General features: G+C 39.6%; 119 protein-coding genes, 2 pseudogenes, 2 riboswitches and 1 other annotated feature (2 of these 124 running past the window's edge). Of the genes and pseudogenes, 110 read left to right on the forward strand and 11 right to left on the reverse strand.

Translation table 11 applies throughout. The annotated features are described in order from the left end of the window. The 3 genes in view from spoVAE to PQ478_RS07175 are tightly spaced (at most 11 nt apart) and all read left to right on the forward strand, a layout consistent with a single transcriptional unit that may run on beyond the window. Positions 1–235, forward strand: the 3' portion of a protein-coding gene (gene spoVAE, locus PQ478_RS07165; protein WP_012958412.1) for a stage V sporulation protein AE. Its footprint begins 116 nt before the window's first position; the window shows 235 of its 351 coding nt (coding positions 117–351); its start codon lies off the left edge, out of view; its stop codon occupies positions 233–235. A 10-nt stretch (positions 236–245) separates the two neighbouring features. After that, positions 246–452: a DUF1657 domain-containing protein gene (locus PQ478_RS07170; RefSeq protein ID WP_012958413.1), complete on the forward strand. Its 207-nt coding sequence runs from the start codon at positions 246–248 to the stop codon at positions 450–452. Between the two features lie 11 nt (positions 453–463). Beyond that, positions 464–1,321 carry a DUF421 domain-containing protein gene (locus PQ478_RS07175; RefSeq protein ID WP_289236294.1) on the forward strand — a complete coding sequence of 286 codons (858 nt, stop codon included), beginning with the start codon at positions 464–466 and terminating at the stop codon, positions 1,319–1,321. Here PQ478_RS07175 and PQ478_RS07180 read toward each other — a convergent pair. Beyond that, positions 1,318–2,034, reverse strand: coding sequence for a DUF421 domain-containing protein (locus PQ478_RS07180; protein ID WP_075683532.1), 717 nt, complete (start codon positions 2,032–2,034; stop codon positions 1,318–1,320). The genes PQ478_RS07175 and PQ478_RS07180 overlap by 4 nt on opposite strands. A 214-nt stretch (positions 2,035–2,248) precedes the next feature. Here PQ478_RS07180 and PQ478_RS07185 point away from each other — a divergent pair, with 214 nt between their 5' ends. From PQ478_RS07185 to PQ478_RS07235, 11 genes are all read left to right on the forward strand, one after another. Next, positions 2,249–3,397, forward strand: coding sequence for a D-alanyl-D-alanine carboxypeptidase family protein (locus tag PQ478_RS07185; RefSeq protein ID WP_289236295.1), 1,149 nt, complete (start codon positions 2,249–2,251; stop codon positions 3,395–3,397). After that, positions 3,390–3,983, forward strand: coding sequence for a nucleoside recognition domain-containing protein (locus PQ478_RS07190; RefSeq protein ID WP_075683534.1), 594 nt, complete (start codon positions 3,390–3,392; stop codon positions 3,981–3,983). The genes PQ478_RS07185 and PQ478_RS07190 overlap by 8 nt, the downstream gene beginning before the upstream one ends. Continuing rightward, positions 3,984–4,517: a spore maturation protein gene (locus PQ478_RS07195; RefSeq protein ID WP_012958418.1), complete on the forward strand. Its 534-nt coding sequence runs from the start codon at positions 3,984–3,986 to the stop codon at positions 4,515–4,517. Positions 4,518–4,677: 160 nt separating this feature from the next. Further along, on the forward strand, positions 4,678–5,406 hold the full coding sequence (locus PQ478_RS07200) for a pseudouridine synthase (protein WP_012958419.1): 729 nt from the start codon (positions 4,678–4,680) through the stop codon (positions 5,404–5,406). 82 nt (positions 5,407–5,488) lie between these two features. Beyond that, positions 5,489–6,022, forward strand: coding sequence for a thiol-disulfide oxidoreductase ResA (gene resA / locus PQ478_RS07205; protein ID WP_075683536.1), 534 nt, complete (start codon positions 5,489–5,491; stop codon positions 6,020–6,022). Between the two features lie 36 nt (positions 6,023–6,058). After that, positions 6,059–7,771 (forward strand): cytochrome c biogenesis protein ResB, encoded by a 1,713-nt coding sequence (gene resB / locus PQ478_RS07210; RefSeq protein WP_289236296.1) that lies wholly within the window; start codon positions 6,059–6,061, stop codon positions 7,769–7,771. A 28-nt stretch (positions 7,772–7,799) separates the two neighbouring features. Further along, a complete protein-coding gene (ccsB, locus tag PQ478_RS07215; protein ID WP_075683538.1) occupies positions 7,800–8,987 on the forward strand; it encodes a c-type cytochrome biogenesis protein CcsB in 1,188 nt (395 codons plus the stop codon). Between the two features lie 136 nt (positions 8,988–9,123). Beyond that, positions 9,124–9,840 (forward strand): response regulator transcription factor, encoded by a 717-nt coding sequence (locus tag PQ478_RS07220; protein WP_012958423.1) that lies wholly within the window; start codon positions 9,124–9,126, stop codon positions 9,838–9,840. Further along, a complete protein-coding gene (locus PQ478_RS07225; RefSeq protein ID WP_289236297.1) occupies positions 9,840–11,639 on the forward strand; it encodes an ATP-binding protein in 1,800 nt (599 codons plus the stop codon). The genes PQ478_RS07220 and PQ478_RS07225 overlap by 1 nt, the downstream gene beginning before the upstream one ends. A 172-nt stretch (positions 11,640–11,811) precedes the next feature. Beyond that, the gene (locus PQ478_RS07230; RefSeq protein ID WP_289236298.1) at positions 11,812–12,258 is read left to right on the forward strand and encodes a MarR family winged helix-turn-helix transcriptional regulator; all 447 of its coding nucleotides are present in this window, start codon (positions 11,812–11,814) and stop codon (positions 12,256–12,258) included. Positions 12,259–12,285: 27 nt separating this feature from the next. Then, positions 12,286–13,680: an MATE family efflux transporter gene (locus tag PQ478_RS07235; protein ID WP_289236299.1), complete on the forward strand. Its 1,395-nt coding sequence runs from the start codon at positions 12,286–12,288 to the stop codon at positions 13,678–13,680. Between the two features lie 72 nt (positions 13,681–13,752). Here the strand turns inward: PQ478_RS07235 and PQ478_RS07240 are convergent. Continuing rightward, positions 13,753–14,436, reverse strand: a pseudogene (locus PQ478_RS07240) (tyrosine-type recombinase/integrase). Positions 14,437–14,855: 419 nt separating this feature from the next. Then, the gene (locus PQ478_RS07245) at positions 14,856–15,734 is read right to left on the reverse strand and encodes a helix-turn-helix domain-containing protein (RefSeq protein WP_289236300.1); all 879 of its coding nucleotides are present in this window, start codon (positions 15,732–15,734) and stop codon (positions 14,856–14,858) included. Positions 15,735–16,066: 332 nt separating this feature from the next. On the opposite strand from PQ478_RS07245, the gene PQ478_RS07250 reads away from it, so the two are divergent. From PQ478_RS07250 to PQ478_RS07300, 11 genes are all read left to right on the forward strand, one after another. Beyond that, positions 16,067–16,573: a glycine/sarcosine/betaine reductase selenoprotein B family protein gene (locus tag PQ478_RS07250; RefSeq protein ID WP_289236301.1), complete on the forward strand. Its 507-nt coding sequence runs from the start codon at positions 16,067–16,069 to the stop codon at positions 16,571–16,573. Positions 16,574–16,847: 274 nt separating this feature from the next. After that, positions 16,848–17,882, forward strand: a complete 1,035-nt coding sequence (locus PQ478_RS07255) for a flavin-containing monooxygenase (RefSeq protein ID WP_289236302.1) — start codon at positions 16,848–16,850, stop codon at positions 17,880–17,882. A 5-nt stretch (positions 17,883–17,887) separates the two neighbouring features. After that, positions 17,888–18,136 (forward strand): acyl carrier protein, encoded by a 249-nt coding sequence (locus PQ478_RS07260; protein WP_289236303.1) that lies wholly within the window; start codon positions 17,888–17,890, stop codon positions 18,134–18,136. Between the two features lie 13 nt (positions 18,137–18,149). Continuing rightward, positions 18,150–19,331 carry a LuxE/PaaK family acyltransferase gene (locus PQ478_RS07265; RefSeq protein WP_289236304.1) on the forward strand — a complete coding sequence of 394 codons (1,182 nt, stop codon included), beginning with the start codon at positions 18,150–18,152 and terminating at the stop codon, positions 19,329–19,331. Then, the gene (locus PQ478_RS07270) at positions 19,324–19,731 is read left to right on the forward strand and encodes an iron-sulfur cluster assembly scaffold protein (protein ID WP_289236305.1); all 408 of its coding nucleotides are present in this window, start codon (positions 19,324–19,326) and stop codon (positions 19,729–19,731) included. Before PQ478_RS07265 ends, PQ478_RS07270 begins: the two co-directional genes overlap by 8 nt. After that, positions 19,724–20,884, forward strand: coding sequence for a cysteine desulfurase family protein (locus PQ478_RS07275; RefSeq protein WP_289236306.1), 1,161 nt, complete (start codon positions 19,724–19,726; stop codon positions 20,882–20,884). The genes PQ478_RS07270 and PQ478_RS07275 overlap by 8 nt, the downstream gene beginning before the upstream one ends. Positions 20,885–20,936: 52 nt before the next feature. Continuing rightward, positions 20,937–21,857 carry a peptidase U32 family protein gene (locus PQ478_RS07280; RefSeq protein WP_289236307.1) on the forward strand — a complete coding sequence of 307 codons (921 nt, stop codon included), beginning with the start codon at positions 20,937–20,939 and terminating at the stop codon, positions 21,855–21,857. A 14-nt stretch (positions 21,858–21,871) separates the two neighbouring features. Next, positions 21,872–22,771: a hypothetical protein gene (locus PQ478_RS07285; protein ID WP_289236308.1), complete on the forward strand. Its 900-nt coding sequence runs from the start codon at positions 21,872–21,874 to the stop codon at positions 22,769–22,771. 13 nt (positions 22,772–22,784) lie between these two features. Further along, the gene (locus tag PQ478_RS07290; protein WP_289236309.1) at positions 22,785–23,942 is read left to right on the forward strand and encodes an ABC transporter permease; all 1,158 of its coding nucleotides are present in this window, start codon (positions 22,785–22,787) and stop codon (positions 23,940–23,942) included. Between the two features lie 637 nt (positions 23,943–24,579). Further along, on the forward strand, positions 24,580–24,996 hold the full coding sequence (locus tag PQ478_RS07295) for an MATE family efflux transporter (protein ID WP_354004545.1): 417 nt from the start codon (positions 24,580–24,582) through the stop codon (positions 24,994–24,996). Between the two features lie 275 nt (positions 24,997–25,271). Next, positions 25,272–25,991 (forward strand): DUF421 domain-containing protein, encoded by a 720-nt coding sequence (locus tag PQ478_RS07300; RefSeq protein WP_289236310.1) that lies wholly within the window; start codon positions 25,272–25,274, stop codon positions 25,989–25,991. Positions 25,992–26,272: 281 nt separating this feature from the next. On the opposite strand, the gene PQ478_RS07305 is transcribed toward PQ478_RS07300, so the two are convergent. Together PQ478_RS07305 and PQ478_RS07310 are read right to left on the reverse strand one after the other, a co-directional pair. Beyond that, complete coding sequence (locus PQ478_RS07305) at positions 26,273–26,575, reverse strand: spore coat protein (protein WP_289236311.1); 303 nt, start codon at positions 26,573–26,575, stop codon at positions 26,273–26,275. 4 nt (positions 26,576–26,579) lie between these two features. Next, positions 26,580–26,792, reverse strand: coding sequence for a hypothetical protein (locus tag PQ478_RS07310; protein WP_238457430.1), 213 nt, complete (start codon positions 26,790–26,792; stop codon positions 26,580–26,582). Between the two features lie 148 nt (positions 26,793–26,940). After that, a riboswitch (cobalamin riboswitch) is annotated at positions 26,941–27,121 on the forward strand. Positions 27,122–27,326: 205 nt separating this feature from the next. Here PQ478_RS07310 and PQ478_RS07315 point away from each other — a divergent pair. The 18 genes from PQ478_RS07315 to PQ478_RS07400 all read left to right on the forward strand — a co-directional run bounded on the left by PQ478_RS07315 (position 27,327) and on the right by PQ478_RS07400 (position 44,690). Then, positions 27,327–28,322 carry an ABC transporter substrate-binding protein gene (locus tag PQ478_RS07315; protein WP_289236312.1) on the forward strand — a complete coding sequence of 332 codons (996 nt, stop codon included), beginning with the start codon at positions 27,327–27,329 and terminating at the stop codon, positions 28,320–28,322. After that, positions 28,285–29,343: a FecCD family ABC transporter permease gene (locus tag PQ478_RS07320; protein ID WP_289236313.1), complete on the forward strand. Its 1,059-nt coding sequence runs from the start codon at positions 28,285–28,287 to the stop codon at positions 29,341–29,343. Before PQ478_RS07315 ends, PQ478_RS07320 begins: the two co-directional genes overlap by 38 nt. 33 nt (positions 29,344–29,376) lie before the next feature. Then, a complete protein-coding gene (locus PQ478_RS07325; protein WP_289236314.1) occupies positions 29,377–30,846 on the forward strand; it encodes a heme ABC transporter ATP-binding protein in 1,470 nt (489 codons plus the stop codon). Continuing rightward, positions 30,843–31,802 carry an adenosylcobinamide-phosphate synthase CbiB gene (gene cbiB, locus PQ478_RS07330; RefSeq protein WP_289236315.1) on the forward strand — a complete coding sequence of 320 codons (960 nt, stop codon included), beginning with the start codon at positions 30,843–30,845 and terminating at the stop codon, positions 31,800–31,802. The genes PQ478_RS07325 and cbiB overlap by 4 nt, the downstream gene beginning before the upstream one ends. Beyond that, a complete protein-coding gene (gene cobD, locus PQ478_RS07335; RefSeq protein ID WP_289236316.1) occupies positions 31,789–32,865 on the forward strand; it encodes a threonine-phosphate decarboxylase CobD in 1,077 nt (358 codons plus the stop codon). Before cbiB ends, cobD begins: the two co-directional genes overlap by 14 nt. Further along, positions 32,859–33,458, forward strand: a complete 600-nt coding sequence (locus tag PQ478_RS07340; protein WP_289236317.1) for a bifunctional adenosylcobinamide kinase/adenosylcobinamide-phosphate guanylyltransferase — start codon at positions 32,859–32,861, stop codon at positions 33,456–33,458. Before cobD ends, PQ478_RS07340 begins: the two co-directional genes overlap by 7 nt. Position 33,459: 1 nt before the next feature. Further along, positions 33,460–34,968, forward strand: coding sequence for a cobyric acid synthase (locus tag PQ478_RS07345; protein WP_289236318.1), 1,509 nt, complete (start codon positions 33,460–33,462; stop codon positions 34,966–34,968). 1 nt (position 34,969) lies between these two features. Next, a complete protein-coding gene (locus PQ478_RS07350; RefSeq protein WP_289236319.1) occupies positions 34,970–35,755 on the forward strand; it encodes an adenosylcobinamide-GDP ribazoletransferase in 786 nt (261 codons plus the stop codon). Further along, positions 35,713–36,345, forward strand: a complete 633-nt coding sequence (locus PQ478_RS07355; RefSeq protein ID WP_289236320.1) for a histidine phosphatase family protein — start codon at positions 35,713–35,715, stop codon at positions 36,343–36,345. Before PQ478_RS07350 ends, PQ478_RS07355 begins: the two co-directional genes overlap by 43 nt. Then, entirely contained in the window at positions 36,342–36,740 is a 399-nt protein-coding gene (locus PQ478_RS07360) for a bifunctional adenosylcobinamide kinase/adenosylcobinamide-phosphate guanylyltransferase (protein ID WP_289236321.1), read from the forward strand. The genes PQ478_RS07355 and PQ478_RS07360 overlap by 4 nt, the downstream gene beginning before the upstream one ends. Before the next feature lie 14 nt (positions 36,741–36,754). Beyond that, on the forward strand, positions 36,755–37,354 hold the full coding sequence (locus PQ478_RS07365; protein WP_289236322.1) for a cob(I)yrinic acid a,c-diamide adenosyltransferase: 600 nt from the start codon (positions 36,755–36,757) through the stop codon (positions 37,352–37,354). 133 nt (positions 37,355–37,487) lie between these two features. Beyond that, positions 37,488–38,420 (forward strand): VanW family protein, encoded by a 933-nt coding sequence (locus tag PQ478_RS07370; protein ID WP_289236323.1) that lies wholly within the window; start codon positions 37,488–37,490, stop codon positions 38,418–38,420. A 115-nt stretch (positions 38,421–38,535) separates the two neighbouring features. Continuing rightward, positions 38,536–40,032: a spore germination protein gene (locus PQ478_RS07375; RefSeq protein WP_289236324.1), complete on the forward strand. Its 1,497-nt coding sequence runs from the start codon at positions 38,536–38,538 to the stop codon at positions 40,030–40,032. A gap of 42 nt (positions 40,033–40,074) precedes the next feature. Continuing rightward, positions 40,075–41,193, forward strand: a complete 1,119-nt coding sequence (locus PQ478_RS07380; protein WP_289236325.1) for a GerAB/ArcD/ProY family transporter — start codon at positions 40,075–40,077, stop codon at positions 41,191–41,193. Next, positions 41,171–42,271 (forward strand): Ger(x)C family spore germination protein, encoded by a 1,101-nt coding sequence (locus PQ478_RS07385; protein ID WP_289236326.1) that lies wholly within the window; start codon positions 41,171–41,173, stop codon positions 42,269–42,271. The genes PQ478_RS07380 and PQ478_RS07385 overlap by 23 nt, the downstream gene beginning before the upstream one ends. 159 nt (positions 42,272–42,430) lie before the next feature. Beyond that, positions 42,431–43,216, forward strand: a complete 786-nt coding sequence (locus PQ478_RS07390; RefSeq protein WP_289236327.1) for a peptidoglycan DD-metalloendopeptidase family protein — start codon at positions 42,431–42,433, stop codon at positions 43,214–43,216. Positions 43,217–43,393: 177 nt separating this feature from the next. Then, entirely contained in the window at positions 43,394–43,780 is a 387-nt protein-coding gene (locus PQ478_RS07395) for a hypothetical protein (protein WP_075683557.1), read from the forward strand. 97 nt (positions 43,781–43,877) lie between these two features. After that, on the forward strand, positions 43,878–44,690 hold the full coding sequence (locus PQ478_RS07400; protein WP_289236328.1) for a histidinol-phosphatase: 813 nt from the start codon (positions 43,878–43,880) through the stop codon (positions 44,688–44,690). Between the two features lie 61 nt (positions 44,691–44,751). On the opposite strand, the gene serA is transcribed toward PQ478_RS07400, so the two are convergent. After that, a complete protein-coding gene (gene serA / locus PQ478_RS07405; protein ID WP_289236329.1) occupies positions 44,752–46,374 on the reverse strand; it encodes a phosphoglycerate dehydrogenase in 1,623 nt (540 codons plus the stop codon). 112 nt (positions 46,375–46,486) lie between these two features. After that, positions 46,487–46,719 (reverse strand) — a binding site (T-box leader). A 218-nt stretch (positions 46,720–46,937) separates the two neighbouring features. Here serA and PQ478_RS07410 point away from each other — a divergent pair. Then, on the forward strand, positions 46,938–48,017 hold the full coding sequence (locus PQ478_RS07410) for a M14 family metallopeptidase (RefSeq protein WP_289236330.1): 1,080 nt from the start codon (positions 46,938–46,940) through the stop codon (positions 48,015–48,017). 31 nt (positions 48,018–48,048) lie between these two features. On the opposite strand, the gene PQ478_RS07415 is transcribed toward PQ478_RS07410, so the two are convergent. Continuing rightward, complete coding sequence (locus PQ478_RS07415) at positions 48,049–48,297, reverse strand: ferredoxin (RefSeq protein ID WP_012958449.1); 249 nt, start codon at positions 48,295–48,297, stop codon at positions 48,049–48,051. Positions 48,298–48,661: 364 nt separating this feature from the next. Here PQ478_RS07415 and PQ478_RS07420 point away from each other — a divergent pair, with 364 nt between their 5' ends. From PQ478_RS07420 to PQ478_RS07440, 5 genes are all read left to right on the forward strand, one after another. Beyond that, the gene (locus PQ478_RS07420) at positions 48,662–49,714 is read left to right on the forward strand and encodes a YpbB family protein (RefSeq protein ID WP_289236331.1); all 1,053 of its coding nucleotides are present in this window, start codon (positions 48,662–48,664) and stop codon (positions 49,712–49,714) included. Continuing rightward, on the forward strand, positions 49,714–51,246 hold the full coding sequence (locus tag PQ478_RS07425) for a RecQ family ATP-dependent DNA helicase (protein ID WP_289236332.1): 1,533 nt from the start codon (positions 49,714–49,716) through the stop codon (positions 51,244–51,246). The genes PQ478_RS07420 and PQ478_RS07425 overlap by 1 nt, the downstream gene beginning before the upstream one ends. Continuing rightward, positions 51,239–51,814 carry a CPBP family intramembrane glutamic endopeptidase gene (locus PQ478_RS07430; protein ID WP_289236333.1) on the forward strand — a complete coding sequence of 192 codons (576 nt, stop codon included), beginning with the start codon at positions 51,239–51,241 and terminating at the stop codon, positions 51,812–51,814. The genes PQ478_RS07425 and PQ478_RS07430 overlap by 8 nt, the downstream gene beginning before the upstream one ends. Positions 51,815–51,875: 61 nt before the next feature. Further along, positions 51,876–52,118, forward strand: coding sequence for a hypothetical protein (locus PQ478_RS07435; RefSeq protein WP_075683562.1), 243 nt, complete (start codon positions 51,876–51,878; stop codon positions 52,116–52,118). A 57-nt stretch (positions 52,119–52,175) separates the two neighbouring features. After that, positions 52,176–52,637, forward strand: a complete 462-nt coding sequence (locus tag PQ478_RS07440) for a YpbF family protein (RefSeq protein WP_012958454.1) — start codon at positions 52,176–52,178, stop codon at positions 52,635–52,637. Between the two features lie 59 nt (positions 52,638–52,696). On the opposite strand, the gene PQ478_RS07445 is transcribed toward PQ478_RS07440, so the two are convergent. Next, positions 52,697–52,918: a hypothetical protein gene (locus tag PQ478_RS07445; RefSeq protein WP_012958455.1), complete on the reverse strand. Its 222-nt coding sequence runs from the start codon at positions 52,916–52,918 to the stop codon at positions 52,697–52,699. A gap of 598 nt (positions 52,919–53,516) precedes the next feature. Here PQ478_RS07445 and PQ478_RS07450 point away from each other — a divergent pair. From PQ478_RS07450 to PQ478_RS07495, 10 genes are all read left to right on the forward strand, one after another. Further along, on the forward strand, positions 53,517–54,743 hold the full coding sequence (locus PQ478_RS07450) for a M20 family metallopeptidase (RefSeq protein ID WP_289236334.1): 1,227 nt from the start codon (positions 53,517–53,519) through the stop codon (positions 54,741–54,743). Positions 54,744–54,914: 171 nt separating this feature from the next. Next, entirely contained in the window at positions 54,915–55,445 is a 531-nt protein-coding gene (locus tag PQ478_RS07455) for an RNA polymerase sigma factor (protein ID WP_012958458.1), read from the forward strand. Then, a complete protein-coding gene (locus tag PQ478_RS07460; protein ID WP_289236335.1) occupies positions 55,442–56,344 on the forward strand; it encodes a hypothetical protein in 903 nt (300 codons plus the stop codon). The genes PQ478_RS07455 and PQ478_RS07460 overlap by 4 nt, the downstream gene beginning before the upstream one ends. A 492-nt stretch (positions 56,345–56,836) precedes the next feature. Then, on the forward strand, positions 56,837–57,229 hold the full coding sequence (locus tag PQ478_RS07465) for a hypothetical protein (RefSeq protein ID WP_289236336.1): 393 nt from the start codon (positions 56,837–56,839) through the stop codon (positions 57,227–57,229). Between the two features lie 32 nt (positions 57,230–57,261). Next, the gene (locus PQ478_RS07470) at positions 57,262–58,005 is read left to right on the forward strand and encodes a metallophosphoesterase (RefSeq protein WP_289236337.1); all 744 of its coding nucleotides are present in this window, start codon (positions 57,262–57,264) and stop codon (positions 58,003–58,005) included. A gap of 262 nt (positions 58,006–58,267) precedes the next feature. Further along, positions 58,268–59,173, forward strand: a complete 906-nt coding sequence (locus tag PQ478_RS07475; protein ID WP_012958462.1) for a MerR family transcriptional regulator — start codon at positions 58,268–58,270, stop codon at positions 59,171–59,173. Positions 59,174–59,299: 126 nt separating this feature from the next. Further along, on the forward strand, positions 59,300–59,899 hold the full coding sequence (locus tag PQ478_RS07480) for a genetic competence negative regulator (RefSeq protein ID WP_075683567.1): 600 nt from the start codon (positions 59,300–59,302) through the stop codon (positions 59,897–59,899). A gap of 202 nt (positions 59,900–60,101) precedes the next feature. After that, positions 60,102–61,019 (forward strand): D-alanine--D-alanine ligase family protein, encoded by a 918-nt coding sequence (locus tag PQ478_RS07485; protein ID WP_289236338.1) that lies wholly within the window; start codon positions 60,102–60,104, stop codon positions 61,017–61,019. A 229-nt stretch (positions 61,020–61,248) separates the two neighbouring features. Then, positions 61,249–62,511: a Glu/Leu/Phe/Val family dehydrogenase gene (locus PQ478_RS07490; protein ID WP_012958465.1), complete on the forward strand. Its 1,263-nt coding sequence runs from the start codon at positions 61,249–61,251 to the stop codon at positions 62,509–62,511. Positions 62,512–62,598: 87 nt separating this feature from the next. Then, positions 62,599–63,570 carry a YpdA family putative bacillithiol disulfide reductase gene (locus tag PQ478_RS07495; protein ID WP_289236339.1) on the forward strand — a complete coding sequence of 324 codons (972 nt, stop codon included), beginning with the start codon at positions 62,599–62,601 and terminating at the stop codon, positions 63,568–63,570. A 22-nt stretch (positions 63,571–63,592) separates the two neighbouring features. Here PQ478_RS07495 and PQ478_RS07500 read toward each other — a convergent pair whose 3' ends face one another. Next, a complete protein-coding gene (locus PQ478_RS07500) occupies positions 63,593–64,561 on the reverse strand; it encodes an asparaginase (protein WP_289236340.1) in 969 nt (322 codons plus the stop codon). Positions 64,562–64,726: 165 nt separating this feature from the next. On the opposite strand from PQ478_RS07500, the gene prsW reads away from it, so the two are divergent. The 12 genes from prsW (at position 64,727) to fni (ending at position 79,576) form a co-directional block, all read left to right on the forward strand. Next, positions 64,727–65,374: a glutamic-type intramembrane protease PrsW gene (gene prsW, locus PQ478_RS07505; protein ID WP_083633400.1), complete on the forward strand. Its 648-nt coding sequence runs from the start codon at positions 64,727–64,729 to the stop codon at positions 65,372–65,374. A gap of 22 nt (positions 65,375–65,396) precedes the next feature. Continuing rightward, on the forward strand, positions 65,397–65,561 hold the full coding sequence (locus PQ478_RS07510) for a hypothetical protein (protein WP_012958469.1): 165 nt from the start codon (positions 65,397–65,399) through the stop codon (positions 65,559–65,561). 81 nt (positions 65,562–65,642) lie between these two features. Further along, a riboswitch (SAM riboswitch) is annotated at positions 65,643–65,745 on the forward strand. Positions 65,746–65,832: 87 nt separating this feature from the next. Then, positions 65,833–66,954, forward strand: coding sequence for a methionine biosynthesis PLP-dependent protein (locus PQ478_RS07515; protein ID WP_289236341.1), 1,122 nt, complete (start codon positions 65,833–65,835; stop codon positions 66,952–66,954). A gap of 12 nt (positions 66,955–66,966) precedes the next feature. Further along, positions 66,967–68,793 (forward strand): bifunctional homocysteine S-methyltransferase/methylenetetrahydrofolate reductase, encoded by a 1,827-nt coding sequence (locus PQ478_RS07520; RefSeq protein WP_289236342.1) that lies wholly within the window; start codon positions 66,967–66,969, stop codon positions 68,791–68,793. A gap of 82 nt (positions 68,794–68,875) precedes the next feature. After that, entirely contained in the window at positions 68,876–72,322 is a 3,447-nt protein-coding gene (gene metH, locus PQ478_RS07525) for a methionine synthase (RefSeq protein ID WP_289236343.1), read from the forward strand. 244 nt (positions 72,323–72,566) lie between these two features. After that, positions 72,567–73,628 carry a cell wall hydrolase gene (locus PQ478_RS07530; protein ID WP_289236344.1) on the forward strand — a complete coding sequence of 354 codons (1,062 nt, stop codon included), beginning with the start codon at positions 72,567–72,569 and terminating at the stop codon, positions 73,626–73,628. Positions 73,629–73,646: 18 nt separating this feature from the next. Next, complete coding sequence (gene ypeB, locus PQ478_RS07535) at positions 73,647–75,005, forward strand: germination protein YpeB (protein ID WP_289236345.1); 1,359 nt, start codon at positions 73,647–73,649, stop codon at positions 75,003–75,005. A gap of 122 nt (positions 75,006–75,127) precedes the next feature. Further along, a complete protein-coding gene (locus tag PQ478_RS07540; RefSeq protein WP_289236346.1) occupies positions 75,128–75,796 on the forward strand; it encodes a flagellar brake protein in 669 nt (222 codons plus the stop codon). 187 nt (positions 75,797–75,983) lie between these two features. Then, entirely contained in the window at positions 75,984–76,658 is a 675-nt protein-coding gene (gene cmk / locus PQ478_RS07545) for a (d)CMP kinase (protein WP_012958476.1), read from the forward strand. After that, on the forward strand, positions 76,659–77,264 hold the full coding sequence (locus PQ478_RS07550) for a lysophospholipid acyltransferase family protein (protein ID WP_012958477.1): 606 nt from the start codon (positions 76,659–76,661) through the stop codon (positions 77,262–77,264). 87 nt (positions 77,265–77,351) lie between these two features. Then, the gene (rpsA, locus tag PQ478_RS07555; RefSeq protein ID WP_289236347.1) at positions 77,352–78,509 is read left to right on the forward strand and encodes a 30S ribosomal protein S1; all 1,158 of its coding nucleotides are present in this window, start codon (positions 77,352–77,354) and stop codon (positions 78,507–78,509) included. A gap of 17 nt (positions 78,510–78,526) precedes the next feature. Then, entirely contained in the window at positions 78,527–79,576 is a 1,050-nt protein-coding gene (gene fni, locus PQ478_RS07560; protein WP_289236348.1) for a type 2 isopentenyl-diphosphate Delta-isomerase, read from the forward strand. Between the two features lie 42 nt (positions 79,577–79,618). Here fni and PQ478_RS07565 read toward each other — a convergent pair whose 3' ends face one another. Beyond that, positions 79,619–79,753: a YpzI family protein gene (locus tag PQ478_RS07565; protein WP_012958480.1), complete on the reverse strand. Its 135-nt coding sequence runs from the start codon at positions 79,751–79,753 to the stop codon at positions 79,619–79,621. Positions 79,754–79,879: 126 nt separating this feature from the next. Here PQ478_RS07565 and PQ478_RS07570 point away from each other — a divergent pair, with 126 nt between their 5' ends. The 17 genes from PQ478_RS07570 to PQ478_RS07650 all read left to right on the forward strand — a co-directional run bounded on the left by PQ478_RS07570 (position 79,880) and on the right by PQ478_RS07650 (position 94,224). Then, entirely contained in the window at positions 79,880–80,509 is a 630-nt protein-coding gene (locus tag PQ478_RS07570; RefSeq protein ID WP_289236349.1) for a YphA family membrane protein, read from the forward strand. A 232-nt stretch (positions 80,510–80,741) separates the two neighbouring features. Next, on the forward strand, positions 80,742–82,055 hold the full coding sequence (gene der, locus PQ478_RS07575) for a ribosome biogenesis GTPase Der (RefSeq protein ID WP_012958482.1): 1,314 nt from the start codon (positions 80,742–80,744) through the stop codon (positions 82,053–82,055). Between the two features lie 38 nt (positions 82,056–82,093). Continuing rightward, a complete protein-coding gene (gene plsY / locus PQ478_RS07580) occupies positions 82,094–82,720 on the forward strand; it encodes a glycerol-3-phosphate 1-O-acyltransferase PlsY (protein WP_289236350.1) in 627 nt (208 codons plus the stop codon). A 31-nt stretch (positions 82,721–82,751) separates the two neighbouring features. Further along, positions 82,752–83,792 carry an NAD(P)H-dependent glycerol-3-phosphate dehydrogenase gene (locus PQ478_RS07585; RefSeq protein WP_289236351.1) on the forward strand — a complete coding sequence of 347 codons (1,041 nt, stop codon included), beginning with the start codon at positions 82,752–82,754 and terminating at the stop codon, positions 83,790–83,792. Positions 83,793–83,885: 93 nt separating this feature from the next. Further along, entirely contained in the window at positions 83,886–84,152 is a 267-nt protein-coding gene (locus PQ478_RS07590; protein ID WP_012958485.1) for a stage VI sporulation protein F, read from the forward strand. Between the two features lie 306 nt (positions 84,153–84,458). Beyond that, a complete protein-coding gene (locus PQ478_RS07595; protein ID WP_289236352.1) occupies positions 84,459–84,662 on the forward strand; it encodes a DUF2768 domain-containing protein in 204 nt (67 codons plus the stop codon). Positions 84,663–84,702: 40 nt separating this feature from the next. Further along, positions 84,703–85,419 carry a YphF family lipoprotein gene (locus PQ478_RS07600; protein ID WP_289236353.1) on the forward strand — a complete coding sequence of 239 codons (717 nt, stop codon included), beginning with the start codon at positions 84,703–84,705 and terminating at the stop codon, positions 85,417–85,419. A gap of 364 nt (positions 85,420–85,783) precedes the next feature. Further along, positions 85,784–87,262 (forward strand): stage IV sporulation protein A, encoded by a 1,479-nt coding sequence (gene spoIVA / locus PQ478_RS07605; RefSeq protein WP_012958488.1) that lies wholly within the window; start codon positions 85,784–85,786, stop codon positions 87,260–87,262. 231 nt (positions 87,263–87,493) lie between these two features. Beyond that, entirely contained in the window at positions 87,494–87,712 is a 219-nt protein-coding gene (mtrB, locus tag PQ478_RS07610) for a trp RNA-binding attenuation protein MtrB (RefSeq protein WP_012958489.1), read from the forward strand. Positions 87,713–87,869: 157 nt separating this feature from the next. Further along, positions 87,870–88,658: a heptaprenyl diphosphate synthase component 1 gene (locus PQ478_RS07615; protein ID WP_075682195.1), complete on the forward strand. Its 789-nt coding sequence runs from the start codon at positions 87,870–87,872 to the stop codon at positions 88,656–88,658. A 6-nt stretch (positions 88,659–88,664) separates the two neighbouring features. Then, positions 88,665–89,375, forward strand: coding sequence for a demethylmenaquinone methyltransferase (locus PQ478_RS07620; RefSeq protein ID WP_075682196.1), 711 nt, complete (start codon positions 88,665–88,667; stop codon positions 89,373–89,375). A gap of 21 nt (positions 89,376–89,396) precedes the next feature. Then, the gene (locus PQ478_RS07625) at positions 89,397–90,263 is read left to right on the forward strand and encodes a UbiA-like polyprenyltransferase (protein WP_290428916.1); all 867 of its coding nucleotides are present in this window, start codon (positions 89,397–89,399) and stop codon (positions 90,261–90,263) included. After that, positions 90,260–90,862, forward strand: coding sequence for a UbiX family flavin prenyltransferase (locus PQ478_RS07630; protein WP_075682197.1), 603 nt, complete (start codon positions 90,260–90,262; stop codon positions 90,860–90,862). Before PQ478_RS07625 ends, PQ478_RS07630 begins: the two co-directional genes overlap by 4 nt. 1 nt (position 90,863) lies before the next feature. Then, positions 90,864–91,709 (forward strand): menaquinone biosynthesis protein, encoded by an 846-nt coding sequence (locus PQ478_RS07635; RefSeq protein ID WP_289236355.1) that lies wholly within the window; start codon positions 90,864–90,866, stop codon positions 91,707–91,709. A gap of 23 nt (positions 91,710–91,732) precedes the next feature. Continuing rightward, positions 91,733–92,704 (forward strand): heptaprenyl diphosphate synthase component II, encoded by a 972-nt coding sequence (gene hepT / locus PQ478_RS07640; protein WP_289236356.1) that lies wholly within the window; start codon positions 91,733–91,735, stop codon positions 92,702–92,704. A 177-nt stretch (positions 92,705–92,881) separates the two neighbouring features. Then, positions 92,882–93,325, forward strand: a complete 444-nt coding sequence (gene ndk / locus PQ478_RS07645; RefSeq protein ID WP_289236357.1) for a nucleoside-diphosphate kinase — start codon at positions 92,882–92,884, stop codon at positions 93,323–93,325. Between the two features lie 122 nt (positions 93,326–93,447). Continuing rightward, positions 93,448–94,224 carry a CheR family methyltransferase gene (locus PQ478_RS07650; protein WP_012958497.1) on the forward strand — a complete coding sequence of 259 codons (777 nt, stop codon included), beginning with the start codon at positions 93,448–93,450 and terminating at the stop codon, positions 94,222–94,224. 38 nt (positions 94,225–94,262) lie between these two features. On the opposite strand, the gene PQ478_RS07655 is transcribed toward PQ478_RS07650, so the two are convergent. After that, positions 94,263–94,406 (reverse strand): hypothetical protein, encoded by a 144-nt coding sequence (locus PQ478_RS07655; RefSeq protein WP_289236358.1) that lies wholly within the window; start codon positions 94,404–94,406, stop codon positions 94,263–94,265. 254 nt (positions 94,407–94,660) lie between these two features. On the opposite strand from PQ478_RS07655, the gene aroC reads away from it, so the two are divergent. From aroC to ypjB, 22 genes and pseudogenes are all read left to right on the forward strand, one after another. Then, positions 94,661–95,833: a chorismate synthase gene (aroC, locus tag PQ478_RS07660; protein WP_289236359.1), complete on the forward strand. Its 1,173-nt coding sequence runs from the start codon at positions 94,661–94,663 to the stop codon at positions 95,831–95,833. Position 95,834: 1 nt separating this feature from the next. Beyond that, the gene (gene aroB, locus PQ478_RS07665; protein WP_289236360.1) at positions 95,835–96,941 is read left to right on the forward strand and encodes a 3-dehydroquinate synthase; all 1,107 of its coding nucleotides are present in this window, start codon (positions 95,835–95,837) and stop codon (positions 96,939–96,941) included. Further along, entirely contained in the window at positions 96,925–97,305 is a 381-nt protein-coding gene (gene aroH / locus PQ478_RS07670; protein ID WP_012958501.1) for a chorismate mutase, read from the forward strand. Before aroB ends, aroH begins: the two co-directional genes overlap by 17 nt. Positions 97,306–97,669: 364 nt before the next feature. Beyond that, a complete protein-coding gene (gene trpE, locus PQ478_RS07675) occupies positions 97,670–99,199 on the forward strand; it encodes an anthranilate synthase component I (RefSeq protein WP_289236361.1) in 1,530 nt (509 codons plus the stop codon). Further along, complete coding sequence (gene trpD / locus PQ478_RS07680) at positions 99,192–100,217, forward strand: anthranilate phosphoribosyltransferase (RefSeq protein WP_289236362.1); 1,026 nt, start codon at positions 99,192–99,194, stop codon at positions 100,215–100,217. The genes trpE and trpD overlap by 8 nt, the downstream gene beginning before the upstream one ends. Beyond that, positions 100,210–100,983 carry an indole-3-glycerol phosphate synthase TrpC gene (trpC, locus tag PQ478_RS07685; protein WP_289236363.1) on the forward strand — a complete coding sequence of 258 codons (774 nt, stop codon included), beginning with the start codon at positions 100,210–100,212 and terminating at the stop codon, positions 100,981–100,983. Before trpD ends, trpC begins: the two co-directional genes overlap by 8 nt. Next, the gene (locus PQ478_RS07690; protein WP_289236950.1) at positions 100,958–101,629 is read left to right on the forward strand and encodes a phosphoribosylanthranilate isomerase; all 672 of its coding nucleotides are present in this window, start codon (positions 100,958–100,960) and stop codon (positions 101,627–101,629) included. Before trpC ends, PQ478_RS07690 begins: the two co-directional genes overlap by 26 nt. Beyond that, complete coding sequence (gene trpB, locus PQ478_RS07695) at positions 101,598–102,806, forward strand: tryptophan synthase subunit beta (RefSeq protein WP_289236364.1); 1,209 nt, start codon at positions 101,598–101,600, stop codon at positions 102,804–102,806. Before PQ478_RS07690 ends, trpB begins: the two co-directional genes overlap by 32 nt. Then, positions 102,803–103,603: a tryptophan synthase subunit alpha gene (gene trpA, locus PQ478_RS07700; protein ID WP_289236365.1), complete on the forward strand. Its 801-nt coding sequence runs from the start codon at positions 102,803–102,805 to the stop codon at positions 103,601–103,603. Before trpB ends, trpA begins: the two co-directional genes overlap by 4 nt. Positions 103,604–103,643: 40 nt before the next feature. Beyond that, positions 103,644–104,750, forward strand: coding sequence for a histidinol-phosphate transaminase (gene hisC / locus PQ478_RS07705; protein ID WP_289236366.1), 1,107 nt, complete (start codon positions 103,644–103,646; stop codon positions 104,748–104,750). Positions 104,751–104,895: 145 nt separating this feature from the next. Continuing rightward, entirely contained in the window at positions 104,896–105,993 is a 1,098-nt protein-coding gene (locus tag PQ478_RS07710) for a prephenate dehydrogenase (protein ID WP_075682207.1), read from the forward strand. A 10-nt stretch (positions 105,994–106,003) separates the two neighbouring features. Then, on the forward strand, positions 106,004–107,293 hold the full coding sequence (gene aroA, locus PQ478_RS07715) for a 3-phosphoshikimate 1-carboxyvinyltransferase (protein WP_289236367.1): 1,290 nt from the start codon (positions 106,004–106,006) through the stop codon (positions 107,291–107,293). Positions 107,294–107,572: 279 nt separating this feature from the next. Then, complete coding sequence (locus tag PQ478_RS07720; RefSeq protein ID WP_289236368.1) at positions 107,573–108,529, forward strand: hypothetical protein; 957 nt, start codon at positions 107,573–107,575, stop codon at positions 108,527–108,529. Positions 108,530–108,679: 150 nt separating this feature from the next. Continuing rightward, positions 108,680–109,027 (forward strand): annotated as a pseudogene (locus PQ478_RS21985) (tetratricopeptide repeat protein); the annotation flags it as partial. Between the two features lie 6 nt (positions 109,028–109,033). Then, positions 109,034–109,960 carry a tetratricopeptide repeat protein gene (locus PQ478_RS07725; protein ID WP_435521076.1) on the forward strand — a complete coding sequence of 309 codons (927 nt, stop codon included), beginning with the start codon at positions 109,034–109,036 and terminating at the stop codon, positions 109,958–109,960. A 168-nt stretch (positions 109,961–110,128) separates the two neighbouring features. Then, positions 110,129–110,674 (forward strand): ReoY family proteolytic degradation factor, encoded by a 546-nt coding sequence (locus tag PQ478_RS07730; RefSeq protein ID WP_289236370.1) that lies wholly within the window; start codon positions 110,129–110,131, stop codon positions 110,672–110,674. 904 nt (positions 110,675–111,578) lie between these two features. Then, the gene (locus PQ478_RS07735; protein ID WP_289236371.1) at positions 111,579–112,040 is read left to right on the forward strand and encodes a YpiF family protein; all 462 of its coding nucleotides are present in this window, start codon (positions 111,579–111,581) and stop codon (positions 112,038–112,040) included. 142 nt (positions 112,041–112,182) lie between these two features. Beyond that, positions 112,183–112,683, forward strand: coding sequence for a Rieske (2Fe-2S) protein (locus tag PQ478_RS07740; protein ID WP_012958516.1), 501 nt, complete (start codon positions 112,183–112,185; stop codon positions 112,681–112,683). A 15-nt stretch (positions 112,684–112,698) separates the two neighbouring features. Further along, positions 112,699–113,370, forward strand: coding sequence for a menaquinol-cytochrome c reductase cytochrome b subunit (gene qcrB, locus PQ478_RS07745; protein ID WP_012958517.1), 672 nt, complete (start codon positions 112,699–112,701; stop codon positions 113,368–113,370). 82 nt (positions 113,371–113,452) lie between these two features. Further along, entirely contained in the window at positions 113,453–114,232 is a 780-nt protein-coding gene (locus tag PQ478_RS07750; RefSeq protein WP_022627173.1) for a menaquinol-cytochrome c reductase cytochrome b/c subunit, read from the forward strand. Positions 114,233–114,346: 114 nt separating this feature from the next. Continuing rightward, positions 114,347–114,946 carry a lipoprotein heptaprenylglyceryl N-acetyltransferase LhaT gene (gene lhaT / locus PQ478_RS07755; RefSeq protein WP_289236372.1) on the forward strand — a complete coding sequence of 200 codons (600 nt, stop codon included), beginning with the start codon at positions 114,347–114,349 and terminating at the stop codon, positions 114,944–114,946. A gap of 79 nt (positions 114,947–115,025) precedes the next feature. Beyond that, on the forward strand, positions 115,026–115,343 hold the 5' end (the start) of the coding sequence (ypjB, locus tag PQ478_RS07760) for a sporulation protein YpjB (protein ID WP_289236373.1). Its footprint extends 474 nt past the window's final position; the window shows 318 of its 792 coding nt (coding positions 1–318); its start codon is at positions 115,026–115,028; its stop codon lies beyond the right edge, outside the window.

Genomic DNA, 115,343 nt, shown 5'->3' on the forward strand with positions numbered 1-115,343 from the left:
GGCAGTTTTAGATGGGTTTGGTCTCTATGAGCCTTTAATTGATTTTGCCGGAGCTGGTGCCACAGTTCCTATAACAAGCTTTGGGAATGCCTTAGTACACGGTGCGATGGCTGAAGCTGAACAAAATGGATTAATCGGTGTGATAACAGGAATATTTGAAGTGACAAGTGCCGGTATCTCTGCAGCCATCATTTTTGGATTCCTCGCATCACTCGTTTTTAAACCTAAAGGGTAGGTGATTTAGTATGTCAGTAGCTGCACAAGTAAAAGGCACTCTATTTTCGCTTAAGGGGATTGACGCTACCTTAACCAAATTAGCCTTGCAATCATCAGACGAAGAAGCAGAGAAAGTGTATCATCAAGCTTCTCTCAAAACAAGAACCATCATTCAAGAAATGGAGCAGCAGGTCATGTTTTTAGAGCGGGAAGAGCCGCAATATAAAGGGAATTAAGGAGGGATAAAATGCCAGGCTGGGTAGAAGTTGTCGCAAGAAGTATAGGCATCATCATTATTCTGTTTGCCTTTTTCAAAGGCTTTATCCGGAAGCCTATTGGTGAATGCTCAGCATTTGAATATGGCATAGTAGCTGGCATGAGCGTGATTGGTGCCATTGGAGCTTTTTCTCTTCAATCACCGATTGGATTAGTTCTTACTGCACTTTTTGTATGGGGGCTTTTGGCAATCGGATTAGCTTATGCTGTTGAAAAAAGCGCAAAGGTCCGTACATTTATTTACGGAAGAGGAATTCCATTGATTAAAGATGGGAAAATTCTTGAAGATAATATGACAAAACAACATGTAACAAGTGATGAACTATTAAGAAGATTACGCTCAAAAGATGTATTTCAAACGGCTGATGTAGAGTTTGCGGTGTTAGAATCTAATGGAGAGTTAAATGTATTATTAAAATCAGATAAGCAGCCGATCTCACCAAGTGCCTTGCAAATAAAGGTTGCACAAACAAAACAGCCAGAAACCGTCATTAAAGACGGAGAGATTTTGGATGAACCTTTAGCAACAAGAGGTCTTAACCGCGAATGGCTGGAGACGGAATTGAGTAAAATCGATGTTTCAGTCGAAAATGTGTTTCTAGCTCAAGTTGATAAAGACGGGCAGTTAACAGTTGATTTATTTGATGATCAATTAACCGTACCACAACCGACTGAGCTAGCTTTGCTTTCTGCAAGCTTAAAAAAAGTGCAAGCAGATCTCTCGTTATTTGCGCTAGATACGGAAAATATGCGTTCTAGAGAGCGCTATGAATGGTGTGAAAAAGAAGTAACTGAGTTGATAAATGATTTGAAACCATACACTTCTTAATGCTGAATTAATTCATGTTCTTCGTCTTTACGCGAATAAGCTAATTGCAGGTCCCCTTCATCATTTATCGTGCATAAAAAAATAGTATCGATTCGAATCACTCCCATCTTCTCTAAGCGGCGAAGGAGTGATTCTTTATTCATACCGAGCTCTTCAATCACTTCCTCACGAAACTCACCTTCAATAACAATGGGATAAGAAATTCCAGAATATTTCTTTTTAATTCCAAGATCTTCAATGCTTGGCACAGCTTTATTTGGTTTCCGTTGTACACTGATATCCCCGTTTGCTTCTATAATAGCCAATTTCACATCTCCAATATCAAACACATCTTTTTGCCTAAGCATCTGTAAGACATTATCAATGGAATAACGGATCGAAGCCACATTATCGACTAACATTTTCCCATCTTTTACAACGACGGTCGGCTCAAATGTAATCCACTTACCAAATGGGCGGTTTCTTATCACTTTTAATGCTACAACTTTTTGAAACAAAGCAATGGCAATGATTGCATAGGCAGTATGAATATGACTCACTGTAGGATCTGCAATATCCGCACCGGTTACAGACGCAAGTGTCACAATAACTAAAAAGTCAAATATAGGTACTTGCCCGATGGAACGTTTCCCCATCGTTAAGGTCATAAATAATAAGAGGGGGAGAATGGTGAATATCCGCCCGGTTACAAGCGCGAGTTCTTGAAAAATCATCTTTTTTCTCCTCTCACAAACTAATATGAACGATTATTGCTAGATAATATTTGTTAGTATGTTCCAGTTCCTGCATGATCATGCGAGGAGTTAATCAAGTCATATATATGGTTGTCTTGCATAAACTTGTCTTACAGATAGATAGGTGCCATTCAGCGACATAAACACGAACAAATGCAGTTAAGACATTTTTTAGACGGGACGGGGATAATATATGATGAAAAAAACCGTGGTCATTGGACTAATTTATTTTCTTCTTTCATTTTCAATTGCTCCTCAAGTTGAGGTTGAAGCTAGGAATTTCTCCGTTTCTGCTGAGGCAGCCATTATGATGGAGCAGGAATCAGGAAGAATCTTGTATGCGAAAAATGACCAGACTTCTTTGAGAATCGCGAGTATTACAAAAATCATGACAGCTCTACTCGCAATTGAGTCAGGCAAGATGCAGGAGCAAGTGAAAATTTCAACGAATGCGGAGGGGACAGAAGGGTCTTCTATTTATTTACGAGCTGGAGAGTCTATGCTTTTAGAAGATTTGGTTTACGGCCTCATGTTACGAAGCGGAAATGATGCGGCGGTAGCAATAGCTGAACATGTCGGGGGCAGTTTAGAAGGGTTTGTCTATTTGATGAATGAAAAAGCAAGAGAACTTGGGATGAATCAAACACAGTTTCAAAATCCTCACGGGCTAGATGATCATGAAGACCATTATTCGTCTGCTTATGACATGGCATTATTAACTCGTTATGCCATGGAAAGCCCGCTTTATCAGGAAATTTCTTCCGCTAAAACCCACAGAGTAGACGGAGATCAGATTCGCGTTTGGCATAATAAAAATCGGTTGTTAACGGAGCTGTATGAATATTCAACAGGTGGGAAGACCGGATTTACGAAAAGAGCTAGAAGAACGCTTGTATCGACAGCCTCAAAAGATGATCTTGATTTAATCGTAGTTACTCTAAATGCGCCAAGCGATTGGCATGATCATATGAATCTATTTAACTGGGCATTTGATTCCTTTTCTCTTGAAACATTAGTAGAAGAGGGGATGTTTAAAGATATAAAAGATGAGTTTTACAAAGACCATGTGTTCAGTCCCTATACATTTGAATATCCGTTATTAGGTTCTGAAAAAGAAATGGTCCAACAAAAGATTACTCTTTACCACCCTCCCACAGAGGAAGAGCGTGATCAATACGTGCCGCCTCATCCTGTTGGAAAAGTAGACATTACATTGTCGGGAGAAAAAATTGGCCAGGTTCCACTGTATTATCACCCGCCAGAGGTTGTAGAGAAGCAAGGATTTTGGTCGCGTTTCCTTAGCATTTTCTCGCTCACGCTTGGGGTGAGAGGAATTGATTAATAAAATTTGGGTGGGCATGCTTGTGATCGGCATTGTCTTTGCGGGATTTAATGGAAAGATGGCTGAAGTGAATGAGGCCATCTTCGCTGGCGCTAAGGATGCTGTGGCAATATGCATCGGGTTAATAAGTATATTGGTATTTTGGCTTGGACTGATGAAAATTGCACAAGTCGCTGGGATGCTAAAGGGCTTAGCAAGGCTTATGCGCCCAGTGGCTGTAAGATTATTTCCTGAAGTTCCTCCCAATCATCCGGCAATGGGCTATATCCTATCTAATATGACTGCAAATTTATTTGGCTTAGGAAATGCCGCCACTCCTATGGGAATTAAGGCGATGGAACAGCTTAAAGATTTAAATGAAGGCAGAGACTCTGCCAGTCGTTCCATGATTACCCTGCTTGCTATTAATACAGCGAGCATAACGTTGATTCCAACAACAGTCATCTCAATCAGAATGAGTTATGGCTCTGTTTCACCTACAGAAATCGTAGGGACGACTCTTTTAGCTACTACTTGTTCTACAGTCGGTGCTATTTTAATAGATCGGTATTTTTATTACCGGAGAGTAAGGAAGGGGAGAGCATAGGTGAGCATACTGACAGTCGTCTCCATCTGGTTTATCCCTGTTTTAATTGGTGTCATTTTAGTTTATGGCACCTACAAGCGAGTTCCGACTTATGAAACATTTGTGGAAGGTGCTAAAGAGGGATTTGGTATGGCTATTTCCATTATTCCTTACCTTGTCGGAATGCTTGTGGCTATTTCAGTATTTCGGGCATCTGGTGCAATGGAGTTTTTAATTGAGTTGATGAAACCATTTTTACAAATGGCAGGGGTCCCATCAGAAATTGTTCCTCTTGCAATGATCAGGCCGATTTCAGGTACAGGAGCATTAGGGATGACGAGTGACCTTATTGCAACCTATGGGCCGGATTCTTTTATTGGCAGACTCGCTTCGACCATGCAGGGAAGTACAGATACGACTTTATATGTACTGACTGTATATTTCGGAGCAGTCGGGATCAAGAAGATGGGGGATGCCCTTAAAGTCGGTTTGCTCGCTGATGTTGTCGGAATTATAGCATCTATTATTATCGTAACCATAGTATTTGGTGTATAGAGCCTGACTGTATTTACTAGTTAGGCTTTTTGTATGCAATAAATTTCCTTTTACTAGGTGATAATGGTGACAAAAGCTTGAACGACCCCCAACTGTTATCGCTTCTGCTTGAGAATTAACAGTTTGGGGAGTATGATGGTACATGAGGTGAATGAATAGAATGGAACGGTTACAAAAAGTGATAGCACAAGCAGGGATCACGTCAAGGCGGAAAGCAGAGACGATGATTACCGAAGGAAAAGTAAAAGTGAATGGACAAGTTGTACGGGAGTTAGGAGTTAAGGTCAATCCTAATAAAGACGAGATTGAAGTAGAAGGAGTTCCGATTGATAAAGAAGAACCGGTTTACTATTTAATGTATAAACCACAAGGTGTGATCTCTAGTGTCAAAGATGAAAAAGGACGTAAGGTCGTCACTGATTTCTTAGAGATCGAACAGCGAGTATTTCCAATCGGACGCTTGGATTATGATACATCTGGTCTTATTTTGTTAACAAATGATGGAGAGTTTGCTAATCAGCTGATGCATCCAAAGTTTAAAATTGACAAAGTGTATGTGGCAAAAGTAAAAGGCATCCCAGCTCGCGAAAGTTTGAAAAAGCTGCAGCATGGCGTCGTGCTTGAAGATGGAAAGACAGCTCCTGCAAAAGTTAAGCTGGTCTCAATGGATAAGAAAAAACAAACAGCTATAGTTCAATTGACGATTCATGAAGGCAGAAATAGACAGGTCCGTCGTATGTTTGAAGCAATCGGGCACCCGGTAATGAAGCTGAAACGCGAGCAATACAGCTTTTTAAATTTACGCAGTATGAACCCTGGAGATGTGCGTCCTCTTAAGCCGATAGAAGTGAAGCATCTGCGAGAATTAGCTGTCACGAAACCGTCATAAACTTAAAATGTTGTGCGTGTGAACAACGCTATAATAGTGATAATCACTATTAATTAGTGTAGAAAAGGGGAGATAGACTTAAATGAAACGTAAAAGATTAATCATGCGAACTTCTATACTTGCTGTGATTGCGCTCGCCCTTGCCTATACGTTTTACTCAAACTATATAGCTGACCACAGTGTAGCACGAGCAGGAAATGATGCGGTCAATTTCGCGTTAACTGATCTAGAGGGAGAGCGGATTGAACTTGATGAGTATAGGGGACAAGGGGTATTTCTTAACTTCTGGGGTACTTACTGCCCGCCTTGTGTAAAAGAAATGCCTATCATGGAAGATTTGTATGATGAATACAAAGAACAAGGTGTTGAAATTATTGCTGTAAACGTGAATGAACCTGAATTGACGGTTAATCAATTTGTGAACCGCTTGAATCTTACTTTCCCGATTGCTATTGATAAGGGGATGAGAGTTAGTGATGCTTATGGCATTTCACCACTGCCAACGACAATATTAATTGATGAGCACGGGGAAATTGTAAAAGTTCATACTGGCGGAATGACTGATTCACAAGTAAGAGAGTTCTTAGAGCTTATTAAGCCAAGTACGAATAGTTAATTGAAGTTAATCGAAGGGTAAATCGAGGTGTAAGGCATGAAGAAAGTTACCTGTGAATGCGGCCACCAGAATCCTCTTGGGACGGAGATTTGTGAATCCTGCGGTAAACCGATTGAGGAAAATTCAGAACCAAAGACGCTTCTAAATATGAGGTATGAAGGTGTAGCACGCCGTTCACAAACATATACAACAACGATTATCGACAAAATATGGATGTTCTTTTCATCTGTTAAAGTAGGAATTTGGCTGATTGTACTTACATTAGTAGCTTCGGCATTAGGGACATTATTTCCTCAAGAAATGTATATCCCGCCTACTGCTAACCCATCTATTTACTATGCAGAAGAATATGGGTATTTGGGTGAAATATATTACTTATTAGGTTTTCATAATTTATACAGTTCATGGTGGTACATGCTTCTTGTCGCAGGACTTGGTATTTCTCTAATTATTGCTAGTCTTGACCGAGTGGTTCCTTTGCACCGCGCATTGAAAACACAAAGAGTAACAAGACATGCGAACTTCATGAAACGCCAGCGTGTATATGGAACATCAAGTATTTCTAAAGAAGAGGTTGACGAGGCATTCAGCAAAGTCCGTGAACGCCTGGAAAATAATAAATATAAGGTCTCAGAAGAAAATGGAAACTTAGTGGCAGAAAAAGGCCGCTTTTCCCGCTGGGGTCCTTATGTGAATCATGTGGGACTTATTGTTTTTTTAATTGGCTGTATGCTGCGTTACTTCCCTGGAATGTACATTGATGAGCATGTATGGATCCGTGAGGGTGATCAAGTAGTTGTTCCGGGCACAGATGGCCAGTATTATATTGAAAACGAACAATTCTTATTAGAATTTTATGATGAGGACGATGAAACTTTCGGTGAAGCGATCCAACGCGGCGGCGGAGCTGTCGTCAGCAACTTCCAAACAGATGCCATTTTGTACGAGCGCCAGGATGCAGATACAGTTGGTGACTTAGGAGAACTAGTACCAGTTGCTGAACATGAAATCCGCGTTAACTTCCCGATGAGTCATAATGGATTTAATTTTTATCAGCTTGATTATAAGTTAAATGAATTAAAGACGATGAGTTTTACAGTTGAGAATAAAGAGACAGGGGAAACGCAGGGCCGTATGGACATAGATTTGTATAACCCGCAGTCAAGCTATGATTTAGGTGACGGGTATGAAGTGAAGATTCGTGATTATTTCCCTGACTATTTCTTAAATAATGATAATGTTCCATCAACCCGTTCAAAAATCCCTGATAATCCAGTCTTTATTTTCGAGATGATTACCCCTGAAACACCAGAGGGTGAAGTAAGCTTTGTAGGGATTCGTCAAAACTTAGAGCCGCTTGGTGAAAATCAATACAAGATGACGTTCTTAGATGTTGAAACGAATAATGTTACGGCTCTTGGAGTGAGAAAAGACCGAACGCTTCCACTTCTTATTGCGGGCGGTGTCATCTTTATGATCGGATTGATTCAAGGGTCTTATTGGGCGCATCGAAGAATATGGATTCAACGAATTAACGGCGAAGTGTGGATTGCTGGTCATACGAATAAAAACTGGCTGACCCTGCGTCGTGATATTGATGAAGCGATCAAAGAAACGAACTTAACTTCTCCAAAAGATCAGGTAGAAGAAAAAGAAGCGAGCTTAGAAAGTAAAGATAGTACATTTGAAAATGATCCATTAGAGAAAGACCATATTGACAATAATACAGATAACGAGAGTAAAAAATAAGATTTAAGACAAGCTAGGAGGGTAAAAAATGGCAGCAATAAGCGGTAATTTATTATACGTTGCCTTTTTCCTCTATCTTGCTGCGACCATTGCCTTTGCAGTCTCTGTAACAGGCAGAAAGTGGCGTAACAAGGCAGGAGAAATGAGTGGTAATAGATGGGGCTTTATCGGATTTCTTTCATCGATAGGAGCTTCCTTGTTTGCTACGGGATATTTTATCACCCGCTGGATGCATGCAGGACATGCTCCGGTAAGTAATATGTTTGAATATATGACATTCCTAGGCATCGCGATTGGATACGCATTTGTAATCATTTATGCAATCTATCGTTCGAATGTACTTGGTATGTTTACAATGCCGATTGTTATGTTAATTGTGGCGTATGCTTCACTTTTCCCGCGTGAAGTAGAGCCGCTTATTCCGGCTCTGCAAAGTAACTGGCTGACGATTCATGTTATAACGGTTGCGCTTGGCCAAGGGATTTTATCAATTGGTATGGCAGCTGGATTAGTCTACTTAGTCCGCACGCTTGATTTTACTAAAACAAACAAACGAACTCGTGCATTTGAATTCGTTATGTATTCTTTAATTAGTTTGGTTGGTTTCATTTTAATCGGATATTTATTTAGTGCGATGAATTATGAGGCAACATTTAATTATGTTAATGAACAAGACGTAGAAGCACAGATGGTCTACAATCTTCCTGCTCTGATCGGTCCTCATGAAGGAGAGCTGGTCACTGAAAATCGAATGGAACCATTTTTTAATGCACCGGCAATCATTAGAGCAAATGATTTGAACACAGTGATTTGGTCATTAATTGCAGGTTTAGTATTGTATGCTGCACTGCGCCTTATCTTACGCAAACGAATTGGCGGGGCCATCCAGCCGCTTCTTAAAGGTGTAAGCCCGCAAGCGGTTGATGAAGTCAGTTATCGTGCTATCGCGATTGGATTCCCGGTATTTGCTCTTGGAGGACTTATTTTCGCCATGATCTGGGCTCAAATTGCTTGGTCAAGGTTCTGGGGCTGGGACCCGAAAGAAGTGTGGGCTCTCGTTACCTTCTTATTCTATGCGGCGTACCTGCACTTACGTCTGTCAAGAGGCTGGCAAGGAGAACGTTCAGCTTGGTTATGCGTTATTGGATTTGCCATTATCATGTTTAACCTTGTTTTCGTTAACTTGGTCATTGCAGGCTTGCATTCATACGCATAAGCTGTTTAGACCCTCGTATAGTTGCGAGGGTCTTTCTTTCTATTTATGATAAACACATGTTAGTTTATTTTTCAGTATTTGGCATGCTACACTTAATAGAATGAATTAACTTACCTATTTAGGAGGTTTTATACATATGGAAAAAGAAGCAAAGATTTTAGTCGTAGATGATGAGGATCGTATTCGCAGACTTTTGAAGATGTATTTAGAAAGAGAAAATTATGAGGTTGAAGAGGCTGAAAATGGTGAGAAGGCATTAAGCCTCGCACTTGAAATAGACTATGACCTTATTTTATTAGATATTATGATGCCTGGAATGGATGGAATTGAAGTATGTCAGGAACTCCGTAAAACAAAGGCGACTCCAGTGATGATGCTGACAGCAAAGGGAGAAGAAGCTAACCGCGTACAAGGGTTTGAAGTAGGTACGGATGACTACATCGTAAAGCCATTTAGCCCACGCGAAGTTGTTTTAAGAGTGAAAGCGCTCTTGCGTCGTTCGTCTACAACGAAATTCCTCCAGACTGATACGCAGACAAAGGATGTACTTGTCTTCCCGCATCTTACAATTGATAATGATGCACACCGTGTGTCTGTTAATGGAGATGAGATCAGTTTGACTCCAAAAGAGTATGAGCTGCTTCATTATTTAGCACAATCACCAGATAAAGTGTTTTCACGAGAACAGCTGTTAAAAGATGTATGGAACTATGATTTCTTTGGAGATCTTCGTACGGTTGATACACATATTAAACGCTTACGTGAGAAATTAAATCGTATCTCCCCTGAAGCTGCAGCAATGATCTCTACTGTATGGGGCGTTGGGTACAAGTTTGAGGCACAGAAAGAGTAATGTTGTGGCGAAGCGTTGTCGGTAAACTTTGGTTTACCATTCTATTGCTAGTATCAGTGGTATTAACGATTCTTATGGTCTTGCTATTGCAATCATTTGAACGTTTTCATGTAAATGAAGCAGAGTCGCAGCTTGTTAATCATGCGAACATGATAGCAGCTATATTTGATGGGTATGATGAACAAGATGATGCACTAAGAACCATATCACAATACGGTTCATCCTTTGAAACCCACGCATTAATTTTTGTGGAAGGGACAAAGGTCTGGGGAACAAATAACAGTGCCAATGATGACATTTATGCTCAATTATTTATGACTAACCCGGTTTTAAGTGAAGTATTTAATGGTGAACAAGTGGTTGCAACAGAAGGCGATTTTCCTTTATCTGAAAACGGAGAGGCGAGTCACACAGAAATGATGGTTGTCGGCGTACCTCTTCAGCCAACAGAGCTTGATAATAGTGCAGTATTTTTATATCAATCATTATCAGCTATTGAAGAGACGTCAAATGAAACAAAGCAGATTGTTTATTTTTCAGCCGGGATTGCTATTGTTTTAACAACCATTTTTGCATTCTTCCTCTCTTCTAGAATTACAGCTCCTCTTCGTAAAATGAGACAGGTCGCACTAGAAGTGGCTCAAGGCCAGTTTAAAACGAAGGTGCCGATTCTTACACATGATGAAATTGGACAGCTTGCTATGGCTTTCAATCGAATGGGAAGAGAATTAAACCGCAACATTCATGCTCTTAACCAAGAAAAAGAACAATTGTCTAGAATCTTAGTTAGTATGGCAGATGGAGTCATCACTCTTGACCGCAAAGGCCAAGTGATTGTGACCAATCCGCCAGCAGAGCGCTTTATGCAGTCTTGGTTTTATGAACAAGGGATTAATGACGATTCTTCTGTACTGCCTGAAGCGGTGGAACAATTATTTCAGCGTGTCGTATCTGTTGAAAAGGAACAAATGATTGAGATCGACGTGCAAGGAAGAAGCTGGGCTATTTTAATGACTCCGCTCTATGACCGGGAATATGTTAGAGGTGCGGTTGCGGTAATCCGCGACATGACAGAAGAAAGACGTCATGATAAACTGCGTAAGGATTTTATTGCAAATGTATCTCATGAACTTAGAACGCCGGTGTCTATGCTGCAAGGGTACAGCGAAGCGATTATTGATGATATTGCAGGCTCTGAAGAAGATAAGAAGGAATTTGCAAAGATCATTTATGATGAATCGCTAAGGATGGGTCGCCTTGTGAACGAGCTCTTAGATTTAGCACGTATGGAAGCTGGTCATATTGAGCTTCATATGGAAGCAGTAGAGCTTGGGGCATTTTCTGATCGGATCGTGAGAAAATTTCAAGGTTACGCAAAAGATGAAGGGGTTGCTCTCAGGCTTGATCATTTAGAAGACGGATACACCAACTCATTTGATCCTGACAGAATTGAACAAGTGTTAACGAACTTGATTCATAATGCCATCAGACATACGGGTGAAAATGGCAGAGTGACAGTGAAAGTTAGATCGAATGAATATGGTGTGAAGTTTGACGTGATTGATACAGGATCGGGAATTCCTGAAGAAGACCTTCCTTACGTGTTTGAGAGGTTTTACAAAGCAGATAAAGCGCGTACGAGGGCAAGAGGTGGGACTGGTCTAGGGCTTGCGATAGCGAAGAATATTGTCGATGCCCATAAAGGTCAGATTTCTGTTCACAGCAAAATTGACGAGGGAACGACATTTTCCTTCTTTATTCCTGAAGCTGGTACGGAGAAAGAAGAACTGTCCCGATAAATCTTGTTTCATCTGAAACGTAAATATTAAGAAAAAAGGCAGCCGCTGCGGCTGTCTTTTTTGATTCAAATTTGTTAGCAGTCGTCAAATTTATTTCGATAATAAAAATAAATTGATTTACGTAATCGAAGCTGATACAATATGACAGGATAAATACTTAGGAGGCTAACTAATGTCCACGCGACAGCTTGAAAATAGAATCGGCTATCACATCGGTATACTCTCTCACCGAATTCAAAATCAATATAACCTTAAACTTGCAGACTATGATCTCACTGTAGCTCAATCAAGAGTCTTATATTTGCTTGTCACATATGGTTCCCAAACTCAGGTAGAGCTTCAAAAAAAGTTATATATAAAAGGTTCAACAATGAATGGGATTATCGAATCGTTGTTAAAGAAAGATTTGATTCAAAGAGTAACGAGCGAAATGGATAAACGGGCTAAGATTGTTCATATCTCTGATGAAGGCAAAAAGATAGAAGCACAGTTATGGGAAGAACTTAATCAACTAGAAAGCAGCTTGATGGAAGGATTTGATCCTGAAGAAAAGGAGCTTCTAATTACTTGGTTAAAAAGAATTGAAAACAATGTCCAATGCGAAAAGACGTCTAATTGATAGACTGTTTGAAAGGAAGAAACATATATGAAAGAAAAAATGAAAAGTGACAAGCTAGGTACAGAGTCTATACCTAAGCTTTTACGAGATTTATCCATCCCGGCAATGATTGGGATGTTTGTTATGGCTTTATATAATGTGGTTGATACTATCTTCATATCCTACGGTGTAGGAATCGAAGCGGTAGCAGGAGTAACGATCGCGTTTCCTGTGATGATGATTATTATGGCAGTGTCAGCTGCGATGGGAATCGGGGGAGCCTCAGTTATTTCCAGAAGACTCGGGGAAAAGCGGGGAGAGGAAGCAAACCAGGTATTTGGAAATATTATCTCAATTATTTTGCTGATCAGCATAATCGGGGTTATTGCCTCTTTTACCTTCTTAGAGCCAATGCTTGTCTTATTTGGAGCAAGTCCTGATATTCTACCGTATGCTGTTGAATATATGTTCCCAATTATGCTTGGAACATTTTTCTTTTCATTCGCTTTTGCAACGAATAACATTGTAAGGTCTGAAGGAAATGCAAAATTTGCGATGAACACAATGATTATTCCAGCGGTGTTAAATATTATCTTAGACCCCATCTTTATTTTCGGGCTAAATATGGGCGTGCAAGGAGCGGCTGTTGCAACAGTTATCTCTCAAGCTGCCGTTACCGTTGTTATTTTACGCTATTATCTAACTGGTCAAAGTTCACTTTCCTTAGCGTGGGAAGACTTGAAAATTAAATGGAGCATCGTAAAAGAAGTCGTATCAGTGGGAATGCCGGCCTTTGTTCAGCAAGCCTCAGGAAGTATCATGATGATTGCTATTAATACGATGCTCATTCAATATGGCAGTGATCTCTATGTGGGGATCTTTGGGATCATTCAACGCATTCTTATGTTTGCAGTTATGCCGATCATTGGGGTCATGCAGGGCATGATGCCTATTGTAGGTTATAACTACGGAGCCAAGCAGTTCGAGAGAATGCGAGAAACTATATGGCTGACATTAAAAGTGGTCGTGATCTCATCTGTTGTCATCTTTTTATCGATGATGATTTTCCCTGCTTGGTTTATGAGAATCTTTACAGCCGATCGTGAAGTCATTGAAGCTGGTGCAAGTGCGATGCGGATTTTATTCTTAACCTTCTTTGTCGTTGGAGTACAAGTGGTTGCCGGAGGACTGTATCAGGCGCTCGGGAAACCAAAGCCAGCCTTGATCTTGTCGCTTTCTAGACAAATCTTATTCTTGATTCCGCTTGTTTTAATTCTGCCTCGTTTCTTTGGAGTCAGCGGGGTGTGGATTGCGTTTCCGATTGCCGATGTGCTGTCATTTGTGTTAGCGTCTGCGCTTTTATATAAAGATCGCGATACGATTTTAGTCAAAGGACGTGCTGAAGTTGAAAGCGAAGAAAAAGTTATTGGGATAACAAATTAATATTGGCTTATTTTCTAATGTGCAAGCTTGTTATTGCTAATTTAAAGTGATTGACCACATTTTGACCACATTTCAAAAAACTTTTTTCATTAGATTACTAAACTTCTTTGAAGCTTTCTCTTCCATATCAGAAGTGAGGTGTTCATATATATTCATAGTTGTTTCAATCTCAGTATGACCTAGGCGCTGCTGAATTTCTTTAATACCCACGCCAGCTTCAATTAGTAGCGAGGTGTGGGTATGCCTTAATGAATGTGGAGTTAAATGTTTATTAATATCTGTTTGATTTAATAATCTAGTCATTCTCCAATTAATAGTTTTCTGTAACATAGGGTGACCTGAAGGTTTGGTGAAAATAAAGTTATTATCAACATATTCATCACGATGGTACATTTTTAATAAGTTTTGCTCTTTTTTGTGCTGTTTTAAGGAGTTAATTATATTTTCGTCGATTTTATTTTGCGTATGGAACCTTTAGTTTTAGGAGTTAAAGAAGATAGTCTTTGTCATTGTTTTTGGAGTTATAAATGGTTTTGTAATATTGATAGTATTTTCATCAAAGTCAATATCTGACCATTTTAAGGCAATTAATTCACCTATGCGGATTCCGCTGAATGCTAGCAGGGGAAATATATATTTATCTTGAGGTAAGCCGGTTAAAGCATGTTTTAAAAAAATACTAAGCTCCTCTTTTTCTAAGAACTTAAGCGATTGTTCTTGGTTTTCTACCTCTTCAATAGTATCTACCTTACGGATTGGTTTTGCGAAATCTGTAGGGTTTTTTTAATTAAGTCATATTCAAGTGCTTTTTTAAAGATCATCCTTCCAGTTGAGTGAACACCGCTTATAGTATTAAGAGCATAACCTTCTTCATGTAGAGTGTTTAATACTTTCTGGTAAGCAGCAATATTAATATTTTTCAACTTCATATAACTTAAATTTTTTAATGGGAGCTTTAATTGAAACGTGCACGGGTGTTACTTCTGGGCCCCTACCCCCTTTGGAAACCCGTAAGTAGGAAAAGTTAGCACTTTCTTTCCGTACGCTCCTTGCGTCGCTAGAGGATACCAAAGGGGGCCTCCCAGTGTAAAGGCACCGCTACGCTTAGAACTCTTAAGCATATAGTATTAGTGTTAGTGTTAGTATTCCTTCAAAAATGAAGCCCACTATAAAAGTTAAATTTGGGTAAGGAGTTTTTCCTTTTTACATTTAGCTATTTCCATCAAATCCGGACGATTCTCTACATCAAACATAACCATGGCTAATTCTAAATACTTTAATGATTCCTTAGGTTTATCCAGTAAAGAATAAATATAAGATAGTTGATAGTAGAAATTACCTAATAAATAGATAGAGTCATTTGCTTTACTTACTTTGATTCCTTTATTACAAACATCAATGCTCGCTGAGAGAGATTGGATGTTAATTAATATTTTTGAATAATTATAAAGTATTTTTGCTTTAAGTTTAAAGTTTAACGAGGGGTGGGTGTCTATTTCATAAAATAACTCCTCGTATATCGTCATAGCCTCATTATATTTTTTTTCTTCTCCATAGATAATACATAAACTATTCATAATAGATAGATCGATATCGGACTGAGATTTTTTTGCGGTTCCTCTTTTTGAAAAAGCTTCTTTTAGAAGGTTAATAGCTCTTTTAGAATCCCCAGTAACATGAAATGCACAAATTCCTTCCAACCATAAAAGGTATTGCTCCCCCTGTTGTGATTTAAAGTAGGGGTTGGCCTTCTCCGCTCTTATAAAGGACTGTAAATCTTCAAAGGATTTGTTTCTTAAAAGCACCTCAACTTGATAAATAACTTCATTAACATATTCAAAATTGTTGTATTTAGCAAAATTAATTATGTAATTAGCATCCACACCTAACCTTTCACTAATCTTCATCAATAGAAATGAAGAGGGTATAACTAAACCTTTTTCAATTCTACTAATAAGGGTCTGATCACATATTTCATGTGCAAGCTCCCCCTGGGTCAAACCATACCTCAGCCTAATATTCTTGATAGCAAAACCTATATTAAAATCATTCATTTTAGCCCTCCGAAATCCAATATGCAAATTTTCATACTGAAATAAGAAATTAAAAGATATTCTACATACTAATTAACTTATTATCACCAGAATGTATTATATAGGAAAATAAGTATTTTTATATTTAGTATACAATGATTTTAACAAAAGTTAGGAGGATAGACATGAGAAAAAAATACTTATTTACAATTGCAGCATTAACATTAGTACTTGCTATTAATTCATTTGGACTAGGAGCGGATCTTCCGTTACCACTTAATGATTTACCGTATGAACATTAAAAGAGTAATCAACTTAATTGCGATATAACTGTGATGGAGGTGACTAATAAATTGAAGCTTTATTATAGGATAAGATCATTTGTAGCTATTCAATGGTCAAAGTTATTGCCTTCATCATACAGAAAGTTTACGTTGAGCAATACAAAACAGAGAGAGAGTTACACTGGAACTACAATAAAAAAGCCTATAAACGAGTGGAGAGTTGCATTAATTACAAGTGCAGGGGTTCATTTAAAAACTGATGAACCTTTTAATGTTGAAACATTAGAGGGAGACCATACATATCGTATAATCCCTTCTACTACAAAACATAATGACTTAGATGTAACACATATCTATTATGATACACGTCATTCTAAAGCAGATGTATCCATTGTTTTCCCTTTAGAACAACTTAAATCACTAGAAGGTAAGGTGATAAAGGCTGTATCTGAATATAACATTGGGTTAAACGGTGGAACCTTAAACCATAAGCCTCATGAGGAGATCACAGCACCAAAAGTTGCCGAGATATTAAAAAATGATCAGGTAGATTTAGCGATCTTAGTGCCTGGTTGAGGCGAATGCCACAATGTACTTGGGCTGTATGCTCAAGCTTTAGAAGAAAGTCATATTGCCACTGTAATGATTACATTAATTCCTGGTATCGCTGAAAAGGCAAAAATCCCTCGAAGTCTACAAGTGCCTTTCAGGTTAGGGCGTCCATGTGGGGAGCCTTTTGATAATGATATAAGGTATGAAGTACTAAACCAACTCTTTATTGCTGCACAGACTCCTCCTGGGACCAATACATTATTCAATGATGTACAGCAGAATGAAGGAAGTGGTTAAAATGAAAGTTTTAGATGTTGTAGTGATTGGAGCAGGCCAAGCTGGTTTATCTCTTGGGTACTATTTAAAAAGAGACAAGAAGGATTTTGTCTTATTAGATAAGCATAAGAATTTAGGTGACTCTTGGAAAAAGAGGTATGATTCTCTCAAACTTTTTACACCAAGAAAGTATAGTTCTTTGCCAGGTTTAGTTCTTGAAGGATCACAAGATGGTTATCCATCTAAAGATGAGGTAGCAGCTTACTTACAAAAGTATTCTGAGAAGTTTATGTTACCTGTTCAATTAAATACCTTGGTTCAATTAGTTTCTAAAGAAGGAAGTCTCTATAGAGTAAAGACTAATAATGGTGATTATGTAACAAAAAATTTAGTGGTTGCTACTGGGCCATTTCAAGAACCATATACACCTGCTTTTAACAAGTCATTCTCAAATGAAGTAAATCAGCTCCATTCTGATGACTATCGAAATAAAACTCAATTAGTTAAAGGCAACACTTTAATAGTAGGTGCTGGAAATTCAGGTTATCAAATCGCCACAGAACTATGTGAGGATTATCCAGTGTATTTAGCTGAAGGTAAGAGAAATAAAAACTTACCTCATAAAATTCTCAATAAAAGCATCTTTTGGTGGTTTGATGTATTGGGGTTATCTAAAGTTACTGAAAGACACCTAGTAGGAAAAATATTAAAAAAGAATGATCCTGTTATAGGTAAGGAACATAAACCCTATATAAAAGCAGGGAAGATAAAGATGAGAAAAAGGTTGAAATCTGCTTCTCAGAATATAGCAATATTTGAGGATGGAGATAGATTGACAGTTAATAATGTAATTTGGGCAACGGGTTTTGTTTATAGCTACCCTTGGTTAGAGGTGGATGGTGTAATTGATCCAAATAATACCCCGATTCAATCACGAGGTGTTACTAATCAGCCTGGGTTCTTCTTCCTTGGTCTACCTTGGATGCATACGCGGGGATCAGCTCTTTTAACCGGAGTTAATAAAGATGCAGAATATTTATCAACAATTATGAGGTGAATAAGATGAGCGATGAATTTATTTTAGAAAAAATCAGATCAATAATAACAAGTTACACCCCATTAAAGCCAGAAGATATCAATCTGGAAAGCCATTTAACAGATGAACTGGAATTAGATTCAGCAGACCTACTAGAACTTGTGATGACTGCAGAGGAACAGTTCAACATTAATATTGACGATTCAATATTTGAAGAAGTGAAAACGATACAACATATTGTTAACACTATTAAAGAATCTAAAATTGTAAATTAACGGGGGAATGAAAATGGAATTTGTAACTACTATTAAAGAAGCGGGTCTTTCACCAGTAAATACATTAATCGGTAGTGCAAGTGAACTATACAAGCTACCCTATGAAACTGCCTGTGAATTAAAAGGGCAAGTAATTGCTGAAAATTTCAAGCATCACTATGAGAACAATGATTTTTATAGAGACGCTTGTTTGAAAAAAGGTGTTACTCCTGAGGATGTAAAAGGATTTGAAGATTTAACTAAGATTCCTTTAATTCCAGTAGGGACATTTAAACAATGTGACTCACACCTTCTACTAACTTCTAAAATGACAGATATTGAGTTTGAAATGAGAAGTACTGGAACAAGCGGTATTCCAAGTGTGTCACGAAGAGATGTAAAGACCATGGATAACGCTAGTGATGGCATTATTAAAATGTATAGAGAATTCTTCCAAGCATCTAGAGGAATGGGACTATTCTTATTCCCTCCTACTGAAGAGATGCCTGAAATGGGTATGGTTAAAGTATTAAATGTATTTGCAGGTTTATTTGATGGTAGTGTGAACCTAGTTAAAAAAGTTTCATTTAATCCACAAGAAGCTGTAGAGCGTCTAAATAACTGGGAAGGTATGCATACTCGTCATATTGTAGGGCCACCATTCTTAATTCATAGATTACTAAAGTATTTGATGGATAATGACATAAAATTAAAACTTGATAATAAGAGTTTTATTGTGACTTTAGGTGGGTGGAAAAGGTTTACTGGACAACAAATTTCAAGAGAAGAATTCAATAAGCGTTGTGAAGAGTATTTAGGCGTGAAGCAAAGTAATGTACGTGACATGTATGGTTTAGTAGAAGCAAACATGCTTGCTATCGAATGCGATCAGCATAAAAAACATATGCCGCCTTGGGTACATATTTCTATAAGAAATCCTAAGAATGTTCTAGAGGAGGTAAACCCTGGAGAGAGAGGGGTTATAGCTATATTTGATCCTACCTCTACTTCATACCCAGGATTTATCTTAACTGAGGATGTCGGGTATATTCATACTGATGAAGCATGTACATGTGGACGTTCAGGTCAAATGCTTCATTATATTTCAAGATTACCAGGAGTCGAAGTAGGTTGTTGTGCAATAAATCTTGAAAAATATATTGAAGAAAATGAAGAGAAAATGAAAAAAATGGCTGGTGAACTGGAACATGTATAATGATAAGATTTGTGATCATTTCATGAACCCTAGAAATATCGGTGTATTGGAAAAACCTGATTATATAGTGGAAATTGGAAATCCTATTTGCGGGGATACTATTCATCTATATTTAGAAGTGAAGAGTAAGAAAGTTACCGATATAAAATTTCAGGCGTATGGTTGTACAGGATCCATTGCAACAGCTAGCATCCTTTCAGAAGTAATTAAAGGTAGTACATTTGAAGAAATCAGTTCGTACAATAAAGAATTTGTTACTGAATCTTTAGGGGAATTAGAGCCTTCTCAAATGCATTGTATTGATATTGGAATCAATATACTTAGTTATTCTTCTGAACCTTGGAAGCACATTAAAGTGAAAACTGATTATTTAGTTGAAGAAGGTGAGCTGGTTGAATAGAACAGCTTATCTTGATAACAATGCAACTACACCACTTAGAGAGCCAGTGCTGAACAAAATGCTGCCATATTTGAAGGATTCCTACGGGAATCCTTCAGCTTTATACAATCTAGGTAAAGCAGCTAAAGAAGCGGTTATACAAGCCAGGAAAAATGTTGCTGCTTTAATTGACTCAGAAGAAGAGCAAGTTATCTTTACGTCTGGTGGTTCTGAAGCTAATTCAACAATTTTAAAAGGCTATTGCTTAGGGAAGAAAAAAAAGAAGGGTCATGTGATAATTTCTTCTATTGAGCACCCAGCCGTATTAAGAGCATGTGATTACTTAAAGTCTGAACATGATTATGAAGTAACAATATTGCCTATTAGTTCTAGTGGGATAGTCAATGTGTTCGATTTAAGAAATAGCATTCAAAAGAACACCGTTTTGGTTAGCATTATGATGATTAACAATGAGTTAGGCAGTATACAACCAATTATGCAAATAGGAGAAATTTGCGAAGAGGAAGGTATACATTTTCATTGTGATGCTGTTCAAGCAGTGGGTAAACTATCTATTTCAGTTAAAGAGTTAAGAGTGAACAGCCTTTCTTTATCCGCACATAAATTCGGTGGTCCTAAAGGGATAGGGGCACTATTTATTAATGATAAAGAAAGTGTGATTCCTCTCATTCATGGTGGGGGTCAAGAATTTGATTTTAGATCTGGAACTGAAAATGTAGCGGGAATAGTAGGTTTAGGGGCAGCGGCATCAATAATAAACAATGAAATAGAAAAGGTCACCCAACATTTTTTTGAATTGAGAGATGAATTCTTGAAAGGTTTGAGCAGTTTAGAGGAATGGGAGATAAACGGCAATTTAGATTTATCTTATCCCTCTACCTTAAATGTTTCTTTTAAGCATATAAGAGGAGAAGCACTTGCAACAATGTTAAATCTACATGGTATTTCAATATCTATTGGTTCAGCATGCAGTAGTTCTTCTCCAAAACAATCTCACGTATTAACTTCATTAGGGCTAGATGATCAAACAATAAAAAGTTCAGTTAGGTTTAGCTTTGGATACCAAACTACAGTAGATGAAGTAAGGTATGCTGCTGAAACTTGTATTAAAGTTGTAAACCAGCTTCGATCACTTTCAACACAACATATATAAGGAGTACTACATGAATTCTCTAAAACTTATTGCCCCAGTAAGGTCGTCATTTATGATGAAACAAATGTTAGAAGCAAAAGTAGATGAAGTACATTTAGGACTTAAAGCCTCCCAACTCATTAATTTATCATATGATAGTAGGTATCAATTCGTGAATGGTATACCTACTCAAGTTGAGAACTTAGATGAATTAAACGAAATAACCAAAATTAGTCATGAAAATAATGTGACAGTAAATTTTATGGCTAATAGTAAGTACGTGCCTGAATCTTTAAGGGAAGATTATCTTTCACATATCAAACTAGCTGTAGAAGCTGGAGTTAATAGAGTCACGGTTTCAAACCTTAGCGCACTAAACTGGTTAGCTGAAGCAGATTTAGGTATTCCAATTGATATAGGAACTTTTATGGCTGCTACGAATATGGGGTATTTCCGATACTTAGAAAGCATGGGAGTGCAAAGGGTCGGTATACCACAAGGAATGACATTAGATGAAATAAGTGATATATCTGCTAAAACAAATTTGGAATTAATAGTTACAGGAAATTTTGGTGGAGGAAATGTATGTGGCCATTGCAGGCTAGAAGAATGCCCTACAGATAAAGAAATTGGGCAAGGGTGTAGAACATCGTATAAAGTAACAGATTTATTCAGCGGGGTAGATTTAGAGAACGGTCAAGTATTAGATGGTGCAACTGACTGTAGTTTGTGTAGTATACCAGAGCTAATCGATGCTGGCGTTGGCTATATTAAGTTAATAGGTCGTGAGGTGCCAAACCCTATAACTACTTCGAAAATATGCCAAATATATAAAACATGGATTACAGAAGTTGAAAAAGGCAGAACTAGTGAAGACATTTATAGTTCTCTGGATGATGAAGATTTGATGTGGAATATGATGTGGAAACCAAGGTTCTGTGAAAAGAAAAGATGTTCTTATCTTCAGACCCCTGTTACTAACTCTTATGTTTAAGTGTGGTGGATATTTTGCAAAAGAAGCAATTAAAGATTTCTGATACTTCTATTAGAGCAAGTGAAGCTTTTGAATTAGAATGGGATGAAATGGTTATTGGCAATCCAAGCTGCTACCATAAATTTATGCAACCGGCTGATATTGAGTTTTGGGTAGAGTATACCAATAAGAAAAACATTACGTTAGTCGTTGAACTTCCTGTAGTTTTTCAAAGTCACCTTGAAGCCTTAATTGATTTTGTAAGGGTTTTAATTAATAAATATCATATTAAGTCGTTTATAATCAATGATTTTGGCATGTTATATGAAATGAATAGATTTGAAGGTAACTCACTTAACATTAGACTTGGCCAATTGCTCAATTATAACCAATATAACTCACCTTGGAGTGATAGAAGCCTAAAACATGAATTAGAAAATATAAAAGTTATAACTAAAGAAAGCAGTTTAGAGGCAGAGTCCATATTAGATTTAATAACGTTATGGAATGTATGTGAAGTTGAAGTTAACCTGAACACCATTTCAGAAAAAGAAAAAATTAAATATCAAAGATACGGGGTAACTGTAAGTGGGGTAGTTAATGCTCAATTATTAGCTGTCAGTAGATCCTGTCATGCAGTAAGGCTATTCGATGGAGAAGTAGGTAGCTGCCAATCATTATGTAACAAGCCATTAAATTTAGAGGCGTTATATAAGTGGGAAAGGTATGACGACCAACTAAAGCGTATGTCTTTAGAAACAAGAAATTCCTTATCCTCATTAAAACTAGTAGGTAATAGTATTTGGTTAGGGAAAAGTCTCTCTGGGAGAAATATTGATCTTCTTAACACAGTATCTTTTGACTTAAGAGTTCAAGAACCACAAGTATTAATCGAGAATTATAGTTCTCTATTTTCAAAAAAGGTCTTAACATAGGTGGAGAAAAGCGATGAAGGTATTCAAAGATCTCATCATGCAAAAAACTACTCTTGTAGCAATTGGTGCTCTTTTATTATTCCAATTAGTTTTCGGTATAGTTTGGCTTACTAGTTATAGTGAAGTACATCAAAGAACTAATCTAGCCACAATTGGGGTCATTAGTGAGAGGGTTGAAGTTAAAGAATTGCTCAACCTGGAAAGCCAAATAGATTTCAATATTAACTATTATGAACAGTTGGACAGTGCCCTTGCTGACTTACAGAGTAACGATATTTTTTTGATCATTCATTTTGACGATGAATTTGCAACTAATTTAGCAACTGAACAAGTTTCTACTTTAAGATATTATATAAACGATGCAAACTCTTTAATGGTAGAGGGTATTGTCACACCGGTGATGATAAGTGTCACAGCAGCTGTTGATAAATTGAATTTACTCAATAGTACGGCTAACATATTGGGATCATTGAATATGCCTCAAGAACAAACTGAGGAAACGCTACAAGTCCTTGCATCTGGTATTGGTTCTACAGTAGAGACTCTAAATCCTATTGAAACGCATGCGGAGAAAATGATACCTCTTATGGTAGTGTTATCTTCATTTGTCGGTTCCATGGTGATGGCTATGTTTATGAATCAGTCAGTAATTTCCTTAAGGACAAAACCATGTTGTAAATGGAAATTGTATGTGTCATGGCTTATTGTAAATCTTCTCAGTGCTATTGTAATTGGATTGATTTCAGGTTTTATAATCTTACTCAGTAATTTGAGTTTTAATGATTTTAGTTTCTTAAATTTCTGGTTGTTCCAATCCATAAGCTTATTATCTTTTATGTTAATAACTGCTTTATTCTTGATATTGTTTAATCAGCTGGGGATGGCTATTAATATTTTTCTTTTGTCCACTCAATTGGTTACGTCAGGAATATTGGTTCCTCAGTTATTCTTAACAGATTTTTATCAAGGTCTTAGCAATTGGCTACCAGCAACTTATATGGCTTCTGGAATATATAAGATATTGTTTACTGATATGAAGGTAACTGGAGAGATCACGAATCTAGTCATATCGATAGCGCTTAGTTTAGTAGCAATATTTATTGTAATATTAATACAGTCGAAACTTAAAGAAGTAAAGAAAAATAAAGTGAAAAGTACTGTGGGTATTTAAATTAAATATATAGTTTAAAGGACGCATTAATTTTATTAATGTGTCTTTTTGAATTCATTTTACAAGAGTTCTTTTGTACAGGCAGCCTCATCAATCATCAAACTAATATTAAGCCCATAATAAGAACCATTAACACCGCCTGAAGTATTCTTGTAATGAGCTGATAGGGAATAGCCTTTCTTTAAGAGAGAGGAATAAATAGAAGAGTAAGGCTTCTTAATATAGCCTAATTGATAGGACCCTTGGCCTGTAACAGTAACAATTACAGCAACTGCATTAGGGAATTCACAAAACTAAGTCACTTGCTGCACAGTACAACGATACTAACAGGGAAGATCTATTAAAGACCACGTACCAAGGAGAATATTGGTATTGTGTACCAATGATTCTCTATTAATAAATTGACCACAAATTGACCACACAATTAAATTATTAATAATAAACAAGGGTGAACTTAAGTAAATAAGTTCACCCTTGTTACATATTCAAATTGCCTAAAGTAAAGCATTTGACCCTGCAGTTTCACAAAGTTAATTGCTTACTTATATGCAGGGCATGATGCCTATTGTGGGCTATAACTACGGCGCCAAGCAGTTTGAGAGGATGCGAGAAACGATATGGCTAACATTAAAAGTCGTTGTCATTTCGTCTCGCCATCTTTTTATCGATGATGATTTTCCCTGCTTGGTTTATGAGAATCTATACAGCAGATCGGGAAGTCATTGAAGCTGGTGCTAGTGCGATGCGGATTTTATTCTTAACCTTCTTTGTTGTCGGTGTGCAAGTGGTCGCCGGAGGACTGTATCAGGCGCTCGGGAAACCAAAGCCAGCCTTGATCTTGTCGCTTTCTAGACAAATCTTATTCCTGATTCCGCTCGTATTAATACTGCCTCGTTTCTTTGGAGTCAGCGGGGTGTGGATTGCGTTTCCGATTGCTGATGTGCTGTCATTTGTGTTAGCGTCTGCGCTGTTATATAAGGATAGGGATACGATTTTAGTTAAGGGACGTGCTGAAGTTGAAAGCGAAGAAAAAGTTATTGGGATAACAAATTAAGGCAATCAATTTTAAATTGCTTTTGGCTTTAGCCGAACATTACCCCTCGACTTTTTGTTAGAGAAAATGCTTTTAAGACGATTGCGTTTAACGTAATCGTCTTTTCATATTTAACTTAGGATATGGATTACTAATAGGAATTGTTTAGTAACAAAAATGATAATTAGAATTCGAAAGTAATAACTGGAAGTCCGATTGGGGATAACTACTATGAAACTCATGCAATAAATCTTATTCTGCTTATATACTCTTAAAGAAGGAATAGGTGAAAACATATGGAGGTCTTAAAAGAGTCAGCTATTATCTTAGCGAGAATTATTACGATTTTCCCCTTATTTTTAATAGTAACACAGTATATGGGCAAACGTTCGATTGGAGAAATGCCTATTTTCGATTTTCTTATCATTATGACCTTAGCCAATGTGGTAGGAGCAGACATTGCTGATCCCAAAGTTGATCATATTTATACATATTTAGCTATTATAGTGATTCCTCTAATACAAAGATTTATTGCCTATTTATCCATAACCCACCGGAAGATAGGGAAAAATATCACATTTGAACCCACATTAGTTATACAAGATGGAAAGCTTTTAGTGGAAAATTTAAAAGGAATTAGGTATACCATCGACAATGTGCTGCAAATGTTACGACAAAAAAATATTTTTGATATAAATGAGGTGAAAATAGCAATTATCGAAGCAAACGGTCAAATAAGTGTGTTGAAAAAAGATAATAAATTGGGAGTAACCATTGAGGATATGAATGTACAAAAGAAAAGTAAAAGTTTGTCATATCCCTTAATCGTAGAAGGGAAAATTTACGAAGATATCTTAATCTATTTAGGTTTAAATCGGCAATGGTTAATTGCTGAATTACAAAAAAGTCGGGTTGCTCAAGTAAATCGCGTCTTCTTCGCTTCCATTAATGATGACCAAGAACTTCACGTATCCTTAAACAATGAACAGCAGCAAATGCCGACTATTTACAACTAATTGAGGGTCCGTTTCAAACTCGTTACTTTCTAATGTTCTTCACAAGAGTAACTCAAATACAAAGCAATTTGCTTCACAGTAGAACAATAGCATTTAAAGAAAAATGAATTTATTATCACACTAAGTAAGGAAACCTTATGATAAAAAAAGCGGTGAGACCCTGCATTACTATAGTAATGCGGAGTCTCACCAGCCCTTCTAAGGAACAAAGGTGTATGTCAGTCAACATATTAAAATGAGTCGTTATGTTCGAAAGACTCGTTATGAAAACATTTTTATTGTTATTTTGAAGTTGGCATCTCAAGAGCAAGTTTTGCTTTTTCTAGGTCATGACTGACTTGCTCGTCAACATCATAAGCATGATACATTTCCTGCTCAATCATATAGGTAGCCACCTCATGATGTAATTGGATCGTTTCATCTAGTTGTTTCTTTAAAATTTTATGGATCTCAGGGCTTGCTGTTTCCGTAATCGCTACTGCATAGCTCCTTACAGCTGCTTTTGCAGTTACTAGAAGATCTGTTGCAATGACCTCATCATTAATTAAATCTTTATTATTGATTTTATCAAGAATACTAGACATAAGCTTATTCTCCTTTCTCTACTTTTTCTAAAATAGTACGCAATTCTTTAACAGCCTCTTGAGATGCAGCGGCATCTTTTTGTAGCAATTGTTTTAGTTTCTTGTCAGAAGCCAGCCCTTGCATCATTGAGGATTTTGCAGCACTAGCTGATTTAATTGTCAGCATTTCATGAACTTCTAACACTTCATGAGCTGCGTAGTTTGTTTTTGCCATCATTGTTGCCTCCTTGTTGTTTTAGAATGTAATGTATGAATTCCACTGTTTTATAAAATAAAACCTATTAATTTTTTATTGATAGACAAAATGTTTAAAAAATAGTGTCGAATACGTGGTGATCATGTATAATAAAGATACTTATTAACAATCTCATATAGCACATCTAGGTCACTTTGTTATAGAAGTGATAATAGGGAAGTTGGTGTAAATCCAACGCGGTCCCGCCACTGTAAATGCTTGATTGCCTGCACATCCACTGTCAATTTGATGGGAAGGGGAAGTAATCGATAAGCATGAGTCAGGAGACCTGCCTAGGTGTTTCGTGTGAAACCTTCGAGGAAAAGGGGAAGCGGTCTAAAACGACTCTATTTTATCTCATTTCAAAAATGGAGTAAGATTAGTACTACTTTAATGTGTAAGCACTCCTCGGCATGGAGTGCTTTTTTGTGTATATGCCGCCTAATTCAACAATATGTTCCACAGAAGAGCTAGAGAGAGAAAATAAGTAATACTACATATTTAGGAGAGGATTTTATGTTGAAAAAGTGGTATGCAATTCTTGCCGCACTTATGCTTGCTTTTGTTTTAACTGCTTGTGGGGAGACAACAGATACAGAGGAGAGTACTGAGCCTGTTGATACAGAAGAAGCAGGTGAAGAAAATGTTGAGAGTGAGAGTGGAGAAACGGGAGATTTTCCTAGAACTGTAACTGATGCTTTGGGAGAAGAGGTTGTTATTGAAGAGAAGCCTGAGAAAATTGTTTCCCTCATTCCTAGTATTACTGAGACATTGTTTAAAATTGAGCAAGGAGAATATGTGGTAGGTCGTACAGATTGGGACAACTATCCTGAAGAAGTCTTAGATATTGAGAGCGTAGGAGATATGAACTTTGATGTCGAGCGTGTCCTATCCCTTAGTCCTGATCTTGTTTTATCCCATGAATCAAATGCACATAGTTCAACTGAAGGATTAGATCAAATCCGTGCTGCTGGTATTCCGGTAGTTGTCATTAACGATGCCAGTTCCATTGATGCCGTATATGAGGCTATCACAATGATTGGAGAAGCATCTGGCGGAGATCAAGAAGCAGCTTCTACCATCGAAGAGATGAAAGAACGTTTTGCAGCTATTGAAGAAAAAGCTTCAGAAATTAGTGAGGAAGACCAGGTAGATGTATGGGTTGAAGTGTCAGATGAGTTATATACAGCTGGAAGCGAAACGTTTATTGATGAAATGCTTACTCTAATTCGTGCTAATAATATTGCTGATACGGAGCAGGGTTGGCCGCAATTTACTGAAGAGGAAGTAGTCACTTTGAATCCACAAGTGATTATTACAACTTACGGGTATTACGTTGAAAATGCTGATGAGAAAATTAAAGAACGTGCCGCTTGGCAAGATGTAGATGCCGTTAAAAATGAGCGTATTTATGATGTGCAATCTGATGAAGTCACAAGGTCAGGTCCGCGTCTTGTAAAAGGAGTAGAGGAACTTGCGTCAGTCATTTATCCAGAGGTATTTGGCGAATAATCACTTTATTGCCTATACAGCAGTACTAATATTTTGTTTTACAGCGTTTATCATAAGCATCGGAAAGGGAAGTGTTGAACTTCCCTTTTCTACCGTTATACACATCGTTTTACAAGAAGGATTACATATACCGCTCAATGCAGTCCTAGATCCTATGCATGTGAATATCGTGATGGAAATCAGGCTTCCGAGGACGCTGCTTGCTATGATGGTCGGCGCTTGTTTAGCCGTTGCTGGAGCAGCCTTTCAAGGTTTTCTTAAAAATCCCCTTGCTGATCCTTATACATTAGGGGTTTCATCAGGGGCTGCAGTTGGTGCGGTGGTCGTATTATTTTTTGGCATCAGCTTGCCGATTATTGGTCAGTTCACATTACCTTTTGTCAGTATTATTTCAGGCTTTTTGACTCTATTTTTAGTTATAGGGTTTGCTAGAATCGTTCAGCGTTCGATGTCGGCTGAGACGATTATTTTAGCAGGAATTATTTTCAGCTCGTTTTTAGGCGCATTTATCTCCTTGATGATTTCATTAACAGGTGATGAGCTGCGGCAGATTATTAATTGGCTGATGGGCAGTGTGGCTATGCGAGGATGGCCCTATGTATACATGATTGTTCCTTGTTTTCTAATTGGTTTTATTATGTTGTTTTTTAACCGGCATGAACTCAATGCACTAGCATTTGGTGAAGAAACAGCCCGTCAATTAGGTGTGAACTTAAAGGTGCGTAAATTGACCATATTACTTGGTGCTACAATCGTTACAGGAGGTGCAGTAGCTGTTTCAGGCACGATTGGATTCGTAGGTTTAGTCATTCCGCATCTGACGAGATTGCTTTGGGGAAGCGACCATAAGCATTTGATTCCGCTCTCAATGTTTGTGGGTGCAGGATTTTTAGCCTTAACGGATCTAACGGCAAGAACAGTTTTAGCGCCAACAGAGCTGCCAATCGGAGTGATAACGGCGATTATAGGCGGGCCAGTATTTGCGCTTATTTTGTTAAAACAACGCAAGATTGGAAGATAAAACGTAATTATGAAAGAGAAAGGAGGAACGTAATTGTTAAATATAACTAATTTAACATTAAGCTACGGCGAAAAATGCGTGATTGAAAATGTATCTTTCAACGTAAATAAAGGAGAGATTTTTGGGATAGTTGGTCCTAATGGCAGTGGTAAAACGACTCTTTTAAAAGCGATTAGCGGCAGTCAGGAGCCCGTGCAGGGGAAGATCATTTTAAATGAAAGATCTCTCACAACCTATCATTCAAAGGAATTAGCTAAACTAATGGCAGTCCTGCCTCAGCAATCTGAGACGGCCTTTACGTATTCTGTATCGGATGTGGTGGCGCTTGGGAGGTATCCCTATCAAAAAGGATGGCTGCAAGGTCTGACGAAAGAGGACCATCAAGTGATCGAGCAAGCTCTTCGTCAGACCGGAACGGAAGGATTTAAAGACATACCGCTTCAATCATTAAGCGGCGGGGAGCGCCAGCGTGTGCTTTTAGCGAGAGCCTTAGCTCAGGAACCAGATATCTTATTACTAGATGAGCCAACGAATCACCTTGATATATCCTATCAAATGAGCTTATTGAATTCGCTTAAGCAATGGTCTAGGGATCGCAGCTTAACGGTCATTGCCGTTCTCCATGATTTAAATATGGCAAGCTTATACTGTGATCGAGTCTTGTTACTAGATGAAGGTCAGACAATCGCATTAAACGAACCGAGAAATGTGATGAAAAAAGAGTCTCTGACTGATGTGTATAAAACAGCGCTTGAGTGCGGAGAACATCCGGCTCATCCTTCACCATTGATTACATTTGTTCCTGAAACAGCTGATCAAGAAAGTCTCTCACCTATCGATCAATTACAGATAGAACAGAATGCACAGTGGATAAAAATAACGAGTCCTTATAGATGGAAGGCGTTATCATCTGCTGTATTAGGGGCAGGGTTCAGCTGGCATAATACGTTTGTTAATCGTCATGTGCATAAAGATTATCAGTGTGATGATGTCATTTCCGAATTTAGACATTACCTTACTGAACGTGAAGTGAGCGGTGAAGATGTGATGGGCATGATGACCGCGGCAATGTTAGAAGATGGAGTTATATTACGTGTGAATGAAAATGGATTAAATATGTTAGTCATGGTGACAGCAGGTACCTCAAATGCCGTCGATGCGACAAGAGCTTTTTCTCACCCGCAGATTGAAAGTAAGGTAGGTACAATAAATACTTGGGTATTTGTGGAAGGGAAGATGCCTGAGTCTGCATACGTTCAAGCGTTAATGACGGTAACGGAAGCTAAAAGTAAAGCGATGTTTGATGAAGGGATTAAAGATGAAGTCACCCAAACGATTGCGACCGGAACGTCTACTGACAGTGTAATGATTGCAGCTAGTCAGGAAGGGGAGGAATTTCCATATGCCGGGACCATTACTCCAGTTGGAAAGTTAATGGCTAAATTGGTATATGAAGCTACAAGAGAGGCGATTGTTAATAACAAAAAGAGGCGGGGGATATGATTTTAAATCATTTGTTGGCTCTAACTCTTGCAGTGATCATTGATCGTCTGATCGGCGACCCAAAATGGCTGCCGCACCCTGTCGTTGGGATGGGGAAAATCATCTCCTTCTTTGAAAAAAGATTGAACAAAGGAAGCCAACGTCGTGTTAAAGGGTTTATGATGATGCTTATTTTACTCATTATCAGCGGCGGTGTCCTCTTTATCATCGTTTATACTGCCTATTCCATTCATACCATGTTAGGAATTATGGTAGAGGCATGGTTTATTTCAACGACCATAGCTGCAAAAGGGTTAAAGCAAGCTGCGCTTGATGTATGGCAGCCTCTTATGAAAAATGACGTAATAGGAGCAAGGAAGTATTTGTCTTATATCGTAGGCCGTGATACTACGAATTTGAAGGAAGAAGAGATTACAAGAGCAACCATTGAAACGGTATCAGAAAATACGAGTGATGGGATTACTGCACCTTTATTTTATGCCCTGATTGGAGGTGCTCCCCTTGCTATGATTTACAGAGCCGTTAATACAGGCGATTCAATGGTAGGGTATAAAAATGAGAGATATTGTGAGTTTGGGTATGCAGCGGCGAAATTGGATGATCTTTTTAATTTGATTCCAAGCAGACTGACTGGATTAATGATGATTATGTTTAATCGTCCTGCGCTAAAACGCAGACGAACAGAGTGTTTCAATGTTCTCTTAAGAGATGCGAAGAAGCACCCGAGCCCAAATAGCGGATGGGGAGAAGCAGCAGCTGCGACACTAATGGGGATCCAGCTCGGCGGGAGAAATGTATATGGCGGACAAGTGTCAGAGCGAGCTAGAATGGGAGACTCATTAATTAAACTTCTTCCAGAACACATACTTGCTGCTAATCGCTTGATGATACGCACAGTGTTCGGATTCACAATTTTATTATGGATGATTGGGGGTATGTGGTATGTCCTTACCTGACCACGGCGCCAACCCTAAGATTTTTACGAAAGCATTAGGAGTGGCTTATGAAGAAGGCTCAATCGATTTTAGTGTAAACACGAACCCTTTAGGTATAAGCAATTATGCGAACCTTACTCAAAGTGATCTTAAAGACGCAATAAGTGCTTATCCAGAACCTCATGCTGAACAATTAACAGAAACTCTAGCGAAGCATCTAAAGGTTGATAAGAGCAGGCTGTTAGCAGGAAACGGAGCGGCAGAATTAATCTTTCATTTGGCCCATCTTTATCAAGGGAAAAAGGTGCTGTTGATAGAACCTGCGTTCAGTGAATATAGAGATGCATGTGAGGCTAATGGCTGTGAAATGGAATCGATCGTGTTAGAGGACCCCTGGAAAATAGATCTCAGACAATTAGAGGGGCGTCTAAATGAGGTTGACCTAATGTTTCTATGTGCGCCTAATAATCCGACAGGAACCACATACGAGATAGAAGAAATCCGAGCAATCCTCAACTTGGCCGCACAACATAACACGATGGTTGTAATAGATGAAGCATTTTATGATTTCCAGGAGAGTAAGCAAACCATCATAAAGGAAATTGAACAATGTAATCATTTAATCATTTTACGATCGATGACTAAAATGTATGGAATTGCAGGTGTACGCCTCGGTTATATGGCTGCGTCTCCTTCAATCATCCAACAAATAAGAAATATTCAGCCGCCTTGGAGTGTGAACGGGCTGGCTCAGCGAATCGGGCTTAACCTCCTGCAGGATTCATTATTTGTAAATGAAACAGCTGCATACATAAAAAAAGAAAGGCTGCAGATGATGACAGAGCTTCGGAGAATGGACTTTTGCGTGTCTGATTCTGTCGTTAATTTTTACTTGCTTAGTGAAAAAGATAAGCGGGATCTTAGACCGCTTATGATCTTTTTAATTGAACATAAAATTATTCCTAGACATACGTACTCTTTTAATGGGTTGAATGGACGTTATTTAAGGCTAGCTGTCAAAACGAGGGAGGAAAATGCAGCTCTCTTATCTGTGTTAAAAAAATGGCGGGATCAATCATGCTAACCTTTATAACAGGCGGAGTAAGAAGCGGAAAGAGTTCTTATGCGGAAAGACGTGCAGTAGATCTGTTCTATAAGGAGCTTTATCGAGTCAAACTGTTTAACAAAGAAAAGGGAGCATTGTATTATCTTGCAACCGGCCTGGCAGAGGATGATGAAATGAAGCAAAGAGTGGAAAAACATCAGCTTCAGCGGAGTAAAACATCCCCGCACTGGAGGGTGATTGAACAGAGTACAAATGTTGCAGAGAAGCTGCCGTTATTTAAACAAACAGATGTTATTTTGATTGATTGTTTAACCACTTTACTGACTAACGAATTATTCAACGATTGGCAGGATGAACCGGATAAATGGAAGGATGCTTTCTACCGGAAAAAAATAGAAACCAAGCTAAAATCGTTTATCACTCATTTAGCTAGAGGAGAATTCACGGCTGTTCTAGTGTCCAATGAGGTAAGTCATGAGCATTTTTTTGATGAATTACCTCTCGTTTATGCAAAGCTCTTAGGCACCTTGCACCAGCATGCAGTGTTCGAGTCAGATGAAGCGGTTCTAGTAGAGGCTGGAATTCCAATTGTAAAGAAAGGCAGGGAGTGACATGAGAGGATTAATGATTCAAGGAACGGCGTCAGATGTAGGTAAGAGCATACTTTGTACAGCCCTTTGCCGAATTCTTTATAATAGAGGGATTAAAGTTGCGCCATTTAAATCGCAGAATATGTCTAATAACTCTTATGTTACAGCTTCTAATGAAGAAATCGGACGAGCACAGGGCATACAAGCAGAAGCAGCTAACGTTCAAGCGAGCGTATTTATGAATCCCATTTTATTAAAGCCGACGAGCGATCAAGAAGCTGAAATCGTTCTATTAGGTAAAAGACAACATACAGCAACAGGTGCCGATTATCGAGAAACATTTTATGAAAAAGGGTTGGAAGCCATTTCTTTCTCTTTAGCTGAACTAAAGAAAGAGTATGAATTTATCGTAATAGAAGGGGCCGGAAGTCCTGTTGAGATGAATTTGAATGATAAAGAACTCGTTAATATGAAAGTCGCCGAGTTAGCCGATGTACCTGTCGTATTAGTCGCAGATATAGACCGCGGCGGTGTCTTTGCCTCTATTGCGGGAACACTTTCTTTATTAAGTAAAGAAGAAAGAAGCCGTGTAATCGGAGTAGTCATTAATAAGTTCCGAGGAGACCGTGCTTTATTTGAGAGCGGCGAAAAATGGATTGAGGAGCATCTGAATATCCCTGTATTAGCTGTGATTCCGCATCTTGTGAATCTTCGAATTGAAGCCGAAGATTCGCTTGCACTGGATCAACTTAAAAAGCATCACTCGCCACAGAGGGAGAGCATAGATATTGCTGTCATCGACCTCCCTTATGTATCAAATCATACCGACTTAGAACCTCTTTTATCTGAAGAAGATGTGTCTCTACGTTTTGTCCAAAGAGGAGAAGAGTTAGGTTATCCTGATGCTGTCATTCTGCCTGGCACTAAAAGCACTATCGCTGCTGTAAGCTGGCTGCATGAAACGAAGCTGTATGAAGCGATTCAGACGTATGCAAAAGATGGGGGATATCTTGTCGGGATATGCGGCGGTTATCAATTAATGGGAGCGTCGATTGTTGATACGGCTGGGACGGATACTGGAATAGTTGGAAAAAAAGTAAACGGGCTTGGCCTTTCTCCGCTTGAAACCGAATTCAGGAAAGATAAAACGACGATTCAATCATCAGGAGAGTTACTGCATTACCGGGAGATAAACAACCCAACCATTAGGGGCTATGAGATTCATTTAGGAGAAACTGTCTACTTAACAGATGAAGTGGTACCTTTCCTTAGATTAAACGGTAAATATGAAGGCGTATACGGGGAATCGGGACGCATAATCGGAACGTATCTGCATCATCTCTATTTCCATGACGAATGGCGGAATACATGGTTAAATCAACTAAGAGATAAGAAAGGGTTTAACAAAAGAGAGGTTGTTTCCTATGAAAAACTCAGAGGACGGGCCTATGATCAGTTAGCTGATTCCGTTTTAAAGGAGCTAGATTTAAATAGCCTATTGAATCGAATAGAGACATGGGAGAAAAGATAGCATGGAATCAATTAAAAATCTAGTAAAAGGTGCTTTGTTAGCTTTTCAATTACTAACTACCATACCTATACCTATGCAGCTTGGCTGGAATGAGAGGCTGGCTCGAATCTCAGTCTGTTTTTATCCTTTAACAGGGCTTGTCTTAGGGGGGTTACTAGGAGGACAGGCTTATCTGTTAGTCCAATACACCAATTTGTCATCCCTGATTATTGCAGCATGGCTGATGACATTTACGTGTATCTATTCAGGAGCTCTGCACCTTGATGGGTGGGCAGATTTCAGTGATGCTGTATTTTCTAGACAGTCTATAGATCGCAAGCTTGAAATCATGAAGGATTCAAGAGTTGGAGCATTTGGGGTCATTTCCTTGCTCTTTTTATTAGGATGGAGATTTTTATTCATTTATGAAGTCATCGAAGCTTCATTATCTGTCTATTGGCTGATTCTTATTCCGTTTTTAACACGTATCATCATGGGCAGTCAGATATTACTTGGTTCATTTGCCAGAAATAATGGAATGGCAGCAGCTCTAAAGCCTGCTCAAACGACGTCAGTGAAGCTTGTATTTTTCAGCTGGGTGACAGCTGCACTTATAGCTTTTTTGATCCTTGATTTCACTTCGGTTTGGTTAATATTAGTGGCTCTTCTCTTTTTGATAGGCTGGTTAAGGTTCAGCTATAAACAAATTAATGGAATCACAGGTGATACGATTGGCGCGGGAACAGAAGGGAGTGAAACATTTTTGTGGGCGGTACTGTTTGTGTTGTACTCATTCGGCATGGTTTAACCAGCTATAACAAGGAAAAAAGGTATTTAGGCCACACGAATCTATCCCTTCTTGAAAAAGAACGGTCGCGATTAGACTCCCTCAAGTCATGGTGTGAGAAGATGAAGCTGGATCAACTCTATTCCAGTGATTTAACCAGATGTATTGAGACGTCTTCTCTTTTATTTCCCGACGAAAACCCTGTCCTGATGTCTTCTCTAAGAGAGTATGACTTCGGGGATTGGGAAGGGAAGCAGTATAGAGATTTAGCTGATTTACCTCATTATCAGAACTGGATTGCGAATCCTCGAACCATTACTCCTCCTAATGGGGAGTGTTTTCAAGATTTTACGAATCGAATTGAACAAGGTTTTAATCAATTGTTAAACGACGCATCTAGGAATAAGCATTCTACTGTTGTGTGTGTGACGCATGGCGGTGTAATCAGGTATTTATTGAGTGAATATGCACCGAATTTAATGCCGTTTAATGAGTGGACTGCTGATATAGGAAAAGCATACAAGCTAACAGGAGATATCGTAGACGTTAGGAGGGGACAACGATTCAGTTTATTACAGGTAGTGCCTTCTGTGGTAAAAACAAATGGGTGAAAACGCAAATTTCCCATATCGAAGCGAGCGAATATTCAGAGATCACATGGTATAATGGATACACTAGCAATATAGCGGGTGAAGATATAATCCGAAGTGAAGGCATTTCTATTATCTTCGGGCTTGAACACGTGATTGAACAGGTTTTAGAGCAAGATGTAGATCATTCAAGAGGTCTGTTTAGACAATGGCTTCAAAGATTAATAGAATGGGAAAACAGCTCACATCAAAACAAGCTTTATCTTATTGGCTGTGATATCGGAAAAGGAATTGTGCCAATTGATAGCAGACATAGAAGTTTGAGAGATCTTGTTGGGTGGTGTTATCAGGATATTGTAGAAAGAGCAGATCGTGTTGATGTTATTTGGTATGGCATCAATCAGCGGCTAAAATAAGAGGAGGAAAACGGATGAAACTTTATACGAGAACTGGTGATGAAGGAAAAACAAGTGTGATTGGCGGCAGACTATTTAAGGATGATATAAGAGTTGAAGCATACGGTACAACGGATGAATTAAACAGTTTTATCGGCCAGGCTGTTACTCAGCTTGACCAAGAGCTTTTTGCTGATATAGTAGGAGAACTTGAAAAAATTCAGCATGAGCTATTTGATTGCGGCGGGGATCTTGCGATGGTGAAAGTAAGCGACGATCGACCATATAAAGCTAAGCAAGAGATTGTTGATTTTCTAGAAGAGAGAATTGATGAGTATATTAAAGAAGCCCCAGAGCTTGAAAGGTTCATTTTACCAGGAGGCTCACTTGCTGCAGCGACACTGCATATATGCAGAACAGTCACAAGAAGAGCCGAACGATTAACGACAAGACTGCAGCAAGAATCGCAGACAAACCCGATCGTTTTAAAGTATTTAAACCGCTTGTCTGATTATTTCTTTGCAGTTGCAAGAGTGGTCAATGCACGTCTTAATGTTCGTGATGTAGAGTACGAACGTAGTGCGCTCGTTTTTCGCAACGGAAAACGAAAAGAAGATAAGAGAGATACTAAGTAAGCAGGATAAGACACTAGGCTCAGCAGAGTTCCTAGTGTCTTTTTCTGTTTAGCCAGAAAAAAGAAAAGGGTAATCATACCGTGCCATGTTCTTACATAATGTAGCAATGGAGTGTATAGAGGAGTGTGAGAAGATGCGCAAAAGGTTATTGATTGCAGGATGTTTTTTGCTGTTAGGAGCATCTCCGGCTGTGGCAGAAGCACCATTGACTGCTGGGGATCATATTGGTTATCCGATGAATGCAGAAAGGGTTAAAACACCGCTTATTTGGCAGATTGAGCTTATTGATGAGCGGGATCAATCCACTGAAGTGATTGAATTAAATGAGTTTGGATATCAACCTGGAAATACGGTTCAGCGCGATGAACTGGTCGTTTTTGCCAAACAGCTTGCTGAAGCAATTGACACTCCAATGCGAAACCCGACGATAAATAAAGACGGAGTCATTACACCGGGGCAAGCGAGGGTGATTTTGGCGGAGGAAGAGTTAATAGACACCTTGTTACATGCCACATTTTTAGATAGTCAGATCCCGCTTCCTATCTATGTAACGGAGCCAACTGTATCAGAAGAGCAACTTGAGGGAATTGATTTGTATGAGATCGGCGCATTTACTACTTATTTTAACCCGAATGTAGCAGGCCGTTCTGAAAATATTAGATTGTCTGCCGGGTCAATCGAAGATTTTGTCCTTGGTCCTGGAGATCAATTTTCTTTTAATCAAGTCGTTGGAGAGCGAACGATTGAGCGTGGCTATAAGGAAGCGAAAGAAATTGTGAATAAGGAATTTGTGATGGGAGTTGGCGGAGGCATCTGTCAGACATCTTCAACCTTATATAATGCAGTAGAAGAAGCTGGTCTAGAAATGGTTGAGCGGATTACGCATTCTAAAGACATAGGCTACGTTCCGGCCGGGCGTGATGCGACAGTATCTTGGGGAGGGCCTGACTTTAAATTTAAAAATCCGCACACTCATCCTGTGATCATACGCACGGAAGTTTCTCTTGAGCGAGGAGAGATCACGGTCAGTGTTCATTCCAATCAGCGTGTTACACCTTCAAGCTAAGCTCTTATGCTTAGCTTTTTTTGGTTTGGCTGGCAGACCATATTTGATTTTCCGCATAATTCACACCTAACCATTTCATACTAATACTAATTAGGTAGGAGGAGGTGGATAAGAGATGCTTGTTAGATGGATGAAACAACGGATGAAAAATCAACATCACCAGGAAACGGTCGAAGACGTATATACAATGCTCACTAAATCAAGTGACTTTTCTCAGTATGAACGCGAGCAAAATCAACGCACATATGAAATTAGTTATTTTCAGACATTAATTGATATTGATCGCTTGCATCGTGATATCTTACTCCACCTAGAAAAAGCAGAATCAGAAGATTTAGCAGCGCTCATTGAGCCTGTACCTATCCAAAATAAACTTATTACAACAAAAGCCCAAGATGTTCGCGATAAAGTCATGGAAGGGTTTATCGCTATTCGTGATAAGAATGACCCTTTTACTGTAGCTCTCATTGAAGCAGGGCTTGCAAGTGATCGTGAAGTAACAACCCCAGAGGTTGAGTTCAGCGTATCAGGACCCCAAGAAGCATTCATCGAATCAATTGATACAAATATTAACTTAATTCGAAAACGATTACCGCTTCCTCAGCTGCAAGTGAAGGAACTGACTTTAGGGAAGCTGACAAAAACGAGAGTAGCGGTTATGTATGTGGAAGGGCTAGTTGATCAAGCAAATTTAGAGACGATGCTCCAGAGACTAAATGATATCGAATATGATCAAGTGTTTGATTCGAGCAGTCTTGCTCAAATGATTACAGATAAAACAATGTCGATATTTCCTCAGCTTATTAATACTGAGCGTCCTGAGCGAGTATCTGCTGTGCTTGCTGAGGGTAAAGTAGCCTTTTTATGTGATGGTTCGCCTGAAGGTGTCTTTGGACCAGTTACCTTAGTTGAGTTCTTCTCTTCCTTAGAAGACTATTACCTTCCATGGCAGATTGCTTCTTCCGTACGTCTGTTGCGATTTATTTCAGTAGCATTTTCTATTTTAGCTACCCCTGTTTATGTTGCTGTCTTAACGTATCATTACGAACTCATTCCAAAAGATCTGTTGGCAACCATTATGGCGTCAAGGAGTAATATTCCTTTTCCTCCGTTAATTGAGGCCATCTTTTTAGAGATGACGATTGAACTTTTACGTGAAGCGGGGGCTAGACTCCCAACGAAAGTCGGTCAGACAATCGGTATCGTAGGAGGGATTGTCATCGGACAAGCCTCAGTTGAAGCTGGTTTAACGAGTAACGTTCTCCTGATTATTGTCGCTTTAGCAGCACTTGCATCATTTACTACACCAGTTTATCAAATGGGCAATACGATTCGTTTGATTCGCTTTCCATTTATTATTTCAGCGGCTTTATTAGGCGGAGTCGGTGTTGCCTTTTGCGGCTTGTATACATTAGCCCATCTTCTTCATCTAACCTCGTTAGGAAGACCTTATTTATCACCGCTCTTCCCGCCGAGAATAAAAGATTGGAAGGACGCATTTATCAGAATGCCTTTTAATTATATGTCTGAGCGACCTGTTTACTTAAGGCCAAGAGATAAAGGGAGATTCAACTTTAAAAGAGCCATGGAAAAGCACGATATAGATGAATAACATTTAGATGAATAAAAGGGTATGTAGTATGGGGGTGATAGTATGGGCAAGCCGATCAAAGAACAGTATCTGGTGTCAGGCTTTTTAGTCTTCTTTTTGATTCACGGAATGCAGATTGGAATCGGTATTTTAGGGTTTCAGCGCGGTGTGGTCAAAGAGGCAGGGTATGATGCGTGGATTTCTGTCATTGGTGCAGGCATTTTTGTACACTTGATTATCTTTTGTATTTACTTATTAGCGAAGCGGTCTAATGGAGACCTGATATTGATTCACCAAGAGCTGTTTGGTAAATGGATAGGGAATATTCTCAGTTTTTTTGTATGTATTTATTTTGTCTGCTTAGCGTCGATTGTCATGCGTGCTTATATTGAAATTATCCAAGTATGGATGTTTATTGACCTGCCGACTTGGGTGATGGCCTTGATTGGATTTGGCCTATTCTATTATGTCGTAGCTGGGGGCTTTCGTTCTGTTGTCGGCTTGACATTCTTAGGTGTCATTATTCCCATCCCTCTATTTTTAATTTTATTAATGCCGCTTGAGTTTGCCCATTTCATTAATTTAGTTCCAGTATTGAAGCATACCATAGTGGAACTTGCTTTAGGTGCAAAAGAAACGACATTAAGTTTTTTAGGCTTTGAGATATTGCTTTTATATTACCCTTTTCTAAAGAACAGGGAATTCTCACAAAAGTGGGCACAGCTCGGAGCGTTTGCGACAACTTTTATCTATACCATCATCATGCTGATCAGTTTGGCTTTTTATTCGGAGGAACAATTAAATAAAACGATATGGGCGACACTCAGTCTGTTTAAAGTTGTACAGCTGCCGTTTCTTGAGAGGTTTGAATACATTGGGGTCGCTCTTTGGGTCTTGTTTATTGCTCCTAATATTGCTCTCGCACTGTGGGCAGCAAGCAGAGGGGCGAAACGAATTTTTCATATGAACCAGCGTGTCGCTTTGTTTATTTCATTAGTATTAGTGTCATTTATTATGATCTCTTTGCCTACTCGTCAAGAAATCAGTATCTTTGCCGACTGGGTCAGTACGTTTGGCTTCTATTTTGTCTTTGCCTATATTCCATTACTTGTTATTATTCAAACGATTGTTATGAAAGTGAAAAAAGGGAGGGGAGATCATGAGAAAACGACTTCTATGTAACCTGTTTCTCTTGCTCTTCATCCTCTCAGGCTGTATTGAAACGAGGATTATTGATGAAATTGCCGTAATACGTACGGTCGCTTTTGATACGGACGGGGAGCAAAATCTCTCAATGACAGTTAGTTTTCCTATTTTTCTTGAACAAGGACAGGAAAATATTCAAGAAAGAGATATTATTACAGCCGACGCTGAAACGGTAAAAGGGGCGAGGATCTTATTAACCGAGAAATCTCAGAAGCCTCTTGAATTTGGACAGCTGAATGTAGTGTTGATTGGGGAAGAGCTTGCCACAAAAGGAGTAGAAGAGGCTATTGATTCTCTATACAGGGATGCTTCAGTAGGTAATCGAATTACATTGGCTTTAGTTAAAGGCAGGGCACAAGATATCGTAGAAGCAAATTTAGGCGGGGGAGAACAGACAGGAGTTTATTTATCTGATCTAGTTCAGCAGAATATGGAGACAAACACAATCCCAGCAACGAACATGCACGAATTTCTGTTTAGTTTATATAATGACGCGAGGGACCCTTTCTTACCCGTTTTAGCTATTGAAAATGATCGAGTTGGAATAACCGGTACAGCTCTTTTTAAAGATGATAAATATATACGTACTCTTACTTTAGATGATTCATTCATCTTAAAATTAATGACGACACCGACGAAAAGAGTGTCAAGACAATTTTATGTACAAACAGGAGATCAACAAGCTGTTGTTGTACTAGAAAAGATTTTCAGCAACCGAAAACGCTCAATTGATAAAACAGGACCTTATCCAAAATATACAATTGAGATTGATTTACAGGCAGAGATTATTGATTATACCGGAAAAATGAATTTGGATGAGGATGATTTAATCGCAGATATTGAAACCCAAATTGAAGAGAAAATATCTACAAGAGGAAAAGCACTGCTCGAACAGTTTCGAGATGAAGGGGTGGACCCTGTCGCAGTTGGTGAGAAATTTCGAAGTACAACACGTGACTGGAAACCAGAACAATGGGAGACGGAGATTTATCAAACGATGGAATTTGATGTAAAGACGAATGTCGAGATCCTTAGTTCCGGTGCGATTGAGTAAGAGCTAGACATGAATCAATGTAGAATAAAAAAACGGATAAAATGGCGGCATAAAATAATTGAAGCGAGCATAAACTAATAAAGGTTTGAACAAAATGAAGGTATCATACATTCGTTGCAGTGCATGTATGATCCTTTTTCATGAGGTAAGGAGGAAGAAATGATCGATATTATTAAGCGTTTTTGTATTGCAGTAGCATTAGGGTTATGTATAGGGATTTTATTTTTAGGAACACAAACAGCTAAGGCAGAAGAAAAAAATAATGTATTGAAAGTAGATGAACAATCGCTCATTTGGCCTACGGTAGGTGAAGTTTCAGACACTTTTGGAACACGAGAAGGAAAACATTTCGGCATTGATATTGCTGCGGTAGAAGGGACACCGGTCGTCTCGGCAGCTGACGGCATGGTAAGTAAATCGTATTATTCTGATACATATGGAGAAGTCGTCTTTATTGAACATGAAAATGGATATGAAACGGTCTATGCTCATTTGCATGACCGGTTTGTTTCGGAGGGACAAGCTATAGAGGGTGGATCACAGCTTGGGACTGTCGGTAATACCGGAAGATCTCAGGGAAATCACTTGCATTTTGAAGTGCATGACGGAAGCTGGAATATTGATAAATCAGAAGCGATAGATCCTTTATTCGTCTTATCTGAAAAAGATTCGGACCGGTATGCAGCCTTGTCATTAGATTCTGCTTATGAAAATGATACAGAAGATTCTGAGGCTGTTTATGTTATGAGCAATCTACATGCAATGGGAAAAGCGGGTGATCAAGAAAGAAATGTTGTAGGACAACCAGTGAAGATGGTTGAGAGCGGGGACACATTATGGTCGATCAGTCAGCTGTATGATACATCTATTGAAGAGTTAATGGAGTGGAACGGGTTATCTGATGAGGCTATTATAGTAGGTGACTTATTGATTGTTGATCAATAAATATATGGAAGTAATAAGCGTGCCTACGTTAGGCACGCTTATTTTTATACAAAGAGTTATTAGAAGAGTTACTAGAAGATTTACTTAAGATTTACTTTATGAAGAGCTCTGTAAAAAGAGAAAAGCATATGGTAGAATAATGTCTATGAAACTTGGAAAAGGTAGAAGGTTGTGGACATGAAGGAACGAGTTATAGTTAGTACTGAACTTTTTCAGTGGTTAAATCAACAAACGGATCTAACGTCCAATCAAGTGGATCTTGTAGATGGTTTTGTATTCATGCTTCAAAAAATGAATAAACACGGTTCTATTCGCTTAATAGGTGAACGTAAGGTACATCCAAGGTTTTGGAGGACTCACGATAAGACATTTGGATACAGGCTTATGGGAAAAAAGAAAAAAACACAGATTGCTCTTTTATATCAATTTTATGTAGATGTCGCTTTTGCGGAAGGACTTGTGTTTACAGAGGATGAAGCAATACAGCTGACAGACCGGGGGAAGATCTATTTAAAAATGCACCGAGAAGACCAGCTAGAAACGCTATTTCAACATATTTGGTAATGTGTGAAGGTGTCAGAATTTTTGAGAATTTGATACATTTTGGTTTGGGGTTTGATACAATAAAAAGGACTATACATAACTTGTCTGGAGGCTGAAAATGAAGACTGATTATCATAATCACCTGGAAAAAGGTGAACTTACACTTGACTATTTGAAGCAGTTTACCGATCAAGCGAAAGCAAAGGATATCGAACATTTCGGTATTTCTGAACATGCTTATCATTTCTACCAAACAAAAGATATTTTAAGTAATCCATGGGTTGATGCTAGAAGATACTATGACATGGAGGATTATGTTTCTCTTTTTCATCAGGCATGGGATGCCAATATTGATGTGAAAATGTCCATTGAGATGGATTATACTCCCGGAAACCACCAAGAAATGAAGCATTTTATTGAGCAATATGATTTTGATTACGTGATTGGAAGTATTCACTGGGTTGGAGATTTTGGCATTGACTTAGCTGAGTTTAGAGCCGAGTGGGATAAACGAGATTTATATGATACATATCGAGGGTATTACGACCAAGTTATTACATTAGCTGAGTCAAATTTATTTGATATCGTTGGGCATCTTGATTTGGTGAAGATATTTAAATATGTGCCAGAGGATGAATCGTTCCTGCTTGAGCAGTATGACAGGGCAACGACAGCTTTAGCTAATTCAAAAACATGCGTGGAAATTAGTACTGCGGGGCTTAGAAAGCCGGTAGGAGAGCTGTACCCGGACCCGCGTCTATTGAAGATGTGCTATGACAAGAAGATTCCTATTGTACTGAGCTCTGATGCACATGAACCTGACCATGTCGGGGCTGACTTTGACCAAGCCATTGATTTTGCAAAATCAGCTGGCTATACCTCACTTATGACATTTGAAAAAGGAAAACGAAAAGAAGTTCCTTTAGGATAAGCAAAACGAGATGGCAAGAAGCCATCTCGTTTTTTTGGTCCTTATATTCGTTCGAATCAGATTAGCCTTCGATCCTATCAGCAAACTGAATATCTTCAATTTTGCGTACCGCCTTTAAAACGTCTTCTTCTACTGTTTTATCAACGGTAATCATCATGATGGCTTCGCCGCCTTCTTGCTTACGACCTACTTGCATCGTCGCAATATTTACATCATGTTCAGCTAATAATTGACCAATGCGCCCGATTACCCCTGGTTTATCATTATGCTGGATATATAAAAGGTGGCCTTGTGGAACAAAATCAACATTAAAGCCATTGATGCTTACGATTCTTGCTCCGTATTCTTTGATATATGTTCCTTTAATGTCAAAATGACGGTCTTCACCGTGTACGACAGCATGAATTAAGTTAGAATAACCGAACGTATTTTCAACATGCTTCTCACCATAGGTAATGCCTCTTTCTTTAGCAATAAGAGCAGCATTGACATCATTTACGGCTGCATCTACGCGAGGCTGAAGGAAGCCTGCTATAAGGCTGCGTGTCGTAATTGATGTTTCAAGATCAGTAATATTTCCGCCGTAATACACTTCGATTTCTTGTACAGGGGTTTTCATAACTTGAGATAATAAGTTACCCATGCGCTTCGTTAAGTCATAATAAGGCTGGATTTTTTCATAAATCTCTTTAGATAAAGTAGGCAGGTTAATTGAATTAGTAGCCGGCTGCCCTTCTAAGAAACGGATCACTTCCTCAGAAACTTGTGATGCTACATTTAACTGTGCTTCTTTTGTAGAAGCTGCAATATGCGGAGTTGCAATGACATTATCAAACTCAAGCAGTTCCTTATCTTGTGCAGGCTCTTCTTCAAATACATCCAGAGCCGCACCAGCAATATGACCGTTGGCTAAATAATGTTTGAGGGCTGATTCATCAATAATTCCGCCTCTGGCACAGTTGATTAAGAAGACACCTTGCTTTGTTTTAGCGATATTCTCCATACCTAGAATACCCTTTGTTTCTTTTGTAAGAGGCGTATGAACAGTGATGATATCTGATTGCGCAAGAACATCATCTAAGCTAGCAGGGGTCACACCGATTTTTTCAGCTCTTGCCTTTGTTAAAAATGGATCAAAAACAAGTAAAGACATTTCAAAAGCGCGAGCTCTCTTAGCAATTTGTGTACCAATACGGCCAAAACCAACGATTCCTAATGTTTTACCGCGAAGCTCAGAGCCTTGGAATGCTTTACGATTCCATTCACCCGCTTTAATAGATGCATTAGCTTGAGGAATTTTACGTAATAATGAGCTAATCATGGCAAATGTGTGTTCAGCTGTAGAAATCGTATTTCCATCTGGTGCATTAACAACAACCACACCGTGTTTTGTGGCAGCGTCTAAATCAATATTATCAACGCCGACTCCTGCACGAGCGACAATTTTTAGATTAGGCATTTTTTGCAGTAGTTCCTCTGTCACTTTCGTAGCGCTTCTCACGAGCAGAGCGTCAAATTGTGTAAGATCTTCTACCTCATCAACATAGGCTTCTACGCAATGTACATTGGCATTTTCGAGCAAAGGAAGCAACCCTTCTTGACTCATCGCATCAGATACTAAAATGTGATACTTAGCTGTTCTCTCTGTAGTCTTTTCCTTTTCAATCACTGCTTGCTTGTTCATTCTCCACCACTCCCTTAAATTATCCTTATCTAAAAATGATTTATTTGAGCAACATGGTTAGACCATGAAAGCGCTACAACAAAAAGAACCTTCTGCCCACACGAATCGAATCGTGAGGGGCGGAAGGTTCTAACCGCGGTGCCACCCTCATTTATGTGTTAGATATAACACATCTCAGGGGAGAATTAACTCCAAAGATAACGGATCATCCGAGCTGATCTACTCCAGTAGGTTTCAATCAGCCAACTCAGAAGGGCTATCTGAAATGATCCATGTTAGTTCACACCAGCCACTAACTCTCTGTAAAATGGATTCCATTTCTTCATTCTTCATCAACGTTTTATAATTTATCATTCATTTTTATTAAGTCTAAGAAGTCTAATTGTTTGATAATTTATCATATTAAAATCTTTCTGTCAAACCTATTTTGAATGCGAGAGTACTTTATGAGAGTGCACTTTCTTTTGGACAAAATACGATCAATAGATTCCTCTCCCAAAAGATTCCTCGTCTGCTTCTGATCCATCTAATTATTTCATATGGTAATAACAAGGGGTGATCAGATGGAATACACCGTAAAACAAGGCGATACACTGGCTAAAGTAGCCAATCAATTTGGCATTAGACCATTTGACTTATTGTTATTTAACTCGCATCTTACTTCTGAAATCGACTATATCTATCCAGGCCAACTATTACATATTCCAGCCAGTACTGACAACCAAAATGCAGCTGGTAGTAGTTGGGAAGAATACGGACCAAGCGATCTTGAAAAAGATATTCCGTTCTTTCGTTCGATGGGTGCGCGGGTAGAAGTAATTGGTTACTCTGTTATGAAAAAACCAATTTATGCGATTGTTATTGGCAGTGGGAAGAAATCCATTTTTTATTCAGCAGGCTGGCATGCAAATGAGTGGCATACGACGAAATTTTTAGTGCAATTTTTAAAGGAATGCTTAGCAGCTGGTCATAAGAACAAAAAGATGTATGGGTATGATGTTGCAAAATGGTTAAAAGAGGTAAAGTTATTCGCCGTACCGCTTGTTAATCCTGACGGTATCGAACTTGTGATGCAAGGGATCTATGATAAGCATCCTCATTATGATGAAGTATTAAAAATAAATAAGGGGATGACTCGGTTTGAACATTGGTCAAGTAACATTAGAGGGGTGGATCTTAATCACCAGTGGCCTGCGGGGTGGGAGCGAGAAGCAGATGAGAGTCCGCAAATGCCGTGGAGCAGGCATTACAGCGGAACGGCCCCGCTCACTGAACCTGAGGCAAAGGCTGTACACAGACTAACGCTGCGCAATACGTTTAGTTATGTGTTGGCTTTTCACTCACAAGGACAAGTGATTTATTGGGGTTACAGAGGATACGAACCGAAAGAAAGTGAAGACATGGTCAAAAGATTGTCATTAGCAAGCTCCTATACACCTGTTCATACGGCTGACAGTGATGGAGGGTATAAAGACTGGTTTATACAAGAAACTGGTAGGCCTGGCTTCACGATTGAGGTAGGAGTTGGAGTTAACCCCCTATCAAATCACAGCTATGCTGAAATATGGTCCAATGCCGTTATGCTGGCGTTAGAAGGACTCACTCTCCATACTCTTTATAATGAAAAAAGCAGGCTGCCTTAAAAGGCAGTCTGCTTTAAATGTAATAATGATCCTATTCAAATTTTAGTGCATCGCCATCAAATGATTCATCAGCGACTTTAATTGAATCTGTCGGACAACCTTCTTGAGCATCAATCATATCTTCTTCTAACTCTTCTGGAATTTCAGCCGTTCCTTGGTTATCATCAAGAATAACAAATGCAATGCCTTCATCGTCATAATCATAAATATCTGGAGCAGCGGCGCCACAAGCCCCACATGCGATACAAGTATCTTTGTCGACAATCGTATATTTAGCCATGATGTTCCCTCCATTTTGTTCTATTTATTAAATCCAACTCTAGAATAAGGTTGCAATAGCCTATGCATCTTCCTGATCTAGGGTGATTTGATTTTTGTACTTTCCTATTGTAAAGCCGATTGATAAACTTTTCAACCAAATCATTCCTAAACTTTTTCATTTATAAAGTTTTTATGTTCGAATTTATAGTTTTATGATCGATTGAGTATGTTAAATGGTCGTGTTCAAATCATGCTCTTATCATTATTCCCGCAGGTGATGCAAATAGCCCCTAAAGAAAGCGGAAATTTGATACAATCATTATATATTAGAAACGTGCAGCTAATCCGTAAGTAAGGCCTGTGATAGGAGATGAAATGAAACCATGATAATAAAGTATGTGATTGTTTTAACAGTGTTAAAAAGGTTCCAAGGAGAACGAACGATATATGGAGCCTATCACCTACTTCAGGGCAAAAAGTCTGCACAAACGATTCAAGATGGACATTATTATACACTGCTTCCGTATTTTGGTCTTTTCCCTAAGATGAAACGTGAAGAAATGGACACGATAGCAGCTGCTTGTATGGAGAGTGGGTATCTTAAGCCTTGTGATAAGGATTGTTATCTTGTTACAGAAAAGGGAGATATCGCGATTCGTGATACACTGGCAGAAACACCGATAATTAGACGCTTAAATGGATTTAAATATGGAAGGACAGGCATACTCTTTTGGCAGAGGTTTACGTTGTTTATCCAATCGTTGACACAGCTCCTATCACAGAGTGGATCTTTTATTCCAATCATTCAAGACCGCGCCATTCAAAAGTGGGTCAAGGCACGAATGCCGAACCAAAAAAACAAAAGGATGAATGTACTTCGACAATTACACATAGAGCTTAAGCAGCTATTAGAACGTTTTCCAGATCGTTATGCTCTGTTTATAGTTTTGCAACTGACAACAGAAAAGAAAGTCGGATATACCTCAGCCCAAGCTGCTCATACATGTGGGTTTAATGTGGAGGATGCTTGGATCATTCATCAAGCAATGCTTCATGAAATGCTTGAGGAAATGGAGAAGAACGAAAAAAAATTCCCAGTCTTACAAGTCTTTATTGAAAGAGATTCTAAATCAGCTGGTTGGACAAAGTCTGCTGACCAAACGGCTCGACTCATACAGCAAGGTCATACATTAGACCAAATTGCAACGAAACGAAAATTAAAAAGAAGTACGATAGAAGATCATATTATAGAAATTGCTCTTCAGCAGCCTGATTTTTCAATCAAGCCTTATGTGACTGAAGAAATTAAACATAAAATTTATGCGTTTATGAAGGAAAAAGGATCATCTGTAAAGTTACGGGACATTAAAGAAGCATTAGGTGCTGAAGTATCTTACTTTATGATTCGCTTAGTTCTTGCAAGGAAGGAGGAATAATGATGGATCTAGAAAAGGAGCTGTATAGGTGGTTTGGCTATTCTACATTTAGAAGTGGTCAAAAAGAAATTGTAGCTGCCCTAATGGAAAATGAAGACGTATTAGCAGTTCTTCCCACGGGGATGGGGAAATCCATTTGTTATCAGCTTCCTGCTTTATTGAAGGAGGGGGTGACCATCATTGTATCTCCGCTTCTTTCTCTCATGGAGGATCAAGTGCAGCAGCTGCGCTCCATTGGAATTAAGCAAGTAGTAGCAATCAACAGCTTTATGAATCATCTTGAACGTGAAGAAGTATTTCTTTCTTTGTCTACCTATAAATTGATTTATACGTCACCTGAAATGCTCCAATCTGATTACGTCTTACATAAATTGAGAAAACTGCAGATCTCATTATTTATTGTTGATGAAGCACACTGTATTTCTCAGTGGGGACATGAATTTAGAAGTGATTATTTACGCTTAGCACAAGTAAGAGAGAAATTATCCAATCCACCTTGCTTAGCAATTACAGCCACAGCTACACCTTATGTACAAAAAGATATTTGCTCGTATTTACAAATGAGTCAACCTAAATCATTTATTCATTCCGTCAACCGGCCGAATATTGCGGTCCAAGTAGAACAATACTTATCAACAGAAGAGAAGATGGAACGGTTACTTGAGCTGACATCAAAACTAAAAGGACCTGGTATGGTTTATTTTTCGAGCAGGCTGTGGAGTGAGGCAGCAGCTAGAAAACTACAAGAACGAGGCATTCAAGGTGTCAATTTTTATCATGGCGGGATGACAAATGATGATCGGCTTTTAATCCAACAGCAATTCATGCAAGGGGAACTTTCAATTATATGCTGTACAAGTGCATTTGGCATGGGGATTAATAAAGATAATATCCGGTACGTCATCCATTTTCACTATCCAACTCAAATGGAATCGTATGTACAAGAAATAGGACGTGCAGGGCGTGATGGGGAGAAAAGTATTGCGATTACCCTATTTAGTGAAGAGGACCGCGGGCTTGCAAGACTGCTTTCAAAGCGAGAACAATTAGATAACGAGCAAATAGTGCAGCTGCTTCTTGCACTCAGCCAAATGGAAGAAATGGATGAGAAGGCAGAGACTGAACTTTGTGCCAAGCTTGGGTGCAGCGAAACAGCATGGAAAAATGTAAAAGTTTCATTAGAGGAAATGAACGTTTTAAAGGGTACCATGGTTCAACGGTTCTCAATCGATGCTGTTTCTACCATGTTAGCTGATTCATTTTTAAAATATCAAATCAATAAACAAAAACATTTATCTCAGTTTGAGACCTGGATGCACAGTAAAACGTGCAGGCGAAATGGGGTGTTGGACTATTTTGAAGAAGAAGAAAAACAGATTCAAACAGAAAATTGCTGTGATATTTGTGGGTTAACGCTTGAAACGTATTATTTAAAAGAACAAATACATCATTATAATCAGCATGATGCGAAAAATTGGCAAGAGGAGCTGTCTATCAGGTTGTTCGGCAAGACAGGGGAATTATATGAATGAGAATGAACGAAAAATAGAGCATTTAAGTGATAAAGAAATTTTAGCTAGCTTATATGGCTCACAAGCGGCCATGCTCTTAATTGGTTTGACAGGGGCTTACTTTGTTTTTGATGATCTATCCATGTTCCTGCAGTTACTTTCATTTACTTGGTATGAAACGATCGTAATAGGGGGCAGCTTTGCTCTGATTGTCGTTGGTGTTGATCTTTTAATGTACCGCTTTATTCCTTATCGTCATCTTGACGATGGCGGGATAAATGAACGAGTTTTTAAAGGGCGCAGTGTACTTCATATGATTATTTTATGTATGGTCATTGCTGTAGTAGAAGAGCTTTTATTTAGAGCGGTTTTACAAACAGCCTTCGGTTTAATTGCTGCAAGCATTATTTTTGCCCTTGTTCATGTGCGGTATTTAAAGAAACCAATCTTGTTTTCATTTGTATTGTTAGTTAGTTTTTCTCTGGGGCTTCTATTTGAATATACAAATAACCTTACTGTAACGATTTTTGCTCATTTTTTAATTGATTTTTTATTTGGGTTATTTTTAAGAAGAAAATCAAGAAAATAGGGAAATAAGATTCATTAAAAAAAGCAGTGGATGACCGATACTATAAGTGAGGTGAAACGGTATGAGTGAAGCACAGCGGGACTACAAGGACCAAGCAGAGCCTTTGAGAAAACAAATGTCAAGAGTTGAGAGTCGAACGGAGCGTAAGGAAGGAGAGCTTCCTTCTAGAAAAGACGTACATCGGCACAGGAAAAAGAAAAAACGCGGCATCCAGATGACATTTCCGCTTGTACGATTATTATTAATGGCTTTTATTCTCATTGTTTTACTACTGATTTTTTCACCTTACTGGTTAAATCTTTAAGCAAATCGTTCTAGTTTTCTACCCTCTTCATATTTTCTAGTAAAGGGGGCCAAGCGTATGACAGGTATGAAACAATGGAATATACATCCTGATGCTCTTACAAATGTTAGTAAAGTGATGCTTGAAGAAATGATTGCACGAAAAGAAAAATGGGAAAAGCTGAATAAAGCCAAAAATCATTGGAGTTTATTTACGTTATTATCGCTTGGACTTTTTTTGCTGTTTGGTGCTCAAGTTTTAAGAGGGAGCAGCGGGCTTCATTTTAGTTCAAACTTTTTATCTATATTAGTAGGCAACACGATTCTCCTTTTGCTTATCCTTTTATTTATAGTAGGGATTGTGCAGGTTAAGTTATTATCGAAAAAAGCAACTAAAGCAGAAATCGAATTTGAAGCTTTGCGAGAAGAGTGTATTGAGCGCTCAAGTGAACTTTGGGAGAAAGATCAAAGCTGGCAGCATAGGGAATCTGTTTTTACTTATATGAAAACAGAACACGATATCAACCTATATCATAAATAATAAAAACCACTTCGTCATTCAGGGAGCAAGCTGAATGGCGGAGTGGTTTTATCTTTATCCTAGGCAGATAAATGTGGATGGCCAAAAAACATATGGTTCTCACGACAGTAAGATCTGCCGCTTACATAAATAAAATGGTCCGTATACATTTCAATTTTGCCAAAGGCAAGCGTTGTTCCCTGTCTTGAGCAATACACTTCAACTGGAAGGCCGATACGCTGGTTAAAAGCCAAGTCTTGGTTGGTTACGAGTGATTTGTCTGTCAGCTTAGTTAAAAACATACACTCACACCTTTCTTATTTATTAATGTAAGCGCTTTCTACATCTCTGTGTCTTCAGTATAACGTAACTAATCTGAATATTCAATCTGTTAGTAAAGGAATCTTACAAAAGAATTTTGACAGAAAAGCTAATAAATCGACGAAAAAAATTCATTCATTTTACCCATTTTTATTGTATTCAATGTTCGTGAGATTGTCACAAATCGATTCTAGATCAACAAACAAGCTATGTTACGATTAGTTTACAAATTATCAAAAAGAAACATCTTCATATGGGGAGTGTTGACTAATGACATTAGTACAATTAGTAGCTGTTTTAGGTTTCGGAATTATGGCAATGGTTCTTGCTGTAGTAATGGCAATTGGACTTCTTAAAGTTTCCGAGTACTCTGAGTAATTTTAGAGCAACTGAAGTAAGGCAATTTAACATTGAGACCAAACTGGTATCCAATCGGGTATCAGTTTTTTATTTTTCTAAACTGTTATAATTTGAGAATATCCTATGAAAAATCGGAATATTTAGGATAATAGGTTTTCATTTCGCCCTACGAAATGTACAATAGATATGTGCAATGGAAAAGAAAAGGAGTGCTGATAGATGATTGATCAATTACATAAAACACTGGAAACGTATTATCCGGAAATGGTTGAATTAAGAAGAACGCTTCACCAACATCCTGAGCTCTCTTTTGAAGAGGAACAAACGCCAGCTATGATTGCGGATTACCTTGAGAAATTAGGGGTAGAAGTAAAAAGAAATGTAGGCGGACGAGGGGTTGTTGGCTACATTAGAGGGGCAAAGCCTGGAAAAACAGTAGCACTGCGTGCAGACTTTGATGCTCTTCCTATTCAAGAGGAAACAGGGCTTCCGTTTGCTTCCGAGACTCCTGGTGTGATGCATGCATGCGGTCACGATGGCCACACAGCTACCCTTTTAGTCGTTGCGAAAGTGTTAATGGAAAATCAACAAAACTTAGAAGGTACGGTTGTCCTTATTCATCAATTTGCTGAAGAGCTTGCCCCAGGTGGTGCTATTGCTATGATTAGTGATGGCTGCTTAGAAGGTGTAGATGCCATTTTTGGTACGCACTTATGGTCCACAATGCCGCTCGGAGAAATTGGATATAGAAGAGATGCCATCATGGCAGCAGCTGATCGTTTTGAGATTGATTTTAAAGGCAGAGGGGGACACGGGGCTTCCCCTCATGAAACGGTAGATGCCATTGCAGTTGGTACCTCAGTTGTTCAAAACCTGCAGCATATCGTCAGCAGAAATGTTGATCCATTAAAATCTGCTGTTTTAAGTGTCGGGTCTTTCCATGCTGGCGGAGCATTTAATGTTATTGCTGATAGTGCTAAGATTGTCGGGACGGTTAGAACGTTCGAAACTGATGTACAAGATATGATGTTTGAACGTATGGAGCAGGTGACAAAGGGAGTATGTGACGCCATGGGAGCAACATATGATTTCTTGTACAAAAAAGGCTATCCAGCTGTTATTAATGACCCGTTTGAAACAGATCGCTTTGTCGGGACAGCTACGAAATTACAAGGGGAAGACCTTGTCAAAGAGATGGCGCCAGTTATGGGGGGAGAGGATTTTGCTTATTACTTGCAGCATGTTCCTGGTACATTCTTCTTTACTGGGGCAGGCAATGTAGAAAAAGGAATTGTTTATCCGCATCACCATCCAAAATTTGATTTTGATGAATCTGCTATGCTTGTTGCTGCGAAACTTTTATTGAGTGTTGCATTAGATTTCCTTTCTGATAAAAATTCTTCTCTACTAAAAACTCAATCAAAAGAAGCCGATGCAACCTCGTAAGTTATTGGTCTTTAAATGCGCTTATCCTAGGATGAGCGTGTTTTTTTATGAAACCTTTTAAATGTGACAGTCGTTTTATGGATGTCATGTTAAAAAACCTAACTAACCATAAATTGCTTACTAGCATTAAATGAAATAAAAACAGTGAGACCAACTTCGGGGGTAGTCGCAATGGAAGAACAATTGATCATGCGTGCAAAGAAAGGGGACGACGAAGCTTTCCAACGATTAATTGAAATGCACATAAAGACCGTTGAGAAGTTCGCGTTCCAGCTTGGAGCAAAGGAATCGAGTGTGGAGGATATCACACAAGAAGTGTTTATTAAAGTCTATCGATTCTTATCTAAGCATACGAGAGGTAAATTTACTACGTGGCTTTATACGATTACATTAAATGTAGTCAGGGACCAATATAGAACAGAGACAAGGCATTCTAAAAGAGTAAAGGCGATGCAGGATGAGGGGGAGGCATCGGTTTATGTAGAAACTTTTTATGACGATGAAACAAAAGCACTGCATGAACAAATTCAATCCCTAGATGAAAAATATAAAGTTCCTATCATTTTGCATTACTTTCATGACCTGACCTATGCAGAAATTGCAGATGTTTTAAAGGTATCGGAAGGGGCCATAAAAACGAGAATGATGCGAGCTAAAAAGCAATTAAAAGAAAAGCTTGAAAAAGTAGGTGAAAGACAATGAATGATCAACAGTTTGAAAATCAAATGAAAAAATTAAAAAAGCAATTTGATCAAATACCGCAAAAGACTTCAAGTGATCATATCATGTCTCAAATTAAAAAGGGGAATCAGCCTCGCCGGGCTACCTTTTTTCCTCGTTGGCAAGTGGCGGCGTTAATGTTTTTAGCTGCTGGAATAGGTGCTATTCTCCTATCAGGCGGTTTTTTTACAGACCAGGGTAATCAAATAGCCATTAGTGATGAGGAAATCAACGAGGAATCTAACGGGGACGGCGAAGCGAATTTTTTAATCGAGGAAGAAGCTGCCGAAGAGGGTGGAACGGATAAAGACGAGGTCACAACCTATGAAGAACCTGCTGGAGAAAATGTGACAGCACCAAGGTCGTCATTTGAACGAATTGATATTGGTGAAACGAGAGAAGAAACAGTTATGCGAGAAGGACAAGAAGATACTATCGTAGTTAAAGAATTTACAGATACCGAACTTGGTTTTTCCTCCGTTGTAGACGAACAATTTGATGTAGAAATAAATTCTGACGCAGAAAAAGGAATTCAAATCGTAGCCAATTATGGCAATGGTCGGATAGAACCGGCATTTTTATCGATCACTCCAGTTGACGTGGGCAGTGTAGATGAAATTTTAGAAGAGTGGGATCAAGAAATGAGTCATAACGGATTTGCTTTAGAAGATAATGAATCAGATTGGGTCAATTCAAGAAATGACCAATTAAATGTGATGGAGGAGCGTTTCTACATTGGTGAATATGAATCTAAGCGATATGCATTACTATCTAACGATGATAATTACTATACCATCGAGATCTATACGTTTGGAGAATATTCCGAAGGCCTTCAAGTACGTGCAGGACAGGTGATAGAGCACTTTGAGTGGACCCCTTAAACGCAGGGGCAAGAAGGGCACTAAAAATGCTCTTCCTACAATAATTGTTGATTTCCGCTGCAGGCACACGCTTTCCGCGGGTGCCTGCAGCGAGGTCAACGGAGGAAGGATTTTGTTAAGCTGCTCTCTCATTAAAAGCAAATTTTCAGGCCTTAGAAAGTGAAGCGGGATGAAAGCAATTATACTTGAGCCTCAAGTGAACTGAATCATAACAAAAGTATCCCACTTAATAATTACACAAAGCAATAACCTAGCGGATGAAATATGCGAGACTTCTGCGGGGCCTAGAGCAGGAGTGAGATCCCACAGGGCATTAGCCCGAGGAAGCTCACTAGCTCCCCGCGAAAAGCGAGTTTATCTCAGGAGCGGCAATCCTCCACTTACTTGCGTTTATTTTCAAGACTTAAACTTCAGTTTCTTTTTCCTCATATCTTTGTTTAAATCCCATACTATGTTTTTAAAAGAAGTAAAAGACATGAAGGAGAAATAGACGTGGATCCTTATTTTATCTTTAAGAAATGTCTACTTTTATTAACCGCATATGGCGGGATTTTGACGGCATTCAAGCTTTTTCCTCACCCCAGAGGGTTTGGGCTAGGGGAGCTGATCGGCGCTGTTCTTTTTTCTCCCTTTCAAATGCTTGCCGCCTCTTTTGCATTTGTTGCGGGATTTTTAGCCTATTCGCTGTTTGTTCAAGATTTACTAAAAACCCTCTTTCAAATGCCACGTTATTCAGTGAATCACAACATACGCATTTTATTTCTTGTTTTAGCCTTTTTATCGATTGCACACCTTATGTACACCAGCTGGGTGCCTGCCCTCTGTGCTCTAATTTTGGCAAGCTTATATGGTATAATGGATGTTAATTTGCAAAAAGTTGATTAAGAAACACGAGATGTGAGAAAGTAGGAAAATGCATGTTTTACCTATACTTGGTCATAGCAGCAGGAGTGTTGCTGCTGTTTTATATGTTTATAGAAGCTTTTCGTAATCGTTTAATACACCATCCTTTAACATTTGAGGAGCTGCCAGAAGGACTTAATTCTTTTCGTATATTCTTTATTTCTGATATCCATAAAAGGCGGGTGTCAGAAAGACTAATAAACAAACTTACAAAGCCGGTTGATATAGTCATTATCGGAGGCGATCTGCTAGAGGCAGGAGTTAAACAAGAAAGACTTGAAGAAAATTTACGCCAGTTAACAAAACTAGCTCCTGTTTATTTTGTTTGGGGAAATAATGACGAGGAAGTAAATAAACAGTGGCTAGAAACGACTCTCCTTCGTCATGGAGTGACGATTTTAAGCCAATCAAGCGAAATAATAACTAAATCAGAATCGAGGATCCAATTAATTGGTATTGATGAAGAGTATGAGCAGCTAGATCAAAGAGAGATTAATAATGAAATGTTCACTGTGTTAATCAGTCATTACCCAGACATTATAAGAGAAGCATCCTCTATGCTCTCTCCTGAACTTTCTTTAAGTGGACATACCCACGGGGGGCAGATCCGACTAATCAGGTTTGGTATAGCTGAGCTGGGCGGTATGAAAAGAGAAAACGGAGGGTGGCATTTAATTAGTAATGGATACGGGACTACTAAGCTGCCGCTTAGGCTCGGAGCGCCTCAACAAACACATATAATTGAAATAAAGAAATAGGATGAAAGAAAATAAATAAATGATATAACTTACAATTTAAATGAACACATTATACAAATGATTGTACAAAGTTTACACAGAGGGCTTCATTCGCTATACTAAGCTAAAAAGCACCACTTTAAGGCAGAGGTTGTATTCATAGTGTATTCAATGATCGCATGAAAAGTATGGAGTAAGATACGAAGGCAAGGTTCTCTAAAGCAAGTCTTACATCAAAGATCTAAAATACGGAGCTTGTGCAACTTGTATAGGGGGAGAGAATATGGCTTCTAATGAAGGGAAATACAATATAAAAGCAATTTCAACCATGTTAGGGATACAACCAGGAACGTTAAGAGCTTGGGAGCGAAGGTATCAAATTATTGAACCAATACGTAATTCGGCAGGCCATCGTTTGTATTCAGATGAGCATGTTGCCATCTTGCGGTGGTTAATTGACAAAGTAAATAAAGGTTTTACAATCGGACAAGCTGTCGGATTATTTGAGAAAGGTAATATTGGGATGCCGCAGCAAGAAAGCAGTGAGCATCAAGACTATTCAATACAATTATCAGATGAGATTCTTCAAGCCTTGCTTTCTTTTGAAGAAACAAAAGCACATCAGCTCCTAAACCAAGCGTTCAGCATGTTTAGTATTGATAAGGTGACCATTGATATCCTTGGAACGTTGCTTGTGAAAGTAGGGTATATGTGGGAGAATAATGAAATTTCGACTGCTCACGAGCATTTTGTCACTTCTTTTCTACGCACAAAAATCGGTAATATTTTTCACGGGCTGCCTGTTGATGGGTTCTTGCCGAAAGTAGTAGCGGTGTGTGGACCTAATGAAACACATGAGCTTGGCTTGTTGATCTTTACTTTATTTTTAAGACGTAAAGGATTTGAGGTCATTTATTTAGGGGCAGGTATACCAAATGATGATGTAGAAATGGTGTTGCGTGAAGTGAATGCTAAAATGTTTTTCACTTCTTGTACAATTTCCGCTAATGCTAGAGCGACAATAGAGTTAATTGAACATCTAAAAGAGGTGTTTCCACATTTAATTATTGGCACGGGCGGATATGCCTTTGATGAGTTAGAGGATGAAAAACAAGAAGTGTTAGAGCCGCATCTTGTCGGTAAGACGAAGACTGAATGGGAAAACTGGCTAAAAAACAACCTTAAATAAATAATTAGGTTTGTTTCACAGGCGTGTTTGCGAACCTTCTGTAACGTCCTCACATACCGTATAGCAAGACGATGTTTACGGCACGAGTCAGCCATTTTCAGGCTCTCGGAAAAGGGAGGGTTAACAATGCGTCTTGAGCGTTTAAATGTAGATAAATTTAAAGTGTTCCTTACATTTGATGATATGCAGGAAAGAGGAATAACGAAAGAAGATTTATGGCAGGATGTTCCAAAAGTACATGATCTATTTCGAGATATGATGCTTGAAGCAGATGATGAATTAGGTTTTAAAGTAGATGGGCCGATTGCTGTAGAAGTATATGCAATGCCGGCGCAAGGAATGGTTATCATTGTGTCAAAAGGGCTTCCAGATGAAGATTTTGATATTGAGGGGTTTGAGGAAGGCTATATTGAAATGCAGGTAACATTAGATGAGAGTGATGAGATATTCTATACATTTAAAGAATTTGAAGATGTCATTGGCCTTTCTTCTAGGCTGTATCCATTTGGTGTGATAGGCGGACAGCTTTATTTCTTTGACGGTCAATACTATATGAAATTTGAAGATATGGACATTATTGACCAAGACGAAGAAGCTTTTATCGCATTACTATCTGAATTTGGGTATTCCTCGACCGTGTCTATACACAGAGTAAAAGAATACGGTAAGACATTAATGGAAAATGAAGCTGTTTATCAACTATATCATACATTTATCAAACGATAGAAAACTGATGCCAAATGGTCATCGGTTTTCTTTTTTTGGGTGCAGCTCTGCTTTTTCGTTGAGGTACTTTTTCTTTCACAGTTTTCCTGTGCTTTTAATAAGCGTGGCCAAGGGTATTATGGTACAATAACCGAGACTAGTTCCGAAAATAAAGTAGGCGAATATACTAGTGGTACATAATGTGTAGTAGGAGTTGAGCCAAATGAAAATTGCTGTATTGTATGGTGGGATTTCAGCAGAGAGAGAAGTATCTTTATCCTCTGGTAAGGGCATTATTAATGCCCTTAAAGCAAATGGACATGAAGTGATCGGGATTGATTTTCACCCTGATAGATTAGAAGATTTATTAAACTTGGAAGTCGACTTAGTTTATATTGGTTTGCATGGCAGGTACGGTGAAGATGGCAAAGTGCAAGCTTTACTAGATATGCTGAACATTAACTATGTTGGTTCAGGTGTGCAAGGTTCTGCTCTAGCGATGGATAAAGCAAAGTCGAAGCTGTTCTTTGAGAGAGAAGGTACCAGAATAGCCAAACAGCACGTGCTTTATAAGCATGCATACGACCCTGAAACGACGGCAATTGAGATTCCGTTTCCTGTTGTAGTAAAGCCAAACCAAGAAGGCTCTACAATTGGAATTACGTTTGCTGAGAATGAAGAAGAATTGTTAAATGGTATTGAGGAAGCATTCAAACTAGATGAAACGGTACTGCTTGAAGAATTTATTAAGGGCAGAGAAGTGACGGTCGCTGTAATGGGGAATAAAGGGCGTGAGAAAGCTCTTCCTGTAGTAGAGATTGTACCAAAAAATAAGTATTATGATTATGAGGCAAAATATGCAGCAGGTATGAGCGAGCATATTGTTCCTGCACGTCTTACAAGTGAACAAACAGATTATGTTCAAAAGCATGCTGTATTGGCTCACCAAGCTCTAGGCTGCGACATTTATTCACGCGTTGACTTTATTGTACCCGATGATGGCGGAGCTCCAGTCATTTTAGAAGTAAATACTCTTCCTGGGATGACACCAACAAGCCTCTATCCGGATGCTGCTCGTGAAATTGGGTTATCCTATGATGAGATGATTGAAACATTCGTCCAACTATCTTTAAATAAATAAACATTAATAAAAGGCAGACTGATTTTAGATCAGTCTGTTTTAATTGCTTAAGATTTGGGTAAATAGTAGTAAGAATAGTGTGAATAGGACGGAAATATAAGTTATCTTGTTTTTTTTACTGAAAAGGTGGAAATATGACAGCTCTTTCATTATAGTAAGTAGTGATGAATGATAACGCGGTCATATGCGTAAAAAATAATACATCGAACACTGGCTAGAGGTGAAACAGATGGAAGGTAATGGTAAGCAAGCTGAAAATTTAGATGTGCTTGTTTCAACGCAGAAGGTAATTAAAAAGGCTTTGGACAAGCTTGGTTATCCTGATGAAATGTTTGAGTTAATGAAGGAACCAATCCGTATGTTAACGGTGCGTATTCCTATTAAAATGGATGATGGTTCGACAAAGATTTTTACAGGTTTCCGAGCTCAGCATAATGATGCAGTTGGACCGACAAAAGGTGGAGTGCGTTTCCACCCAAATGTTACTGAAAAAGAAGTGAAAGCGTTATCTATCTGGATGAGTTTGAAAGCTGGAATAGTTGATCTTCCTTATGGCGGAGGAAAAGGTGGAATTATTTGTGACCCTCGTGATATGTCCTTCCGTGAATTAGAAAGATTAAGCCGCGGATATGTGCGAGCAATTAGTCAATTAGTAGGACCGACTAAGGATATTCCTGCTCCAGACGTATTTACTAATTCGCAGATTATGGCGTGGATGCTCGATGAATACAGCCGTATCCGTGAGTTTGATTCACCTGGATTTATTACAGGAAAGCCTCTTGTGTTAGGAGGATCACACGGACGTGAATCTGCAACAGCTAAAGGTGTAACCATTTGTATCCGTGAGGCTGCTAAGAAAAAAGGGATCGATATTGAAGGAGCAAAAGTAGTAATCCAAGGCTTTGGTAATGCAGGAAGTTTCCTCGCGAAGTTCATGCATGATGCCGGAGCAAAAGTAGTTGGTATTAGTGATGCTTATGGAGCCCTGCACGATCCTGAAGGGTTAGATATTGATTACTTGCTTGATCGTCGTGACAGTTTTGGTACGGTAACCAATCTGTTTAAAGAAACCATTACAAACCAAGAGCTGCTTGAATTAGAATGTGATATTTTAGTTCCAGCTGCTATTGAAAATCAAATTACAGAAGAAAATGCAGAGCGAATTAAAGCTTCAATTGTCGTAGAAGCTGCTAATGGTCCGACAACGATGGAAGCAACGCGTATTTTATCAGAACGTGATGTCCTGTTAGTTCCTGATGTATTAGCTAGTGCAGGCGGAGTAACTGTTTCTTACTTTGAGTGGGTTCAAAATAATCAAGGCTATTATTGGACAGAAGAAGAAGTAGAAGGTAAGCTTGAACATGTTATGGTTGGTTCTTTTGAAAACATTTACAACCTATCGAAGAGCCGAAAAGTAGATATGCGTCTAGCCGCATACATGATTGGTGTGCGTAAGATGGCCGAAGCCTCTCGTTTCCGTGGCTGGGTGTAATTTGATATACTATAAATAAGATTAACCTTGCCCTTGTGTCAATGATACAAGGGTTTTCGGGTTTTATTGTTGTGAGAGGTGAGTAGTTTGATCAAAGAAGACATCATTATTATAGGAGCAGGACCATGCGGGCTATCAGCTGCCATTGCGTGCCAAGAAGCCGGATTTTCTCCACTTGTTATAGAGAAGGGTAATATCGTCAATGCGATCTATCGTTATCCAACTCATCAGACATTCTTTAGTACAAGTGAAAAGCTTGAGATCGGAGACGTTGCATTTGTAACTGAAGAGCGGAAGCCGAAGCGGAACCAAGCGTTAGTCTATTACCGTGATGTAGTGAAGCGTAAGAAGATTCGTGTCCAATCATATGAAGAGGTAAAATCGGTGACGAAACAAGATGACAGTGAGTTTCACGTGAGTACATCAAAAGGGGAATACGTTTGTCAAAAGCTGATTATCGCAACAGGTTATTATGACAGCCCTAATAAAATGAATATTCCTGGTGAGGATAAGGAGCATGTGCATCATTATTTTAAAGAAGCCCATCCTTATTTTGATTTAGATGTGGTCGTAATCGGCGGGAAGAACTCTGCAGTAGATGCAGCTCTTGAACTCGAGAAAGCAGGGGCTAGAGTGTGTGCATTGTATCGTGGGAGCGAATATTCAACCAGTGTGAAGCCTTGGATCTTACCAGAATATGAATCACTTGTCCGCAATGAGAAAATAAATCTACATTTTAATGCAGAAGTTAAAGAGATAACAAATCATGAAGTAATATATACAATCGGTGATGAAGTATATTCAGTGAAGGCAGATGCTGTTTTCGCTATGACAGGTTACCATCCTGATCATTCTTTTCTAAGAAAAATAGGGGTGGAAGTAGAAGCAGGTTCCGGACGTCCTGCTTTAGATCCTGAAACGATGGAAACAAATGTTGAAGGAGTTTATATTGCTGGAGTGATTGCAGCTGGCAATAATGCAAATGAAATCTTTATCGAAAATGGACGTCACCATGGACCGTTGATCGCTGAAGATTTAAAGAAAAAATTTTCAACATAAAAAAGCCCTTTTAGGGGCTTTTTTATGTTAGGAATATTTGTTGTAATTGTTCATTATCAGTAGTAAGTTCAAGAGCAACCATTAGCTTCAAGCGTGCTTTTTGTCCGTTTAGTCCATTCGTAAAAATTACCCCAAGATCTTTAAGCGTTCTTCCGCCTCCGTCGTAACCATATGTATCCTGTACGACTCCGCTGTAACATCTTGATACTAATACAACAGGGATTTGTTTTTTTATTAAACGGTCTAATGCAGGCATGATGGCCGGTGGCACGTTCCCTTGTCCAAAAGCTTCAATGACCAGGCCGTTAATTCCTGCATCAGCTACTGCATCAACAATATCAGCTTCCATCCCGGCGTACGTTTTAAGCAGTGAGACTTTCTTTGTTAGGGAATCAACTGGGTGGCATTCCCTATGCGATAATGTATGATGGAAGTTTACCCCTCGTTTAGTGACAATTCCAATCGGGCCGTATTGAGGGCTTTGAAAGGTGGCAATGTTAGAACTATGTGTTTTCGTTACGTTTTTAGCTGTATGAATTTCATCGTTTAAAACAACGAGCACACCTTTACCGTAGGCTTCGTCACTTGCTGCGGTTTTTACAGCAGAAATGAGGTTGTGAGGACCATCTGATCCTAGTTCATTGCTTGAGCGCATAGCGCCGGTTACCACAACTGGGTTTTCGATGTTTAAGACAAGATCAAGTAAATAAGCCGTCTCTTCTAGCGTATCCGTACCATGTGTCACTACAATTCCATCGAGCGAATCATTTTGTACTCTTTCTTTTAATCGTTTGGCCAGATCGACCATTAGAGAAGGAGTCATATGAGGCGACGGAATGTTCAAGTAATCATCTACGACAACAGAGGCGATGCTTGAAAGGGATTCAATTGTGGAATATAATGGATTTACTAGATTGGGGGTAACCGCACCATGTTCATCCTCTTGCATAGCGATGGTTCCGCCAGTATGTAACACAAGTATCTTTTTCATCTTTCATGCTCCTTTTTATCGTTCGAGAATGACTCTCTTGATGTTATGTACGTATTTTACCATACTTTTCATACCTCACTCATTAGAATTACCATCTAATTTTGTATAAATACTATTTGTATGATTAATAAATGATTGCACAGTATAAGAAAGGTAGGCTCTACATTGTTTGCCCTATTAACAGCTGCTATTGCACCAGGAATGGCGTTACTATCTTATTTTTATTTGAGAAATGAATATGAATCAACTGTCAATGCCTTAGTGTTTAGAACCTTTATTATTGGACTTATCCTTGTTTTCCCTGTTATGGTGTTGCAGTACGCCTTTACAGCTGAGGGTTTATTACAGGCTGGTCTAAGTCAAGCATTTATTTTGTATGGATTTTTTGAGGAGTTTTTCAAATGGTTCATGCTCTATTTTTTTGCATATCAATATGGACAAATGAAACGTCGTTATGATGGAATTGTCTACGGTGTGTCTTTATCACTAGGGTTTGCATCGATGGAAAATGTGTTCTATATTCTAGCTCACGGACTAGAGACTGCGGTAGGTCGTGCTCTGCTTCCTGTATCAAGCCATGCATTATATGGGGTGATTATGGGCTATTATCTAGGCAGAGCCAAGATGGAGAACACCAAAAGAAAGCAGTTTCTATTACTATCCTTATTGATCCCGGTCCTGCTTCATGGAGTCTATGATTTCATTTTGCTGACATTTGATATGTACTTTTTAATCGGACTGGTACCTTTTATGGTCGGCCTTTGGATCTTAGCGTTAAATAAGGTAAAATGGGCTAATAAGCTTGATCATTAAAATGTAGAAAGGGGAATGAAAGATGGTAGGAGAACGTTATCGAGTAATCATTCGTTGCCCGAAATGCGGGGAAAAATATATTCTACGTGGCAAAGAAAATGATCACGGTGAATATGAGACGGGCTTTAAACAATGTGTGTGCGGAAATAATGATGACCTTCACGTGGATGCGACACCTGAATCTTAAAAAACACTTGCAATTACTCGTGAGATAGTGTAACTTAGGTTCAACGTAGAAAGTTTATTTAGAAATTTCATAAAACATGAATTCTTATCAAGAGAGACGGAGGGAATGGCCCGATGAAGTCTCAGCAACCAGCCATTATTGGTCAGGTGCTAATTCCACCAAGCTGAAGCTTGGAAGATAAGAAGAGGCTAGCATTTAACAGACACCTTCTTCTTATTTATTTAAGGAAGGTGTCTTTTTTAGTTATTAGGAGGAATCGGGAGGAGAAACCATGACAAAAGAGAGATATAAAACAGAGGTTGTTCAGATTGGAAATAGAGGACGCGAGCATACTGGAGCTGTTAATACGCCTATTTACTTATCAACAGCCTACAGACATACTGGTATTGGAGAATCAACAGGATATGATTATGCAAGAACGGGCAATCCGACACGTGAAGTTTTAGAAGATGCGATTGCGTCCCTTGAAGAAGGAGATCAAGGATTTGCATGCAGCTCTGGAATGGCTGCAATTCAAACAGTCTTTTCGTTATTTGAGTCGGGGGATGAAATTTTAGCATCTAAAGATTTATATGGCGGGACATATCGACTGTTTGAAGAAGGATGGAGCAGATGGGGCCTTCATTTCTCTTATGTTGACCCGAGGGACTTAGCTCAAGTAGAAGCGGCTGTCAATGAAAAAACAAAAGCACTGTTTATAGAGACTCCAACGAATCCTTTGATGCAAGAAGCCTGTATTAAGTCACTTGCAGCTATTTGTCAAAAACAACAGCTATTATTGATCGTTGATAACACGTTCTACACTCCTTTATTACAACAGCCGCTTGTAGAAGGTGCTGATATCGTTGTTCATAGTGCATCCAAATATCTAGGAGGGCACAATGATGTAATCGCAGGTCTCGTCGTCTCAAAAGGCAAAGAATTATCTGAGCGAATTGGATATTATCATAATGGAATTGGCGCAACACTCGGTGCTTTTGACTCATGGCTTTTAATTCGTGGGATGAAGACTCTAGCCCTCCGTATGGAAAAGCACGAAGAGAATGCGAAAGCTGTCGTTCAATATTTAGAAGAAAATGAGCATGTTACAGATGTATTATATCCAGGGCGCGGCGGAATGGTATCGTTTCGTATTCAAGACGAGGAATGGGTGAATCCGCTCTTGCAGCAATTAAAACTGATTTCCTTTGCAGAGAGCCTAGGCGGTGTGGAAAGTTTAATGACCTATCCAGCAACCCAAACACATGCAGATATTCCAGAAGACGTGAGGGTTGAAAATGGCGTCTGTAATCGACTTCTTCGTTTTTCAGTAGGGATTGAGAGAGCAGAAGATCTTATAAATGATTTAGAGCAAGCCATTACGTATGCAGCTAAATCGAAATCAAATGTGTAAGGGGGTGTCCGCATGACTTTTATAGAAAAAATGAAAAATGAAGTATTAGTTGGAGACGGTGCAATGGGGACTCTTCTTTATGAACAAGGGATTTCCAAATGCTTTGAGGAGCTGAATCTATCAGACCCAAATAGAATTATAGATGCACATAAACAATATATCGAAGCAGGTGCTGTAATCATTCAAACGAATACGTACGCTGCCAATCGCTTAAAACTGGAGAAATATGGCCTCGGTGAAAAGGTTAGAATCATTAATCAAGAAGCAGTAAAGCTTGCAAGAGAAGCTGGCCCTAATGGCATATTTATTGTCGGAACAGTCGGTGGATTGCAAAATTTCCATCAAGAGGAATGGACGAAAGAAGAAGTTCTAGAGGCATTAGAAGAACAAATTGAGGCCTTGCTTGCATCAAATGTAGACGGTATATTGTTAGAAACTTTTTATGACTTAGATGAACTGTTAGGAGCAATTAATATCGTTCGGAACCAATCGGAGCTCCCTATAATTGCTAATGTTTCACTAGGTGAAATCGGGGTGCTTCATGGCGGGGTTTCTCTTAAAGAAGCAATTGGCAAGCTAGAGAATGCAGGAGCAGATGTTGTAGGGGTAAACTGCAGAATGGGTCCAAGCCACATGCTTCGTTCATTAGAAGATGTGCCGCTGCCAAAGCGTGCGTATTTGTCCGTTTATCCAAATGCCAGCTTGCCTGAATATCAAGACGGAAGATTGTTTTATCATTCAAATCCTGAATATTTCGAGAGTATGGGTGAGCAGTTTGTGAATCAAGGGGTACGCCTTCTTGGCGGCTGCTGTGGTACGACTCCCGAGCACATTAGAGCCTTTAGTCAAGTAGCAGAGCGTAGAACACCTGTGGAGGAGAAATGGGTTACGCCTTCTTTGGAAAAAGTTACAAAGAAAATAGAGTTTCCTCGCTCTCTAGAGCCGCTATCTGATATTGCTAAGAAAAGACGCTCAGTGATCGTTGAGCTCGATCCTCCTAAGAAATTAAGTACTGAAAAATTTATAAAGGGTGCAAAAGTTTTAAAAGAAGCAGGAGTGGATGCGGTGACTCTGGCGGATAATTCACTTGCTTCTCCGAGGATTGACAATATGGCTCTGGCCGCCCAAATAAAAGAAGATGTAAGGCCGCTTGTACATGTAACTTGCCGAGACCGTAATTTAATTGGGCTGCAGTCACATTTGATGGGGCTGCATGCGCTCGGTATTAATGATGTGCTGGCTGTGACCGGAGATCCGACAAAAGTGGGGGATTTCCCGGGGGCTACTTCGGTGTATGATGTCACCTCTTTTCAACTTATTTCATTAATGAAACAATTAAATGAAGGCATATCTTTCTCAGGTAAAGATCTTGGACAGAAAGCTAATTTCTCTATTGCTGCTGCTTGTAACCCTAACGTTAGGCACTTGGATAAAGCAGTTCAGCGAATGGAGAAGAAAATAGAGAGTGGTGCTGACTTCTTTATGACGCAGCCTATGTACAGCGAGGAACAAATTGAAGCGTTCTATCATGAAACAAAACATTTAGATACACCAATTTATGTCGGGATCATGCCGCTGACAAGCTCAAGAAACGCTGAATTTCTTCACAATGAAGTGCCGGGTATTAAGCTTACAGATTCAATCCGCAGATCAATGGCTTCCTGTGAAACAAAAGATAGTGCTCAATTAGAAGGAATAAAGATTGCAAAATCATTAATTGATACAGCTACACAGTATTTTAACGGTATTTATTTAATTACACCGTTTCTGCGATATGAAATTACAGCTGAGTTAACAGCCTATATTGAGCAGAAATCAACGGCTAAATTAATGAATTAAACACTTTGAGCTGTATTTTACGAGATGTATGATAGGAATGTAAATTTTTGGACTTGTATGGATTTAAAAAGGAGAGTTAATCATGCCAAAATCATTATTAGAACAACAACTTAAAGAGAGAATCCTTGTACTAGATGGAGCTATGGGGACGATGCTTCAACAAGCAAACCTTACGGCAGAAGATTTTGGCGGCGAGGAATATGAAGGTTGTAATGAATACTTAAATGAAACAGCACCTCATGTCATTGAAGGTATTCATCGTGCTTACTTTGAAGCAGGTGCGGACATTGTTGAAACAAATACATTTGGAGCAACAGATATTGTTTTAGACGATTATGATTTAGGATTTAAAGCAGAAGAGCTTAACCGTGTCGCTGTAGAGATTGCAAAGAAAGCAGCTAAGGAATTTTCTACTCCTGAAAAACCGAGATTTGTAGCAGGTGCGATGGGTCCGACAACCAAATCATTATCGGTAACAGGAGGCACCACCTTTGACGCTTTAATCAACTCTTATCATGAGCAAGCACGAGGGCTGCTCTCTGGTGGAGCCGATTTATTATTACTTGAAACAAGCCAGGATATGAGGAATGTAAAAGCTGCATATGTCGGTATTGAGCGTGCATTCTCTGAACTTGATGTAAAGGTGCCGATTATGGTGTCAGGAACGATTGAGCCAATGGGTACAACGCTTGCCGGCCAGACAATTGAAGCCTTTTATTTATCGCTTGAACATATGAAGCCGACTGTCGTTGGCTTAAATTGCGCAACGGGTCCTGAATTTATGCGGGACCATATTCGTTCCTTATCGGAGCTGTCTAATACGTTTGTAAGCTGTTACCCGAATGCAGGGCTTCCTGATGAAGAAGGACATTATCATGAATCGCCAAGCTCTCTATCGAAAAAATTAATGGGATTTGCTGAAAAAGGCTGGTTAAATATTGTCGGCGGCTGCTGCGGGACGACACCTGAACATATCCGGGCAATGGTCGAGGCTGTAGATGGATTTGCCCCGAGAAAGCTAGAAGAGAAACGTGGTCATGCTGTTTCTGGTATTGAGCCCCTTATTTATGATGACAGTATGCGTCCTCTATTCGTAGGTGAGCGAACGAACGTCATCGGGTCGAGGAAATTTAAACGGCTGATTGCTGAAGGGAAGTATGAAGAGGCATCAGAAATTGCTCGTGCACAGGTGAAGCGTGGTGCGCATGTAATCGATATCTGTCTAGCTGACCCTGATCGTGAAGAACTTGAAGATATGGAAGCCTTTTTGAGTCATGTTGTTAATAAGGTGAAAGTACCGTTAATGATCGATTCTACAGATGAGGCTGTTATTGAAAAATCTCTAACTTACTCTCAAGGAAAAGCGATTATCAATTCCATTAACTTAGAAGACGGGGAAGAGAGATTTGAAGCGATTGTTCCTTTAATAAAAAGATACGGCGCAGCAGTTGTTGTAGGAACTATTGATGAAGAAGGGATGGCTGTTTCAGCAAAACGAAAGCTTGAAGTGGCCAAGAGGTCTTATGATCTTCTAGTAAATAAGCATGGGCTAAAGCCATCCGATATTATCTTTGATCCGCTTGTTTTCCCCGTAGGAACGGGGGATGCGCAATATATCGGCTCTGCTGAAGCAACGGTTGAGGGAATTCGCTTGATAAAAGAGGAATTACCTGAATGCTTAACGATTCTTGGTGTAAGTAATGTCTCGTTTGGACTGCCCCCTGTAGGGAGAGAAGTTTTAAATGCTGTTTATCTTTATCACTGTACACAGGCCGGACTCGATTATGCGATTGTAAATACCGAAAAATTAGAACGCTATGCCTCGATTCCTGAGGAAGAAAAAGAAATGGCTAAAACGTTATTATTTAAAACAACGGATGAATCCTTAGCTGAATTTACAGCTTTTTATAGAGGGAAGAAACAAGAGAAAAAGGTTGAAGCGTCTTCAATGACATTAGAAGAGCGCTTGGCAGCTTACGTAGTAGAGGGAACGAAAGAAGGATTGTATAAAGATCTCGATCAAGCTCTTAAATCTTACTCGGATGCATTAGATATTATAAATGGTCCTTTAATGGACGGTATGGATGAGGTTGGCCGTTTATTTAATAATAATGAGCTGATCGTTGCTGAAGTGCTCCAAAGTGCTGAAGTCATGAAAGCGTCAGTTGCCCACCTTGAACCTCATATGGAGAAAAAAGCGGATGATGATGGTAAAGGTAAAATCTTGCTCGCTACTGTGAAGGGTGATGTGCATGACATCGGTAAGAACCTTGTTGAAATCATCCTGGGGAATAATGGTTTTAAAATTGTTAACTTAGGCATTAAAGTAACGTCAAATGAATTAATTGAAGCGATCAAAAAAGAGAATCCAAAAGCAGTAGGATTATCTGGTTTGCTTGTGAAATCAGCTCAGCAAATGGTATTAACGGCACAGGATCTTCGTCAACAAAATATTTCGATCCCTATTTTAGTGGGCGGGGCTGCTTTGACTCGTAAATTTACGGACACTAAAATTGCTGCTGAATATGACGGGCTTGTCCTCTATGCAAAAGATGCGATGAACGGGCTTGAACTAGCAAATAAATTAGTGAAGCCTGAAGATCAACAGAAACTAGCGCTTGAAATAAGTGAAAAACGCTCTTTAAAAGAACAAGTAAGACCTCAAAGGGAGGCAGCAGTTCAAGTATTAGAGAAGCCGGTCCGCTCAAAAGTGGCGGCAGATGGTCCGTTATTTATTCCTGAGGATCTTGATGAACATATTTTGCGTGACTATGATTTAAGTCACCTTGAGCCGTATGTGAATTTACAGATGCTTCTTGGAAAACATTTAGGTCTGCAAGGGAAAGTGAGCCGTTTGCTTGAAGAGGGGGATTCCCGCGCTGTTGAATTAAAAGAGAAAGTTGATGAATTGTTTAAGCGTATTAAGAAAGAAGGCATCATTAAAGCAAACGGAATGTATCGATTCTTCCCTGCACAAGCAGACGGTAATGATGTCATTATTTATGATCCTAACGATAAGAAAACCGAAATTAATCGATTTAGTTTTCCAAGACAAAATCATGAGCCGTTTTTATGTTTGGCGGATTATCTTCGTCCAAAAGAAAGTGATGAAATGGATTATGTAGGATTTTTATCAGTAACAGCTGGAAACGGAGTAAGGGATCTGGCTGAGGAAGCAAAAGAGAATGGTGATTATTTATTCAGCCACCTTATACAAGCAGCTGCTCTAGAAATAGCAGAAGGTTTTGCTGAGCGGGTACACCAGCTGATGCGTGATAAATGGGGTTTCCCTGACTCGACTGATTTCACTATGGCAGAGAGGTTTGCTGCTAAGTATCAAGGGGTTCGTGTCTCGTTTGGATATCCTGCTTGTCCAAACTTAGAAGACCAAGAAAAGCTATTCGACTTGATCAAGCCTGAAAAAATTGGCGTTCAATTAACAGACGGTTTCATGATGGAACCGGAAGCATCTGTTACAGCGATGGTCTTTGCCCATCCAGAAGGTAGATATTTCAATGTATTAGCATAAAATGAGTATTTACTTTTATTAAAAAAGCAGCCAGCTATACGTAGTCAACGTATGGCTGGTTTTTTTGTCGTTGTTTTAACTTAACTCCCACTAAATGTGCGAACCTGCCATTAACGAGGCAAGGGAAGAAAAGTAAGGTTCATTCGTATAAAAAATGGGACTGTACAAACAATACGATTAGAGGAGATGAGAAACTACTACTCATCGAACAAAGAACTTGTAACTTAAGGAGGGTAATAACAGCATGAAGAGTCATCAGTTCTACTCAAGATTTACTCTTGCTCTTTTAACCGTATGTGCAGCGCTTTTAGTAGCAACAAGCACACCAACACATGCATTTACAGATCAAGTCATTCAGCAAGGGGCAACGGGGGACGATGTCGTTGAGCTACAGTCGCGTCTTCAGTACATCGGTTTTTATAATGGGAAAATTGATGGTGTATATGGCTGGGGTACGTATTGGGCTGTTAGAAACTATCAATATGAATTTGGACTTGATATTGACGGCTTAGTAGGTCCTGAGATGAAAGAAATGTTAGCGAAATCAACAGAGTATAATGAGCAATTTGTTAAGCGGGCATTAAATGAGGGAAGAAAATTTACTCACTACGGCGGTACGCCTAAAAAGATTCAAAAAGGTCCAAAAGGAAGCCGTGACAAGCAAATGAGAAGAGGAAGAGGCGGCGAGGCACCAGCACCAGGCGGCGGTCAGCCAGGAGAAGCACCGGCACCAGCACCAGGCGGCGGTCAAACAGGCGAGACTCCAGCACCAGCACCAGGCGGCGGTCAAACGGGCGAGACTCCAGCACCAGCACCTGGTGAAGCGGCACCAGGCGGCGAGGGACCGGCTCCTGAAACACCTGAACAAGCACCTGTTCCTGAGGAGGAAACACCAGAAGATCAAAACAACGATGCAGATATTGAAAAAGCCACAAATGTACCGCCGGGTTATTCTGATAACGATTTGCAGCTAATGGCTCAAGCTGTTTACGGGGAAGCGCGCGGGGAGCCTTATGTAGGGCAGGTAGCAGTTGCTGCTGTTATTATTAACCGAATTAATAGCCCTACATTTCCTAATACTGTATCAGGTGTAATTTTTGAACCGCGTGCCTTTACAGCGGTAGCTGATGGTCAAATATGGATGTCGCCTGATGATACAGCAAGACGTGCTGTTTTAGACGCGTTAAATGGGCAAGATCCTTCAGGTAATGCAATGTATTATTTCAATCCAGATACAGCAACATCCGGCTGGATTTGGTCTAGACCGCAAATCAAAAAGATTGGTAAACATATTTTCTGTCATTAATCATTGGAGGTGAAAAAAATGATACGTAATATAATTATTGGGTTGCTTGCAGTCGCAGTGATTGCATTAGGGTACTGGGGTTTTCAAGAACAGGAACAAAAACAGGTACTCTCTATTAATGCTGAAAATAACTATCAGCGTGCCTTCCATGATCTCACGTTTCATTTAGATCAAATTGAAGATGAGCTTGGAGCGACCCTTGCTATGAACACACGTCGTCAGTTAACTCCTGCACTTGCAGAGGTGTGGCGTATAACAAGCTTAGCTCAAGCCGAACTAGGTCAGCTTCCATTAAACTCCCTGCAGCTTGGGAAAACGGAAGAGTTCCTTTATAAAATTGGGAAATTCTCTTACCAAACATCTATTAGAGATCTTGATAAAGAGCCTTTAACAGATAAAGAATATGAGACATTAAACAAGTTATACGACTACTCTCATGAAATTAGAGAAGAGATGCGAGAATCACAAGCTTATGTCTTGAAGAATGGCCAAAGATGGTTAGATATTGATAAAGAGCTTCAAGCGGCAACGACAGAGGAACCATCTAGAAATCTTGTCGTAAATAATTTTGAAATTATGAATAAAAACGTTGAGGGCTACAGTGAAGTAGAATGGGGCGCGGGCTTAACTTCCATTGAAGATCTAAATGGCGAGTTAAAGCGTGCTTTATCTGGAAAGAAAAAAGTGTCTAAAGAAGAAGCCCAAGATATCGCGCGTAAGTATTTAGATTTAGGTGACCGTGCGGCTGTCCATGTAGCTGATACAGGAAAGGGGTTAGAGTATCCGGCTTATAGTTTAGTGATTGATGACCCTGATCATGAAACAAATTATTATATGGATATGAGTGTTGAGGGCGGCCATCCTATATGGTTTTTGCAGGAGCGTCAAATTTCTGATCAAAATATCAGCTTAAATGATGCTTCTAATAAGGCGCAAAGGTTTTTGAATGAAAATGGCATGGAGAATATGCAGTTGATTGACAGCAAGCAATATGATTCTATTGGGATGTTTGAATTTGTCTACCTTGATAATAATGTACGGGTTTATACAGATGCAGTTATGACTGAAGTGGCGTTAGATGATGGAAGCATTATCAGTTATGAAGCGAAGGACTATTTAATCAATCACAAAGAGCGTGACATTAAAGAGCCTAAACTTACGCTAGAAGAAGCTGAAACAAGTGTGAATCCTAATGTTTCAGTCATGGAAGATCACCTTGCTATTATTGAAAATGACTTAGGTGATGAAGTATTATGCTATGAATTCATTGGAACGATTAAAGACGATACGTATCGAATCTTTATCAATGCTGATGACGGGGAAGAAGAGAAAGTAGACAGATTAGAGCGTGCTGAGCGTGTGTATGATTTCTCTTAATTAAATATCATCTAATTTATTAAAAAGAAGAAGCGGCAAATGCTTCTTCTTTTTTTTATTCCGTGAGATAATGAGTAAAAAGATATAGGACTGTCAGGTCATGGTGTCAGAGGAGGGTTTTGATGATTGAGATCGGAACAACGATTCAGTTAGAAACGATAGAGGACTCAAAAGATAAGGAGAGCAAGAAGATGCGCTGCCGCTTAGTTGATAAAAGCAAAGGCTTGTGTATTATTGATTATCCTATAGATCAAAAAACAGAAAAACCCAGCTTCTTAATAGATGGGACAAAGTTAAAGGCTTCTTTTATAACAGAAGCAAATGTGGTGTATGAATTTAATACTGAGGTAATAGGTCGTGAAAAACGGAATATTCCTGTTTTATTTTTAATGGATCCAGGTAAAGACAAGTATTACCGTATTCAAAGAAGGAACTATGTAAGGGTTGAAGCGGCGAATGATGTAGCCGTTCATTCTATTGATGATGCGTTTAAGCCATTTACTTCAGTAACTGTAGACATTAGCGGGGGAGGATGTGCTATATTACTGCCTGATGAAGTCGTTCTTTCAGTGGATACTCAAGTAGATATTACAATCGTTCTTCCCATGCAAAAAAGCGAAAACCAGTATGTACGAGCACGTTGCAGGGTCGTACGAAGTTACAAGCCTAGACCTGAAGCGAAAACTCGTGCTTCGTTGCAGTTTATTGACGTTAACCAAAAGGATCAGGATCAAATTGTTAGGTATTGTTTTGAACGACAAGTTGTCCTTAGACGCAAGAACCGCGACTAGCATGCAGAGACTAAATCACTAGCAAAAATATGCCGGCCTCAATTTGTCAATAATTCGAGCAAGCTAGTATTAGACCGAGATATACGAGTGTGATATGATGAAGGTATCTGAAAATTTACCGTTGAATAAAATGGGATAGCCGTTCTGTGCTAGCTGTTTTGGGAAGATTGTATGAGGTGTGGAATAGATGAATAATTTAATGAATATTGCTATTGACGGCCCTGCAGGAGCAGGTAAGAGTACGGTTGCGAAGCTTGTAGCTGAAAGACTCTCTTACTTATATATTGATACAGGTGCCATGTATCGAGCATTAACTTATGCAGCACTTGAAAAAAATGTTAACCTAGAAGATGAGGATGCTCTCGATCAATTACTTGAAGGAATTGATATTGATTTAAAGCATACAAAAAACGGGGTTCTCGTTTACGTAAATAAGGCAGATGTAACAGAATTAATTAGGACCGATGATGTGAATAAACACGTCTCTTTAGTGGCAAGTCATCCTTCTGTTCGAATTGAAATGGTGGAAAGACAGCGTACTCTCGCAAAAGGTACGGATGCGGTGTTAGATGGAAGGGATATTGGAACATACGTCCTTCCTGATGCGGAATTAAAAGTATTCTTGACTGCTTCAGTAGAAGAGCGTGCTAGAAGAAGGCATGAAGAACAAGTGAAAAAAGGACTCCCATCTAATCTTGAAGAGCTAAAAAAAGATATAGCCAGACGAGACGAATTAGATTCAACTAGAGAATTTGCTCCATTAAAAAAAGCAAATGATGCGGTGGAAATTGATTCGACCTCTATGTCGATTGAAGAAGTTGCGGCCTCCATTATCAATTTAGCGAAGGAGCGTGCTTCTTAAATGGGTTTATATCAAATTGGTCAGCGTATTTGCAGAATGTACCTCTCAAGTAAATACAAAGTTGAAGTGATTGGTGCTGAGAATCTTCCTGCTGATGGTGGTGTGCTGCTTTGCTGCAATCATATAAGTAATCTAGATCCACCTCTATTAGGCGCGTATATTAGTCGTCCTATCCGTTATATGGCCAAACAAGAGTTATTTGAAAAACCCATTTTAAAGTCGCTTCTGCCAAAACTCGGCGCCTTCCCTGTTAGGAGAGGAATGAGTGATAAGCAAGCCCTGCGTAAAGGGATGGATTTTCTCAAGCAAGGCGAAATGCTTGGCTTATTTCCTGAAGGAACGAGGAGCAAGGATGGCAAACTTGGGAAGGGTCTTGCAGGTGCCGGGTTCTTTGCTCTTAGAACGAATGCGGCAGTTGTCCCTTGTGCCATTGTAGGACCTTACAAAAAAGGACAGCCATTAAAATTAATTTATGGAAAGCCGATGGATTTTGAACAAATTCGGTTAGAAAAGCGTTCTGCTGATGATGCGACAGCGATCATCATGGATGAAATTGGTCAGCTTATTGAGCTGCATTCTAAGGAAGTTAAGTCTACTCTTACGTAGTTAAATACTTTCTCGCTATATGTGAGAGTTCAATTTATATAATACGTATACATACCGCTTTAGCGGAGATTGAAGGAGGCAAAAGTCATGGGTGAAGAAATGAACAATGAACAACTAGCAGAAATGAAGTCATTAGCTGTAGGGGATGTTGTTACTGGGAAGGTAACAAAAGTGGAAGACAAACAAGCATTGGTTGATGTTGGTTTTAAAGTGGAAGGCATTGTACCAATCAGCGAGCTTTCTAGTTTGCATGTCGAAAAAGTAAGTGATGTTCTTTCTGTAGATGATGAATTGGAAATGAAAATTCTTAAACTAGAAGACGATGAGCTGATTCTTTCAAAGCGTGCTGTACAAGCTGAAAAAGCATGGGATCAATTACGTAAGCAACAAGAAAATGGCGAAATCATTACTGCTGAAGTAGCTGAGGTAGTAAAAGGCGGTTTAGTAGTAGATGTAGGTGTAAGAGGTTTCATTCCGGCTTCTTTAGTTGAACGTCATTTTGTAGAAGATTTTTCGGATTATAAAGGGCGCGAACTTCGTCTGAAAGTAGAAGAGCTGGATCAAGAAAATAATAAACTAATCTTATCGCAGCGTGCCGTACTAGATGCAGAGCTTGAAGAAAAGAAGAAAAATGTCCTTCAATCACTTAAATCGGGAGATACAGTTGAAGGAACTGTACAGCGTCTGACAAACTTTGGTGCATTTGTAGATGTGGGCGGAGTAGATGGACTTGTGCATATTTCTCAGCTTGCGCACCACCGTGTTGAAACGCCTTCTGATATTGTAAATGAAGGGGATAAGGTTAAGGTGAAAGTCTTATCTGTGGACCCAGACAGCGAGCGTGTATCACTGTCTATTAAAGATACACAGCCTGGACCGTGGGAAGAAGTAGCGGGGCGAATTTCAACTGGTGATGTCATTGAAGGAACAGTAAGACGTTTAGTGTCATTTGGTGCATTTGTTGAGGTAGCACCAGGAGTGGAAGGTCTGGTCCACATTTCTCAAATCGCCAACCGCCATATCGGCACACCGTCAGAAGTTTTAACTGAGGGCGAAAAGGTTGAAGTGAAAGTGTTAGATGTAAATCTTGATGATAAGCGTATTTCTTTAAGCATTCGTGAGCTTTTAAAAGACGATTCGAATGATGGAGATTATGCCGCGTATGAGGCGAATAAAGAAGAAGAACCAAGCGGGTTTTCTCTTGGCGACATGATAGGAGATCAATTGAAAAAATACAAATCTTAATTGATTAGGTGATGTACATGAGTCGTGCAAAAAGAAAATTAGATCATATCGAACATGCTCTTTCTACGGGGCAAGAGCGCACTCATGGCTTTGAACACATTCGTTTTGTCCACAATAGTATTCCTGATGCTTTTGTTGATGAAGTGGATTATTCTTCTGAAATCGGCGGACTTTCATTAAGTTCGCCGATTTTTATCAATGCCATGACCGGCGGCGGCGGCGAGCGGACGAAAATGATTAACCAGCAATTAGCCGAAGTCGCCTCTGAATGCGGAATTGGAATAGCTGTAGGGTCGCAAATGGCAGCCATACGAGATCCGGAAGAGAGAAAAAGCTATGAAATTGTCAGGCAGACCCATCCAAATGGAGTTGTATTTGCTAATTTAGGAAGTGAAGCAACGGTAGACCAAGCCAAAAGGGCTGTCGACATGCTTCAGGCTTCTGCTCTGCAAATTCATCTTAACGTTATTCAAGAACTTGTGATGCCAGAAGGAGACAGAGATTTTAGACACACGCTGACTCGTATTGAAAAAATCAAAGATGCGATTGATGTCCCGTTAATCATTAAAGAAGTAGGATACGGTATGAGCAGGGAAACGGCTGAAACATTAGGATCTATCGGAGTTCAAATGATTGATGTCGGCGGGTTCGGCGGAACGAATTTCTCTCGAATTGAAAATGCAAGAAGAGAACGGAAGCTAAGCTATTTTGATGATTGGGGCATAAATACCACTAGTTCTATTATAGAAGTGACGGAAGCTGCTAAGGGGATATCAGTGATTTCATCAGGAGGTCTTCAGTCTGCATTAGATGTAGTTAAATCGATTGCGCTAGGAGCCGATGCGACAGGCTTTGCAGGCTACTTCCTAAAAATATTAATGGAAGAAGGCCAAACGGCCCTTATCGAAGAGATCAATTTTATCCATAAAGATATTAAAATGTTGATGACTGCATTAGGAGCATCTTCACTTAGTGAACTGAAAGAAGTCCCTTTAGTCATAGGCGGGAGCACAAAAGAATGGTGTGAGCAGCGGGGGATTCCCCTAGATCGATATCTTAAACGCTAAAAGGTTGAATGAGGAGAAAATCCTTATTCAACCTTTTTTGTCTTATGGCCGTTGATTTTCTCTAGCTTCTTCAGGGCTCTGGAGCTTGCTTGCTCCTTTATTGGATAAACTTTGATCACGATCTGATTCGACACGGTGAGAAGCTTTTAATTTGCGCTCTTGGCGATCACGTCCCATATACTCCCCTCCCTTCATATTGCAATTTTTAGTATGTCCACTTTCGTTTGTTTCATGTAGAACCTATTTCTTTTCACGTTTAGCTTTTGTGGGATTGTCGATACTAAAGCAAGGGAGGTGGGTTTAATGGAAGGTGTATATTTTTATTGGATAGGTTGGATCTATATTTGTATTGTCACATTCTTTTGGAACAAAACGTCATTAAGAACGGCTTCTGCTATATTTTTATTTATTACATTAATAGTAAGTCCAATTTATATCCCAGTATTTTCAAGTGAGGTCAGTTTAGGCTTTTTATTTTTAATCGGTGTTTCTTATGGTTTTATTTCTCAAGTGAAAGTCATGAGATTGTTGCATATAGTGATTGCCGTTCTAGCTGTAGCCGCGGCTTATGCCACGTTTCAATTAGTAGCTATTTACGATCCGGTTGTTCATTTAATTGATGGGAGGCTTATGTCAATGGCCATCGTGGTGTGTCTGTCTTGTATGCTGGCTGGGAAATGGAGCTTGAGAATACTCATTGCGGTAGTAGGGTTGCTGCATGGGGAACTTTTATATGGACTGGCTGCCATTCAGACGTTTACTTCCCATGCATTTGGCTCTTTTTATGTTTTAGATGTGCTGGCGCTCTCAACTGCTGTCATCGGGGGAGGATGGTTATTGCATATGCTTTCTGAACATGTAGGTGAATGGATTAAGCAGCGAAAAGAACAACCAATTCGGAACATGATTGCGCAAGAAGATCGCATTGAATAATAAATCGTTGTGATTTATTTCGTTATTAATATAATCAAAAAATGAAAATAGCGACCAAAAAGGTTGATTGAAACGATTGTTTTGAACGATTGTTTTCAACCAAGGTCTCGACAATCTCATTGAGGTTTAGTAGAATGAACAGGTTACACGCGGAGTCTATCTCCATCAATTAATCATTTTAACTAATACAAAAAAACGATGTATTTTACATAAGAAAGGTCGGGGGACAATTATGACGAAACCAGTCGTTGCCATAGTAGGGCGTCCTAATGTTGGAAAATCAACCATTTTTAACAGAATAGTAGGAGAAAGAGTAGCCATTGTCGAAGATATGCCAGGAGTAACTCGTGACCGCTTGTACAGTCACGGTGAATGGTTAGATCGTGAATTTAATCTGATTGATACAGGCGGGATTGAGCTTGCGGATGAACCATTATTGAATCAAATGCGCGAACAGGCAGAGCTTGCGATTGAAGAAGCAGATGTCATTGTTTTCATCGTAAATGGACGAGAAGGAATTACTAGTGCAGACCAAGAAGTCGCGAAGATCTTATTTAGATCTAAAAAGCCGGTTGTTTTAGGGGTTAATAAAGTCGATAACCCTGATATGCATGATTTGTTATATGAGTTTTATTCTCTTGGTATCGGTAATCCGTTCCCGATTTCAGGGTCGCACGGTTTAGGGCTTGGTGATCTTCTCGATGAGGTATTAAAGCACTTCCCTGAAAAAGTAGAAGATGATTATGATCCTGATACGATTCGTATCTCACTTATTGGACGTCCCAATGTTGGTAAATCCTCGTTAGTAAATGCGATGCTCGGTGAGGAACGAGTGATAGTCAGTAATATTCCTGGTACGACAAGAGATGCAATTGATACATCTTTCACAAGAGATGGTCAAGATTACGTCTTAATTGATACTGCAGGGATGCGTAAACGTGGAAAGGTATATGAGAGTACAGAGAAATACAGCGTGCTGCGCTCATTAAAAGCCATTGAGCGTTCTAACGTCGTTTTAGTTGTTATTAATGCTGAAGAAGGCATTATTGAACAAGATAAAAAAATTGCAGGCTATGCACATGAGGCAGGACGAGCTGTAATTATCGTAGTCAATAAGTGGGATGCGATTGAGCGCGATGATAAAACAATGCAGAAATTTGAACAGAAAATTCGAGATGAATTTTTATTCTTATCTTATGCACCAATTTTATTTACATCAGCTAAAACAAAACAGCGCCTGCAACATGTGCTGCCTATGGTAAAGAAAGTTTCTCAAAATCATAACTTGCGTGTACCGACGAATGTTTTAAATGACTTAATTATGGATGCTGTAGCAATGAATCCTACTCCAACTGACAAAGGAAAGAGACTTCGTATTAATTATGTGACTCAAGTTGCAGTAGAGCCGCCAACTTTTGTCTTCTTTGTCAATGAGCCAGAGCTTCTTCACTTTTCTTATGAACGTTTCTTAGAAAATCGTCTGCGTGCGACATTTGAATTCGAGGGTACACCTATTAAAATTATTGCTAGAAAGAAAAATGACTAACTGGAAATGACTTATCATAGTTAGAACTGGGGGAGACTATGACTATTTTGTTACTGCTCGTTGTTATTTTAATTGGTTATTTACTTGGTTCGATCAGTTTTAGTTATTTAATTGCTAAGAAGATTAAGAAAGTTGATATCAGACAGCATGGCAGCGGCAATGCCGGAGCAACGAATACTTTGCGTGTCTTAGGAATCGGTCCGGCAATTTCTGTGCTTGCTTTGGATATTGTCAAAGGGATTATTGCTGTATGGATTGGGGTTTTGCTTGCCCCAGACCAAAGCGGTGTGTTTCCAGCTCTTGCAGGTTTAGCGGCTATTTTAGGGCATAACTGGCCTGTTTACTATGGCTTCAGAGGGGGAAAAGGGGTCGCTACGACCATCGGAGTTATTGCGACGCTTGTTTTCTTCCCTGCTTTATTTGCCGGAATTATTGCTATTATTAGTATTGTCTTAACGCGTTATGTTTCGCTAGGTTCGTTGTTATTTGCTCTTTTAACACCTGCTTTTGCCTACTTGCTGATGGAAACGTACCAAATCCCTCAGATGTACATTATCTTATCTATTCTAGTAGCGGTTCTTTCATTTTGGAGACATCGTACCAATATTCAACGCTTGCTGACAGGAACTGAGAGCAAGATTGGAAAGAAAAAAGAAGCTTCCTAGGAAGTAGAAATGGTCCAAAGGAGTTGATCAAGTGGCAAATATCGCAGTAATGGGTGCAGGAAGCTGGGGAACGGCATTAAGCATGGTGTTAGCTGATAATCATCATGACGTTCGTTTGTGGGCAAGGCGAGAAGAACAAATTGCTGAAATTAATAACAATCATACAAATGAAGCTTACCTGCCAGACATTCAGTTACCAAAACAAATCAAAGGATACTCTGACCTTTCTGAAACTGTAAAGGACGTACAGGTGCTTTTGCTTGTCGTACCCACAAAAGCTGTACGTGACGCGATTCAAAGCCTTCGTAAAGTCCTGACTTCACCTGTTGTGATTGTTCATGCAAGTAAAGGGATTGAACCGGGCACGCATAAACGTATATCAGAAATGATTGAAGAAGAATTTGAGGGCTCAGATTTATTGAAAGATGTTGCTGTTTTATCAGGGCCAAGTCATGCAGAGGAAGTCAGTCTTCGTCAGCCTACAACGGTGACGGTATCTTCAAGTAATAACGATGCCTCACTTCTTATTCAAGATTTATTTATGAATCAGCATTTCAGAGTCTATACGAATCCTGATTTAATCGGGGTTGAAATCGGAGGAGCGTTAAAAAATATTATTGCGCTTGTATGCGGTTTAACAAATGGTCTTGGGATGGGTGATAATACAAAAGCAGCCATCATGACAAGAGGATTAGCAGAAATTACTCGACTTGGAGTTAAGCAGGGAGCCAACCCTTTAACGTTTGCGGGCCTCTCTGGACTCGGTGATTTGATCGTAACGTGTACGAGTGTTCACTCAAGAAACTGGAGAGCAGGTCAAATGATCGGGCAAGGGAAGTCGCTTGATGAAGTGTTAAGCAGTATGGGGATGGTAGTGGAAGGAATAAGAACCACACAGGCGGCCTTTGAATTAGCTAATGAATTAAAAGTAGAAATGCCGATTACCTCAGCATTATATGAGGTGTTATTTGAAGGTCTTCATCCGAAAGAAGCAACCGAGAAATTAATGGGTAGAGTTAAAAAACACGAAGTTGAACAAATTTCAGATTTTTTAAATCAAGATGAACTTTAAGACGTAAGCTCGCACTACCTACCCAAAGGTCATGCACCAACCCTTCGTTCATGCATAGTATATGTCTATATTAAGAACGAAGGAGGACGTATGATGTTTCAAAAAAATGACCCTTCATTTATGGATCAGCTTCAAAAGAAAACGAGTGTGAGACCAGATGAATTAATGAAACTGGCAAACTCGGTCAGTCAAGCAAATTTACAAGATGAGAAAACGGTTCGTCAATTAATTTCGCAAGTATCAAAGCTTGCTAATACTCCAGTATCGAAAGAAAAGGAAGATCAGATTGTTCAGGCTATTGTGAAAAATAATATGCCTACTGATTTCGCTTCTCTTGCTAAAATGTTCAATAAAAAATAATGCAGTGTAAAAATAGGTGCAACAATAGGCAGATGCCAAACGCAAAAGCACTTATTCTGCATATAATTTATGGAACGAACATTAAAATAGGGCTGTTCAATAAGAAGGCTTTAGTTGAGTTAGAGAAGTGCGCCCCGCTTCTCTAACTTTTTTAATGGATTCAAAGGAAGGGAAGTTAAGATGGAAAATGATACACTCTGTCTGTAACCGAATGGACAAGCATTATAAGAAATATGGGCTTGGATGATATGGTATAATAAATCGTAGAATTTTTAAAAGTGTATTTATAAAAAAAGGATGATGGTAATGTCTGATGCAATGATGAATATGTGGATCTCGTTTTTTGCTCTCGCTTTAATGTTTATTTCTGCAGGGGCAGCGATCTTCAGTCGCGAAAAACTTAGAGGGGTCATTCAAAAAATAGTTCTTGCCTTCTCGTTTATTTGTTTATTAGTGTCTGGTTTAATTGTATTTTTAATCGTAATTGGCGGGCCGACTGCCGCTTTATAAGCTGAGTTTCAAAGAATGAAAAGAGTAGGAGATTGATTGGATGAAATGGACGATAGTTTCAATCCTGATGATAAGTATGTTTCTAGCAGGATGTATGCTTCCAGAGGAACAGAGAAGTGAAAATCAGCTGGCTTATCCAGATCAGCTGCAAGCCGTTGAACAGGCTGCAAAGCAATTTCAACAAGATACAGGAGTCCTTCCTATTCGAAACTTCGATGAAACGACTCCCCTCTATCAACGTTATGTAGTTGATTTTAACCAGCTTGTACCAAGATATTTGCAGCAACCTCCAGGAACGGCTTTTGAAAATGGCGGAGTCTTTCAATATGTGCTTGTTAATGTCGAAGAAGAGCCAGAAGCAAAAGTCATCGATTTAAGAAGTCAACGTGAAATCCAGCAATTTCAACAGCGTATTAATGAATATATGCGGAAACATACGTATGCACCAGTATTAGAAATGGTGGATGTAGGGCTCTTTAAATTGGATCATGAAGCGTTAAATTACAGCGAAGCTCCTCATGTGAGAAGCCCGTATTACGATACGTATCTGCCGCTGTTATATACGAATGATGGAGAAATTGTGATTGATTATCGAATTGATCTTAATATGGCACTCAACGAATTCGAGCATGACTTTAAAGAAACCGAAGACATTCGCTCCATTTTAGTAGATAACTTTCCGATTGTACCTGTAAGGTCCGTTCCATATACACTTGATGAAAACGGAGAGCCTGCCTACAATATCCGGCAAGAATAAGGTAAATAAGTAAGTGCAATTAAAGCAAGGTCACACAAATCAATAAAAAGTTGGTCTAAAGCCCCTTATCCATTGATATACATGTCAAAGGAAGGGGCATTTTTTCTTTCTACCCCTTCTCGGTATATCTATCGAGACATCTTACTTCCTAGATCTATACTTCATTGAAGGTTGTGTATGGCAGTTGCCGCTGAAATCATTCCTATTTTATTAAATCTTTCTAAGAAGGCTGATTTAGAAAATAAAATGCTTCTTTCCTGGTAGTTGTCATAAATAATGGACAACATCATACACATGATAGTGTCTAAGATTTACGGAAGTTTATGATGAATCTCAAATCTTTACTCGATCGGGAGGGGATCACGTGGAAAAGGTTGATATTTTTAAAGATATCGCAGAACGCACGGGCGGCGATATTTATCTAGGGGTCGTAGGTGCGGTTCGGACAGGGAAATCGACATTCATTAAGAAATTTATGGAGCTTGTCGTACTCCCGAATATCGAAAATGAATCAGAAAAGGCTCGTGCTCAAGATGAACTGCCGCAAAGTGCAGCGGGTAAAACAATCATGACGACAGAGCCGAAATTTGTACCTAACCAAGCAATTTCGATTCATGTAGATGAAGGGTTAGATGTTAATGTCCGCCTGGTGGACTGCGTTGGCTATGCTGTTCCTGGTGCTAAAGGATATGAGGACGAAAATGGTCCAAGGATGATCAATACTCCTTGGTATGAGGAGCCGATTCCATTTCAGGAAGCAGCTGAAATTGGAACAAGAAAAGTTATTCAAGAGCATTCTACTTTAGGAGTAGTGGTTACAACCGATGGTTCAATCGGGGAAATTCCTCGCTATGATTATATTGAATCAGAAACACGAGTCATTGAGGAATTAAAAGAAGTCGGAAAGCCATTTATTATGATTGTCAACAGTGTAAGACCGCATCATCCTGACACAGAAAATCTGCGTCGTCAGCTTTCAGAAGAACATGATATTCCAGTGCTTGCGATGAGTATTGAAAGCATGACAGATCATGACATTAACAATGTCTTAAGGGAAGTATTATTTGAATTCCCGGTACATGAAGTAAATGTTAATCTGCCGAGCTGGGTCATGGTATTAAAGGATGATCACTGGTTAAGACAAAGTTATGAAGAATCTGTTCAGGAAACAGTGAAAGATATTAGACGATTGCGGGATGTGGATCGTGTCGTCGGACAATTTACAGAATATGAATTTATTGATGATGCAAGGCTTGCAGGCATTGAGATGGGTCATGGGATTGCTGAGATTGATCTATATGCACCAGATGACTTATATGACCAAGTGTTAAAAGAGGTCGTTGGTGTGGAAATAAGAGGGAAAGATCACTTGCTCCAGCTCATGCAGGATTTTGCTCATGCTAAAGCTGAATACGATCAAGTAGCAGAGGCTCTAAGAATGGTGAAGCAGACAGGTTACGGCATTGCAGCCCCAGCCCTTTCTGATATGAGCTTAGATGAGCCTGAGATCATTCGTCAAGGGTCAAGATTCGGGGTTCGTTTGAAAGCCGTCGCTCCTTCTATTCATATGATTAAAGTAGATGTAGAGAGTGAGTTTGCCCCAATTATCGGAACTGAAAAGCAAAGTGAGGAGCTCGTCCGCTATTTAATGCAGGACTTTGAAGAGAACCCGCTCTCTATCTGGAATTCTGATATCTTTGGTCGTTCGCTTAACTCTATTGTTCGAGAAGGAATCTCAGCTAAGCTTTCCTTAATGCCTGAGAACGCCCGCTATAAATTGAAAGAAACACTGGAGCGTATTATTAATGAAGGCTCAGGCGGATTGATTGCCATTATCTTGTAATTATATCCTGCCAAAAAAGCAAAAGGTTCCTCACTGCCTGAGGTTCCTTTTGCTTTTTCTTTTCTTAATGTGCTAAGCTTTATATAGTAAGCTATACGTACATACTGGTTATCATCAAATCGTTTGTTTATTGAAATAATGATTGTGAATAAAAGATTGAAATAAAAAATAACTAAATGGTTTTTTATGGACCAAATGAAAGATACGGCAAGGGTTTAAGGAGAGATATGGATGAGCAATGAAAATCAATTTTTTGTGATAAAAGCAAAAGAAAATGGTGTAAATGTGATAGGGCTTACAAGAGGGTCGGATACACGCTTTCATCATTCAGAGAAACTTGATAAGGGAGAGGTTATGATTGCTCAGTTTACTGAACATACTTCTGCCGTCAAAGTGCGGGGAAAAGCAGTGATTCAGACAAGCCACGGCACAATGGATACGGAAGAATAAAAGCAGGGAACCCTGCTTTTATTTACTATCTATAAAGTTTTTCGTTCGTAGGATTATGTAAATTATGCTATAATAGATAGCGGTTTAAGTCAGATAAAAGCAAGTAATTTAGTCGTTTGTTGTGATTTTATGATGGATGCGATTTGGAGGAAGTAAAATGGTGAGGATCAGTCAGTTTAATGACAAAGTAAGAGAACTAAAAAAAAGCTTTAACAGCTTAACGAAGCATTCTTATTTAGAGCGCTATATTGAAGTGCCGGCTATTGATGAGGACAAGGTGCGCTTTTTATATGCGATGCTAAGTGAACATGCATCAAAAAAAGAAGCAAAAGCATATACATTGGCAGCTGTGCTGGCTCAAGCTGCACTTGATGTACATGAAGCGATCTCCCTCCATAAACTCCAAACAGATTCCGTACGAAAAAATCGTCAGCTTACAGTGCTCGCTGGTGATTATTACAGCAGTCTTTATTATTATTTACTAGCAGAAGAAAAGCAAATTCCTATGATTCGCATCTTCAGTCATTCGATTCAGGAAATAAATGAACATAAGATGAATATCTACGAGGCAGATGAGCTTACATACACTGATGCAAAAAGAAATGTAGAAAAAGCAGAATCGATTCTTTTGCAAAATATAGCAAATCATTATAATCAAAATTACTGGAAGGAAATCTTTAATGATTTCTTCTTTTTAAAACGGTTGGTCTTTGAACGCAATGAGTTTATAAAAGGTAAGAACTTGCCCATTATGGAGACTTTATTTCAAGAAGCAAGGCACCCAGATTCAGTGCTTGCGTTATGTGAACAAAAAATAGAAGACTTAAAGGACAAGCTTTTAAATACAAGCCAGCGTCTTCAAAAATATGAGGGCTTTATTATTGAACATATTGATCAGTTAATCAATACAACGGACTACGATGAGTACGTAGCAGAAAAAGGGTGAGGGAAAATGACTCAAACGAAAGAAGAACGTGTTCACCAAGTGTTTGAATCGATCTACAAGCGATACGATATGATGAACTCAGTTATATCTTTTCAACGTCATAAGGCTTGGCGGAAAGATACGATGAAAAGAATGAATGTACAGCCAGGTGATCATGCTCTGGATGTTTGCTGCGGGACAGCAGATTGGACGATTGCCCTTGGGGAAGCTGTAGGTCATAACGGTAAAGTCGAAGGACTTGATTTTAGCAAGAATATGTTATTAATCGGGGAAGAAAAGGTTAAGGAACATAAAATGAAGCACGTTTCCTTGCGTCATGGTAATGCTATGGAGCTGCCTTATGCTGATGAAACCTTTGATGTTGTCACAATCGGCTTTGGGTTAAGAAATGTACCCGACTACATGCAAGTATTAAAAGAGATGCACCGGGTCGTAAAAAAAGGAGGAAAAGTGGTTTGTTTAGAAACATCGCAGCCTACAATTCCTGTCTTTAAAAACCTCTATTTCTTTTATTTCCGCAGGGTCATGCCTGTTTTTGGTAAAGTGTTTGCTAAAAGTTATGACGAATATTCATGGTTACAAGAGTCAACGATGTCGTTCCCAAATCGAGAGAAGCTGGCTGAGATGTTCCGTGAAGCTGGATTTGAACGTGTTGACGTGAAGCCTTACTCTGGAGGGGTAGCTTGTATGCACCTTGGGGTAAAGGGTAAAAATTAGTCAATTAGAATTGGAGCAGATATCGTGGTTAGAAAGTTGAAAATCATCTTAGAAATGATTAAGTTTGAACATACTGTGTTTGCATTGCCTTTTGCCTATTTTGGGGCAATACTCGGAAGTTTTATTGTAAATGAAACATGGCCCACTCTTATGCAATGGGTCTGGATTACTGTTGCGATGGTTGGAGCAAGAAGTGCAGCGATGTCTCTTAACAGAGTGATTGACGAAAAGATTGACAAATACAATCCTAGAACAGCTGACCGTGCTATACCAGCTGGTCTGATTTCAAAAATTGAAGTCATGTTCTTCATTATAATTTCATTTGCCATGTTGATTTACGCTGCCTTTCAATTAAATCAATTAGCCGTTTATTTATTACCTTTAGCGGTATTTTTCCTTGTTATTTATTCCTATACAAAGCGATTTACATGGGCTTGTCACCTTATATTAGGTATTACAATCGCGCTCGCACCATTAGGTGGATGGGTCGCTGTAACCGGATCGGTTTCTTTTGAAGCATTTGTTCTATTTACAGCAGTAGCCCTGTGGACAGCAGGATTTGATGTCATTTATGCGACTCAAGATGCTAATTATGATCGTGAGCGAGGACTATATTCCATTCCTAGCCGATTTGGTATTAGAAAAGCACTTATTCTTGCAAAACTTTTCCACGTCATTAGTTTTGCAGCCTTTTTCCTTTTATTCCTTATTACTCCTCTAAGCTGGCTTTATTTAATTGGGGTGATTATTGCTGGATTGATTATGATTTATGAGCATTCCTTAGTATCTGCAGATGATCTCTCAAAAGTCGGGGTAGCCTTTTTTACGATGAATGGAATTCTTAGCTTAGTCATGTTTATCTTTACAGTAGGAGATGTTTGGTTATGAGTGAGCGTATAGAAAAGATCATGACAGTAGGAATAACTGGAGCGAGCGGCGGTATGTACGGTGTTCGTCTAACACAAGAGCTGCTCCGTCAAGAATATAAGGTTCACCTCGTATTAACAGAAGCCGCTTGGCAAGTGTTTAAAGAGGAATTACTTTTAGATACAACGGATCGCGAAAAAGTAATTCATGAACTATTTGGTGATTTGCCTGGTGAGCTGCATACTCATGATCTTCATGACTATGCAGCTCCTATTGCAAGCGGTTCCTATCGAAGTGCCGGCATGGTTATTATTCCTTGTTCAATGGGGACTTTATCTGGTATGGCGCATGGGGCTTCCGGAAATCTGCTTGAACGTACGGCAGATGTTATGCTTAAAGAAAAGAGAAAACTGGTTATTGTACCTAGAGAAACACCGTTGCATGACATTCACTTGGAGAATATGCTTAAACTTTCAAAGATGGGGGCTACGATCCTGCCAGCAATGCCTGGTTATTACCATCTACCTAAAACAATTGATGATTTGATTAATTTTCTTGTTGGAAAAGCATTAGATAGTCTCGGAGTGGAGCATACATTATTTACCCGCTGGGGGGAATAACATGTCTTTAGTTATCGGTGAAATTTCTTATACTAATATATTGCCTCTTTATTATGATTTAGACAGAGAGTATTTAGAGAGCCAAGGTTGTATTATCAAACCACAAGTGCCTTCAGAATTAAACAGAGAAATGTCTGCTGGGCGAGTCGATGTTGGAGGAATTTCCTCTTTTGCCTATGCTGAAAATAAAGATCATTTCACGTTGTTTCCTAATCTGTCTGTATCAGCTCTGGGGAAGGTCGGGTCGATTTTTTTATTTTCTAAAGTGCCGATTCATCAGTTAACAGCAAAAAAGGTTGCTTTGACTTCCACGTCGGCAACCTCTACCCATTTGCTTAAAATCATACTTGAACGGTTTTATGAACAGTCCCCAAGATATACAACGATGAAGCCGAATATACATAAGATGCTCTCAGATCACGATGCTTGCTTGTTAATTGGTGATGAAGCGATAGTGGCTTCATTCAATAAAAGAGAAGAACTTTATCAATATGACCTTGGAGAGCTTTGGTATAAGCATACAGGGATGCCGATGACATTTGCAGTATTAGCGATAAGAAACGAAGCCATTGATCATAACAGCCACTTAGCTGGTACATTGTATCGATCATTTCTCGAAAGTAAAAAGCGAAGTGAAAAGAGTCATTATCAGCCTATGATTCAAGATATTTTAAAGACCTATGGCGGCGATAAATCTTTTTGGGAAGACTACTTTAACAATTTAATATATGATTTTAGTAATAGAGAACAGCGAGGGTTAATGCTTTATTATCAGCTTGCTTATGATTTAGGATATTTAAGTGAACCTGTTGAATCAATACATGTTTGGAAAGCTGTAGGAAGCTGACCTTGCGTAGTAAGGTGGATAAGATGAAACTAGCCGATATTTATATGCAATTTCAATCAGATATAACAATTATCGAACAAGAGCTAGAAGCTTCTGTTCAAGCACGCCATGATGTCCTGAAAAACGCTTCAACCCATCTTTTAAAGGCAGGGGGAAAACGGATTCGTCCGGTTTTTGTGTTGCTTGCTGCTAAATTTGGTACATACGATATACATGTGTTGAAAAATATTGCTGTTCCCTTAGAACTTGTACATATGGCTTCTTTGGTTCATGATGATGTCATTGACGATGCTGAACTTAGGCGGGGCAAACGTACAGTGAAATCTCAATGGGATAACAAAGTAGCGATGTATACAGGTAACTATATTTTTGCAAAGGCAGTCGAAGCATCTGCTTATTTTGATCACCCGCGCGTTCATCAAGTGTTGTCTAATACGCTTGTTGAGATGTGTATTGGAGAAGTAGAGCAGATCCGTGATCAATATAACTGGGGGCAGAACTTAAGAGTCTATTTTAGAAGGATTAAACGTAAGACTGCTTTATTAATTGCCGTGAGCTGTGAGCTGGGTGCATTAGCTGCAGATGCAGACCCATTCATTCAAAAGCATTTATATAACTTTGGATACAATGTGGGGATGTCTTTTCAAATTACAGATGACATCCTAGACTTTGTTGGTACAGAAAAGCAATTAGGCAAACCTGCAGGCGATGATTTAAGGCAGGGGAATGTCACGCTTCCTGCACTCTATGCCATGCATCATGATGAAGAGATTTCACATTTAATTAAAAACATGCTTAATAATGAATTTCCTGAAAATATTGATATGGAGCCCATCTTAAAAGCGGTAAAAGAATCAGGGGGGATCGATTATTCCATTGAGATGAGTGATCGCTTCCTCCAAAGAGCCTATGATTCTTTAGAAAAACTGCCTGATTGTGAAGCGAAGAATTATTTAAAAGAGATTGCGGCCTATATCGGAAAACGGAAATTTTAAAGTAGAGAGCCAGAGTGCTCTCTTTATTTGTATATACAACTGGAAATGAATGCGGTTTATTGAATATTTCTGTAAAATAATGATTGAGAGTGTTTAGAATGTTTGCTATAATAAACGAGGTTAGTTGATTAGTTAATTAATATATAGTTTATGATTATGAGAGCGAGGGTGTTTTAAATGGAACGTACATATTTAATGATTAAGCCTGATGGAGTACAACGTAATTTAATCGGAGAAGTTGTTTCGCGCTTTGAAAAGAAAGGGTTTACATTAGTGGGCGCTAAATTGATGACGGTTACAAAAGATCTTGCAGAGACTCATTATGCAGAACATAAAGAACGTCCTTTCTTCGGAGAGCTAGTTGATTTCATTACTTCAGGTCCAGTTTTCGCAATGGTTTGGGAAGGTGAAAATGTGATCTCGACTGCTCGTACAATGATGGGAGCAACAAACCCAGCTGAAGCTGCACCAGGAACGATCCGCGGTGATTATGGTGTACAAGTAGCTATGAATGTTATTCACGGTTCTGACTCTCCTGAGAGCGCGAAGCGTGAAATCGGAATCTTCTTTGAAGATGCAGAGTTAAACAACTATGAAAAAGTTGTAAGTAAGTGGGTTTAAGGATGATCCATACCTGTTCAGCTGAGCAGGTATTTTTTTGTGTAAACGATCGGTTTAAATCAGCCGATATACCTAATGTGGAAAAAATGAAACCGATTGTTTAAGGTAAGGGGACCTGACAGATGACTGCAGACTATCAACAATTCATCATGCAAATTAAGAAAAAAACCGGCATAGATCTAGCACTTTACAAAGAAGCACAGATGAAAAGAAGGTTGGAATCCCTTCGAGATAAAAGAGGGTACTCTACCTTTTTGAGCTACTACCAAGCTCTTGCTGCTGATTCATCGTTATTTCATGAGTTTTTAGAGCGTATGACGATAAATGTCTCGGAATTTTACCGTAATAAAAAGCGATGGGAGGTGTTAGAAGAAAAGATTTTGCCAAGGCTGCTAGCTGAAAACAGTAAGCCGAAGCTATGGAGTGCGGCTTGTTCAACAGGTGAAGAACCATATACTTTAGCGATGATTATGGCCTCTTTTATGCCTTTGTCTGAGGTGTCCATACTAGCAACAGATTTAGATAAAGAAATTCTGAAAAGAGCTCAAGTTGGTTTCTACACGGATCGCTCATTAAAAGAAGTTCCTCCAGGAGTGCTTTCACGCTATTTTACGAAGGAGCTTATGGGCTACAAGGTTAGTGATCAAGTAAAAAGAGCGGTAACATTTAAACAGCAGAATCTTTTATCTGATTCATTTGGAACTCAGTACGATCTGATTATTTGCCGAAATGTCATGATTTATTTCACTGAAGAAGCAAAACATGAATTATATCAAAAATTCAGCCAAGCGTTGCGTCCTGGCGGTGTATTATTTGTAGGAAGCACTGAGCAGATTTTTCATGCTGATCAATATCATTTTGAAACGGAAGACACGTTTTTTTATAAGAAAAAAGGATAAACCGCTGTAATAGCTGGTTTATCCTTTTTGTATTAGGATCATGATTGATCTTCATTTAGTTGTTTGTTGATATAAGCTTTTAACACTTTATCCTTCACTTCATTATAAGTAAGTCCTGATTTTGCGTTTAACTCTTTCACTTCGTCAATATTTGTGCCGCTTTTTGTCGTTGACTTCTTCAATGGCGAGCGCCCCTTTTACTAAGAAATTCCTATTTTAGTATAACCATTACCTGCATTCATTTATTCGGTATCTCTAAACTTGCTGTTTTAGAAAGAGCAAAACCTTAAAATTCCTTAGACGCAAGCTGGTCTTTTTGGTACAATGACTAATTAATAACGAAATGTTCCGATTTTATCGAGACATAAATAGAAAGTCATGTTATAATTTAACGCATAAAAGCGATAAAGAGAGTGGATTTGGAGGAGGAGACGAGATGAGATATATTACAGCAGGAGAGTCACATGGACCGCAGTTAACTACGATTATTGAAGGGGTGCCTGCTCAGCTAGAATTAGTAGCTGAAGACATTAATGTTGACTTAAAAAGGCGTCAAGGCGGTTATGGAAGAGGGCGCAGAATGCAGATTGAGAAAGACCAAGTTCAAATCCTAAGCGGAGTCAGACATGGAAGAACGACAGGTGCACCTATTACACTAGTCGTAGAAAATAAGGATTGGACTCATTGGACAAAGGTGATGGGGGCAGAGCCTTTATCTGAAGAAGAAGAAAAAGAAGTGAAAAGACAGGTGAGCCGCCCGCGTCCAGGTCATGCAGACCTTAACGGAGCAATTAAATATGGGCATCGCGATATGAGAAATGTTTTAGAACGTTCTTCAGCTCGTGAGACGACTGTACGTGTAGCAGCAGGGGCTGTTGCGAAGAAAATTTTACATACATTTGGTATTCAAGTAGGCGGCCATGTTCTTGAAATTGGCGGCGTAAAGGCAAGTGCTATTCAGTATGATACGATCGATGATCTTAGGGAACGCTCAGAGGCTTCTCCTGTTCGATGTTTAGATAAAGAAGCAGAAGCGAAAATGATTGAAGCTATTGATCAAGCGAAACAAGAAGGGGATTCCATTGGCGGGATCGTAGAAGTAGTGATTGAAGGAGTTCCGATCGGTCTAGGCAGCCATGTTCATTATGATCGCAAGTTGGATGCGAAATTAGCAGCGGCTATGATGAGCATTAATGCGTTTAAAGGGGTTGAGATCGGAATTGGTTTTGAAGCGGCCAGAAGACCAGGAAGCCAGGTACATGATGAAATCACGTGGAATGAAGAAAACGGCTATTCAAGACAAACAAATAATCTTGGCGGTTTTGAAGGCGGGATGACTAACGGCATGCCGATTGTGATTCGTGGAGTTATGAAGCCGATTCCGACGTTATATAAACCTCTGCAAAGTGTGGACATTGATACCAAAGAGCCTTTTGCAGCTAGTATTGAACGTTCTGACAGCTGTGCTGTCCCTGCTGCGAGTGTAGTGGCTGAATCGGTCATTGCTTGGGAAGTAGCGAATGCTTTGCTTGCAACCTTCGGTGCTGATCGTGTGGAAGCGATTTCTGAAAATATTGAGCGTCATAACGAGCATGCGAGGAAGTTTTAAAATGTCTGTTGTTCAGATTTCTACTAAAAGCAAATCATATGAGGTGAGAATTGAACCTGGTCTGAGGCATACCTTATATAATCTCATGCATGCTCATAAGATGAGTGATGCTTCCTCATTCTTAATTATTACAGATGAGCATGTACATGATCTATATATAAATGATGTTTTAGCTGGTTTCCCTAAGCAGGATCATGTTTATGTTGAGAAGGTAGCGAGCGGCGAATCATCTAAATCATTTGAGGTCTATCAAAAACTGCAGGAACGAGCATTAGAGATCGGTCTTGATCGTAAGTCGGTGATTATTGCTTTAGGCGGCGGAGTGATAGGCGACCTTGCTGGATTTGTTGCTGCGACCTATATGAGAGGGGTTCGATTTGTACAAGTGCCGACTACCTTGCTTGCCCATGACAGCAGTGTAGGCGGAAAAGTGGCGATTAATTTGCCTGGTGCAAAAAATATTGTTGGAGCTTTCTTTCAGCCGGAGCTGGTCATCTATGACACAGAAATGCTTCACAGTCTGCCAGAGCGTGAATGGCGTTCTGGGTTTGCTGAAGTAGTGAAACATGGGTTTATCAGAGACCGTGAATTTTTAGATTGGCTGAAGGGGCAGGTAACTTCTTTTGATCAATTTAACGATGAGGTTCTAAAAGAAATGCTTGTGCAGTCAATCGGAGTAAAAGCTGATATTGTCTCAGCGGATGAAACAGAACAAGGCATACGAGCCTATTTAAACTTCGGACATACGTTAGGTCACGCGATAGAAGCGGAGCTTGGCTACGGTGAATTATCTCATGGTGAAGCTGTGGCAGTTGGAATGATATTTGCCCTGCGTTTATCTGAGCGCGTCTTTCAAGTTGAGCTTCCTGTTAAAGAGACGATAACCTGGCTTGAAACATTAGGCTACAGTACAAACGTGCCTAAGGGGCTATCAGCTGAACAGCTGCTTACTTCGATGAAAAAAGATAAGAAAACGACAGGCGGACTGATCCGAATGGTCCTGCTTGAAGAATGCGGCAAAGCCGTATTAAAGGACGTAGCGGATGAACCATTGCTTGATTCACTACATAAAGCTATAGAGGAGGGGTTTGATGATTCGTGGAATTAGAGGCGCAACCACTGTTGTTCGGGATGAAGAAGAAGAAATATTAGATGTGACAGAAGAACTGCTGCATGAAATGATTGCCCAAAACTCCTTTCAAGCAGAGGATGTGGCGCAGGTACTCATTACAGTAACGGAGGATTTATCAGCAGCCTTCCCTGCTAAGGCGCTACGCCGGTTTTCTGATTGGACGTATGTGCCGGTTGTTTGTGCAAGAGAAATTCCTGTTCCGGGAAGCTTAGAAAAATGTATTCGCCTGCTTGTAACGGTAAATACTTCTCTTGCTCAAGATAAAATAAATCATGTCTATCTTAGAGAAGCGACGAAGCTTCGCCCTGATCTTGCGAATGGGAACAAGCTAGCTAACTAATAAGTTAGTTGTGGCGATATTCTCATAATATTCTGGTAAACTATACTCTTTTCCTTGACTAGAGGATAGCTACACGTTACACTTAAAAAAATGCGCATCTCATAGGAGTATGAGATGGCATAAGAGCTGAGAGGAGTCCGAATGTCGGGCTCATGTAGATGATGTATATTTAATTATTTGTTTTAGAGTTTAATAGTTGAGCAGAGAATGAGTTGAGCAGAGAAGAGCTGAGTTGAGTTTATATAGGGATTAGTCTAACACCCTTTGACTCATCGGTCTTAGGGTGTTTTTGTTATACCCAAAAACCACTGTATCCTCTTTTATACCTCTTCTCATTCATTCCATTACCTAGGAGTGAGTGAATATGACCCACACAGATTTCACATCTTTTAAGCAAGCTGCAAAAACCTATGATACCGTACCTGTTGTGAAAAGGTATTTTGCAGATGGGCTGACGCCTATACAAATCGCCTATCAATTGCAAGATCAATTAACGTTTCTTCTAGAAAGTAAGGACGCGGCCTCGCCTTGGTCTAGATATTCCTTCATCGGTTTAAATCCGATGTATCAACTAGTAGAAGAAAACGGAATCTTCCATACGTACTCTGAGGATGGAAGCCAAATCGCCCGAAGTCAAACCTTTGAAGATGCTTTTGATCAAACACTGCAGCATTTAAATGTTAAGCCGCTTGATCTGCCCATTCCTTTTAAAGGAGGGGCAGTAGGTTATATGAGTTTTGAGGCGATTCAATCGATTGAGCCTTCTTTGAAAAAAGCACCTTTATCTAAACAAGATCATAACAACGAGCAGCCAGCCTTTCATTTCCTATTTTGTGAAACGTTAATTGCCTATGATCATACAAAAAAAGAATTAATGATCATCATTCACGTACCGACCAAACAGTCTACTTTTTTAAAAGAACAATATGATGCAGCATTTTCACAGATCGATGAATTATTTACCACATTAGAGCGATCTACTTCTGGTTTAATGGTTCCTGCAGCAATTGAGAATACCGAGGAAGTCTCCTTTGACGGGGTCCTGTCCTCTTACACAAAGCCTGATTTTATGAAAGATGTAGAGACGATCCAAGAATACATTAGGGCTGGTGATATTTTTCAAGCCGTATTGTCCCAACGTTTTGAGATGCCTGTCACATCAAGTGCGTTTGATATTTATAGAGTGCTGAGAATGGTTAATCCTTCGCCTTACTTATTCTATTTGAAAATTGGAGACGTTGAGGTAGTAGGGAGTTCCCCTGAGCGGCTTGTCCAAGTAGCCGATAAGCACGTTGAGATCCACCCTATAGCAGGAACCAGGCCAAGAGGCGCTGATGAAGAGTTAGACAATCAGCTGGCCAAAGAGCTGCTAGCAGATGAAAAAGAACGGGCTGAGCATTATATGCTCGTTGATCTCGCAAGAAATGATGTCGGAAGAGTTGCGGAGTACGGTTCAGTAAAAACACCAACGTTACTCGAGATCGGCCGCTTCTCTCATGTGATGCATATCATTTCAAAAGTAACAGGAGAGTTAAGAGAAGGGATCACACCATTAAACGCATTAATGTCAGCTTTTCCTGCTGGAACAGTTTCAGGAGCACCTAAAATTCGTGCCATTGAAATATTAAATGAGCTTGAACCCGTTAAAAGAGGAATTTATTCTGGAGCAATCGGCTATTTAAGCTATGACGGAAATATTGACTCTTGTATCGCGATCAGAACGATGATCATTAAAGATCAAAAAGCATATATTCAAGCCGGTGCCGGGGTTGTAGCGGATTCTATACCTGAAAAAGAATTTGAAGAAACGCAAAATAAAGCAAAGGCATTGCTTCGTGCGGTGCAGCTTGCTGAGAAGATGTTTGGAGAAGGGGCGGTGGTGAACCATGTTTAAGCAGCTATTACGTAAATGTATGGAAGGTGTCACTTTATCCGAGACGGAAGCGCAATTTGTAATGGATGAGATCATGGGTGGAAAAGCGACCCCAAGCCAAATTGCAAGCCTCTTAACGGTCCTTAGATTTAGAGGGGAAACGGTAGAGGAAATGATTGGTTTCGCAAAATCGATGCGATCTCATTCCGTTACTATTCCACATACTCAACCAGGTGTTGTAGATACATGTGGAACAGGCGGAGATGACTTGTCTACATTTAATATTTCAACAGCTGTAGCTCTAGTTTTATCAGCTATGGGCGTACCTGTTGCTAAACATGGGAACCGAGCGGTATCTTCAAAAAGCGGCAGTGCTGATGTACTAGAGGAGCTCAGAATTGAGATTCAAAGTACACCAGAACTTGCAGCAGAGTCGTTAAAAAATAATCAATTATGTTTTCTATTTGCCCCTCTTTATCACCAATCGATGAAGCATGCGGTGGCACCTAGAAAAGAAATCGGATTCCGTACGATTTTTAATTTACTCGGACCTATTACAAATCCTGCCCGGGCAGAGCATCAGCTGGTTGGGGTTTATAACGAAGATTTTGCCTACAAAATGGCCCAAACATTAAAGGAGTTAGGTACCACGCATACTGTTTTTGCTACAGGTGGAGAAGGATTAGACGAGTGCTCGATCACTAGAGAGACCACGCTTTATGATGTGATCGGTACCACCATTACAAAAATGAAGATTACCCCTGAGGATGTAGGCTTAACTAGAGGCAAGATGGAAGATATTCAAGTCAATAATGCACAAGAGAGTGCTGAAGTGATAAACCAAGTTGTGCGCGGAACGGCGAACCAATCTGCACAAGATATTGTGACTCTTAATGCAGCTGTCGCCCTATATGCTGCAGACCGGTGCAATTCAATTAGTGACGGGGTAGACGAAGTCAAAAAAGCGATTCAATCAGGTATCGTTTATAAACATGTCACATCACTGCAAACGGAACGGAGGCAATCACAGCATGCTTAATCAAATTATTGAAACAAAACGAACAGAAATAAAAAACCTAGTACAGCCGTCTTTTGTAAATGTTCAAAAGAAATCACTGTATCAAGCATTATCAAAACCAAATCGTTCGATCGGGCTAATTGCTGAAGTGAAAAAAGCTTCTCCTTCTAAAGGCATCATAAAGGAAGATTTCAATCCTTTAGAAATTGCTCTGGGGTATGAAATCGGAGGGGCAGATGCCCTTTCTGTGTTAACGGATCAACCCTATTTTAAAGGACACAGAGACTATCTATCTGCCATTAAGCAGCAAGTAAATCTGCCTGTTTTGCGTAAAGACTTTATTATCGATCCAGTGCAAATAGAAGAAAGTGTACGAATGGGTGCAGATGCGATTTTGTTGATTGCAGGTGTAGTGCCAAACATTGAGTTGAAACGGTTATACGAGGAGGCAGTTGGTGCCGGTCTTGAATGTTTAGTTGAGGTGCATGCAAAAGAAGAGCTTGAGTCATTGCTTCACGAATTTACCCCTTCAATCATCGGGGTGAACAATCGAAATTTAAAAACATTTACAACCGACCTTTCTCAAACAGAAACGATCGGAAGCCTCGTTCCACGTGACAGTTTATTTGTAAGCGAAAGCGGAATTCATGTAACCGAAGATTTAGAAAGAGTGAAAAACGCAGGAGCACATGCCGTTTTAGTAGGAGAATCTCTGATGAGAGCAGAATCTCCTGCCGAAGGAATTGATTCTTTATATGGCGGTGAGCACATTGCGGCCACTCGTTAAAATCTGCGGAAATTATCATCAAGAAGATGTCGCTTCGGTATCAGCAACTGATGTCGATTATATGGGATTTGTTTTTGTAGCGAGCAAGAGGCAAGTGACGATCGGTCAAGTGAAAAGCTGGCTTGATGCACCCGGAATGAATCAAAAAATCGTAGCGCTGTTTGTGAATGAATCCATCTCCGTCATCAAAGAAGTGTACAATGCATTGCCGGTTGAAGTGATTCAATGCCACGGGACGGAATCGATTGAATATATAAAAGAGCTGCGAGCAGAACTTGATTGTGAAATATGGAAAGTGATTCATGCTGATGATCAAGCTCTTGCCGTGATGAGCAGCTTTGAAGGGCTAGTAGATGGCTATGTGGTTGATTGTAAAGTGAGCGGAAAATGGGGGGGGACAGGACAGTCTTTTAACTGGGACCTTATTCCAAGCTTCTTAGAAGAAGGGAAACGACAGAGTGTGAAGGTGTTGATAGCTGGTGGAGTCGCGCCTCAAAACATTGATAAACTAGTAAGCTACCAGCCTGACGGGATTGATATTTCAAGCGGAGTAGAAACGAAAGGACATAAAGATCAAAATAAGATTGAATACATCATAGAAAGGGTGTCACATCTTGCAAACAACAACGAGCGTGTATCCAGATAAAAGAGGACGTTTTGGAGAGTTTGGCGGGAAGTACGTTCCGGAAACATTAATGAGTGCCATTGAGGAATTAGAACAAGCTCTTGATGAGGCTATGGCCAGTGATGAGTTTGAAAAAGAATATGTAGAGCACTTGCGTGAGTTTGCTGGCAGACCAACTGCTTTAACCTATGCTAAAAATATTTCTGAAAAACTAGGCGGTGCGAAAATCTATCTAAAAAGAGAAGATTTAGTACATACCGGTGCTCATAAGTTAAATAATGCGATTGGTCAAGCGCTGCTTGCAAAACGAATGGGGAAAACAAAGATTGTAGCAGAAACGGGAGCAGGCCAGCATGGTGTTGCCACAGCTACGATTGCTGCAAGATTCGGATTATCCTGTAAAGTTTTTATGGGAGCAGAGGATATGGAACGTCAAGCATTAAATGTATTCCGTATGGAACTGCTTGGAGCAGAAGTCATTCCTGCTACATCCGGAAGCCAAACGTTAAAAGATGCGACAAATGAAGCAATCAGGTACTGGGTCACACATGCAGAAGATACCTTTTATTTGATTGGCTCGGTTGTTGGTCCGCATCCATATCCGAAGATGGTAAGAGATTTTCAGCGGATTATTGGAGACGAAGCGAAAGAGCAGTTTACCGCACGTGAGTCGAGACTTCCTGATGAGATTATTGCCTGCGTCGGCGGAGGGAGTAATGCGATTGGCACATTTTATCCTTTTATTGAAGATGATGTGCGATTAATCGGGGTTGAAGCTGCTGGAAAAGGAGTGGACACCGATCAACATGCAGCCACGATTACACACGGGAAAAAAGGGGTTATTCACGGTTCACTAACGTATCTGCTTCAAGATGAAGCAGGGCAGATCACCGAGCCTTATTCGATTTCTGCAGGACTCGATTATCCTGGTGTAGGTCCTGAGCATGCGCATTTAGCAAGCACTGGCCGTGTTCAGTACGAAGCTGTAACTGATCAACAAGCGCTCGATGCCCTTAAGCTTTTATCTGTTGAGGAAGGGATTATACCGGCTGTTGAATCAGCACATGCCCTGGCAAAAGCGTTTGAGCGTGCGGGAAAATTAACACCAAATGATACGATTTTAGTATGTTTATCAGGCAGAGGAGATAAAGATGTTCATACATTAATGAAGCATTTTAAAGGAGGGGATGAGTCATGAACCAGCGGATGAATCAACTAAAAGAAAAAAATGACGGTCTCTTTATTCCCTTTATTACAGCAGGGGACCCAACTCCTGAAGCAACAATTGATATCGCGTTGATGTTAGAAGAAGCAGGAGCTGACTTACTGGAACTCGGGATTCCTTACTCTGACCCGCTAGCAGATGGTCCGACAATCCAAGAAGCATCAAAGCGAGCATTAGCTGGCGGAATGACACTTGAAGGGGCGATGAAGCTTGTTCCTCTTATGAGAGAGCGAGGGCTGACGATTCCAGTTGTTGTGTTTACGTACTTTAACCCGCTTCTGCAATTTGGGGAAAAGCGCTTTACGGAGTTGGCAGGGGATATGGGGATTGATGGTATTTTGGTTCCGGATCTGCCTTATGAAGAAAGTGACGATTTGAATACTCTTTGCAATAAGCAAGGTTTATCAATGATCTCACTTGTAGCACCTACATCCAATGCCAGAATTAAAAAAATTGCGAGCCGTGCAGAAGGGTTTTTATACTGTGTTTCTTCACTAGGCGTGACAGGTGAGAGAAAGAAAATTGATGATAGAGTATATGACTTTTTGGAAACAGTAAAACAAGCAAGCCCGGTTCCGGTAGCCGTAGGTTTTGGAATTTCATCTAATGAACAAGTCAAAGAAATGCAGCAGCATGCTGATGGTGTCATTGTCGGGAGTGCTCTTGTACGCGAGATCGCGAAACATGAAGACTTACTGAAAGATGAAGAAAACAGAAAAGATGGACTATTTCAATTAAAAACGTTTGTCACCTCGCTCATTTCATCGTAACATAGAGAGATAAATACTTTCACAAGGTGGGGTGCTAAAGATGCAACCTAAAGCTCAGTTATTAGGCCTGCCATCGTATCAGCCAGGTAAGCCGATAGAAGAAGTAAAAAAAGAATTAGGCCTGACAAAGATTGTTAAATTAGCTTCAAATGAAAATCCGTTCGGGGCGTCACCGAAAGCTAGTGAAGCGATCAAGAAAGCTGCTGGCGAAACGGCTGTTTACCCAGACGGTTATGCAAGGCAATTACGTGAATCTGTAGCTAAGCAGCTGCAAGTTGATGAAAATCAGCTCATTTTTGGCAATGGCTCAGATGAAGTGATTCAATTTTTATGCCGCACGTTTCTAGAAAAAGGGACAAACACGGTAACCGCTCATCCAACATTCTCTCAATATAAGCTGAATGCAACGATTGAAGGAGCAGAAATCCGTGAAGTACCATTAAAAGACGGAGTACATGATCTTGATGCCATGCTTGATGTCATTGATGAAAATACTAAAATTGTCTGGGTATGTAATCCGAACAACCCAACAGGTACGTATGTAAGTGAGGATGCATTTGTACGTTTTCTTGATAAAGTCCCTCCGCATGTGATCGTCGTTTCTGATGAAGCGTATTATGAGTATGTAACAGCCGCGGACTACCCAAAGACTGTACCTCTTTTAGAACGTTATAAGCAGCTAGTTGTTCTTAGAACATTTTCGAAAGCCTACGGTCTTGCTGCATTGAGAGTTGGTTTTGGTGTAGCAAGCAAAGAATTGATTTCGTATTTAGAGCCGGTAAGACCGCCGTTTAATAATGTGACATTTGGCCAAATAGCTGCTGCTAGTGCGATAGAGGATCAAGCTTTTATTGCCGAATGTGTAGAGAAAAACAATGAAGGCATGAAGCAGTTTGAAGAGTTTTGCCAGAAGCATCAGTTACGCTATTTCCCTTCACAAACAAACTTTTTGCTTATTGAAGTAGGGCTGGATGGAGATGAAGTATTCCAAGCACTTCTTCGTGAAGGGTTTATCGTCCGATCTGGCAACCCATTAGGCTATCCGAATTCGATCCGTATTACAATTGGCAAGAAAGAAGATAACGCGGCATTATTTGAGGCGTTAGAACGCGTTCTAGCACAAACATCACTGCCGCAGCATTCATAGTCAATGATCGTCTTTCCCATTGTATGGTTGATGTGCTTTTTTGCATTCATGCAACGGAAAGGCGGTTTTTGTTTATTTTTTTATAGGGATAGAGAACATGAATACGGCTATTCCAGGCAGTGCTTTTAAATAAGGAGAGAGAACTATGAAGCGAACCGCATTTATTATTGGATTAGGTTTAATCGGGGGATCGATTGCATTAGCGATTAGAAAAGAACATGACGTTCGAATCCTTGGGTATGACATACATGAAGAACAGCTAAAAATGGCTCAGTCATTAAAAGTCGTTGATGAGGCTTGTCATTCGATTGAAGAAGGTGTAAAGCAAGCTGACTTGATTGTTTTTGCTACCCCTGTTTCAATAACGACGGAGCTTTTAGCGGATTTAGTTCATTTTGAAATGAAATCCGGTGCTATTATTACCGATGTAGGCAGCACGAAACGAAAAATCTATAAACAAGCTGAATGTTTAAGTGAAAAAGGGATTACCTTTATTGGAGGTCATCCGATGGCAGGCTCTCATAAAAGCGGTGTAGAGGCTGCTAGAGCTCATCTTTTTGAAAATGCTTATTATATTATTACGCCTAGTCCAGATGCCGATGCGAGAGCTGTAATACAGCTGCAAAATTGGCTGAAAGGAACGAAGGCGACATTTATTGAAATGTCAGCTGATCAGCATGACCATCTTGCAGGAGCGATCAGTCATTTTCCTCATATCGTCGCGGCCAGCCTTGTTCATCAAGTCGCTAAGTTAGAAGAAAAAGACCCGCTCGTCTCAAAGCTTGCAGCAGGGGGATTTAGAGATATTACTCGTATTGCCTCAGCAAGTCCTGTGATGTGGAGGGATATTTTACTGCAAAATAAAGATAGTCTTCTACACCTCCTAGAAGCGTGGATGGAGGAAATGGGAGAAGTTAAATCACTAATAGAAGAAGAAAATGAAGCCGATATCTATACATATTTTGAGGAAGCGAAAGCCTTTCGCGACGGACTGCCGGTCAAGAAAAAAGGAGCAATCCCGTCATTTTATGATTTATATGTTGATATCCCTGACCATCCCGGCGTGATTTCAGATGTGACAGGTATCCTGGCACAGCATAAAATCAGTATTACAAATATTCGTATTCTAGAAACAAGGGAAGACATCATGGGTGTTCTGAGGCTGACTTTCCGTTCAGAAGATGACTTAGAAGAAGCAAAGGTGCATTTAGGGCATCATATGTACGACACATACCGGATTTAAGGAGGAGCATATGACAACAAATACGATTAATGCAGTAAAACAAGGTCTAAATGGAACGATACGTGTACCAGGAGATAAGTCAATCTCTCACCGTGCGGTCATGTTTGGTGCGATCGCTGATGGGGTGACAACGGTAGAAGGTTTCTTAAATGGGGAAGATTGTTTAAGTACGATTACTTGCTTTAAAAAGCTTGGGGTCAACATTACACAAGACGAGGAACGTGTGAAGATTGAAGGAAAGGGCTGGAATGGTTTAGTGGAACCATTAAACATTTTGGATGTAGGAAATTCAGGAACGACTACACGCTTAATGTTAGGCATTCTTGCCACAAGACCGTTTCATTCCGTAATGATTGGGGATGACTCGATTGCTAAGCGTCCGATGTCTAGAGTGGTAGATCCCCTTCGTGAAATGGGAGCACAAATTGATGGACGTGCAAATGGTAATTTCACGCCTTTATCTGTCCGCGGCGGCAGCACAAAAGGAATCGATTTCACTTCAAAAGTAGCAAGTGCGCAAGTGAAATCGGCTATTCTTTTAGCTGGTCTCCAAAGCGCAGGAACAACATCTGTCACAGAGCCTGCCCTCTCCCGGGATCATACAGAAAGAATGCTTGAAGCGTATGGGGTTAAAGTTGAAAGGGAGGGTCTCAAGGTGAGTGTTAAAGGGGGACAATCTCTAAAGGCAAGCCACATTGTCGTTCCAGGAGACATCTCATCAGCAGCCTTTTTCCTTGTTGCAGGGGCCATTGTGCCAAATAGTCAAATTACATTGACTGGTGTAGGGGTCAATCCTACCCGCTCAGGCATCATTGATGTCCTTCAAAAGATGGGCGCTTCTCTCACCGTTTCAAATGAAAAGGTGGTAAGCGGTGAACCGATTGCTGATTTAACGATTGAGACATCGAGTTTGAAGGGAATTGAGATTGGCGGAGACCTAATACCGAGACTGATTGATGAAATTCCAGTCATCGCTGTACTAGCTTCTCAAGCGGAAGGCAAAACAGTGATAAAAGATGCTGAAGAATTAAAGGTCAAAGAAACAAACCGAATCGATACAGTTGTCAGTGAACTGAAGAAATTAGGAGCATCGATTGAAGCAACGGAAGATGGAATGATTATTGAGGGCACACGGAGCCTTAAAGGTGCAACAGTAAACAGCTACGGAGATCATAGAATCGGAATGGCTATGGCAATTGCTGGTCTTATAACAGAAGGCCAAGTTGATATTGAAAGAAGTGAAGCGATTGCTGTTTCCTATCCTTCATTTTTTGAACATATTGACAGGTTAACAAAATAGAAGTGAGAACCTTGTGATAAAAAATCACGAGGTTTTTATTTTTAACAAAAAAAGTCCCTAATTCGAAAATGTAAGCGTTTTCGAATTAGGGTTTAGCAAAAGCTACATATAGTATGGATAGGAGTGGAGAGAAACCATACGCTACTTTTATTATAACCATTTGACCTATGAAGTCAACAGATAAATGAAAAAATTCCAAAAACTTTTTTTAGGTTCTATGTTCAGGTTCTCATCTTTCCTTTCTTTTCATAGCTTGTCTATAAGGATAGGGAGGGGATCATGTTGTATTTACTTAATCATATTCACAAACATGATTGTCTAGAGAGGCCAGCTCGTTCGTATTTAATTAAAGAAGGAAAGATTACGTATATTAATACTTCAATGGCACGGTGGATCGGAAAAACATCAAATGGTACAGGGCTCACAATAGCCGAAGGAGCCATCTATACGATGACAAGCCCCTGTTCCTCAAAACAGTCTTTTTCAGCATTTAAAGAGCAACAGGTGAACCTTATTAAAAAAGGAGGCACAAGCTGCATTTCTTTTGCTCAAGCCGAATATGAAAGAGAAATTGAGGCTGCTATGAAAAGGCAGAAGCATGCGATGGTAAATAGCACCCTTGATTATGTTCTTGGACTAGAGCTGCCGATCCATCTGCTTAGACCGACCGTGGCGTCAATATGCAAGCGATTGCTTATTCCCGTTATAAAGGTCCATATTAATTCCGTTGAGCAGTTGTATCAGGTCCAATGGGAGCATATTTCTTATTTACAGCTCACTTATCCGCTAGTACTTATTCCTGTTTTTAAAACGACGGTTAAAGGAGAGCGCTCTCAGATGAAAGAACTCTGGGATCAGTATTGTACACATTACCGATTGCAGACAGAAGATGATCCAGCGAATGAGAAGTGGAGCAAGACAGCTTTGCAAAAAATGGGTCTCTTTCCTGTCAAAGGGGAGCTGCTTGTGTCTAGTGATTTTGATTATCAGCTATTTAATAACTACGAGAAGAAGTGTAATCAACCTCCGAAAAAGCAAGGTTTTTTTCTTGATGGAAAGACAGATCTTGATTATGATAAAAGAGAGCCGGCAATAGTGGCTCTACGTGATCGTACATTAAAAGTAAATCTAGACACTTGTTTTTATCCGGGATATGGCAGGCAGATAGAAGTGACTACACCTAGGCGTTTTCTAACTATTCATGCTGCTGACCCGGTATCATCTGCTATACTCTAACAATATTGGATGCCGTCATTCATATGGTGAGTCATATGGTCATTTTTTGATCATGAATTTTATCATATATAGGAGTGATGGCATTATTCACTTATTCGGTCGTTAAGGAAGGTTTTTATACCGTAGAACCCGAATGAAGTAGCAAGGTATAAGAATCAGGAGGAATCAACGATGGAATGGATAAAAAAAGCGCTTGAGCTAATCGAATCAGGTCAAGTAGAGGAAGGCCTCGCAGCACTTAGTAAAGCTGAAAAATCAGCGGATCATGATCAGAAATTTGCGATTGCAGAAGTGTATTATGAACTTGGTCATCTAAAAGAGACAGAACGAATCGTTAACGAGTTATTAGCTCTTTATCCCGATGAAGGCGGTCTGATTATCTTTGCAGCCGAAGTCATGATTGATGGGGATAAGGAAGATGAAGCTATTGAATGGCTGCTTGAGATCAAAGAAGACGATCCGACTTACCTTCAAGCACAATTATTGCTTGCTGATCTTTATCAGATGCAGTCTTTAGATGAAGTAGCTGAACAAAAACTTCTTCAAGCGGCTAAAGCAGCACCAGATGAAGTGATTATCTCTTATGGACTTGGGGAATTTTATTTAGAGCGTGGGGATTATAATAAAAGTATTCCTCATCTGAAAAAAGCTGTACACCGAGCTGAGGAGCTTCCAAATATCGAAGTCGATTTAAAAATGGCAGAAGCGTATAGTGCCAGCGGACAATTTGAAGAAGCTTTGGCATATTACGAAAAAGGTCTCAAAGATCACCTTGAGCCGCATGCTTTGTTCGGGTATGGATTTACGGCCTATCAAGTTGGAGATATGACTCTTGCCATAGAGCAGTTAGAAGCATTAAAGGCGCTTGATCCTGACTTTTCAAGTTTATATCCATATTTAGCTAAAGCTCTTGAGGCGGAAAACCGCCTTGAGGAAGCAATGGATATTTTAAAAGATGGAATGTCTGTTGATGAGTACAACGAGGAACTTTATATTATGGCTGGAAAGCTTTCGTTTAAACGTCAGCGTCCAGATGAAGGGGAATTGTATTTACGCAAAGTCATTGCTCTGAACCCTTCGAATTTAGAAGCTGTTCAAACGCTTGCAGCTTACTTAAAGCATACCGAACAATTTGATCAGCTTGTTGAGTTAATGACTCACACTAAATCTTACGGTGAAATCGATCCTCTTCTCACATGGTATGAAGGAGCGGCTTTAAGAGAGCTTGAAGAATATGATGAGGCACTTCACTGCTATCAGGAAGTGAGTGATCATTTTAATGAAGATGAAGATTTCTTATATGAATACGCAAGCTTTCTCCTTGAAGAAGGACAACGTGAAAAAGCAGCGGCAGCGTTTAAGCAGTTACTTCACATTAATCCAGATCGATCTGATGTGACTGAAATGATCAATCAATTAGAATTAGATTAATTTAGGAAGAAACAAGGATTTAACGACTCAAACAGCGAATGATTATTTATAAAGATAAACCTTTTGTAGGTGAACCTTAGATTAAAAGGTTTAAAATAATATGAAGTGTTTTCATACAATTGGTTTGTACCAATAGAACTGCTTATAAATCACGAAGGAGGATGGAGCATGGGCAGCATCATTCCAGTAGTGGAGAAAAAAGAGTTTCTTCGAGGCTTTTTGCAGCATTATGAGCTTAAGAGGCGTGAGTGTGCGTGGTTGTTAAATTACTTAATGAGTGATGATGAATTAATGGAGCGGGTTCACTTTGTAGAGCGGGCAGCATCTACACCGAAAGCTTTAGTGATCTCTGCAACGGGGGTGGATACCGTCCCGTTTTCATTTCACAAATTTAAACATATCACCACAGATGCTGAAAAAGCATTTCATGATATTCGTCTTAATCAAACAGAGGATATTTATATTGAACTCCATTTTGCCAACCCGAAGATGTACCCGCCCTATTTAGCGGTGCTTGAGGATAATCCATACTTGCCAGAGAATGAAGAAATTGCTCAGGTCCACCAACGTTTAGCAGAAGATTTGCTTGATGCATCTATTAAAACTTTCCGCAAAAAGGATCTGCAAACGAAAATTGACGAGGCATTAGATAATAAGGATTACGAAAGTTTTATCGAATTGTCTACAGAGCTAAAACAATTAGAGACACATTAAAAAGTTTCTTTATAAAAGAGGCTTGGACATAATGCAAGTGTATTAACGAGAAGAGAGTAATATGCAGGCTAATGTAGAGATTTTGAGGTTCTAGGATTTCCGCGGTGCCTTAAGCTAACAAGGAATATGAAGGCGGCTCTTTCATTGTGAAATGAAGAGGCGTCTTTTTTTGTGTTAGTTAAAGCTCAACCTTGTTTCATCCTCGGTTGATTCGTGCAGACAGAAATTAAAACATGTTTTGGAGGAGAGACCGCCGCTCCTGAAATATACTACGCTTTCCGTGGTGAGCTAGTGAGCTTCCTCGGGCTAAAGCCCTGCGGGATCTCACTCCTGCTCTAGTCACCACTGGAGTCTCTGTATATTTCATCCGCTAGGTTAGTACGTTTTCTAATTATTATGTGGAGCAATTTAGTTGCGGTTCAGTTCAAGTTTTAAAAATGCAGACTTTCTTGGGTTCATCTGCTGAGCTCCGTGTTCTGTTTATAAAAATGGGAGCAGCTTAACAATATCCTCTCTCCGTTGATTGGAGCGGAAGGTACTCGACTCCTGCGGGATGTGCGTGACCAGGGAGACCCCACAGGGCGAAAGCCCGAGGAGGCTCCCGGACCGCCCGCGGAAAGCGAGTGCCTGCAGCGGAGATCAACAACTATGGCAGGAGGGAGGATTTCTTTTCAGCTGCCTAATTTATGTGAAAAACAAGATCCCATACGAGTGGAAAGACGGGAGGCTTCCGGACCGCCCGCGGAAAGCGAGTGCCTGCAGTGGAAATTAACCACTCTGGCAGGGGGCTTTTTCAGTATGTTGTGCTATTTGATATACAGCTTTATAAATAGTGATTGATTGTCTTATGACGTAGAAAAAGGTAGAATGACTAGGTAAACGAATTGGAAATAGAGGTGATTTTATGAAGTGGCAATCAAGTGAAATGGATAAGTACTTGCAATCAAAAGAATATGTTGATACGGCAATTGTGCCGCTTATCCCAATCTCTTGGCAGAAGGAAATCAAATCGACGGTGGCAATGGGAGAATTTATTTCCATCATCACCCAAGAGCTTGAGAGACAGTTCCAAGGGCGCGTCGTGTTATTCCCGGCTTTTACATACTTAGAAACAGAAAATGCCGAAGAGCGGACGCTGCGGCTTAAGCGCTGGTCTGAAGAAATGAAACTTGGCGGGATGGAGCATATCGTCTATGCAACGTCAGATGGATTTTGGAAAACGGTAGAAGATGAACTGGGAGAATGGCTGATATGGCTTCCATCCATACCGCTTGAACATCTATCATCAGAAAATAGACGTGAAGTGATTGGCGGGCAAATTAAACAGTTAGTCCCGATTATGACAAACAAGTGGCAAAATCGATAATCATGGCAAAATCGTGTCGTTTTACTTCTTGAAACAATTGACACCGCTAGGTCATTAAGCTATCATGGGTATGTCCTAGTATTATATGTGTTTAACTGTGCCCGTTATGGGTCTTATTTTATAGTGTAGGGGGGGAAAACTAGTGAGCGAAAAAGAGCACAAAGTTTCACGACGACAATTTTTAACGTACACGCTTACAGGTGTTGGCGGCTTCATGGCTGCGGGAATGCTGATGCCAATGGCACGCTTTGCCCTTGATCCTGCTTTGAAAGCTGGAACTGAATCTGAATATCAGCCTGTATGTTATCTTGAAGAATTGACAGAGGAACCACAAAAGTTTGCTTTCAGCTTTGAGCAGCAAGATGCGTGGTATGAATCGGAAGTAACACGTGAAGCGTATATCTTTATCCGTGGGGATGAGGTAACAGCGCTTTCACCAACATGTACGCATTTAGGCTGTACGGTATCATACGGTTCGAATGATGATCATCCTGAGCGTTTCTATTGCCCATGTCACTTTGGTATGTTTGAAAAAGACGGTATCAATGTGCCTGGTACACCGCCTCAGCGTCCACTTGATGTGTATGATGTGATGGTAGAGGATGGAAAAGTATACTTAGGTCAAATTAATCAGCGAACATAAGGAGGGGCGTAATCGATGCTTCAAAAAATTTACGACTATGTTGATGAGCGTCTTGATATTACGCCTATGTGGCGCGATATTGCTGACCACGAAGTGCCTGAGCATGTTAACCCTGCTCACCATTTCTCTGCGTTCGTATACTGTTTTGGTGGATTAACTTTCTTCGTTACAGTCATTCAGATTTTATCAGGTATGTTCCTAACGATGTATTATGTACCGGATATTATCAACGCTTATCAATCAGTAGCTTACTTACAAAACGAAGTAGCTTTCGGTGTTATCGTACGTGGGATGCACCACTGGGGAGCTAGTTTGGTTATTGTTATGATGTTTTTACACACGTTGCGGGTATTCTTTACCGGTTCATATAAGAAGCCTCGTGAATTAAACTGGGTTGTCGGTGTACTTATTTTCTTCGTTATGCTTGGTTTAGGTTTCACAGGTTACTTATTACCATGGGATATGAAAGCATACTTTGCGACTGTTGTAGGTCTGCAAATTGCTGAGAGTGTTCCACTCATTGGTGGATTTGCGAAAACATTGCTTGCCGGCGGGGAAGTAATCGGGGCTGCTACACTAGCACGTTTCTTCGCGATTCACGTATTCTTCTTACCAGGTGCCTTACTTGGTTTACTAGCGGCTCACTTCTACATGATCCGTAAACAAGGTATTTCTGGTCCATTGTAAGATTTAATGGAGTGTTTGAAAGCTTAATAATGATTGATCTTTTAGACACCCTCTAACTGAAAAATAAAAAGGAGGGAACGAGATGGAACGTGGTAAAGGAATGCAGTTTGTCGGCGACTCTCGTGTCAAGGCAAACAACCGCAAACCGAATATTCCAAAAGACTACTCAGAGTATCCAGGTAAAACAGAAGCGTTCTGGCCGAACTTCCTCTTAAAAGAGTGGATGGTTGGTGCGGTCTTCTTAATGGGTTATCTTTGTTTAACTGTTGCTCACCCGGCTCCTCTAGAGCGTATGGCTGACCCAACAGATGCTGGATATATTCCATTACCTGACTGGTATTTCTTGTTCATGTATCAATTACTTAAATACCAATATGCTTCTGGTGACTTTAACGTAATCGGAGCTGTAGTAATTCCAGGTTTAGCGTTCGGTGCGTTATTAATCGCTCCGTGGTTAGATACTGGTAAAGAGCGTCGTCCATTAAAGCGTCCGATCGCTTCAGGTATGATGATGCTTGCAATTATTGCAACAATCTACTTAACTTGGGAGTCTGTTGACCAGCATGACTGGGAAGCAGCAGCTGAGCAAGGTGCGATTGCTGAAGAAGGCGATATAGATACCGAGGCCGAAGGCTATGCTATCTATACTGGCAACCAATCATGTATCGGTTGTCATGGTGACACAATGGCCGGAGGATCAGGCGGTCCTTCACTTCTAGAGACAGAGAAATCTGCTGAAGAAGTTATGGATGTTATCATCAACGGTCAAGGTGCAATGCCTGGCGGATTATTCGAAGGTACGGATGAGGAGCTAGAAATTCTTGCTGAATACATAGCTGCTCACGGAAACCCTGAAGAATAAAACATACCTTTTTAAGAAAGCTGACTGTTACAGTCAGCTTTTTTCTTACATATGATCTTTACTTAGAGATTTTTTCATCTTTTTATTAAAGAAATAGAGAAAGGACTACTAAAAGTGAAAACACAAATCCTTACTTTATTCGGTCACAGGCTTACAATCATTTTAATGTTGATTATTAATATACCTGGGACGATTTATGGGTATATGTGGTATGCCAATCAGCTTGAACGTACGCCTGCTCATTTTTTGCTGTTCGTACCTGACAGTCCAACGGCGAGTCTATTTTTTGTGATCGTCTTGATTGCTTTTCTAATGAAAAAGAACCTCCCTTTAATAGAAGCATTAGCAGCGGTGACGTTAATTAAATACGGGATTTGGGCTGTTGTGATGAATCTTGCCTCGTTTGCAGTGGGAGCGACTCCTCATTGGACAAATTATATGCTGATTGCTTCACATGCTGGGATGGCTCTACAAGCAGTTATCTACGCACCTTATTTTAGAATCAAGCCATGGCATTTAATTGTCGTTGCTCTCTGGACGCTTCACAATGATGTGATTGATTATGTGTATATGATGCATCCAGGTCTGCATCCTTATTTAATGCCATATATTACAGAAATCGGCTACTTCACATTCTGGCTGAGCGTGTTTTCACTCTTTACGGTATATGTGCTCTGCATTAGAAACAAGACGTATAAGCTGAATATCCTTTAGAGAGACAATGAGTCTCTCTTTTTTTGTGGTCTACTCTTGTCCTAGCCTTCATAAGATGAAAAAAGAAGGAGGGACAAACATGCGTCAGGTCTTTATATTTATTTTTTGTATTTGTTTATATATGTCAACGGCAGAATATGGGTATGCAACGGAAGTGAATGGACAACATACATGGAAAGAGCTCAATCAAACGACAGATCACGTTTTGCAGCTAGTGAAGCAGGAGAAATTTGAAGAAGCGAAGCAGCTGCTTGATTACTTTTCTGACGGATTCATTCAGCTTGATTTTAAAGCAGAAGGGTTTACGATGAATGAGATGCGTACGATCACGATGACGTTTGAACAATCGGTAGAAGCGGTGACTGCGGCAGAAAAGCCTCTTGATGAGAGAATTTAT

Source organism: Alkalihalophilus pseudofirmus, assembly GCF_029094545.1.
GTDB classification, from domain to species: Bacteria; Bacillota; Bacilli; order Bacillales; family Bacillaceae_D; genus Alkalihalophilus; species Alkalihalophilus pseudofirmus.

What these genes read in the sequence shown, in the direction of transcription:
- PQ478_RS07170 (WP_012958413.1), top strand. Translation starts at nt 246, where the DNA reads ATGTCAGTAGCTGCACAAGTAAAAGGCACTCTATTTTCGCTTAAGGGG.
- PQ478_RS07175 (WP_289236294.1), top strand. Translation starts at nt 464, where the DNA reads ATGCCAGGCTGGGTAGAAGTTGTCGCAAGAAGTATAGGCATCATCATT.
- PQ478_RS07180 (WP_075683532.1), bottom strand. Translation starts at nt 2,034, where the DNA reads ATGATTTTTCAAGAACTCGCGCTTGTAACCGGGCGGATATTCACCATT.
- PQ478_RS07185 (WP_289236295.1), top strand. Translation starts at nt 2,249, where the DNA reads ATGATGAAAAAAACCGTGGTCATTGGACTAATTTATTTTCTTCTTTCA.
- PQ478_RS07200 (WP_012958419.1), top strand. Translation starts at nt 4,678, where the DNA reads ATGGAACGGTTACAAAAAGTGATAGCACAAGCAGGGATCACGTCAAGG.
- resA (WP_075683536.1), top strand. Translation starts at nt 5,489, where the DNA reads ATGAAACGTAAAAGATTAATCATGCGAACTTCTATACTTGCTGTGATT.
- resB (WP_289236296.1), top strand. Translation starts at nt 6,059, where the DNA reads ATGAAGAAAGTTACCTGTGAATGCGGCCACCAGAATCCTCTTGGGACG.
- ccsB (WP_075683538.1), top strand. Translation starts at nt 7,800, where the DNA reads ATGGCAGCAATAAGCGGTAATTTATTATACGTTGCCTTTTTCCTCTAT.
- PQ478_RS07220 (WP_012958423.1), top strand. Translation starts at nt 9,124, where the DNA reads ATGGAAAAAGAAGCAAAGATTTTAGTCGTAGATGATGAGGATCGTATT.
- PQ478_RS07225 (WP_289236297.1), top strand. Translation starts at nt 9,840, where the DNA reads ATGTTGTGGCGAAGCGTTGTCGGTAAACTTTGGTTTACCATTCTATTG.
- PQ478_RS07230 (WP_289236298.1), top strand. Translation starts at nt 11,812, where the DNA reads ATGTCCACGCGACAGCTTGAAAATAGAATCGGCTATCACATCGGTATA.
- PQ478_RS07235 (WP_289236299.1), top strand. Translation starts at nt 12,286, where the DNA reads ATGAAAGAAAAAATGAAAAGTGACAAGCTAGGTACAGAGTCTATACCT.
- PQ478_RS07245 (WP_289236300.1), bottom strand. Translation starts at nt 15,734, where the DNA reads ATGAATGATTTTAATATAGGTTTTGCTATCAAGAATATTAGGCTGAGG.
- PQ478_RS07255 (WP_289236302.1), top strand. Translation starts at nt 16,848, where the DNA reads ATGAAAGTTTTAGATGTTGTAGTGATTGGAGCAGGCCAAGCTGGTTTA.
- PQ478_RS07260 (WP_289236303.1), top strand. Translation starts at nt 17,888, where the DNA reads ATGAGCGATGAATTTATTTTAGAAAAAATCAGATCAATAATAACAAGT.
- PQ478_RS07265 (WP_289236304.1), top strand. Translation starts at nt 18,150, where the DNA reads ATGGAATTTGTAACTACTATTAAAGAAGCGGGTCTTTCACCAGTAAAT.
- PQ478_RS07270 (WP_289236305.1), top strand. Translation starts at nt 19,324, where the DNA reads ATGTATAATGATAAGATTTGTGATCATTTCATGAACCCTAGAAATATC.
- PQ478_RS07280 (WP_289236307.1), top strand. Translation starts at nt 20,937, where the DNA reads ATGATGAAACAAATGTTAGAAGCAAAAGTAGATGAAGTACATTTAGGA.
- PQ478_RS07290 (WP_289236309.1), top strand. Translation starts at nt 22,785, where the DNA reads ATGAAGGTATTCAAAGATCTCATCATGCAAAAAACTACTCTTGTAGCA.
- PQ478_RS07300 (WP_289236310.1), top strand. Translation starts at nt 25,272, where the DNA reads ATGGAGGTCTTAAAAGAGTCAGCTATTATCTTAGCGAGAATTATTACG.
- PQ478_RS07305 (WP_289236311.1), bottom strand. Translation starts at nt 26,575, where the DNA reads ATGTCTAGTATTCTTGATAAAATCAATAATAAAGATTTAATTAATGAT.
- PQ478_RS07310 (WP_238457430.1), bottom strand. Translation starts at nt 26,792, where the DNA reads ATGATGGCAAAAACAAACTACGCAGCTCATGAAGTGTTAGAAGTTCAT.
- PQ478_RS07315 (WP_289236312.1), top strand. Translation starts at nt 27,327, where the DNA reads ATGTTGAAAAAGTGGTATGCAATTCTTGCCGCACTTATGCTTGCTTTT.
- cbiB (WP_289236315.1), top strand. Translation starts at nt 30,843, where the DNA reads ATGATTTTAAATCATTTGTTGGCTCTAACTCTTGCAGTGATCATTGAT.
- cobD (WP_289236316.1), top strand. Translation starts at nt 31,789, where the DNA reads ATGTCCTTACCTGACCACGGCGCCAACCCTAAGATTTTTACGAAAGCA.
- PQ478_RS07340 (WP_289236317.1), top strand. Translation starts at nt 32,859, where the DNA reads ATGCTAACCTTTATAACAGGCGGAGTAAGAAGCGGAAAGAGTTCTTAT.
- PQ478_RS07345 (WP_289236318.1), top strand. Translation starts at nt 33,460, where the DNA reads ATGAGAGGATTAATGATTCAAGGAACGGCGTCAGATGTAGGTAAGAGC.
- PQ478_RS07350 (WP_289236319.1), top strand. Translation starts at nt 34,970, where the DNA reads ATGGAATCAATTAAAAATCTAGTAAAAGGTGCTTTGTTAGCTTTTCAA.
- PQ478_RS07365 (WP_289236322.1), top strand. Translation starts at nt 36,755, where the DNA reads ATGAAACTTTATACGAGAACTGGTGATGAAGGAAAAACAAGTGTGATT.
- PQ478_RS07370 (WP_289236323.1), top strand. Translation starts at nt 37,488, where the DNA reads ATGCGCAAAAGGTTATTGATTGCAGGATGTTTTTTGCTGTTAGGAGCA.
- PQ478_RS07375 (WP_289236324.1), top strand. Translation starts at nt 38,536, where the DNA reads ATGCTTGTTAGATGGATGAAACAACGGATGAAAAATCAACATCACCAG.
- PQ478_RS07380 (WP_289236325.1), top strand. Translation starts at nt 40,075, where the DNA reads ATGGGCAAGCCGATCAAAGAACAGTATCTGGTGTCAGGCTTTTTAGTC.
- PQ478_RS07385 (WP_289236326.1), top strand. Translation starts at nt 41,171, where the DNA reads ATGAGAAAACGACTTCTATGTAACCTGTTTCTCTTGCTCTTCATCCTC.
- PQ478_RS07390 (WP_289236327.1), top strand. Translation starts at nt 42,431, where the DNA reads ATGATCGATATTATTAAGCGTTTTTGTATTGCAGTAGCATTAGGGTTA.
- PQ478_RS07395 (WP_075683557.1), top strand. Translation starts at nt 43,394, where the DNA reads ATGAAGGAACGAGTTATAGTTAGTACTGAACTTTTTCAGTGGTTAAAT.
- PQ478_RS07400 (WP_289236328.1), top strand. Translation starts at nt 43,878, where the DNA reads ATGAAGACTGATTATCATAATCACCTGGAAAAAGGTGAACTTACACTT.
- serA (WP_289236329.1), bottom strand. Translation starts at nt 46,374, where the DNA reads ATGAACAAGCAAGCAGTGATTGAAAAGGAAAAGACTACAGAGAGAACA.
- PQ478_RS07410 (WP_289236330.1), top strand. Translation starts at nt 46,938, where the DNA reads ATGGAATACACCGTAAAACAAGGCGATACACTGGCTAAAGTAGCCAAT.
- PQ478_RS07415 (WP_012958449.1), bottom strand. Translation starts at nt 48,297, where the DNA reads ATGGCTAAATATACGATTGTCGACAAAGATACTTGTATCGCATGTGGG.
- PQ478_RS07420 (WP_289236331.1), top strand. Translation starts at nt 48,662, where the DNA reads ATGATAATAAAGTATGTGATTGTTTTAACAGTGTTAAAAAGGTTCCAA.
- PQ478_RS07425 (WP_289236332.1), top strand. Translation starts at nt 49,714, where the DNA reads ATGATGGATCTAGAAAAGGAGCTGTATAGGTGGTTTGGCTATTCTACA.
- PQ478_RS07430 (WP_289236333.1), top strand. Translation starts at nt 51,239, where the DNA reads ATGAATGAGAATGAACGAAAAATAGAGCATTTAAGTGATAAAGAAATT.
- PQ478_RS07435 (WP_075683562.1), top strand. Translation starts at nt 51,876, where the DNA reads ATGAGTGAAGCACAGCGGGACTACAAGGACCAAGCAGAGCCTTTGAGA.
- PQ478_RS07440 (WP_012958454.1), top strand. Translation starts at nt 52,176, where the DNA reads ATGACAGGTATGAAACAATGGAATATACATCCTGATGCTCTTACAAAT.
- PQ478_RS07445 (WP_012958455.1), bottom strand. Translation starts at nt 52,918, where the DNA reads ATGTTTTTAACTAAGCTGACAGACAAATCACTCGTAACCAACCAAGAC.
- PQ478_RS07450 (WP_289236334.1), top strand. Translation starts at nt 53,517, where the DNA reads ATGATTGATCAATTACATAAAACACTGGAAACGTATTATCCGGAAATG.
- PQ478_RS07455 (WP_012958458.1), top strand. Translation starts at nt 54,915, where the DNA reads ATGGAAGAACAATTGATCATGCGTGCAAAGAAAGGGGACGACGAAGCT.
- PQ478_RS07460 (WP_289236335.1), top strand. Translation starts at nt 55,442, where the DNA reads ATGAATGATCAACAGTTTGAAAATCAAATGAAAAAATTAAAAAAGCAA.
- PQ478_RS07470 (WP_289236337.1), top strand. Translation starts at nt 57,262, where the DNA reads ATGTTTTACCTATACTTGGTCATAGCAGCAGGAGTGTTGCTGCTGTTT.
- PQ478_RS07475 (WP_012958462.1), top strand. Translation starts at nt 58,268, where the DNA reads ATGGCTTCTAATGAAGGGAAATACAATATAAAAGCAATTTCAACCATG.
- PQ478_RS07480 (WP_075683567.1), top strand. Translation starts at nt 59,300, where the DNA reads ATGCGTCTTGAGCGTTTAAATGTAGATAAATTTAAAGTGTTCCTTACA.
- PQ478_RS07485 (WP_289236338.1), top strand. Translation starts at nt 60,102, where the DNA reads ATGAAAATTGCTGTATTGTATGGTGGGATTTCAGCAGAGAGAGAAGTA.
- PQ478_RS07490 (WP_012958465.1), top strand. Translation starts at nt 61,249, where the DNA reads ATGGAAGGTAATGGTAAGCAAGCTGAAAATTTAGATGTGCTTGTTTCA.
- PQ478_RS07500 (WP_289236340.1), bottom strand. Translation starts at nt 64,561, where the DNA reads ATGAAAAAGATACTTGTGTTACATACTGGCGGAACCATCGCTATGCAA.
- PQ478_RS07510 (WP_012958469.1), top strand. Translation starts at nt 65,397, where the DNA reads ATGGTAGGAGAACGTTATCGAGTAATCATTCGTTGCCCGAAATGCGGG.
- PQ478_RS07515 (WP_289236341.1), top strand. Translation starts at nt 65,833, where the DNA reads ATGACAAAAGAGAGATATAAAACAGAGGTTGTTCAGATTGGAAATAGA.
- PQ478_RS07520 (WP_289236342.1), top strand. Translation starts at nt 66,967, where the DNA reads ATGACTTTTATAGAAAAAATGAAAAATGAAGTATTAGTTGGAGACGGT.
- metH (WP_289236343.1), top strand. Translation starts at nt 68,876, where the DNA reads ATGCCAAAATCATTATTAGAACAACAACTTAAAGAGAGAATCCTTGTA.
- PQ478_RS07530 (WP_289236344.1), top strand. Translation starts at nt 72,567, where the DNA reads ATGAAGAGTCATCAGTTCTACTCAAGATTTACTCTTGCTCTTTTAACC.
- ypeB (WP_289236345.1), top strand. Translation starts at nt 73,647, where the DNA reads ATGATACGTAATATAATTATTGGGTTGCTTGCAGTCGCAGTGATTGCA.
- PQ478_RS07540 (WP_289236346.1), top strand. Translation starts at nt 75,128, where the DNA reads ATGATTGAGATCGGAACAACGATTCAGTTAGAAACGATAGAGGACTCA.
- cmk (WP_012958476.1), top strand. Translation starts at nt 75,984, where the DNA reads ATGAATAATTTAATGAATATTGCTATTGACGGCCCTGCAGGAGCAGGT.
- PQ478_RS07550 (WP_012958477.1), top strand. Translation starts at nt 76,659, where the DNA reads ATGGGTTTATATCAAATTGGTCAGCGTATTTGCAGAATGTACCTCTCA.
- rpsA (WP_289236347.1), top strand. Translation starts at nt 77,352, where the DNA reads ATGGGTGAAGAAATGAACAATGAACAACTAGCAGAAATGAAGTCATTA.
- fni (WP_289236348.1), top strand. Translation starts at nt 78,527, where the DNA reads ATGAGTCGTGCAAAAAGAAAATTAGATCATATCGAACATGCTCTTTCT.
- PQ478_RS07565 (WP_012958480.1), bottom strand. Translation starts at nt 79,753, where the DNA reads ATGGGACGTGATCGCCAAGAGCGCAAATTAAAAGCTTCTCACCGTGTC.
- PQ478_RS07570 (WP_289236349.1), top strand. Translation starts at nt 79,880, where the DNA reads ATGGAAGGTGTATATTTTTATTGGATAGGTTGGATCTATATTTGTATT.
- der (WP_012958482.1), top strand. Translation starts at nt 80,742, where the DNA reads ATGACGAAACCAGTCGTTGCCATAGTAGGGCGTCCTAATGTTGGAAAA.
- plsY (WP_289236350.1), top strand. Translation starts at nt 82,094, where the DNA reads ATGACTATTTTGTTACTGCTCGTTGTTATTTTAATTGGTTATTTACTT.
- PQ478_RS07590 (WP_012958485.1), top strand. Translation starts at nt 83,886, where the DNA reads ATGTTTCAAAAAAATGACCCTTCATTTATGGATCAGCTTCAAAAGAAA.
- PQ478_RS07595 (WP_289236352.1), top strand. Translation starts at nt 84,459, where the DNA reads ATGTCTGATGCAATGATGAATATGTGGATCTCGTTTTTTGCTCTCGCT.
- PQ478_RS07600 (WP_289236353.1), top strand. Translation starts at nt 84,703, where the DNA reads ATGAAATGGACGATAGTTTCAATCCTGATGATAAGTATGTTTCTAGCA.
- mtrB (WP_012958489.1), top strand. Translation starts at nt 87,494, where the DNA reads ATGAGCAATGAAAATCAATTTTTTGTGATAAAAGCAAAAGAAAATGGT.
- PQ478_RS07615 (WP_075682195.1), top strand. Translation starts at nt 87,870, where the DNA reads ATGGTGAGGATCAGTCAGTTTAATGACAAAGTAAGAGAACTAAAAAAA.
- PQ478_RS07620 (WP_075682196.1), top strand. Translation starts at nt 88,665, where the DNA reads ATGACTCAAACGAAAGAAGAACGTGTTCACCAAGTGTTTGAATCGATC.
- PQ478_RS07630 (WP_075682197.1), top strand. Translation starts at nt 90,260, where the DNA reads ATGAGTGAGCGTATAGAAAAGATCATGACAGTAGGAATAACTGGAGCG.
- PQ478_RS07635 (WP_289236355.1), top strand. Translation starts at nt 90,864, where the DNA reads ATGTCTTTAGTTATCGGTGAAATTTCTTATACTAATATATTGCCTCTT.
- hepT (WP_289236356.1), top strand. Translation starts at nt 91,733, where the DNA reads ATGAAACTAGCCGATATTTATATGCAATTTCAATCAGATATAACAATT.
- ndk (WP_289236357.1), top strand. Translation starts at nt 92,882, where the DNA reads ATGGAACGTACATATTTAATGATTAAGCCTGATGGAGTACAACGTAAT.
- PQ478_RS07650 (WP_012958497.1), top strand. Translation starts at nt 93,448, where the DNA reads ATGACTGCAGACTATCAACAATTCATCATGCAAATTAAGAAAAAAACC.
- aroC (WP_289236359.1), top strand. Translation starts at nt 94,661, where the DNA reads ATGAGATATATTACAGCAGGAGAGTCACATGGACCGCAGTTAACTACG.
- aroB (WP_289236360.1), top strand. Translation starts at nt 95,835, where the DNA reads ATGTCTGTTGTTCAGATTTCTACTAAAAGCAAATCATATGAGGTGAGA.
- aroH (WP_012958501.1), top strand. Translation starts at nt 96,925, where the DNA reads ATGATTCGTGGAATTAGAGGCGCAACCACTGTTGTTCGGGATGAAGAA.
- trpE (WP_289236361.1), top strand. Translation starts at nt 97,670, where the DNA reads ATGACCCACACAGATTTCACATCTTTTAAGCAAGCTGCAAAAACCTAT.
- trpD (WP_289236362.1), top strand. Translation starts at nt 99,192, where the DNA reads ATGTTTAAGCAGCTATTACGTAAATGTATGGAAGGTGTCACTTTATCC.
- trpC (WP_289236363.1), top strand. Translation starts at nt 100,210, where the DNA reads ATGCTTAATCAAATTATTGAAACAAAACGAACAGAAATAAAAAACCTA.
- trpA (WP_289236365.1), top strand. Translation starts at nt 102,803, where the DNA reads ATGAACCAGCGGATGAATCAACTAAAAGAAAAAAATGACGGTCTCTTT.
- hisC (WP_289236366.1), top strand. Translation starts at nt 103,644, where the DNA reads ATGCAACCTAAAGCTCAGTTATTAGGCCTGCCATCGTATCAGCCAGGT.
- PQ478_RS07710 (WP_075682207.1), top strand. Translation starts at nt 104,896, where the DNA reads ATGAAGCGAACCGCATTTATTATTGGATTAGGTTTAATCGGGGGATCG.
- aroA (WP_289236367.1), top strand. Translation starts at nt 106,004, where the DNA reads ATGACAACAAATACGATTAATGCAGTAAAACAAGGTCTAAATGGAACG.
- PQ478_RS07720 (WP_289236368.1), top strand. Translation starts at nt 107,573, where the DNA reads ATGTTGTATTTACTTAATCATATTCACAAACATGATTGTCTAGAGAGG.
- PQ478_RS07725 (WP_435521076.1), top strand. Translation starts at nt 109,034, where the DNA reads ATGCAGTCTTTAGATGAAGTAGCTGAACAAAAACTTCTTCAAGCGGCT.
- PQ478_RS07730 (WP_289236370.1), top strand. Translation starts at nt 110,129, where the DNA reads ATGGGCAGCATCATTCCAGTAGTGGAGAAAAAAGAGTTTCTTCGAGGC.
- PQ478_RS07735 (WP_289236371.1), top strand. Translation starts at nt 111,579, where the DNA reads ATGAAGTGGCAATCAAGTGAAATGGATAAGTACTTGCAATCAAAAGAA.
- qcrB (WP_012958517.1), top strand. Translation starts at nt 112,699, where the DNA reads ATGCTTCAAAAAATTTACGACTATGTTGATGAGCGTCTTGATATTACG.
- PQ478_RS07750 (WP_022627173.1), top strand. Translation starts at nt 113,453, where the DNA reads ATGGAACGTGGTAAAGGAATGCAGTTTGTCGGCGACTCTCGTGTCAAG.